The sequence below is a fragment of the Solibacillus sp. FSL K6-1523 genome (assembly GCF_038005225.1).
Taxonomy (GTDB): domain Bacteria; phylum Bacillota; class Bacilli; order Bacillales_A; family Planococcaceae; genus Solibacillus.
The window spans coordinates 2,532,204-2,647,546 of sequence record NZ_JBBOSU010000001.1 but is presented as its reverse complement, the minus strand read 5'-3'; the positions used below and the strand labels follow the sequence as shown (position 1 = coordinate 2,647,546).

General features: G+C 36.7%; 134 protein-coding genes and 2 pseudogenes (2 of these 136 cut by a window edge). 127 read left to right on the top strand and 9 right to left on the bottom strand.

Annotated features, from left to right (window positions below):
* The 3 genes from MHI10_RS12685 to MHI10_RS12675 form a co-directional block, all read left to right on the top strand.
* Nucleotides 1-452: the 3' end of an FAD-dependent oxidoreductase gene (locus MHI10_RS12685; RefSeq protein ID WP_340785874.1), read on the top strand. The gene continues 1,240 nt to the left of window position 1, outside the view; only the last 452 of its 1,692 coding nucleotides appear in the window; its start codon lies off the left edge, out of view; its stop codon occupies nucleotides 450-452.
* Nucleotides 453-532: 80 nt separating this feature from the next.
* Complete coding sequence (locus tag MHI10_RS12680; RefSeq protein ID WP_340785873.1) at nucleotides 533-1,567, top strand: redoxin family protein; 1,035 nt, start codon at nucleotides 533-535, stop codon at nucleotides 1,565-1,567.
* Nucleotides 1,568-1,658: 91 nt separating this feature from the next.
* Complete coding sequence (locus MHI10_RS12675; protein WP_340785872.1) at nucleotides 1,659-2,231, top strand: manganese efflux pump MntP; 573 nt, start codon at nucleotides 1,659-1,661, stop codon at nucleotides 2,229-2,231.
* Nucleotides 2,232-2,310: 79 nt separating this feature from the next.
* Here the strand turns inward: MHI10_RS12675 and MHI10_RS12670 are convergent, their stop codons facing one another.
* Nucleotides 2,311-4,917, bottom strand: coding sequence for a cation-translocating P-type ATPase (locus MHI10_RS12670; protein WP_340785871.1), 2,607 nt, complete (start codon nucleotides 4,915-4,917; stop codon nucleotides 2,311-2,313).
* 308 nt (nucleotides 4,918-5,225) lie between these two features.
* A complete protein-coding gene (locus MHI10_RS12665) occupies nucleotides 5,226-5,492 on the bottom strand; it encodes a multidrug ABC transporter ATPase (RefSeq protein ID WP_340785870.1) in 267 nt (88 codons plus the stop codon).
* A gap of 248 nt (nucleotides 5,493-5,740) precedes the next feature.
* Here MHI10_RS12665 and MHI10_RS12660 point away from each other — a divergent pair, with 248 nt between their 5' ends.
* From MHI10_RS12660 to MHI10_RS12410, 52 genes and pseudogenes are all read left to right on the top strand, one after another.
* Complete coding sequence (locus MHI10_RS12660; protein ID WP_340785869.1) at nucleotides 5,741-6,298, top strand: RNA polymerase sigma factor; 558 nt, start codon at nucleotides 5,741-5,743, stop codon at nucleotides 6,296-6,298.
* Entirely contained in the window at nucleotides 6,295-7,236 is a 942-nt protein-coding gene (locus MHI10_RS12655; RefSeq protein WP_340785868.1) for a hypothetical protein, read from the top strand. Before MHI10_RS12660 ends, MHI10_RS12655 begins: the two co-directional genes overlap by 4 nt.
* A 596-nt stretch (nucleotides 7,237-7,832) precedes the next feature.
* Nucleotides 7,833-8,753, top strand: coding sequence for a serine/threonine-protein kinase (locus MHI10_RS12650; RefSeq protein ID WP_340785866.1), 921 nt, complete (start codon nucleotides 7,833-7,835; stop codon nucleotides 8,751-8,753).
* A gap of 433 nt (nucleotides 8,754-9,186) precedes the next feature.
* Entirely contained in the window at nucleotides 9,187-11,355 is a 2,169-nt protein-coding gene (locus MHI10_RS12645) for a transcriptional regulator (RefSeq protein WP_340785865.1), read from the top strand.
* Nucleotides 11,356-11,574: 219 nt separating this feature from the next.
* Nucleotides 11,575-12,000 (top strand): membrane-associated protease 1, encoded by a 426-nt coding sequence (locus MHI10_RS12640; protein WP_340785863.1) that lies wholly within the window; start codon nucleotides 11,575-11,577, stop codon nucleotides 11,998-12,000.
* A gap of 82 nt (nucleotides 12,001-12,082) precedes the next feature.
* Nucleotides 12,083-12,520, top strand: a complete 438-nt coding sequence (locus tag MHI10_RS12635; protein WP_340785861.1) for a J domain-containing protein — start codon at nucleotides 12,083-12,085, stop codon at nucleotides 12,518-12,520.
* A 62-nt stretch (nucleotides 12,521-12,582) separates the two neighbouring features.
* On the top strand, nucleotides 12,583-13,158 hold the full coding sequence (locus MHI10_RS12630; protein ID WP_340789230.1) for an FHA domain-containing protein: 576 nt from the start codon (nucleotides 12,583-12,585) through the stop codon (nucleotides 13,156-13,158).
* A 39-nt stretch (nucleotides 13,159-13,197) separates the two neighbouring features.
* The gene (locus MHI10_RS12625; RefSeq protein WP_340785860.1) at nucleotides 13,198-13,722 is read left to right on the top strand and encodes an FHA domain-containing protein; all 525 of its coding nucleotides are present in this window, start codon (nucleotides 13,198-13,200) and stop codon (nucleotides 13,720-13,722) included.
* A 7-nt stretch (nucleotides 13,723-13,729) separates the two neighbouring features.
* Nucleotides 13,730-14,569: a PP2C family protein-serine/threonine phosphatase gene (locus MHI10_RS12620; RefSeq protein WP_340789229.1), complete on the top strand. Its 840-nt coding sequence runs from the start codon at nucleotides 13,730-13,732 to the stop codon at nucleotides 14,567-14,569.
* 45 nt (nucleotides 14,570-14,614) lie between these two features.
* Complete coding sequence (locus MHI10_RS12615; RefSeq protein ID WP_340785859.1) at nucleotides 14,615-16,249, top strand: PP2C family protein-serine/threonine phosphatase; 1,635 nt, start codon at nucleotides 14,615-14,617, stop codon at nucleotides 16,247-16,249.
* Nucleotides 16,246-17,523, top strand: coding sequence for a normocyte-binding protein (locus tag MHI10_RS12610; RefSeq protein WP_340785858.1), 1,278 nt, complete (start codon nucleotides 16,246-16,248; stop codon nucleotides 17,521-17,523). The genes MHI10_RS12615 and MHI10_RS12610 overlap by 4 nt, the downstream gene beginning before the upstream one ends.
* Entirely contained in the window at nucleotides 17,520-18,209 is a 690-nt protein-coding gene (locus MHI10_RS12605) for an iron-dependent peroxidase (RefSeq protein ID WP_340785857.1), read from the top strand. The genes MHI10_RS12610 and MHI10_RS12605 overlap by 4 nt, the downstream gene beginning before the upstream one ends.
* Nucleotides 18,210-18,230: 21 nt before the next feature.
* Nucleotides 18,231-20,873, top strand: a complete 2,643-nt coding sequence (locus MHI10_RS12600) for a molecular chaperone (RefSeq protein WP_445683186.1) — start codon at nucleotides 18,231-18,233, stop codon at nucleotides 20,871-20,873.
* 45 nt (nucleotides 20,874-20,918) lie between these two features.
* On the top strand, nucleotides 20,919-21,692 hold the full coding sequence (locus MHI10_RS12595; RefSeq protein WP_340785856.1) for a DNA and RNA helicase: 774 nt from the start codon (nucleotides 20,919-20,921) through the stop codon (nucleotides 21,690-21,692).
* 44 nt (nucleotides 21,693-21,736) lie between these two features.
* Nucleotides 21,737-22,354 carry a hypothetical protein gene (locus tag MHI10_RS12590; RefSeq protein ID WP_340785855.1) on the top strand — a complete coding sequence of 206 codons (618 nt, stop codon included), beginning with the start codon at nucleotides 21,737-21,739 and terminating at the stop codon, nucleotides 22,352-22,354.
* A 21-nt stretch (nucleotides 22,355-22,375) separates the two neighbouring features.
* Nucleotides 22,376-23,890 carry a phage baseplate assembly protein V gene (locus tag MHI10_RS12585; protein ID WP_340785854.1) on the top strand — a complete coding sequence of 505 codons (1,515 nt, stop codon included), beginning with the start codon at nucleotides 22,376-22,378 and terminating at the stop codon, nucleotides 23,888-23,890.
* A gap of 15 nt (nucleotides 23,891-23,905) precedes the next feature.
* Nucleotides 23,906-25,003 carry a pentapeptide repeat-containing protein gene (locus MHI10_RS12580; protein WP_340785853.1) on the top strand — a complete coding sequence of 366 codons (1,098 nt, stop codon included), beginning with the start codon at nucleotides 23,906-23,908 and terminating at the stop codon, nucleotides 25,001-25,003.
* Between the two features lie 46 nt (nucleotides 25,004-25,049).
* Complete coding sequence (locus MHI10_RS12575) at nucleotides 25,050-25,550, top strand: hypothetical protein (protein WP_340785852.1); 501 nt, start codon at nucleotides 25,050-25,052, stop codon at nucleotides 25,548-25,550.
* A 46-nt stretch (nucleotides 25,551-25,596) separates the two neighbouring features.
* The gene (locus MHI10_RS12570) at nucleotides 25,597-25,995 is read left to right on the top strand and encodes a DUF4280 domain-containing protein (RefSeq protein ID WP_340785851.1); all 399 of its coding nucleotides are present in this window, start codon (nucleotides 25,597-25,599) and stop codon (nucleotides 25,993-25,995) included.
* A 22-nt stretch (nucleotides 25,996-26,017) separates the two neighbouring features.
* Nucleotides 26,018-31,552 carry a DUF6531 domain-containing protein gene (locus MHI10_RS12565; RefSeq protein WP_340785850.1) on the top strand — a complete coding sequence of 1,845 codons (5,535 nt, stop codon included), beginning with the start codon at nucleotides 26,018-26,020 and terminating at the stop codon, nucleotides 31,550-31,552.
* A gap of 46 nt (nucleotides 31,553-31,598) precedes the next feature.
* Nucleotides 31,599-32,453: a hypothetical protein gene (locus tag MHI10_RS12560; RefSeq protein WP_340785849.1), complete on the top strand. Its 855-nt coding sequence runs from the start codon at nucleotides 31,599-31,601 to the stop codon at nucleotides 32,451-32,453.
* A gap of 67 nt (nucleotides 32,454-32,520) precedes the next feature.
* Entirely contained in the window at nucleotides 32,521-33,024 is a 504-nt protein-coding gene (locus MHI10_RS12555; protein WP_340785848.1) for a DUF6630 family protein, read from the top strand.
* Nucleotides 33,025-33,392: 368 nt separating this feature from the next.
* Nucleotides 33,393-34,904, top strand: a complete 1,512-nt coding sequence (locus MHI10_RS12550) for an RHS repeat domain-containing protein (protein ID WP_340785847.1) — start codon at nucleotides 33,393-33,395, stop codon at nucleotides 34,902-34,904.
* Nucleotides 34,892-35,833, top strand: a complete 942-nt coding sequence (locus tag MHI10_RS12545; protein WP_340785846.1) for a hypothetical protein — start codon at nucleotides 34,892-34,894, stop codon at nucleotides 35,831-35,833. The genes MHI10_RS12550 and MHI10_RS12545 overlap by 13 nt, the downstream gene beginning before the upstream one ends.
* Before the next feature lie 492 nt (nucleotides 35,834-36,325).
* A complete protein-coding gene (locus MHI10_RS12540; RefSeq protein ID WP_340785844.1) occupies nucleotides 36,326-38,026 on the top strand; it encodes an RHS repeat-associated core domain-containing protein in 1,701 nt (566 codons plus the stop codon).
* A 25-nt stretch (nucleotides 38,027-38,051) separates the two neighbouring features.
* Nucleotides 38,052-38,510 carry a hypothetical protein gene (locus tag MHI10_RS12535; protein WP_340785843.1) on the top strand — a complete coding sequence of 153 codons (459 nt, stop codon included), beginning with the start codon at nucleotides 38,052-38,054 and terminating at the stop codon, nucleotides 38,508-38,510.
* A 328-nt stretch (nucleotides 38,511-38,838) separates the two neighbouring features.
* The gene (locus MHI10_RS12530; RefSeq protein WP_340785841.1) at nucleotides 38,839-40,416 is read left to right on the top strand and encodes an RHS repeat domain-containing protein; all 1,578 of its coding nucleotides are present in this window, start codon (nucleotides 38,839-38,841) and stop codon (nucleotides 40,414-40,416) included.
* Complete coding sequence (locus MHI10_RS12525) at nucleotides 40,400-40,807, top strand: hypothetical protein (protein WP_340785839.1); 408 nt, start codon at nucleotides 40,400-40,402, stop codon at nucleotides 40,805-40,807. The genes MHI10_RS12530 and MHI10_RS12525 overlap by 17 nt, the downstream gene beginning before the upstream one ends.
* A 207-nt stretch (nucleotides 40,808-41,014) precedes the next feature.
* Complete coding sequence (locus MHI10_RS12520; protein WP_340785837.1) at nucleotides 41,015-42,577, top strand: RHS repeat-associated core domain-containing protein; 1,563 nt, start codon at nucleotides 41,015-41,017, stop codon at nucleotides 42,575-42,577.
* Between the two features lie 13 nt (nucleotides 42,578-42,590).
* Nucleotides 42,591-43,463, top strand: a complete 873-nt coding sequence (locus MHI10_RS12515; protein ID WP_340785835.1) for a hypothetical protein — start codon at nucleotides 42,591-42,593, stop codon at nucleotides 43,461-43,463.
* Nucleotides 43,464-44,178: 715 nt separating this feature from the next.
* Entirely contained in the window at nucleotides 44,179-45,042 is an 864-nt protein-coding gene (locus tag MHI10_RS12510) for a hypothetical protein (protein ID WP_340785833.1), read from the top strand.
* 209 nt (nucleotides 45,043-45,251) lie between these two features.
* Nucleotides 45,252-46,349, top strand: a complete 1,098-nt coding sequence (locus MHI10_RS12505) for a hypothetical protein (protein ID WP_340785831.1) — start codon at nucleotides 45,252-45,254, stop codon at nucleotides 46,347-46,349.
* 141 nt (nucleotides 46,350-46,490) lie between these two features.
* On the top strand, nucleotides 46,491-47,024 hold the full coding sequence (locus MHI10_RS12500; protein ID WP_340785829.1) for an SMI1/KNR4 family protein: 534 nt from the start codon (nucleotides 46,491-46,493) through the stop codon (nucleotides 47,022-47,024).
* Nucleotides 47,025-47,222: 198 nt separating this feature from the next.
* Nucleotides 47,223-47,681 (top strand): SMI1/KNR4 family protein, encoded by a 459-nt coding sequence (locus MHI10_RS12495; protein WP_340785827.1) that lies wholly within the window; start codon nucleotides 47,223-47,225, stop codon nucleotides 47,679-47,681.
* A gap of 229 nt (nucleotides 47,682-47,910) precedes the next feature.
* Nucleotides 47,911-49,137 (top strand): PoNi-like cognate immunity protein, encoded by a 1,227-nt coding sequence (locus MHI10_RS12490; protein WP_340785825.1) that lies wholly within the window; start codon nucleotides 47,911-47,913, stop codon nucleotides 49,135-49,137.
* Nucleotides 49,138-49,397: 260 nt separating this feature from the next.
* The gene (locus MHI10_RS12485) at nucleotides 49,398-49,916 is read left to right on the top strand and encodes a SecY-interacting protein Syd (RefSeq protein ID WP_340789225.1); all 519 of its coding nucleotides are present in this window, start codon (nucleotides 49,398-49,400) and stop codon (nucleotides 49,914-49,916) included.
* Between the two features lie 104 nt (nucleotides 49,917-50,020).
* Nucleotides 50,021-50,341 carry a DUF6572 domain-containing protein gene (locus tag MHI10_RS12480; protein ID WP_340785824.1) on the top strand — a complete coding sequence of 107 codons (321 nt, stop codon included), beginning with the start codon at nucleotides 50,021-50,023 and terminating at the stop codon, nucleotides 50,339-50,341.
* Nucleotides 50,331-50,774 (top strand): hypothetical protein, encoded by a 444-nt coding sequence (locus MHI10_RS12475; protein ID WP_340785822.1) that lies wholly within the window; start codon nucleotides 50,331-50,333, stop codon nucleotides 50,772-50,774. The genes MHI10_RS12480 and MHI10_RS12475 overlap by 11 nt, the downstream gene beginning before the upstream one ends.
* Before the next feature lie 17 nt (nucleotides 50,775-50,791).
* Nucleotides 50,792-51,310 carry a DNA/RNA non-specific endonuclease gene (locus tag MHI10_RS12470; RefSeq protein ID WP_340785818.1) on the top strand — a complete coding sequence of 173 codons (519 nt, stop codon included), beginning with the start codon at nucleotides 50,792-50,794 and terminating at the stop codon, nucleotides 51,308-51,310.
* A 5-nt stretch (nucleotides 51,311-51,315) separates the two neighbouring features.
* Entirely contained in the window at nucleotides 51,316-51,804 is a 489-nt protein-coding gene (locus MHI10_RS12465; RefSeq protein WP_340785817.1) for an antitoxin YezG family protein, read from the top strand.
* 113 nt (nucleotides 51,805-51,917) lie between these two features.
* Nucleotides 51,918-52,378: pseudogene (locus MHI10_RS12460) on the top strand (DUF6985 domain-containing protein).
* Between the two features lie 331 nt (nucleotides 52,379-52,709).
* Complete coding sequence (locus MHI10_RS12455; RefSeq protein WP_340785815.1) at nucleotides 52,710-52,859, top strand: hypothetical protein; 150 nt, start codon at nucleotides 52,710-52,712, stop codon at nucleotides 52,857-52,859.
* Nucleotides 52,837-53,304: a hypothetical protein gene (locus MHI10_RS12450; protein WP_340785813.1), complete on the top strand. Its 468-nt coding sequence runs from the start codon at nucleotides 52,837-52,839 to the stop codon at nucleotides 53,302-53,304. Before MHI10_RS12455 ends, MHI10_RS12450 begins: the two co-directional genes overlap by 23 nt.
* Nucleotides 53,305-53,363: 59 nt before the next feature.
* Nucleotides 53,364-53,546: pseudogene (locus tag MHI10_RS12445) on the top strand (pre-toxin TG domain-containing protein); the annotation flags it as partial.
* 186 nt (nucleotides 53,547-53,732) lie between these two features.
* Entirely contained in the window at nucleotides 53,733-54,125 is a 393-nt protein-coding gene (locus tag MHI10_RS12440; RefSeq protein WP_340789223.1) for a hypothetical protein, read from the top strand.
* A gap of 22 nt (nucleotides 54,126-54,147) precedes the next feature.
* Nucleotides 54,148-54,477 (top strand): hypothetical protein, encoded by a 330-nt coding sequence (locus MHI10_RS12435; protein ID WP_340785812.1) that lies wholly within the window; start codon nucleotides 54,148-54,150, stop codon nucleotides 54,475-54,477.
* Between the two features lie 14 nt (nucleotides 54,478-54,491).
* Nucleotides 54,492-55,469: a hypothetical protein gene (locus MHI10_RS12430; protein WP_340789221.1), complete on the top strand. Its 978-nt coding sequence runs from the start codon at nucleotides 54,492-54,494 to the stop codon at nucleotides 55,467-55,469.
* A 26-nt stretch (nucleotides 55,470-55,495) separates the two neighbouring features.
* On the top strand, nucleotides 55,496-55,954 hold the full coding sequence (locus tag MHI10_RS12425; RefSeq protein ID WP_340785811.1) for a DUF6630 family protein: 459 nt from the start codon (nucleotides 55,496-55,498) through the stop codon (nucleotides 55,952-55,954).
* Between the two features lie 405 nt (nucleotides 55,955-56,359).
* Nucleotides 56,360-56,794 (top strand): SMI1/KNR4 family protein, encoded by a 435-nt coding sequence (locus tag MHI10_RS12420; RefSeq protein ID WP_340785810.1) that lies wholly within the window; start codon nucleotides 56,360-56,362, stop codon nucleotides 56,792-56,794.
* A 147-nt stretch (nucleotides 56,795-56,941) separates the two neighbouring features.
* Complete coding sequence (locus MHI10_RS21440; RefSeq protein WP_445683223.1) at nucleotides 56,942-57,103, top strand: hypothetical protein; 162 nt, start codon at nucleotides 56,942-56,944, stop codon at nucleotides 57,101-57,103.
* Nucleotides 57,103-57,777: a hypothetical protein gene (locus tag MHI10_RS12415; protein ID WP_340785809.1), complete on the top strand. Its 675-nt coding sequence runs from the start codon at nucleotides 57,103-57,105 to the stop codon at nucleotides 57,775-57,777. Before MHI10_RS21440 ends, MHI10_RS12415 begins: the two co-directional genes overlap by 1 nt.
* Before the next feature lie 451 nt (nucleotides 57,778-58,228).
* Nucleotides 58,229-58,750 carry an SMI1/KNR4 family protein gene (locus tag MHI10_RS12410; protein ID WP_340785807.1) on the top strand — a complete coding sequence of 174 codons (522 nt, stop codon included), beginning with the start codon at nucleotides 58,229-58,231 and terminating at the stop codon, nucleotides 58,748-58,750.
* A 135-nt stretch (nucleotides 58,751-58,885) separates the two neighbouring features.
* Here the strand turns inward: MHI10_RS12410 and MHI10_RS12405 are convergent, their stop codons facing one another.
* On the bottom strand, nucleotides 58,886-59,272 hold the full coding sequence (locus MHI10_RS12405; RefSeq protein ID WP_340785806.1) for a rhodanese-like domain-containing protein: 387 nt from the start codon (nucleotides 59,270-59,272) through the stop codon (nucleotides 58,886-58,888).
* Between the two features lie 119 nt (nucleotides 59,273-59,391).
* On the opposite strand from MHI10_RS12405, the gene MHI10_RS12400 reads away from it, so the two are divergent.
* The gene (locus MHI10_RS12400) at nucleotides 59,392-59,988 is read left to right on the top strand and encodes a class I SAM-dependent methyltransferase (RefSeq protein ID WP_340785804.1); all 597 of its coding nucleotides are present in this window, start codon (nucleotides 59,392-59,394) and stop codon (nucleotides 59,986-59,988) included.
* 184 nt (nucleotides 59,989-60,172) lie between these two features.
* A complete protein-coding gene (locus tag MHI10_RS12395) occupies nucleotides 60,173-61,099 on the top strand; it encodes a bile acid:sodium symporter family protein (protein ID WP_340785802.1) in 927 nt (308 codons plus the stop codon).
* Between the two features lie 82 nt (nucleotides 61,100-61,181).
* On the opposite strand, the gene MHI10_RS12390 is transcribed toward MHI10_RS12395, so the two are convergent.
* The gene (locus MHI10_RS12390; protein ID WP_340785800.1) at nucleotides 61,182-62,558 is read right to left on the bottom strand and encodes an FAD-binding oxidoreductase; all 1,377 of its coding nucleotides are present in this window, start codon (nucleotides 62,556-62,558) and stop codon (nucleotides 61,182-61,184) included.
* Nucleotides 62,559-62,747: 189 nt separating this feature from the next.
* On the opposite strand from MHI10_RS12390, the gene MHI10_RS12385 reads away from it, so the two are divergent.
* From MHI10_RS12385 to cls, 7 genes are all read left to right on the top strand, one after another.
* Entirely contained in the window at nucleotides 62,748-63,266 is a 519-nt protein-coding gene (locus MHI10_RS12385) for an RNA polymerase sigma factor (protein WP_340785799.1), read from the top strand.
* Nucleotides 63,253-64,383, top strand: coding sequence for a hypothetical protein (locus MHI10_RS12380; protein ID WP_340785798.1), 1,131 nt, complete (start codon nucleotides 63,253-63,255; stop codon nucleotides 64,381-64,383). Before MHI10_RS12385 ends, MHI10_RS12380 begins: the two co-directional genes overlap by 14 nt.
* A 194-nt stretch (nucleotides 64,384-64,577) precedes the next feature.
* The gene (locus MHI10_RS12375; RefSeq protein ID WP_340785797.1) at nucleotides 64,578-64,967 is read left to right on the top strand and encodes an NUDIX hydrolase; all 390 of its coding nucleotides are present in this window, start codon (nucleotides 64,578-64,580) and stop codon (nucleotides 64,965-64,967) included.
* Between the two features lie 112 nt (nucleotides 64,968-65,079).
* The gene (locus MHI10_RS12370; protein WP_340785796.1) at nucleotides 65,080-66,798 is read left to right on the top strand and encodes an aminoglycoside phosphotransferase family protein; all 1,719 of its coding nucleotides are present in this window, start codon (nucleotides 65,080-65,082) and stop codon (nucleotides 66,796-66,798) included.
* Between the two features lie 106 nt (nucleotides 66,799-66,904).
* Entirely contained in the window at nucleotides 66,905-67,372 is a 468-nt protein-coding gene (locus MHI10_RS12365) for a DinB family protein (protein ID WP_340785795.1), read from the top strand.
* A gap of 407 nt (nucleotides 67,373-67,779) precedes the next feature.
* Nucleotides 67,780-68,835: a ribosome small subunit-dependent GTPase A gene (gene rsgA, locus MHI10_RS12360; protein WP_340785794.1), complete on the top strand. Its 1,056-nt coding sequence runs from the start codon at nucleotides 67,780-67,782 to the stop codon at nucleotides 68,833-68,835.
* Nucleotides 68,836-69,197: 362 nt separating this feature from the next.
* The gene (gene cls, locus MHI10_RS12355) at nucleotides 69,198-70,643 is read left to right on the top strand and encodes a cardiolipin synthase (protein WP_340785793.1); all 1,446 of its coding nucleotides are present in this window, start codon (nucleotides 69,198-69,200) and stop codon (nucleotides 70,641-70,643) included.
* 256 nt (nucleotides 70,644-70,899) lie between these two features.
* Here the strand turns inward: cls and MHI10_RS12350 are convergent, their stop codons facing one another.
* Nucleotides 70,900-71,220, bottom strand: a complete 321-nt coding sequence (locus MHI10_RS12350) for a hypothetical protein (RefSeq protein WP_340785792.1) — start codon at nucleotides 71,218-71,220, stop codon at nucleotides 70,900-70,902.
* Between the two features lie 276 nt (nucleotides 71,221-71,496).
* Between MHI10_RS12350 and MHI10_RS12345 the strand changes: the two genes are divergently transcribed.
* Nucleotides 71,497-73,293 carry a M3 family oligoendopeptidase gene (locus MHI10_RS12345; protein WP_340785791.1) on the top strand — a complete coding sequence of 599 codons (1,797 nt, stop codon included), beginning with the start codon at nucleotides 71,497-71,499 and terminating at the stop codon, nucleotides 73,291-73,293.
* A gap of 61 nt (nucleotides 73,294-73,354) precedes the next feature.
* On the opposite strand, the gene MHI10_RS12340 is transcribed toward MHI10_RS12345, so the two are convergent.
* A complete protein-coding gene (locus MHI10_RS12340) occupies nucleotides 73,355-74,407 on the bottom strand; it encodes a nucleoid-associated protein (RefSeq protein WP_340785790.1) in 1,053 nt (350 codons plus the stop codon).
* A 531-nt stretch (nucleotides 74,408-74,938) separates the two neighbouring features.
* Between MHI10_RS12340 and MHI10_RS12335 the strand changes: the two genes are divergently transcribed.
* Together MHI10_RS12335 and MHI10_RS12330 are read left to right on the top strand one after the other, a co-directional pair.
* Complete coding sequence (locus MHI10_RS12335; protein WP_340785788.1) at nucleotides 74,939-75,118, top strand: hypothetical protein; 180 nt, start codon at nucleotides 74,939-74,941, stop codon at nucleotides 75,116-75,118.
* A gap of 395 nt (nucleotides 75,119-75,513) precedes the next feature.
* A complete protein-coding gene (locus MHI10_RS12330; RefSeq protein ID WP_340785786.1) occupies nucleotides 75,514-76,107 on the top strand; it encodes a YpjP family protein in 594 nt (197 codons plus the stop codon).
* A gap of 155 nt (nucleotides 76,108-76,262) precedes the next feature.
* Here MHI10_RS12330 and MHI10_RS12325 read toward each other — a convergent pair whose 3' ends face one another.
* The 3 genes from MHI10_RS12325 to MHI10_RS12315 form a co-directional block, all read right to left on the bottom strand.
* Nucleotides 76,263-77,444: a site-specific integrase gene (locus tag MHI10_RS12325; RefSeq protein ID WP_340785785.1), complete on the bottom strand. Its 1,182-nt coding sequence runs from the start codon at nucleotides 77,442-77,444 to the stop codon at nucleotides 76,263-76,265.
* Between the two features lie 77 nt (nucleotides 77,445-77,521).
* Complete coding sequence (locus MHI10_RS12320) at nucleotides 77,522-78,016, bottom strand: ImmA/IrrE family metallo-endopeptidase (protein WP_340785784.1); 495 nt, start codon at nucleotides 78,014-78,016, stop codon at nucleotides 77,522-77,524.
* 5 nt (nucleotides 78,017-78,021) lie between these two features.
* Complete coding sequence (locus MHI10_RS12315; RefSeq protein ID WP_340785783.1) at nucleotides 78,022-78,363, bottom strand: helix-turn-helix domain-containing protein; 342 nt, start codon at nucleotides 78,361-78,363, stop codon at nucleotides 78,022-78,024.
* A 154-nt stretch (nucleotides 78,364-78,517) separates the two neighbouring features.
* Here MHI10_RS12315 and MHI10_RS12310 point away from each other — a divergent pair, with 154 nt between their 5' ends.
* The 60 genes from MHI10_RS12310 to MHI10_RS12015 form a co-directional block, all read left to right on the top strand.
* Nucleotides 78,518-78,742, top strand: coding sequence for a helix-turn-helix transcriptional regulator (locus tag MHI10_RS12310; protein WP_340785782.1), 225 nt, complete (start codon nucleotides 78,518-78,520; stop codon nucleotides 78,740-78,742).
* Nucleotides 78,743-78,753: 11 nt separating this feature from the next.
* Nucleotides 78,754-78,945 carry a hypothetical protein gene (locus tag MHI10_RS12305; RefSeq protein WP_340785781.1) on the top strand — a complete coding sequence of 64 codons (192 nt, stop codon included), beginning with the start codon at nucleotides 78,754-78,756 and terminating at the stop codon, nucleotides 78,943-78,945.
* 206 nt (nucleotides 78,946-79,151) lie between these two features.
* Nucleotides 79,152-79,889 carry an ORF6C domain-containing protein gene (locus tag MHI10_RS12300; protein WP_340785780.1) on the top strand — a complete coding sequence of 246 codons (738 nt, stop codon included), beginning with the start codon at nucleotides 79,152-79,154 and terminating at the stop codon, nucleotides 79,887-79,889.
* 10 nt (nucleotides 79,890-79,899) lie between these two features.
* The gene (locus MHI10_RS12295) at nucleotides 79,900-80,115 is read left to right on the top strand and encodes a TscA family type II toxin-antitoxin system antitoxin (protein WP_445683222.1); all 216 of its coding nucleotides are present in this window, start codon (nucleotides 79,900-79,902) and stop codon (nucleotides 80,113-80,115) included.
* Nucleotides 80,116-80,157: 42 nt separating this feature from the next.
* Nucleotides 80,158-80,472 carry a hypothetical protein gene (locus tag MHI10_RS12290; RefSeq protein ID WP_340785778.1) on the top strand — a complete coding sequence of 105 codons (315 nt, stop codon included), beginning with the start codon at nucleotides 80,158-80,160 and terminating at the stop codon, nucleotides 80,470-80,472.
* A gap of 210 nt (nucleotides 80,473-80,682) precedes the next feature.
* Nucleotides 80,683-80,952 (top strand): helix-turn-helix domain-containing protein, encoded by a 270-nt coding sequence (locus tag MHI10_RS12285; RefSeq protein WP_340785777.1) that lies wholly within the window; start codon nucleotides 80,683-80,685, stop codon nucleotides 80,950-80,952.
* A gap of 177 nt (nucleotides 80,953-81,129) precedes the next feature.
* Nucleotides 81,130-81,318: a hypothetical protein gene (locus tag MHI10_RS12280; RefSeq protein WP_340785776.1), complete on the top strand. Its 189-nt coding sequence runs from the start codon at nucleotides 81,130-81,132 to the stop codon at nucleotides 81,316-81,318.
* Nucleotides 81,319-81,434: 116 nt separating this feature from the next.
* Nucleotides 81,435-81,971 carry a sigma-70 family RNA polymerase sigma factor gene (locus MHI10_RS12275; RefSeq protein ID WP_340785774.1) on the top strand — a complete coding sequence of 179 codons (537 nt, stop codon included), beginning with the start codon at nucleotides 81,435-81,437 and terminating at the stop codon, nucleotides 81,969-81,971.
* Nucleotides 81,972-82,065: 94 nt separating this feature from the next.
* Nucleotides 82,066-84,189, top strand: a complete 2,124-nt coding sequence (locus tag MHI10_RS12270) for a hypothetical protein (protein ID WP_340785773.1) — start codon at nucleotides 82,066-82,068, stop codon at nucleotides 84,187-84,189.
* 1 nt (nucleotide 84,190) lies between these two features.
* Nucleotides 84,191-84,430 carry a hypothetical protein gene (locus MHI10_RS12265; RefSeq protein WP_340785772.1) on the top strand — a complete coding sequence of 80 codons (240 nt, stop codon included), beginning with the start codon at nucleotides 84,191-84,193 and terminating at the stop codon, nucleotides 84,428-84,430.
* Between the two features lie 16 nt (nucleotides 84,431-84,446).
* Nucleotides 84,447-85,337, top strand: a complete 891-nt coding sequence (locus tag MHI10_RS12260) for a recombinase RecT (protein ID WP_340785771.1) — start codon at nucleotides 84,447-84,449, stop codon at nucleotides 85,335-85,337.
* Nucleotides 85,338-85,339: 2 nt separating this feature from the next.
* Entirely contained in the window at nucleotides 85,340-86,041 is a 702-nt protein-coding gene (locus MHI10_RS12255; protein WP_340785770.1) for an MBL fold metallo-hydrolase, read from the top strand.
* 11 nt (nucleotides 86,042-86,052) lie between these two features.
* Complete coding sequence (locus MHI10_RS12250; protein ID WP_340785767.1) at nucleotides 86,053-86,418, top strand: zinc-finger-containing protein; 366 nt, start codon at nucleotides 86,053-86,055, stop codon at nucleotides 86,416-86,418.
* An 18-nt stretch (nucleotides 86,419-86,436) separates the two neighbouring features.
* A complete protein-coding gene (locus tag MHI10_RS12245; protein ID WP_340785765.1) occupies nucleotides 86,437-87,081 on the top strand; it encodes a hypothetical protein in 645 nt (214 codons plus the stop codon).
* Between the two features lie 13 nt (nucleotides 87,082-87,094).
* Nucleotides 87,095-87,493 carry a hypothetical protein gene (locus tag MHI10_RS12240; protein ID WP_340785763.1) on the top strand — a complete coding sequence of 133 codons (399 nt, stop codon included), beginning with the start codon at nucleotides 87,095-87,097 and terminating at the stop codon, nucleotides 87,491-87,493.
* 13 nt (nucleotides 87,494-87,506) lie between these two features.
* On the top strand, nucleotides 87,507-88,370 hold the full coding sequence (locus tag MHI10_RS12235) for a phage replisome organizer N-terminal domain-containing protein (RefSeq protein ID WP_340785762.1): 864 nt from the start codon (nucleotides 87,507-87,509) through the stop codon (nucleotides 88,368-88,370).
* Complete coding sequence (locus MHI10_RS12230) at nucleotides 88,297-89,139, top strand: ATP-binding protein (protein WP_340785761.1); 843 nt, start codon at nucleotides 88,297-88,299, stop codon at nucleotides 89,137-89,139. The genes MHI10_RS12235 and MHI10_RS12230 overlap by 74 nt, the downstream gene beginning before the upstream one ends.
* 69 nt (nucleotides 89,140-89,208) lie before the next feature.
* The gene (locus tag MHI10_RS12225) at nucleotides 89,209-89,403 is read left to right on the top strand and encodes a hypothetical protein (RefSeq protein ID WP_340785760.1); all 195 of its coding nucleotides are present in this window, start codon (nucleotides 89,209-89,211) and stop codon (nucleotides 89,401-89,403) included.
* Entirely contained in the window at nucleotides 89,400-89,597 is a 198-nt protein-coding gene (locus tag MHI10_RS12220) for a DUF6877 family protein (protein WP_340785759.1), read from the top strand. The genes MHI10_RS12225 and MHI10_RS12220 overlap by 4 nt, the downstream gene beginning before the upstream one ends.
* Nucleotides 89,587-89,919 carry a hypothetical protein gene (locus MHI10_RS12215; protein WP_340785758.1) on the top strand — a complete coding sequence of 111 codons (333 nt, stop codon included), beginning with the start codon at nucleotides 89,587-89,589 and terminating at the stop codon, nucleotides 89,917-89,919. The genes MHI10_RS12220 and MHI10_RS12215 overlap by 11 nt, the downstream gene beginning before the upstream one ends.
* A complete protein-coding gene (locus MHI10_RS12210; protein WP_340785757.1) occupies nucleotides 89,916-90,569 on the top strand; it encodes a dUTP diphosphatase in 654 nt (217 codons plus the stop codon). Before MHI10_RS12215 ends, MHI10_RS12210 begins: the two co-directional genes overlap by 4 nt.
* 151 nt (nucleotides 90,570-90,720) lie before the next feature.
* Nucleotides 90,721-91,140 (top strand): RusA family crossover junction endodeoxyribonuclease, encoded by a 420-nt coding sequence (locus tag MHI10_RS12205; protein ID WP_340785755.1) that lies wholly within the window; start codon nucleotides 90,721-90,723, stop codon nucleotides 91,138-91,140.
* A 93-nt stretch (nucleotides 91,141-91,233) separates the two neighbouring features.
* Nucleotides 91,234-91,407, top strand: coding sequence for a hypothetical protein (locus MHI10_RS12200; RefSeq protein WP_340785753.1), 174 nt, complete (start codon nucleotides 91,234-91,236; stop codon nucleotides 91,405-91,407).
* 52 nt (nucleotides 91,408-91,459) lie between these two features.
* Nucleotides 91,460-91,699, top strand: coding sequence for a hypothetical protein (locus tag MHI10_RS12195; RefSeq protein ID WP_340785751.1), 240 nt, complete (start codon nucleotides 91,460-91,462; stop codon nucleotides 91,697-91,699).
* A gap of 52 nt (nucleotides 91,700-91,751) precedes the next feature.
* A complete protein-coding gene (locus MHI10_RS12190) occupies nucleotides 91,752-92,051 on the top strand; it encodes a hypothetical protein (RefSeq protein ID WP_340785750.1) in 300 nt (99 codons plus the stop codon).
* 13 nt (nucleotides 92,052-92,064) lie between these two features.
* Nucleotides 92,065-92,352, top strand: a complete 288-nt coding sequence (locus MHI10_RS12185; protein ID WP_340785748.1) for a hypothetical protein — start codon at nucleotides 92,065-92,067, stop codon at nucleotides 92,350-92,352.
* Nucleotides 92,353-92,398: 46 nt separating this feature from the next.
* Nucleotides 92,399-92,524, top strand: a complete 126-nt coding sequence (locus MHI10_RS12180) for a hypothetical protein (protein WP_340785747.1) — start codon at nucleotides 92,399-92,401, stop codon at nucleotides 92,522-92,524.
* Nucleotides 92,525-92,654: 130 nt separating this feature from the next.
* Entirely contained in the window at nucleotides 92,655-93,089 is a 435-nt protein-coding gene (locus MHI10_RS12175; RefSeq protein ID WP_340785746.1) for a hypothetical protein, read from the top strand.
* A gap of 196 nt (nucleotides 93,090-93,285) precedes the next feature.
* On the top strand, nucleotides 93,286-93,438 hold the full coding sequence (locus MHI10_RS12170; RefSeq protein WP_340785745.1) for a hypothetical protein: 153 nt from the start codon (nucleotides 93,286-93,288) through the stop codon (nucleotides 93,436-93,438).
* Nucleotides 93,439-93,545: 107 nt separating this feature from the next.
* Nucleotides 93,546-94,271 (top strand): coiled-coil domain-containing protein, encoded by a 726-nt coding sequence (locus tag MHI10_RS12165; protein ID WP_340785744.1) that lies wholly within the window; start codon nucleotides 93,546-93,548, stop codon nucleotides 94,269-94,271.
* A 114-nt stretch (nucleotides 94,272-94,385) separates the two neighbouring features.
* A complete protein-coding gene (locus MHI10_RS12160) occupies nucleotides 94,386-95,108 on the top strand; it encodes a hypothetical protein (RefSeq protein WP_340785743.1) in 723 nt (240 codons plus the stop codon).
* A gap of 320 nt (nucleotides 95,109-95,428) precedes the next feature.
* The gene (locus MHI10_RS12155; RefSeq protein ID WP_340785742.1) at nucleotides 95,429-96,007 is read left to right on the top strand and encodes a hypothetical protein; all 579 of its coding nucleotides are present in this window, start codon (nucleotides 95,429-95,431) and stop codon (nucleotides 96,005-96,007) included.
* 157 nt (nucleotides 96,008-96,164) lie between these two features.
* On the top strand, nucleotides 96,165-96,632 hold the full coding sequence (locus tag MHI10_RS12150; protein ID WP_340785740.1) for a hypothetical protein: 468 nt from the start codon (nucleotides 96,165-96,167) through the stop codon (nucleotides 96,630-96,632).
* A gap of 46 nt (nucleotides 96,633-96,678) precedes the next feature.
* The gene (locus tag MHI10_RS12145) at nucleotides 96,679-97,086 is read left to right on the top strand and encodes a terminase small subunit (protein WP_340785739.1); all 408 of its coding nucleotides are present in this window, start codon (nucleotides 96,679-96,681) and stop codon (nucleotides 97,084-97,086) included.
* Nucleotides 97,083-98,492 carry a phage terminase large subunit gene (gene terL, locus MHI10_RS12140; protein WP_340785738.1) on the top strand — a complete coding sequence of 470 codons (1,410 nt, stop codon included), beginning with the start codon at nucleotides 97,083-97,085 and terminating at the stop codon, nucleotides 98,490-98,492. The genes MHI10_RS12145 and terL overlap by 4 nt, the downstream gene beginning before the upstream one ends.
* A gap of 15 nt (nucleotides 98,493-98,507) precedes the next feature.
* Nucleotides 98,508-100,013: a phage portal protein gene (locus MHI10_RS12135; protein ID WP_340785737.1), complete on the top strand. Its 1,506-nt coding sequence runs from the start codon at nucleotides 98,508-98,510 to the stop codon at nucleotides 100,011-100,013.
* Nucleotides 99,997-100,293 (top strand): hypothetical protein, encoded by a 297-nt coding sequence (locus MHI10_RS12130; protein ID WP_340785735.1) that lies wholly within the window; start codon nucleotides 99,997-99,999, stop codon nucleotides 100,291-100,293. The genes MHI10_RS12135 and MHI10_RS12130 overlap by 17 nt, the downstream gene beginning before the upstream one ends.
* A complete protein-coding gene (locus MHI10_RS12125) occupies nucleotides 100,277-101,317 on the top strand; it encodes a minor capsid protein (RefSeq protein WP_340785734.1) in 1,041 nt (346 codons plus the stop codon). The genes MHI10_RS12130 and MHI10_RS12125 overlap by 17 nt, the downstream gene beginning before the upstream one ends.
* The gene (locus tag MHI10_RS12120) at nucleotides 101,314-101,553 is read left to right on the top strand and encodes a hypothetical protein (protein ID WP_340785733.1); all 240 of its coding nucleotides are present in this window, start codon (nucleotides 101,314-101,316) and stop codon (nucleotides 101,551-101,553) included. The genes MHI10_RS12125 and MHI10_RS12120 overlap by 4 nt, the downstream gene beginning before the upstream one ends.
* 126 nt (nucleotides 101,554-101,679) lie before the next feature.
* A complete protein-coding gene (locus tag MHI10_RS12115; RefSeq protein ID WP_340785731.1) occupies nucleotides 101,680-102,273 on the top strand; it encodes a phage scaffolding protein in 594 nt (197 codons plus the stop codon).
* A 25-nt stretch (nucleotides 102,274-102,298) separates the two neighbouring features.
* A complete protein-coding gene (locus MHI10_RS12110) occupies nucleotides 102,299-102,613 on the top strand; it encodes a hypothetical protein (protein ID WP_340785730.1) in 315 nt (104 codons plus the stop codon).
* Between the two features lie 20 nt (nucleotides 102,614-102,633).
* Nucleotides 102,634-103,659 carry a major capsid protein gene (locus tag MHI10_RS12105; RefSeq protein WP_340785729.1) on the top strand — a complete coding sequence of 342 codons (1,026 nt, stop codon included), beginning with the start codon at nucleotides 102,634-102,636 and terminating at the stop codon, nucleotides 103,657-103,659.
* A 13-nt stretch (nucleotides 103,660-103,672) separates the two neighbouring features.
* Nucleotides 103,673-103,954, top strand: coding sequence for a hypothetical protein (locus MHI10_RS12100; protein WP_340785728.1), 282 nt, complete (start codon nucleotides 103,673-103,675; stop codon nucleotides 103,952-103,954).
* 11 nt (nucleotides 103,955-103,965) lie between these two features.
* Entirely contained in the window at nucleotides 103,966-104,361 is a 396-nt protein-coding gene (locus MHI10_RS12095; RefSeq protein ID WP_340785727.1) for a hypothetical protein, read from the top strand.
* On the top strand, nucleotides 104,355-104,717 hold the full coding sequence (locus MHI10_RS12090) for a hypothetical protein (RefSeq protein WP_340785726.1): 363 nt from the start codon (nucleotides 104,355-104,357) through the stop codon (nucleotides 104,715-104,717). The genes MHI10_RS12095 and MHI10_RS12090 overlap by 7 nt, the downstream gene beginning before the upstream one ends.
* Entirely contained in the window at nucleotides 104,717-105,151 is a 435-nt protein-coding gene (locus tag MHI10_RS12085; RefSeq protein ID WP_340785724.1) for an HK97 gp10 family phage protein, read from the top strand. Before MHI10_RS12090 ends, MHI10_RS12085 begins: the two co-directional genes overlap by 1 nt.
* Complete coding sequence (locus MHI10_RS12080) at nucleotides 105,141-105,593, top strand: phage tail terminator family protein (protein WP_340785722.1); 453 nt, start codon at nucleotides 105,141-105,143, stop codon at nucleotides 105,591-105,593. Before MHI10_RS12085 ends, MHI10_RS12080 begins: the two co-directional genes overlap by 11 nt.
* Complete coding sequence (locus MHI10_RS12075) at nucleotides 105,571-105,795, top strand: hypothetical protein (RefSeq protein WP_340785721.1); 225 nt, start codon at nucleotides 105,571-105,573, stop codon at nucleotides 105,793-105,795. The genes MHI10_RS12080 and MHI10_RS12075 overlap by 23 nt, the downstream gene beginning before the upstream one ends.
* Nucleotides 105,795-107,123 (top strand): phage tail sheath subtilisin-like domain-containing protein, encoded by a 1,329-nt coding sequence (locus MHI10_RS12070; protein ID WP_340785720.1) that lies wholly within the window; start codon nucleotides 105,795-105,797, stop codon nucleotides 107,121-107,123. Before MHI10_RS12075 ends, MHI10_RS12070 begins: the two co-directional genes overlap by 1 nt.
* A 14-nt stretch (nucleotides 107,124-107,137) precedes the next feature.
* Nucleotides 107,138-107,716, top strand: a complete 579-nt coding sequence (locus tag MHI10_RS12065; RefSeq protein ID WP_340785719.1) for a phage tail tube protein — start codon at nucleotides 107,138-107,140, stop codon at nucleotides 107,714-107,716.
* A 66-nt stretch (nucleotides 107,717-107,782) separates the two neighbouring features.
* Nucleotides 107,783-108,211 (top strand): phage tail assembly chaperone, encoded by a 429-nt coding sequence (locus tag MHI10_RS12060; protein WP_340785717.1) that lies wholly within the window; start codon nucleotides 107,783-107,785, stop codon nucleotides 108,209-108,211.
* A gap of 254 nt (nucleotides 108,212-108,465) precedes the next feature.
* Complete coding sequence (locus MHI10_RS12055; RefSeq protein WP_340785715.1) at nucleotides 108,466-108,978, top strand: hypothetical protein; 513 nt, start codon at nucleotides 108,466-108,468, stop codon at nucleotides 108,976-108,978.
* Between the two features lie 37 nt (nucleotides 108,979-109,015).
* Complete coding sequence (locus MHI10_RS12050; protein ID WP_340785713.1) at nucleotides 109,016-109,360, top strand: hypothetical protein; 345 nt, start codon at nucleotides 109,016-109,018, stop codon at nucleotides 109,358-109,360.
* A gap of 85 nt (nucleotides 109,361-109,445) precedes the next feature.
* Entirely contained in the window at nucleotides 109,446-111,596 is a 2,151-nt protein-coding gene (locus MHI10_RS12045; RefSeq protein ID WP_340785712.1) for a tape measure protein, read from the top strand.
* The gene (locus MHI10_RS12040; protein ID WP_340785711.1) at nucleotides 111,589-112,272 is read left to right on the top strand and encodes a LysM peptidoglycan-binding domain-containing protein; all 684 of its coding nucleotides are present in this window, start codon (nucleotides 111,589-111,591) and stop codon (nucleotides 112,270-112,272) included. The genes MHI10_RS12045 and MHI10_RS12040 overlap by 8 nt, the downstream gene beginning before the upstream one ends.
* Nucleotides 112,265-113,227, top strand: a complete 963-nt coding sequence (locus MHI10_RS12035; protein WP_340785710.1) for an XkdQ/YqbQ family protein — start codon at nucleotides 112,265-112,267, stop codon at nucleotides 113,225-113,227. Before MHI10_RS12040 ends, MHI10_RS12035 begins: the two co-directional genes overlap by 8 nt.
* 1 nt (nucleotide 113,228) lies before the next feature.
* A complete protein-coding gene (locus MHI10_RS12030) occupies nucleotides 113,229-113,609 on the top strand; it encodes a DUF2577 domain-containing protein (RefSeq protein ID WP_340789219.1) in 381 nt (126 codons plus the stop codon).
* On the top strand, nucleotides 113,606-114,016 hold the full coding sequence (locus MHI10_RS12025) for a DUF2634 domain-containing protein (protein WP_340785708.1): 411 nt from the start codon (nucleotides 113,606-113,608) through the stop codon (nucleotides 114,014-114,016). Before MHI10_RS12030 ends, MHI10_RS12025 begins: the two co-directional genes overlap by 4 nt.
* On the top strand, nucleotides 114,016-115,074 hold the full coding sequence (locus MHI10_RS12020) for a baseplate J/gp47 family protein (RefSeq protein ID WP_340785707.1): 1,059 nt from the start codon (nucleotides 114,016-114,018) through the stop codon (nucleotides 115,072-115,074). The genes MHI10_RS12025 and MHI10_RS12020 overlap by 1 nt, the downstream gene beginning before the upstream one ends.
* A protein-coding gene (locus MHI10_RS12015; RefSeq protein ID WP_340785705.1) for a putative phage tail protein crosses the window boundary here: on the top strand, nucleotides 115,067-115,343 show its beginning. 335 nt of this gene lie beyond the right edge of the window; the window shows 277 of its 612 coding nt (coding positions 1-277); the start codon lies at nucleotides 115,067-115,069; the stop codon falls past the right edge of the window. Before MHI10_RS12020 ends, MHI10_RS12015 begins: the two co-directional genes overlap by 8 nt.

Here is a 115,343-nt window from a genome sequence, read left to right as displayed (position 1 = left end):
AAGATTTAAAAGAGCTTGAACTGTCGTATTCGCCAATGTTTAGTACGGCAAAAGACGTTGTCAATATGGCGGCATTAGTCGCGACGAATATTATGCATGGCCGCTTCAAGCAAGTACGTGTGAGTGAAGTACGTTCATTAGTGGAAAGTGGCGCGGTTATTGTTGACGTGCGTGAAGTGAATGAATTTGCGAACGGTCATTTAAAAGGTGCACTAAATATTCCGTTAAGTGAGTTCCGTGAGCGTATGCACGAAATTCCAAAAGATGTACCCGTATACGTACATTGCCGCTCTGCACAACGCAGTTATAATGCGGTGATGGCGTTAGAAAATAGTGGCTATGAAAATGTGTATAATATTTCAGGTTCATTCCTCGGTATTTCCTTATATGAGGCGTATAATGATCAAGTGCTGAATAGAGAGCCAATTGTTTCAACATATAATTTTAAATAAAATGAAAAGGGCAAGCGAATAATAGCTTGCCCTTTTTTACAACAAAATTCAATACTATTCGGATTGAAGAAAGGACACCTATGGATTACTTATCAATCGGCTCCATCAATGTACCATATAGTTGGCTTGCATTTTTGGTCGCTATTTTTATTTCAGAATGGATGACGAAAAAGAATAAGGATGTGCAATTGGATGCGTACCTCTTTTTATACATCATCATTTGGAAGTTAAGCTATGTTATTTTTTATTTTGATGCGTTCATCACTGCACCTTTGTCGATCCTTTACTTTGATGGGGGAATGAACGGGCATTATTTAGCTATTTTCGTTACGGTTCTTCAGCTCATTCGAAAACGACAGTCTCTTCAATTAGACGACTTATGGCAAGGGTTTCTCATTTTCATTGCAAGTTACCACATTATTTTTGGTTTGTTGCAGCAAAACTGGCTAATCGTTATTTTGTCTATCATAGCACTTGTTGTCCTATTCAAAAATAGCCGTATTGCCACGTTTCTTGTGAGCTTACTCATATTTATACAGTACCCGCTTCAAACTGTTTGGCCAGCGATATTTATTGTGTTCCTTATCTCACTGGTGGCACTTAGTCGCACGAAGCAATTGCAACAAACTTTCGCGATTGCGGTCATTGCGCTTTTAATGGGGATGGCTTTGTATTCGCCACAGCAAAAAACAGGGGCAATCACTACAATGGAGGCAATCGAGCTAACGTCAACGGTAGGGGACAGTCGAACATTGCACAATCCACAAAAACAATTAACGATTGTCAATTTTTTTGCCACGTGGTGTCCACCGTGTAAGGCAGAAATGCCACATTTACAAGCATTTCAGGACAATCTCCTAGAAAATGTGGAGCTTGTGGGTGTCAATTTAGCAGCGCGCGATGATGGGGTACAAGCGTTACAAAATTTCTTAGCGCAATATAACGTTACGTATCCAATTTTAGTGGATGATGAAGACCGAGCAGGGAAGGGGTTTGGTGTCCTAACGATTCCGACAACGGTTCTTTTAAATGCAGAAGGTAAGGAGCTGCATCGGATTGTCGGACCATTAAGTGAGGCGACATTAAATCAGCTTGTTAAACGCTATACGCAATAAATTAGTGCCAGGATTGTACATCAGCCCTGGCACTTATTTTTTTTTTCGCCATAAGATGAAAGGAGTTCAATGATTTCGAGGAGGGTTCGTCATGCACTGGATAACCATTATTGTAATAGGAATCGCAGCAAATTTAGACAATTTAGGAATTGGTTTAGCTTATGGTGTGAAGCAAACGAAAATTCCATTCTTATCAAACGTCAGCATTGCGATTTCTTCCATGTTCGTCACGTATATTGCGGTATGGATTGGTGGCACGATCGGCGCGTATATGTCCGTACATATTGCCAATCTTTTAGGAAGTTTGTTGCTATGTATTATTGGTTTATGGACATTGATATCTCAAAAATTTGGTCATAAGGAAATTTTGCACAATCCTCAGCTAGTTGACCTGGATGAAAATAATGTCATCTCTTTAAGTGAATCGATTCTTCTCGGATTCATATTATCAATCAACTGCTTAGCGGTGGGCATTGGTATTGGTGCGAATGAAATTTCTGCCGTTTGGACAGTACTTTCAATCGGTTTTTTCTCCATTGTAACGATTGGATTGGGAAGTCATTTTGGGGCACTTATTTCGAAAACATTTATTGGAAGATACTCGACTGCTATTTCAGGGTGGTTGCTCATAATTATCGGTATTTTTGAGGTATTCGCGCGGTAATACTATCGGAATGAAGAATGAATAGAATACACCATTTTGAACAGTCCTTGCTCAAAATGGTGTTTAATTTAGTTTGTGATTATTTACTCCGAACAAACAACACCTTATACCACTGATTTACAATAAATGGCATGACAGACAAGAAGTAAATAAGACTTAATTGGGCTGAATTTAATGTAGCTACTTCAAATACACCTGTAAGTGCTGGTACAAATAACACGACATGTAAACTTAAAACACCGAGTAAAAATGCAACCCACGTATACAAATTCGAAAACAGACCGATTGTGAAAATCGATTCTTTCGACCGTGAGTTGAAGCCGTGGACAAGTCGTGACAAACAGAGCGTTGCAAAGGCCATTGTGCTTGCTGTTATTGTATCACCCGTTGCTAAACCTACCTGGAAAGCAATAATTGTCGCAATGGCAATTAATAAACCTTCGAGAATGACCTGTGTTGTAAATGATTTATTTAATAATGGTGTGTGAATATTTCGCGGCTTGTCCTTCATCGCATTTTTATTATGTGGCTCTAAACCGATCGCAATGGCAGGCAAACTATCCGTAAGTAGGTTAATAAATAGCAAATGAACCGGAGCAAAGGGCACAGCTAAACCAAAAATTGTTGCATATAGCACAACAAAAATCGCACCCGCATTCCCAGATAATAAGAATAAAATCGCATTTTTAATATTCGTATAAAGACTTCGACCGTTTGAAATCGCTTTGACAATCGTTGAAAAATTATCATCAGTTAAAATCATAGCGGACGCATCTTTGGCTACTTCCGTACCTGTCATTCCCATGGCCACCCCGATATTCGCTTGCTTTAAGGCAGGACCATCATTGACACCATCACCCGTCATCGCCACGACATTACCTTTTTCTTGCCAAGCTTTCACAATACGGATTTTTTGCTCGGGTGTGACGCGTGCATAGACAGAAATATTTTCAACTTTCTCTTGAAGCTGTTCATCGGTTAAGCCTTCAATATCATGTCCTTCAATCGCTTCTGAAGGGTCATTTAATAGCCCGATTTCTTTTGCAATTGCAGTTGCGGTTAATTTATGGTCACCTGTAATCATGACAGGCTTGATCCCAGCATCGATACAGCTTTCAATCGCTTCTTTCGTTTCTTTTCGCGGCGGGTCCATCATCGCTATTAATCCAACAAACGTTAAATCCTGTTCGATTTTTTCATCGATTATTTGATTGCCTCTTATTTCTTTGTAAGCAATCGCTAGCACGCGTAGCCCATTCATAGAAAAGCCACGATTGATTGCTTCAATTTTTTGACGTTGTTCATTCGTCATTGGAATTGTTCCGTTTGACGTGTCGATTTTCACGATTCGATTGAGTAGAACATCTAAAGCACCTTTTGTAATGAGGATATTTTTCTGTTCAAAATGATTGACAGTACTCATCAATTTTCGGTCCGAATTAAATGGGATTTCGGCGATTCTTGGGTAGCGATTTCTGATCCGTAATTCATCGTAACCATAGTGTTTGCCTAATTTCACAAGGGCAATTTCAGTCGGATCGCCAATTTCTTTTTCATCTCTTTCCAACGCATCATTACATAAAACGGCTTTTAACAGTAGGTTTCTTTCCATCGTATTTTCAGTATGTAGTTGATCAAATGGAACGACTTTTTGATCAACGTATACTTGAAGCGCAATCATTTTATTTTCCGTCAGTGTGCCTGTTTTGTCGGAACAAATGACTGACACACTACCTAAACTTTCTACGGCATAAAGCTTACGGATAATGGCATTTTCCTTCGCCATCTTTTGCGTACCAAATGCTAACACAATCGTCACAATTGAACTTAAAGCTTCTGGAATAGCTGCCACAGCAAGTGATACGGCAAACATAAATGAATCGCCTAATGCGCGTCCTCGAAATAGGTCAATGAGGAAGATCCCTAAACAGATGAGCGTAATGCCTAAAGCTAATTTTTCTCCAAACTGATCGAGACTTACTTGAAGAGGGGTTTTCTTTTCCTTCGCTGTATCCATCAAATTGGCGATTTTGCCGATTTCCGTATCCATGCCAATCGCTGTCACAATGACAATACCGCGCCCATTCGTTACGAAACCGCCTGTGAACACCATATTTTTTTTATCCCCAGTTGTGACACGGTCTTTCCTAATTGGATCGATATTTTTCGCGACGGCTAATGATTCACCTGTCAGCGAACTTTCATTGACGTGCAAATTATAGCTCGTTAATAATCGCCCATCAGCATTGATGTAATCCCCAGCATCTAAATAAAGCAAATCACCAACGACGATTTCTTTAGATGGAATTTCGATAATTTGTTTATTTCGCATGACTTTGGCAACGGAGGAGGTGAGCGCTTTGAGGTTGTCCAAAGACTGCTCGGCCTTCACATGCTGCACCGTGCCTAAGATGGCATTTAAAATAATCACGACAAGTATAACAACTGTACTTTCGACTTCGCCTAATAGAAATGAAATGACAGCAGCAACGATTAAAATGATGACGAGTAAGTCTTTAAACTGTCCTAAAAAAACGGCCAGTGTGCTTGTCTTTTTTCCCTCGGTTAATTGATTATAACCATGTGTTTCTTGTCTTTTGAGAACGTCATAATTATACAAACCTTGATTGGACACGTTCAATTTCTTCATGACTTCTTCAGCTGTTTGTTTATGATATGTGACCATTCGATTCCCCTTTCAGTGTGAGATATTGTGTGGATACATGTAAAACTTTTTGAAAAATAGCAATGGAAGTTAAGCCTTCTCCATTAACTCTTTTATCTATTTCTCTCTCATAATACTCAAACTAGGACAATACTATTCCTAGAATTGTTATGAAAAATGGTAGATTTTGAATTGTTAGTGGATTAGATGGTATACTTTTTGTGAATAAATATTTTAAAGTTTGGAATCTGAAAAAATGAATAAATTTGTTAAAATAGAATCGTGAAAAAGCAACAATCTCACTCAGAGATATTGTTGCTTTTTTCAATTCAAATATTTAAAGCCTTAGAAATTTTTTTCACTTCTTTTGTTAATAATACAAGCTGCATTTGGATTTCTTGTATATCGGCACTACTTTTTTCATTTTCCTCGGCGAGTTGTTGAACTTCTTGTACGGCGAGTACAGATGCAACGGTAGAGAGGCCTTCCGCTAGCGTAGCAAATAAACCTGCGATCACTTCGACCGTTGCGGCTTGAATCGCTGGGTTATTTCCCTGCGTGGCCTCACTATTTTTCTTCCGGTTATTATTTTGCATAGCAATGACCTCCAAATTATAGATGTATTATCATATGGATTTCATTAGTAATTATGAATTTTGGGGTGAGTTTTCAATCCAAATTATTTAAAAGAAAATTTTGTCTAATAGTGCAACCAATTCCGTAGATTTTCTACTATATAGGTAAGAGCCAAATAATGTGAAACTATAAATATCGTTTTTACCACTTCAACGTATTGCCAGTTTAACAAATCGCCCGTTTATGCGGGATAAAAGGAGGAAGTGAAATGGAAGATGATAACATAATCAAATTATACTTACAGCGGTCGCAGCAAGCTGTTTTGGAAACGAAAGAAAAGTACGGGGCATATTGTCGAGCGATTACAAGGAATATCCTGTCAAATGATTTGGATATTGAAGAATGTGAAAATGATACATATTTAGCTGCATGGAATACGATACCTCCGCAAATTCCGCGGAAATTCTCGGTGTTTTTAGGGAGAATTGCCCGTAATATTGCGCTCGATAAGCACGGTTATAATACTGCGAAAAAGAGGAATAAAGAGTTTGAAGTGATTCTAGCAGAGTTGGAAGAATGTATCGCAGGCAATGATATAGTAGAATCTGCATTCGAAGCAGGTGAAATAGCGAATGTCCTCAATCAATTTTTATACACGCTGGATGTACAATCAAGGAACGTATTTATTAAAAGATACTGGTACTCAGCTTCAATTGGAGATATTTGTGAGCAGTTTCATATGAGTAACAGCAAAGTAAAATCGATGTTATTCAGGACGAGGAAGAAGCTTAAATTTTACTTAGAAAAGGAGGGGATTCATTTATGAAAAAAGAAGAGCTGTACAAAGAAATCGGATTAATTGATGAAGAATTAATTGAAGCAGCTGGGCGAGGAGGGAAAGAGAAGATGCGTATTCCAGTGAAATGGGTAGCTGTTGCAATCTGTTTGATGATTTTCAGCTCCGTTTCGACCGCAACACTTGCAGCAGCCTACTATAAAAGTCAAAATGCTGAGCTTTATCTCCGCTATTTAACAGCAGAAGACATGGAGCTAATGCCGACGACAAAATATGATGTGGAGAAATTTTTAAACGCTTTAAAAAGTAACAATGATGAATATGTCTATATTGCGATCAATCGGTTGGTCGAAAGTTTTAATGATCCAAAGATGAGAGAAAAAGCACTAACAGAAATCAAATCATTTATGCAAAGTGATAATGCAAAAATTGCTGATGCTGCTACTTTTGCAGTCGATATTTTATCACAAAAATTTGAAAGCCATTATGTCTATCATTTAGCGGATGGAAGCATTCTCTTTACATTGTTTAATAATTATTCGGATTATGGTAGTCAAAATGTCCTTTGGCGAATACAAAATAATAAGCTAGAACAATACGTTAGTTTCTCAAATCCATCGATGTATATTAAAGAAATTATTCCTTCACCTGATCGGAAGTTAGTTGCTATCATTACAAACTCGAACAAAAGTGAATTTGTTGAAGTGATGAATATTGAAGAAGGTAAGTGGGGGCCAGAATTAGTAGAATCAGCAAGAGTCAAATATGGTGCACAAAAAGCATATGACACATGGATTCGTAGCGATCATGAAAATTATAGCTATGTAAATGACTTCAAGTGGAAGGACGATAATCGTTTAGAATTTGAGGGAAGTCTTGCCTATAATGATACGGAGATTATTGAAAATGTGATAGTCAACTATAAATTCAAGGAGAAGGTGATGGAGGTGAAAGAACTGACAAAGTGACGGATAAAAATCGGAAAGTGTTGGATAGAAATCGAAATGTAACGGATAGAACAAATTGAAAATGCATACGATGGCGCGATGCTTGTTTTCGGTCATTTTCCAAAGGTGGATCAGTTCCGTGGATTAGATAAAATCATTTCATATAAAGCATTTTTATGTCGGTGAGGCAGAAAGAAATGGAGTAGACCTTCATAGTGGACTTACCTATGTTGCACAAGTGATTGTCAAGAAACAATGTTTAAATGATATTTACATTGGGTGTAAACAATTATTTACATTTTATAATTTAAATAAATTAAAAGTCGATTTATACTAAAAATCTTAGTGTAAATCGGCTTTTTTATTACCCTGCAAATAGAAGATAATATTTAAGGCTCGATTTAATTCAACGCTCATGGAGTTATTGTCCTGTGCTAATTGGATCGTTATATCATAAAACACCTAATAATTTGGTTAATTGGTACTAATTTGAATAGTTCATTTATACACTGTTAACTTCAAGAAAATTATGCCAGAATAAAAAGTGTATATAAATACATAAATTGTAATATAAACGAATGTAAGCTTATTGGGATGGATATGAAGGGATGAAATAAATGATTCTTTGTAAGGAAGAGACGAAGTTACCGATAAATTTTGAACTAAAAAATACATATAAAATAACCGGAAATATATCAACTAGTAAGGTATCTATCGTTTATAAGGCGGAAAATATTCACACAAGAGAAAAACTTGTAATAAAGGAATTTTATCCGAGTGAAATAGTTTTACGTGATTTAGATAATATTACAGTTGTTAATCGTTTACCTTCTACAAAAAGTAAGTTTAAGGAACTGAAAGAAAATTTCCTTCAAGAGGCACGTATTCTGCAACAAATAGTTCATAGAAATATAGTGAAATATATTGATCATTTTGAAGAAAATGATTCGATTTATATTGTTACAGAATATTATGAAGGATTTTCATTGGATACATATATGAAGGATTATAAATTGTCTGAAAGGGATCAGTTATATAAGAGTATTTTTCTACCTTTAATTGACGCACTGAACTACTTGCATAAAAAGGGGATCATTCATCGTGATATAAAGCCTAGTAACATATTAGTTGATTCTAAAGGAAGCCTTAAATTACTCGATTTTGGTTCTGCAATACTTAATAAATCTCACTTAAAACATAATATTTTTATTACACCTGGATATTCGCCTCTAGAGCAATACTCTAACTCATCAAAGCAAGGGGGAGTTACCGATATTTATAGTCTTGCTGCAACAATTTACTATTCTCTAACTAATGTTACACCAATCGATGCACCACAAAGATTAATAGAAGATTCACTGAAAAATGTAAAAGAATTTAACGGAAATGTAAGTTTTGTTATGTCTACTACAATCAAATGGTGCCTAGCAATAAATTCAAAAAAAAGGTGCTTTTCACTTAAATTTATAATGTTGTCCATTTTGTTAGAAAATATAATCACTAAAATAAAATATTGTTTTGCAGAGGATAATAAATAGACTTTTTTAGTATTGTAAAATTAAAAGTATGCATATTTTTACTTAGATGAATTTTAAAAAACAAAGTAGTTATTTTTTTATGCAATAATAATTGGGTATTTTTCCTTATTATGCATTTAAATGAAAATATTGACAATTATTTATGTTGTTATATAATTTATTCGTATGACACATAATGTAAAATTTGTGAAACTAATAGAAACGCTACTTCCAACATAAGTATTAAATGAATTTGTAGTGAGTAATAAAATATTTGTGGAATGTATGGACATCATACGAAACCCATTCATATTAACTATTAAAATGATGATATTTAATGTTGAGGCTAGTTGCTTAATTAGGTTCCTACTGATGATTATGTTTTATAAAATGTTTACTTGCTTGAAGTTTGCGATTAAGGGAGGGATGGCTGTAGTATTTTACAGCCGAATATATGGAGATTATTAATCAAACCAACAGAACAATGCTCTTTGAAGAAATTAATCCCGAAAAAATGGACTTAATTACACTTGTTGGGGATGTAAAAGGAATTGACAGTCTGAGTGATGAGAAGATAAAAGAGATTAATCAATATCTTCTTGTAAAAAGTTTTGATGAATTTTTAGACAAGTTCTCGCCAACAGTCTACTCGTTTTATAATGCAGCGAATCAAAAAGTGATGTATACGCTCAAAAAACCTGAAGGAATTCAGGAGGATTGTATTTCAGAAATTGCCATCGATCAAAACAATGACTTTTTAAATATGTTATTCACTTTGATTGATACGAAAAGAAGTCAAGGCATTGCCAATGTAGACTTTAAATTTGAAAATCTGTTAGATATGATTTCACCTAAAAAAGTGATGGACGATATCCGACAAGTGAGAAAAGAAATTCACTACTTGTATGGAGAATATGAAAAGTTAGACGAAGGTGATCCGAAAAAGCTGGATACCGGAGACAAGCTAAATGTAATGTTTGAAGTAGCAAGCAGAAACTATAATAACGTTATGGCGATGCTTCCATTAGCTATTGAAGATATAAAAACGAGGCTTTTACTAGGTGCTAACCAGCAAGAAGATGAATCTGAGAAGTTACAAATAGGGACCCTTACTATTGGTGAAACGGGAGAATTAAAAGTTATTGAAGCTCCCCAAAGTAATAGCTCTGAATTAATGCTAGTTGAAGAGAATAGTAACTATGGTTTAAGCACGGTATTTGAAGAGGACTATGAATCAATTACAGAATCACCATCTTCTTATGTGAAAGATTTAGTTGTAAGAACTTTTTCCCCGCTACCATCAGTGAGAGCTGAATTTGATATTGCTACAGAGGTACAGAATTACAATACATACCTAGAATTCTATAAAGATGCAAAGGATGAATTTGTAAAGACCGTAAAACCTTTAGTTGAAAAGCTATTAGGTGTAAAAATGTATTTCGATCAGTACGCTACTAAAAATAGAGGAATGCAACCCTCTTTAATTGTAACCAATGCGAAATTAGACATGCTAGTAAAAGGGAATAATTTACCAAGATTAAGTACATACCTAAATACTGTAAACTCAAAAAATGATTTTACAGATACAGTATGGTTTGGAATTGTACCATCATTAGAATTAGAGCCTTCTAGTAAGTTAAAAGTTAGTAGATCAAGATTTAAAGGGAATGAAAAAATTTCTAAACAAGAAGGAAATACAATGGAGTCCCTGTCATTGCTTCTTGATGCTATAAAAGAATTTAAAGTGCAAGTATTTTTCAATTTTATGGCTGAGGAAGAAACTACCTTTAACGGCATTGCAACAGCTGGTATTGACCGACTAATTGATAAATGTTCTGTACTTGTTAGGAAGGAATATAGTGAATTTGCGATTCCTTGCCTTCCAAATTTTACGATTATTCCGAAAGATAAGTCGGGTGTCATAATCGATTCGAGAATGCAAACAACCGAAAATGGTGCACGTCTTTCTAAAGAAAAAGAAGATATATTAAAACTTTGGATTGAAGGTGTGTATGTAGGTGCCAGCTATGTAGCTGCAGGAATAGTGTCTGCTTATCAATGTCCAGAATATTTAAGAGAATCATTCCGCAATGTAAATAGAAGCTATCCAGGCGTTCGATTTGATATTGAAGCGGGTGATAATTCACTTAGAACTGTGACAACAATGGCTAAAGAAATATCTGGATTTACTAATAATATTAAGGATGCAATTAATAGCAGAAGTTTTGGGTTTGTTTTCTCATCAGAAAACGCCCAACTGCAAGATAAAGATATTAGGCGTATTACGGTATATAAAGCGAGAAGTTTGGCGATGAAGGATGATGGATTCGATTCGATTTATAAAACGCAAGTAAGTACCTATATCGAAAGAATTTTACGATTCCAATCGGGTGACTTTAAACATGATAATATCGTTCGATTCTTTAGTAATAATCCGAGTAGTCAAAAAAGTAAATGGCTTAATGATAAGGGATATGCGAATTCTGTTATTCAAGATGGAGACGATATCGGCTACATTATTGATGAAAAAACAAGCCTATGCCAAATTGATTTAATTTTCAATGGTAACGTTAAAAATCTTGAAGTCATGATTACAAAAGGGACAAGTGCTGTAAAAGCATAAAGGTTTCTATTAGCGAAATTAATGAAACATCTTAAAAGTTGTATGTTTAAGATTTGTTACTAAATAAATCTTTTAACATAAATAAGGATCTATCCAAAGATTTGTTGGTGGAAAAATACATATTCTCTATTCTAACAAAATTAAAGCGTCAGAATAGGGAGTTTAAAACTATCAAAGAATTTTGGGATGATTCAAATAAAAAATTTGGAGGTAATACAAATGGGTTTTGTATTAAAAGTAGAAGGTTCAGAAGCAATTGAATTAGGATTAGAAAGTATTATATCGGTTGAGTACGAAACGGATACACCAGATGATTCAAATGCACGCTCAACAGATGTTGGTGCAACTTTAAAAATTAAGGGAAAGATCCTTACAGCAACAGATGGAGATAATTCTGATGATACGATGAAACTGGCACTATGGTCTTTAGTACCTGCGGAAAAGGCTGATTGTTATCGTAAAGTAACATTAGAAGTAATCGCTGCTGATCAAGTTGTACGTAAAATTAATTTCCCAAATGGGTTTGTTGTCGATTATACAGAAAGATTTGGCGACACTGAAGGGATTGGAGAATTCTTCTTATTTATTAAGCAGAAGAAAGATAAAACAGACTTAGCGAAAATTGAAGGCGGATACGCAGTCTAATATGTTTTCCTCAAATTATCTAAGAAACTACATAGTTTCTTAGATAATTTTGAATAAATCTAGTTATTGGGGATGTAATATTATGAAAAATCACTATGAAGTTTTAGGTATTAGTAGAAATGCATCACAAGATCAAATAAAACAAGCCTATCGAAAACTATCCAAACAGCATCACCCGGATGTGAGTGGCGGCAGCAAGGAATCCGAAAAGATATTTCTAAAGGTGCAAGAGGCATACACGGTACTAAAAGACAATGCTTCTAGAGAGTCATATGATGCGAGTATTAATTCAACTAATAAGAGTGCAACGCATAAAAATGACCCGAATAACAAAACAAGACAACAAAATTCTGTGAAAAATCATGAATTTAATATAAATAATATCGAAAAGAACTTTGAACATTTTTTTGGCTTTAATCCTAAGACAAAAGAAGTTTCATCAGTAAATAACCAATCTGTAAAGAAAAATCCATTGGATACTACTGATTTATTTAATCGTATTTTTTCAAATAAGAAATGATAATGATCCGAATAAAACTTTAGTGGAAATTCTGATGAAGGGAGTTTTATATCGTGTATGACATGAAAGCTCAATCTACTAAGCGTGTAGGAGAGCTAAGTGAAAGTAAAAAAATAATGGTAAGAATTATAGATTTAATAATCTTCATCCTAACTTGCATTACCTTCTATTATGTATTTTTAGTCAATCAAGAACTTCTTTTAAAAATACTTTTTGGTTCAGTAGTTTGTCTAATAGCGATTATTTATATGTTAGTAAAGATTGTACCGAATGATCGTGTCAATGCAAGTCCTGATGCGACGATCCAAAAGATGGTACTACTCAGTGAAAAGGGAGCAAGAACAAAAGAATGGCTCATTCAGGGGGAAACATCATTAGTAATTGGCAAAAATACAAAGGAAAATGAAGTTGCAATTGATTTATCAGGTACAGAATATGAATCACTCATTAACTATGAACATGCAGTATTAAATTGTGTAGCAGATGCATGGTTCATAGAAGATATTGACTCTGTCAATGGGGTTGGGATTAAAAAAGCGGATAAACCTGTAAAAAGTAAATTGAAACAAGGCATACCTTGTCGCATAAATGTTGGAGATACAATATACATAGGAAATACTCAAATTTTAGTGAGATAAGAGAAACTAAGTTTGTAACAAAGATAGGAGCAATCGCAGATGAGTTTGATTAGATGTACAAATGGCCATATGTTTAGTTCAAGAAGACATAAAAATATTTGCCCATACTGTAATGTGATGGTTGAACAGGAAACAAAAGTAAATACTAGGCCGCCTGTTAATGTGGAAGATGAGAAAACGCTGCCATACCTAGGTGAGATGGATGGGGTTGATCCTGTCACGGCATGGTTAGTTTGTATTGAGGGACCGCAAATAGGTCGTGACTATAGGATTTTGGCTGAAAAGAACTTTATCGGAAGATCAGAAGATATGCACATTCGGATTATAGGTGATAATACAATTTCTGCACGTAATCACGCAGTTATTGTTTACGATCCTAAAAAAAGGAACTTCTTTTTACTCCCTGGCGATGCATCAGGATTAGCATATCTCAATAATGAGGCAGTTTACACGCCAATAGAATTAGCGGCATATGATGTTATTCAACTAGGAATGAGTAAGTTCCTTTTTATCCCCCTATGTGGAATTCATTTTGAATGGGAAAACAACCAGAGCGAGGAATGAGTTAGAAATGGAACAAACTTTCATACCATACATAATTGTACTTGGATTCGTTTTTGTACTTTTATGCCTACTAATAATTAGAAACATTATTGTAAATTCAGTAGAAGATAAAATAATCGAAATTGGAAATGGTCAAACGATAGGAAGACGAGACGAACAAGATGATTACTTTTCAACAGAAGAGACCGAACATGGAACAATCGCCGTTTTAGCAGACGGTATTAGTGGATTAGCAAACGGCAGAATGGCAAGTACCATTGCCGTAAATACATTTATTCAAGAATTTAAGAAGCTAGATTCCCTTGAAAATATGGAGTCTTTTTTTAGAAAGACAGCTTTACATAGCAATGATCAAATTATTGAAAATCTCCAAGGTTCTAATGGTGGAACTACATTAGTCGCAGCGATTATTGATGAGTATGGATATTTATATTGGGGAGCTGTAGGAGATAGTGTTATTTCGATATTTCGAAATGGAGAATTTATAGCTATTAATCAAAAACATATTTTTGAATCCGTATTAAAGGATCGGTATGTAGCCGGGGAGATTTCCCAACTAGAAATTCAAGAAAATCCCTTTAAAAAAAGACTGATTAATTATTTAGGTTATGAGGGATTTAAAAACTTAGATATCGGTAATACATCGATTAAGTTACTTAAGGGAGATAAAGTATGTTTATTTAGCGATGGCATTTACGATAGCTTGACTGAAGTGGAAATGGAAAAAACTTTTTCTCAGCATATATCCCCTTATGATATTGCTCAAAACATTATTAAAACAGTTGAACATAAACGCCTAAAAAATCAGGATAATGCGACCATTGTAATTTTAGAGAAAAAATGGTGATAAGACTGGTTAAATATCAATTTTCGAGTGAAAAGGAGGAACAATATGCGAAAGGAAAATAGTGTGTTTAAAACTGCTTTTTTGTCAGAGGCAGGTTCGTATATGCAAAATAAAGATTACTTTGCATATACAGAGCTGGATGATGTAGCTTGCTGGGTTGCTGTAAAAGGATTAGATTCCGATCAGGAGATTAATAGTGCTGAATTGGCAGCAAAAGCAATATTAGAAAAATTTATTGAAAATCCATCCATGTCAAGAGGAAGGATTAAGAAGTATTTAAAAAATGCCCAACAAATATTGCAAGCACAAAGTTTAAGAGTAAGACTAAAGGCGAGTATTGTAATCGTAGTGTCTGATTATTCGAAAATGATTTGTGCAGTAGCAGGTAATTCAAGATTGTACCAATTTCGAAACGGCACACTAGCTTATAAAAGTAGCGATCAAAGCTTTGCACAAAATTGGGCGAATGAAAATGACTATGAAATTGATATTAGTCAACATGAAGAGAGAAGTAATCTTTTAAATTATCTTGGAAAACCAAATAGCTTTCAACCATATGTTTCTAAAAAAATCAAGTTGATGGAAGGCGATGTGTTATTGCTTTGTACATCAGGGTTTTGGGAAGAAGTAAGTGATATAGAAATGGCTGACGCATTAGAAAATGCTAAAGAGCCAGAGCAATACATGGATATATTAGAAGAAGTACTCCTAAGTAGGCAGAAGAAAGTAGTAAATAACTATACGATGGCTACTATTTTCGCTAATAAAGTATATCAAGAAAACAATAAGAAAAAGATGAAATATCTTAAACTTTTGGTAGCTACAATGTTATTAACGATGGTTGTTGGTGGAGGTGCTATTTTTTACCAAGCTAAACAAGCAAAAGCAATGGCTGAATTATCAACTGAAATGCTTGAGCATGAAAAAATGGGGAATCTTCATTTTCAGGATGGTAATTATGAAGACGCTTTATTGGAATATAGTGAAGGTAGAAATGCCGCTAAGAGGTTAAAAAATCCAGTACATAGAAATTTATTAGCAAATAAATTAAGAGTGACACAACTGATTATTAACGGGAATCAATCAGCAGAAGCAGGAGAGTTCTCGGCAGCTGTGGAGACATATGAGAAAGCTAATGAAGAAGGAAAAATAATAGGAAATTTCGGAAAAGAAGCGATTGAGCAAAGGATTGCCAATATGGACTCCATCGTACAAATTCTCGAGGACATAAAGAAGGGCGATTTAAAATTTGAAGCAGAAGATTATAATAGTGCACTTGAGCTCTATCAAAAAGCTAGAAAACAAGCGCTTGAAATTTCCTATAGTGGCGACTCGGCTATAAAGCAGAAAATTGAAGAAACTGGTGAAAAAATAGCTGAATTGGAAAAAGCCCAGAAGGAACTAAGAGCAGAAGGTTTAGAGAAAAGTGGCGATCAAAGCTATGCTCGTCAAGAATATTCTAAAGCAGTAGAATCCTATACACTAGCACAAGAAATTTATCAGGAAACTAATTTAATAGCCAAGGTGTTAGGACTAGAACGCAAAATTATGAATGCCAATGATAAATTGCATCCTACCCCTTTAGTAGAAGTACCTGAAATAATGTACGATAAAGGCGGAAATCCCTTAGATGAAGTAGCAGAAGAAAATTATAGTTCTAAGGAAGAGGATGTAGAATGATGAAAGAGATTATTTTTGAACGATTACGCAAAATAGAAAATCTCGAGCAACGTCAACTATTAAAAGATATTGTAGGGGGCGTATTGGTAAATTTAATTAATTATCAAGACGATATGAACAGCAAGTTAGAGAATCGGATTTTCGCTGAAATTGAAGATGGAGAAAGCAAAACTGATATTTACGTAACGATAAGTTCAAAGGATGAAGTTGATCCGATTCATGAATATTTATTCCCAATCATACCAGCTGATCTAGAACATAAAAAAATAGATATGAAAGAAGTATTAGATTCGGTTAGTAAAAATCAACCTACATCATTTTTCTCTCTATTTTTACAGTGTGATTCGTTACAACTTAAACAATTGGATGAACAACAAAGATTATTTAATGGACAGCTTCATACTACAGATGGGCAAGTAGAAGTAAAGGTATGTCTCAAAAAAAATGTATCCTATATACAAGAAATAAATAATTTATACCATCTTTTTTCAGTGAACGGTTTATATTGGAAAACAGTTAATAACCCATATATTCATAAGTTTTTTGATGTTGTTTTAGTAGATTGTCCACCATTGAATGCGAATACCGAAATAAAAGAAATCACAATAAACTTAGAGGAATTTGAAAATAAAAAGCGACTAGATATGGTGCCATTATGGAATATTGAAAGACTGGAAATAAAAAATATAGGTTTTCCAACTCCTGCAATAGACAAAGTAAACTATGAGCATGTTCTCTCCATTCGCAAAACAGGAAGCCAACATGGCTATCTTGTAGATGTGGATGGTGAGGACATTCGTTATATAAAGCGTTCAGAAAATGAATTGACAATTGTTTCACCGCAAGACAAATCAGGACTATGGAAAGTACTTAAAATCACAGAAATAAACAAAGAAAAAATCGGGGATATGAATTATGAGGTCGTGTCTAATAAGAGAGTAGATAGCTTTATGAATAAATTTGCTAATAAATACATGGTTAGCGTAAAGACAAAAGCAGAAATTATTCGTCTCGTTAATTCTTTTGAAGCCGCGGAAAAGATGAAACTTGTTGATGTAGAAATAATAAATGAATATCAAGGAGAAAGCTTTTATAATCCGATGAATCCATTCTTAATTGACCCTGTAGGAGAGCATAGTGGAAAAAAAGTAATGTTATTAAGCTTTAAAGCGGAAGAAGAAAAGAACTTTATTTCGAATGACATTTTAGACTTTTTTGTTTCTGAAGTGCAAAGACATTTTTTTGAATATAAATGTGAAGGAATCTGGATATGAATTATATTTGGGATCTATTGATTAGGGCTGAAAACGAGGGATTATCGAAGAAAGATATTTATTTTATTTATGCGAAAACGTATTCACCATATATGGAAGTAAGTCACGAATTTATAAATGCAAATTTTGTAGAAAATTTAGTAGAAGTAAATCCTTATTATCGCTACCATGATATTTTTAAAAATTTATTTCATCCAGATAATAGTGAAGAACTGGAATTAAGGGAAAGTTTACTCGATTTGTTGCTTCATTTTTTAGCAGAAATTGACCGAATGCAAGGAATGAATAAAAAGGAGTTTTTTATTCGATTTATACTAAGGGATATTGAAGCGAATGTATTTGGAGAAGGTATTAAGGATAAAATGCAATTATTTTCTAAACAAGAAAAAGAGATAATTGCACTAAATATGATTAGGTTATATCAAGCGGGCGATGAGTTCTTTCTATTAAAAGATACAATGAAGAAGCTGTTTAAAGATTGTATTTTATATGTTAAATCAGAGGAAAAAGATGAATTACTTGTTTATCTTGGACAAAAGAAAAGTGAACAGGCCGAGCAAAAGGTTCAACTAGTTTTAGAAATGTTCTTGCCAATTGGATTTCAAAAAACGATTTATTGGGAAAATCATTTTGGCATTATTGATGTAGAAGAGACGATGAAGTTAGATAGGGTTGTTATTTACTAACTATTGGGGGTAGATTTCAGTTTGAATAAATATTCATATAATTTACATATTAACAAAAATCAACTTGATAAGAAATATATGATGTATACAAAAATGGAATTAATGGAAATGACAACATTTCAGTTAAGAAATATTTGTTATAAAGAAAAGCTTGTCACAGGTCTAATTAATAAACTGACAAGAGATATGTTAATTTTGACAATATTAAAATACCGAGGTGTGGAGGATACTCTCCTTATTTTAGATAAGAAGGAGGCCGGCTTTGATCGGGTAGAGGCCGCATTAAAAAAACATTTAAAAACGATGCTTTCAGATAATGGAGAAATCAAAGTTCCTGCAAAAATGAGTATCTATAAAGGCATGAAGATTGATCAAGCTGACCAATATTTTGTAGAAACTGGTTGCCGACTTGTGGAATCAAATGTTTTATTAATTAATGAAGAACTTGAATTATGCGGAATCCTTAATCTATTAAAAAGTCATCAAAATCCTAATCAGTTTTATCTTGCAGCCGATCAAGAAATAGGGTTTAGAGAGACGGCAAATAAGAGTTATAGTTTTATTTTCTTTAGAAAGCAAGATTCAGAGTACATTCATAAAACTTACTACCAGGAGAATCCACTTCCACCTACAAATTTGCACTACTATAAAATTCCTATACCAGAATTAGAAATTAAACAGTTGGAAACATCAAATGCAATTCTTGCAATTGATTTTGGCACGACGAATACTACAGCTGGCGCTTATTTAGAAAGTGATTATGTTTCCTCACCATGCAGTCATGATATTTTAAATCAAAGAATCCAATTAAATAGTATTAACTTTGTATCATTTCCAGATCCAATGAATGAAGATGAGTGGATAGAAGTAGTACCAACCGTAATGAGTGTAGCAGACTGCTCTGATCCGGATCAAATCAGTTATTATTTTGGCTATGAAGCGTTACAAAATATGAAAAAAAATAGTTATACGAGCCTTGCTACAAAATTCCAAAGTATTAAAAGATGGGTCAATAACTATGAAAAATTAGAAGAAATTATTGATGGAAACGGTAATACAGCACTCGTTCCAAGAAGCCAAATTTTACGAGAATATATGTTGTATATCATTCGAATGGCAGAACACCAGTTAAAATGTCGCTTCAAACATATACATATTTCAAGTCCTGTGAAGTTAAAGACACAATTTATAAATATGTTTAATGATATTTTACCTGAATATGAGATTGAATCGGAACATGCTCTCGATGAAGGGATGGCGGTTCTTTATAATACGATTGCCAATCAAATAGAGAATGATAGTTTTCTCGATGGGAAAGAGTATAAAGCACTTGTCGTCGATTGTGGAGGAGGAACAACGGATCTTTCCTCATGTAAATTCCGAATAGAGGATGGACATATCTCCTACAAAATAGAAATTAATACGACATACGAAAATGGTGATACCAATTTTGGGGGAAATAATATTACATATCGTATTTTCCAATTCATGAAAATTGTTTTTGCCAATTATTATAGTCGCGGAAAAAAAGCATATGATATTGACGTAATAATCGACATTCCTAGTAAAGATATTTATCGACATGTAGATGAATACGGTGTTGAAGCGGTTTACGAACAATTTGAAGCAGCCTTTGCTGAGGCGGAGCAAATCATTCCTACGCGTTTTAAAGAATTTGAAAATAGGACACGCGATGAATATTTACGAGTTAGAAATAATTATTATTTTTTATGGGAAATGGCTGAAGAGATGAAGAAGGAGTTCTTCAGGAAGACGGGTATTTTAAGAAGTCGCTTCTATGCAGAAAATGATTTAGATCTTGATAGTGATATAAACGTGACAACTGTTGATCGTTGGTGTTTATCGTTATGGGAAAGTAATCAATTCAAAGATGTATATGATTACCCTAATGTATTTTTCAATATTAAAGAAATCAATCATCTAATAAAGGCAGATATTTACGATATTGTAAGGTTATTTTTGGAAGAGTTTTATGAGAATGGGGAACTCGCGAAATATTCGATTATTAAACTGACTGGTCAATCTTGTAAAATAGATGCGTTTAGAGAAGCATTAAAGGAATTTGTACCTGGACGCAGCATTGAATTTAGACAAAAGGCGGACGATCTTGGAAAAGTAGCGGAATTGAAGCTTGCTTGTTTAAGAGGTGCGTTACGCTATTTGAATGCGAAGAAGTTTGGCATGATCGAAATGAACGTTACGAATCAGGCGCCGGTTGTCCCATATGAAGTAAGTGCCTTCACGCATAATCGTCAGGAAAAAGTACTTATTAGCAGTTTAGAACGTTTAAATCAGATTCATGGTTCGATCTCTCGACCATGGGGAGTAACAGAAGTTGAATTTTACTTACGGGGTAGTGAATATAATGCTCCCCATAAATATGTTTATTTCAATAACAAAGAAAAGTATACACCAGTGCTTTACGAGACAATTGCGGAACGTTACCAGGATAACATCCCTCAAAATGAAACGGATTACATTGGAAATGGCGAAGTGAAATTTTTCGTTTTTGCCGAAGAAAACTGGGGCTTCCATGTGGTGCCTGTAGCCAGAATTGAAGAACAGCTATATTTAGGGGAAAAGGAATACTTTGCTTTTGAACCAGAATTATCAGAATTAGATTTCTTTGATGGTTTAAAGTAGTCAGTGTTTTAACAAAGAAGCAAGTTAGAGAGGATGGACGAATAATTGTTTTCCAATCGGTATCCACTTTTTCATAAAGGGAGAATTTTAAAGCTAGAAATGTTGGAAAACTTACGTGATTTTCCAAGGGATTTTCTCGATTTGTATTTTCAAGACTATTCAGATGGGATTATTGAAGGGGTAGAAGTCGCCATTGAAGAGGACAAACTTATTATTACAAAAGGAATTGTCAAGCACCAAAATCGGCTTTATCTTCTCCTTCATAATAGTGTAATTCCTTATTCTGCTACGGGAAAAGAAACAATACTAAAAATAAGATTTCAAGAAGAAATGATGGAGCTTGATTTTACTCGATTTACAGCAAATATTGTACTGGATGAGTTGAATGAAGTAGCTAGTAATGAATTAGAACTAGGTCGCTTCAAACTAAAACCCGGTGCAAGGCTGCGCTCAAAGCACGAAGACTTCCTAGACTTTGCGACAGAATATAATACTTTCAATTATATTCATTGCCACTATGCAGGTTTTCAAAAAAGTACATATCATCCAATCATTTTGCAATATTATGCAAGAGAGCTTTTAAGTAATCGACCTACGAACCCTTATGATATAAGCTTTGCCTTTTCTTGTATAAATGAAGACCGAGTCCAGCGTGAGACGATTTTATATTATGTGAGCAACCGATTAGGTTTGGAGTTCAAAGAATATACGAATGTGCAAATCCATAAGTATTTAAGCCGAATTTTATTGGAGTCAAGTGGAAAAAAACATTCTTCAGAGCTAACTTACGGACGTTCTAAACGGATGATTGTGGATTAACGAGGTTTTTTTATAGAAATATGCTAAAGGGGGCGGGCTAGAACATGAGTTTTATGGATGAAGAAATTATCGAGATATCGAAACAGGCAAGGCAGAAAAAACGGTTGGAAAACATTGAAAATCAATTATCACATACGGACATAGTGAAAGCGATTAAAGATGGTCAACTCTTTATTGAAGATGAAAAAATAGAATTTACGGAAATAAGTCTGTATGAGAATAAAATCCGGATGTGTATTCCTGCAACATTTGAAGTGATGGAACCGGAACTAATGGATATTAAATACCCATCTAGCCGTAGACCAGAGTATATCTATACAAATGATAGTACATCCATCAATATTACGATGAAAATTATGGAACAACAGATAACGGTAGAGGAATTAGAAGATTTCACACAAACGATGATGTCTATGCTTCATAAAATCCAGCCAAGCGCAGAAATGTTGGATATCGGCATGAAAGAAGTGAATGGTATACAAATGGGTTATTTTGATTTCATCTCGCAAGCATTAGGTGACAAAATTTATAATGTCATGTTTTTGTTTATAGTAGGCGAGCATGTGACGATGGGTTCCGTTAATTGTTCGAAAAAAGAGATGCATATTTGGAAACCCATTGCTTACGGCATGATGGAAACGGTCTCAACCGAAAGTAAATAACGTGAAAGAAGGTGTTGTCTGATGGGTGGGAAAACAGAGAAGGAAACAGCCTTAACGTACAAAGATATGATTGTGATGCCCTATAATATTCGCGTCAGTCAAATCGAAATTACCGAACAAATGAATGCGCATGCTACATTGCATTTAACTGGTTTGATTCCAGAGGAACTTGAAGATTCCTATGTCTATATGACAGATGCAGAAACGCCTATAGAAGTATTGCAAATCGCTAGTGATGGCAAAACGACGCCGATTTTTAATGGTCTGGCGCTAGAAGTACAAGTAAAATCCGTTATGGGCAATTATTATTTAGAAGTTCAAGCGGTTTCACATACGTACGTGTTAGATGTTAAGAAGAAAAACCAAACCTACCAAGACGCGAGTATGTCATATGGTGCATTAATAGAAGCATGTATTGCCGATCAATCAGCTGCTGATTTCATGGACTATGTGACAAAAGGGGCTAAACTGGGGAGCTTCACGATGCAATATTTAGAAACAGATTGGGAGTTTTTAAAACGGATGGCATCACGATTTCATATAGGCTTACTGCCAGATACGGTTCACCCGTCCGCAAAATTTTACTTCGGTGTACCGTTTCAAGCGGGTAGCATACCGGAAATGAAGGCGATCAATTATCGTGTTAAAAAGTCGATTGGCAACTTCCTTATCTCTAGTAAAAATCATCTCGACAGTCTGACAGATAGTGACTATATGTACTATGAAGTCGAATCGATTCAACCATTCAAAATAGGCAATGAAGTGACTTTCCAATCTCAAAAATTGTATGTCTATAAAATCTTCTCAACACTAAAAGATGGTTTGTTTAAGCATATTTATACGTTAACACCTCAGAATGGTTTTAGTGTCCACACGACTTATAACCAAGCTATTATTGGTGCCTCTCTTCAAGGAAAAGTCATTGATGTTGCAGGAGACAAGGTGCGCATTCATGTCGATTTCGATGAGGGACAAGAAAAAGAGACGGCCTATTGGTTTCCGTACTCAACGATTTATGCATCAGAAGACAATACAGGATGGTATTTTATGCCTGAGCTATCGGATAGTGTTCGAATCTACTTCCCAAGCAATCGTGAAAATGAAGGGATTGCGTTGAGTTCTGTCTCAAAAGCGCCCCCACAATCGGGTGCGATGTTAGCCGCAACGAATCCACCAGCTAGCCAAGGCGGTGGTTCTTCAAGTGCGGCACCACCAGAAGATAATCGTCAAGATCCTGCACGGATGGCGGATCCAGATGTTAAAACACTTAGAACGAAGCATGGGAAACAAATTTTACTAGCACCCGATCGGATTGTCATATCTGGTGGAGGATTAATGATTTCGCTGATGGATGATAACGGGATCTCAATCATCAGTGATCAAAATATTACTTTACAAGCAACAGAGAAAGTCGTCATTAATGCTAAACAAATTATGATTAATGCGAACGAGAAAATTGAAATGACTTGTAAAGACAGTTCCATCAAGATGGAAGATAAAATGGAGATTAAAGGAACAGAAGTACGAGCTAATTAGTGAGGATGTGGACGCATGAAACGAGAAGAAGCATTGCAACATTTTAAGGATGAATGCGTGTCAGTTCATGTCCGCCGCTTACAGGAAAAGGTGGATCGACAGTTTCGCCAGCAAAAGAGTAGTTTGCTCCAACCAATTATTGAAGCGCTTGAACAGCTGTTTGTGAATGTTAGGGACCAGCAAAAGCAAGGAAGACTAGCACCGGTCGCTTTTATTCATCTCTCATTGCTGCGAACATCTTTACTAGAAAACAAGTGTACGTACTTGCTAGAGGCATACGGAGAAACCTGGTATTACGATTGGAGAGAATGTACGGCACAGTATGAAGCAAAATGGCTGAGTGAAGCGCTAATTGATTTGCAAAATACGCTTGAACAAGAACGAAAACCTTATCTCATCATCCAAGCAGCTGATATCCGAGGAATCATTCAACAAATTGTGATGCAGTTTCATCAATATATCATTCACTTAGTTCGCTACCTTTTTCGCTATCAACAGGAAAGCGTGCCAGAACTGGATTTTCAACGGACAGCGTGCTTACGATTTCGCGTCGGTGAATATAAAGGATTTAGTGAAGATGTTGCCATCATTGACGAACGGGAACGGATGGAAGAAAACCTTCTCACATGGTTGGAGAAAAAAGAGACGGATAAAGCGTATACATTTGAAAATTTCTCGAACTTACAATTACGGGGGAAGCATTTTGACCAAATCGACTTTTCCTATGCGAATTTCAATGGGTGTAACTTAGCAGGTACTTCATTAAAACAAAGTGTTTGTGTGGGGACTAGTTTTGTAGACTGTGAGTTAGCGAATGTTGATTTTTCCTATGCAGCCATTCAAGATGCTGATTTTCGACATGCTCATTTAGTAGGCGCTAATTTTATGCATGCACAAGGAAAAACACTGAAGTTTCCAGGTGCTGAAGTTGCGTGCTATCTAGGAACTGATTTTAGTTATGCGAATTTGGAAAATGCCCGGTTTGAGTTTGCGCAGATTACAGGTGCTAATTTTACAGGCGCCAATTTAAAAGGGGCTACCTTCTTTGAGCGCGACCGGGTAAAGTGTCGATTTAGCCCGGAGCAGATAGAAGCCATTCAGTGGCTTGGTTAACATTGCTACAAAGTTATGAGCGATAAAAGAAAAACGGGAGGAACAGATGGAGTATTTTATTCTGCGACAAGATCAAAGTATTACCAACCCCATTATACCAGTGAGGACAGACTTTGATGCGGATTTTGTCTGTTCGTCTGTCTTTGCGGAAGTGGTAGAGAAAGAGAATACGGTCTATCTGGATTATTTGGATAAGCCAGATAGAATCGTGTCGGATGAGTTGAAAGCGTTGTTAGCAAAATATGAGGATCACTTAGATTTTACAGCCATTGTGTTTACGGATGTGAAAAAAGGGACACAGCGCGTGTATTGGCTGATGGACGTTGCGAAGAAAAACTGCATTTCCCATGAGACGACTTATTATCCAGATGGGCAAATGAAGGAGCTTGTGATTGATCCTAAAAAGGTGGAACTGGATTGTATTTTTCAAGTCGACGGCAACAAAGAATCTTACACCATTGTCAATTTAGATGTAGCAGAAAGTATGTTACGACGTTCTTTTTTAGGGGTTCAATTGCAGCGCGTAAAACTAGAAAATGATAAATAGCGTCTATTAAATCCATCCGAAAATACGAGGAAAGGTAGGATGTCGCATGGCTCAAGTTGTGGAAAACTTAGAAACAGAAGGTGCCGAACAGGAGCAGTTTAGTTATGTGGTCCATGGAGCAATCATTAGCTGCGAGTATGGAAGCCATCTAAATTATTTAAACTTGCCGCAAGATCATGGAGTGTACATTAAAGATAAGGCCGTAATGAATGTAGGGGATCGAAATCCTGACAATATCCCAACCTTTGGCGTCTGTTTACAATTGAAAAAACCATGTACGCCAGTATGTTCCATTGATTGGCTGGAAGGGATGGAAAACGTCAATATCGAAGGGAAACAAGCGTTAGTAAACCGTTGTCATACACAATGCTCAGCGGGCGGAGGAAAAATCGATATTGTGCACGACGGGCAAGAGGAGCTGGACATCCCGATACAAGGTTTCTAAAGAGGGGAAGGGAGGTAAGTACTTGGAATCGCCAGGAAAAAAAAGCAAACACATCGTCAGTACGTATGAGGATATTGAAGTTGTATGGCCTTACCCACTTATTCATTTAGATAAAATAACGATCAAACACCAGGGCAATGAACACGCGAGATTGTATTTTACGGGCATGATTGCTGAAGAGCAAGCGCAAACGTATATTCAGCAGGCCAGTCATACAGATGAAGTTGTTGTGAAATTCGGAAGAAAAAAAGACGTATTATTCTCGGGAAGAATTGAAAATGCGGAGTTGCAAGTGGCGCAAGGTATCCATTATGTCTCCGTTGAGGCTGTGTCATTTACGGCTAATATGGATATTATGAAGCGCTCACGATCTTTTCAAGATACGAATATGACCTATGCGCAGTTACTAAACACCATCGTCAGCGCCTATCCACAGGGGGATTACATCGACCTTGCCTCTAATGGGCAAGCCATTGAGCATATTTCGATTCAATATATGGAAACAGATTGGGAATATATTAAAAGACTAGCTTCCCAGTTGCAAGCAGTTGTTTTTCCTGATATGGAAGGAAAAGGTGCTCAAGTTTGGTTGGGTATACCTCAAAGTAAGCAAAGCATAACCATCGATCACCTACCTTCCGTTTTACGGATGGATGTAGATGCTTATCGGTTCATTACTGAAAATGATAGCGCGGATGTGAGCGAAGCCGATTATACTTTTTGTACGTTTGAAAGCACGGAAGCCTATGATTTGGGCACATTGGTGCAATCTAAAGGAAAAACCTATTTCATAACGGCTCGGGAAATTAATCTCGATGGTGGTATATTGAAGTTTCACTATACCGCTCAATCAGCGAAAAGTATTCGGCAACGATTGGTCCGTAATCTAGATCTCATTGGTGCAGCATTTACGGGGAAAATCATAGATGTCACGCAAAACACCGTTAAAATTCATTTGGATATCGATAAAAAGCAAGACAAGGGAAAAGCGCATTGGTTTGCCTATTCAGCAGATGCCAATAGCGTAATGTATTTAATGCCGCAAATCGGGGCGCGGGCTCAATTGCATTTCCCGAGCGCAGTGGAAGAAGACGCCATTGTCATTAGCTCGGTGCGTGTCGATCCCGTATCATCAGAGGGGAAACAAAAGGCAACGAAGAAAATGGCGGATTCTACGGTGAAGTCATTAGCAACGAATGCTGGGAAAGACATGACATTAGGCGTTGGCAATATTAACTTTAGCGCAGTAGATGGCGTTTTAGAAATCAAGATGGATGATGGAGAAGGCGTGACATTTCTAAGCGATAGCACCATCATGATGGCGGCAGATGAAACACTCGAAATAAGCGGGATGAATGAGCTTTCGGTAGAGGCGGAAGAATGGATCGCCCTCTCTGCACAGGAAAGCAGCCATATCATCCTGGCGGACGATACCCAGTTAATGAGTACGCTCATTGAGCAAGAGGGGATAGAGAAAAAAAGCCAACCACCGAAGTTAAATGAGGAAGCTATCGCGGCAATGAGCAAAGTCGACGTCATCTTCCCACAAAAAGCCGAACAGAAAAAAGAAAAGAAAAGCTTGTTTAGTAAATTTGTAGATGGCGTTAGTTTAGCACTCGATGTCGCTGGTTTTATTCCTGTTATCGGTTCCTTTGCGGACGTAGCAAACGCAGGTATTAGCTTAGCACGTGGCGATTACATGGGAGCCGCCATGAACATCGTCGGGGCAGTCCCAGGTGTTGGGGATGCTGCCAAAACAGCCTATAAAGCCAATAAAGTAGCCAAAGGGGCAGAAGCAGTAGGTAAAGCCGCAAAAGGCGCGGACAAAGCAGCGGATGCAGCCAAAGTTGCTACTGGGATGAAAGCTGCTTATACGAAAGTATCCGGGACGTTAGATGTCGTATCGGCGCTTGCCAATAAAGGCGCTAAGGGTGTAAAAACCGCAGCGGATAAGGTTGTCTTATCGATGGATGAAGTACTAGCTGTTTCAAAGGCTGTTGACGGGATGAAAGCGATGGCCAAAACAGAACTGACGAAACTGAATCATCAAGTATTAAAGAAATATAACGGTACAAAAGGGTTAAGTGAGAAGTTTTGTAAATATGGTTTTGAACCGGTCGATTTAATCACAGGACGTATGGTGTATGAAGCGAGCGACTTTGATTTACCGGGACCGATTCCCCTTTCATGGGAACGTGCTTGGTATAGTGATAGTGCGCGGATTGGGTTGTTAGGTCATGGAACACATTTTACATACGATCTAGCTTTGGAGATTTTTGAAGAGGAAGATGTCATTCAGATTGTCGTGACAGATGGACGCGCGGTAGGCTTTCCAATTTTACCGACGAATTTGCCGTATTTTAATAAGCGAGAACGAATGACGTTAATGAATACAGGTGAGGCATACCAGTTATTTGAACATGATACACGACTCATTTATGTATTTGAACCAACAACGGAAACGAAATACCGCTTAAAAGAAGTGAAAAGTGAACAAGATCATCGCATTCAATTTGCGTATAATGTGAAAGGATTTTTATCCCAAGTAACAGATAGTGTCGGTAGGATACTTGAAGTGACGACCAATGAGATAGGCAGAATGACAGAGGTTACCCTATGTCACCAGATGAGCCGCGAAGTATTGGTGCGCTATGCCTACAATGATGTTCAAGATTTAGTGGAGATTCAAGATGCATTAAATCAAAGTACAAATATTCACTATCACAATCATTTAATGATGCAAAAAATAGACCGTAACCAAAACTCCTTCTACTGGCGCTACGACGGTCCAACAACAGGGGCACGCGTTGTGAAAACATGGGGAGATGGCAATGTCCTTGCGGGGGAGCTTGCATATTACGTTGGCTATAATGAAATTACCGATAGCTTAGGTCATACGAGTTTCTACTATTATAATGAAGAAAATCTATGCACGAAAATTGTGCATCCAGATGGTAGTGAGGAAAGTACGGACTATAACGACGACTTTGAACTCCTCCAAGCGGTCGATGAAGATGGACGAGTGACGACATTTAGCTATGACGAGTGGGCAAATCCCGTGACGGTGACACTTGCAGATGGCAGTACAGTCTCTTCAAAGTATGATGAAAAAGATCGACTCATTCAAACTGTGGATGCAGAGGGTGGAAGTCGCCAGTGGATCTATAATGAGGATGGGACATTACAGACGAGTGTCTCAGAAGATGAAATGAAAACTGAATTTTCCTATAATGAGAATTATTTAATCGAAACGGTCACGAATGCGCAGGGGCATGTGGTAAACTTATCCTACGATGGTGATTTGAACTTACGCCAAGTGACATTGCCAGACGGGACAAGTTCGACATGGGCGTATGATCGTCGGGGGAATTGTACAACAACGACCAATCCATTAGGGGCAACAGAAAAGTATAGTTATGATACTTTAAACAGGTTAGTAAGGGCAAACCTTGCAGATGGTAACGACGTACGTTTGCAGTATGATGCTTATGACGATGTGGTCCTTGCGAAAGACAATCATACAGAAGTGTCCTTTGCCTACACGATTCTTGGCAGCTTGACCTCCCGTAAACAAGGCGGGAAGAAAGTTGAGTTCACCTATGATACCGAAGAACAATTAACCGCTGTCATCAATGAAAAAGGTGAAGCGTACCAGTTTGAACGGGATACGAGAGGAAACATCAGCCAAGAAATCGGCTTTGATGGGCTGACGAAAACATATGAACGAAGCCAAGCAGGATTGGTGCAGAAAATTAAACGTCCGGGTGAACGTTGGACAGCGTATGAGCATGACCCCCTAGGGAATGTCATTCGGGCTGATTATTATGATGACACGTGGGAAACATTTGGTTATGACAAGAATGGTTCACTACTAGAAACGGGCAATGAGCATGTGATGGTCAAGCTAGAACGAGACTCCTCTGGACAAGTCATTAAAGAGTGGCAAAATGATCATTGGATTGCGAGTAGTTATGATGAATTAGGCAGTCGTCTACAGGTTACAAGTAGTCTTGGCGCAAATATCGATGTTGTTCGTAATGAAATGGGAAATGTCTCGCAAATCACCGCTTCTCGCTCAGACCAGCAAAAATGGACTGCCGCAATGCAGTACAACGAACTTGGCCAAGAAATTGAAAGAATCTTACCCGGAAACGTCATCAGTCAATGGCAGTACGACATAACTGGTAGACCAACCAACCATCGAATTAGCAGCCAAAACCGACATACACGAAGACGGGTCTATCAATGGGACGTCAATCATCGCTTAAAAGGCATGGTCAACGAGTTAACCGCTGGACGGACAACTTATGGTTATGACGAATTTAGCAACCTCGTTTGGTCCAATCAAGGCAATCAATTCGACTTCTTACACCGAAGCGTCGATGATGTCGGGAACTTGTATGAGACGAAAGACAAGAAAGACCGCGTCTATGGCGCTGGCAGCAGACTACTCGAAACGACAGATGCCAAATTTTCGTACGATGAAGAAGGAAATCTCATTCAGAAGGTCGAAAAGAATGGGGATACGTGGACCTACGAGTATTATGGCAATGGGATGATGTCGAAGGTCATCAAACCAGATCGGACGGAAGTTACTTTCAAATATGATTCGATAGGTAGACGAATAGAAAAAAGTTCTGATGAAAAAACAACACAATTCGTGTGGGACGGGAATACGATTCTACATGAGTATTTTTCAGAAAATGGTTCAGTTGAATTGGAAAATCTAGCTGAGTCACAGAATAACTCCGAAATCCCAGCCAATTTAGTAACATGGGTATTTAATGATGGGTTTGTCCCTTCAGCTAAAATTACAAGTCAAGGTAACTACAGTATTATTAGTGACTATCTTGGCACGCCTGTTGAAGCTTATGATGAACAAGGGAATAAGGTATGGTCAGCTGGGCTTGATATTTATGGACAAGTGAAAGAATTTACAGGTGAGAAGGACTTCATTCCGTTTAGGTATCAAGGGCAGTATGATGATATTGAAATTGGACTGTATTATAATCGATTCCGTTATTACGACTCAGAGCAGGGGAACTATACGCAGATTGACCCGATTGGACTTGCGGGTGGGAATCCTACTCTATATGGGTACGTACATGATACGAATAGCTTTATTGATGTGTTCGGGTTAGATACAGCAAAAGGTGATGCAGCAGAGAATGCGTTTGAGGCACTTTTGAAAAAACGAGGGTATAATATCTACATGACTATAAAAAATAATTCAAATCATGGAACAGATATTATAGCGCAAAATCCACTAACGAAAAAAGTATTCGTGTTTGAAGTAAAAGCAAATACTGCAAGATTATCAAAAAAGCAAAAAGGATCTAATTATATTAGAGATATCTTTGTTGAAATTCAAAGAAAAGGTACTTTAAGAAGGCAAAAAATTGATCCGAGAGTTATTGCAACAGTGGACACGATTGTAGATGATATTAATAAATATGGTATGTCCAGTTATGAGGTTAAATCTAATGTTACTAAAGGTAGTAATGGTTATACAGCTAAAATAAAAAAAATAAAGACATGGTGCCAAAATAGACCTTAAAAAGGAATTTCCTCATTGTTGAAAGACATCAAAAAGGAGTGGGAAAATGTATACTAATAAATATTGGAAATATTTTGAACGATCAATAAAAGAGTACAAAAAAAGAGTGGTTTCAGACGAAGAGGTGAAAGAAATACGAGATAATCGAAAAAAGGAAATGGAGGACTTAATTCAAAAAAATGAACGAAATCGTTTAGCTGATCGCTTAGGTTTATTAATAGGTGTTCATCTTGAGATGAATGCAAAAAATAGAATATTAAATGGAGATTCATCAGCGTGGACTTTAATAGAACAACAACTTTTTTGGTTAAATCAAATGATCAAAAGCAATCCAAGTAGAAGAAATGTGGCAGAAAGTGAAATAGGGGGACTTATCGGGCTTTCCTTATTGTGGAGTTATGAAGATATTGCAGATTTAGCATATAAATATGCAAATAATATGTTCATGAAAAATCAAGATTTTTATTCTGAAAATAAGACACATCATGTTTTTATGACATGCCTATATCATTATTGGAAAACTGGAGAAATGCCTGAATTGTTTAATATTTTATCAGAAGATCATATTTACCAAAAATTAATGCGCAGTTGGGATGATACAAATCATTTTGAAGAATATCTTTATGAACTATGTAATTATCACATTTATAGTCTAAGTGACACGCCAGATAAATCAAGTGAAATTTTATCGTTTGACTGTATTCCTTACGATTACTATTGTATTAAACTAATAAGAGAAAAAGAAGGGCTATCCACACCAACAATAGAACATCCGTTGCTCCAAACACCTCTGGCAGAAATTCCAAAGGATAGACCAGGATATAGTCTCGATGAGGATGAAATGTTGCAATTCGTAATTCAAAATGAAAAAGTACCTGATTCGCAACGCCTTATACGTTAATGATATTTTATTGTGAAAATTAATAAATTAGATACCTTTAACTCTTGGGGAGAAAAGGAGTGGTAATATGAATACCATGTTGTTACTTGTGCAAAAGCTTTCAAGTGATGTGGATGAAAAAGTTTTATCAGAGGTTTCATTAGCGATAGAAAAGCCAGAAGCCTATTTTGAAAAGTTCAAAGAGCGACTTGATGAAAGAGGGATAGATAGCCCGATTGAACATTTGGCATGGATTTCTTTAGTTGATGCTCTTCTTGATCAAAATTTGGCATTTGAAATCGATTGGAAAGAATCAGGGATATACATTTGCGATGTTGTGGATGAATTGTTAGATAGAAAAAAAATGGCGTGCATAAGCTGGGGGGATTTTGAAGATGGAAAGTTTGATGAGCTGTCAACATCTCAGTATTTAAATGCAGTTTCCAAAAGGCTGAAGGAGAATGGGGTTTCATTAGCATCTTTGGATATTGAAAGTGATTGTTATGTACTGATTACTGTTCCATCGTCTGATATTGATGAAATTAAGAAATTAGCAAAAGCCGTTGGATATAGAATTCAAGATTTTTTTTAGTAAAAGAGCATAAAACGTATATGAGCTTTTCACTCTCACCTCGGCATGAAAATAATTATTTACACAGAAAGAGTACCTGCTAACGTTGTACGTTGACACAGAAAAAGTTGAAAATCGTTTTCAATGAAATTTGTTGATTTCTGATTTGGGTGGACACTTTCTACGGGGCGAGTGGTCAAGCCCGATGAAATAATTGTTTAAATTGTGCTACTAAGCGCTCCTATAATACGTAGTTAGAAAAGATGACATTGATAACTAATCAAGTCTTTTCTGGCTACGTTTTTTGTTAAGGAAACTATGATGGATTAGGCAGTCGCTCACAGGTTAAAAGTAGCCTCGGCGCAAGCATCGATGTCGTTCGTAATGAGATGGGCAATGTTTCACAAATTACCGCCTCTCGCGCAGACCAAGCGCAGTGGACAGCAGCGATGCAGTACAACGAAATCAGCCAAGAAATCGAGCGCATCTTACCCGGGAATGTCATTAGTCAATGGCAATACGACATAACCGGTAGACCAACAAACCATCGAATTAGTAGCCAAAACCGTCATACACGCAGACGCGTTTATCAATGGGACGTCAATCATCGCCTAAAAGGCATGGTCAACGAGCTAACCGCTGGACGAACAACTTATGGCTATGATGAATTCAGCAATCTCGTTTGGTCCAATCAAGGCAATCAATTCGACTTCTTACACCGAAGCGTCGATGATGTCGGGAATTTGTATGAAACGAAAGACAAGAAAGACCGTGTCTATGGTGCCGGCAGCAGATTACTCGAAACGACAGATGCCAAATTTTCTTATGATAAAGAAGGAAACCTCGTTCAGAAGGTCGAAAAGAATGGGGATACGTGGACCTACGAGTATAACGGCAGTGGGATGATGTCGAGGGTCATTAAACAAGATCAGACGGAAGTTACGTTCAAATATGATTCACTTGGTAGGCGGATAGAGAAGAGTTCTAATGAAAAAACCATGCAATTCGTGTGGGACGGGAACACTATTCTGCATGAGTATTTTACAGAGAAAGGTTCAGTTGAATTAGAAAGTCTAGCTGAATCACAAAACAACTCCGAAATCCCAGCCAATCTAGTGAAATGGGTATTTAATGATGGATTTGTCCCTTCAGCTAAAATTACAAGTCAAGGTAACTATAGTATTATTAGTGACTATCTTGGTACGCCTGTTGAAGCTTATGATGAAGAGGGTAATAAGGTTTGGTCAGCTGAGCTTGATATTTATGGGCGAGTGAATGAATTTACAGGTGAACAAGACTTTATTCCATTTAGGTATCAAGGGCAATATGAAGATGTAGAGATTGGATTGTATTATAACCGATTCCGTTACTACGACCCAGAGCAAGGGAATTATACTCAGATAGATCCGATTGGACTTGAAGGGAATAATCCAACTTTGTATGGATATGTACATGATCCAAATGGTTGGGTAGATATTTTTGGTTTGTTTACAGCAGGACAAGTAAAGAACTTCAGTAATAAAGGATTAGGCGATTGGGGCGAGAAAATTGCTTCTAAATACCTTAATAGCAATGGTTTCGAAGTTCTAGGTTCAGTTCAAACTAAATCAAACCAAGGATTTGATTTAGTTGCAATTGATAGAAGTACAAGTGAAATCAATGTAATTGAAGTCAAAACAAGTAGAAGAGGATTTGGATCTAAATCAAGAATGCCTACATGGACAAGAAATAATATTAGAACAATAACTAGAAATGTTAACGGACACTGGGGGAATATGCCGTCTTATCAAAAGGAGTTAATGGGTATGATAAGAAATGCACAGAATAATGGGACTATAAAAAATAAACTAGTACAAATCAATGTAGATAAGAGGAGGATAAATATTAAGTGCAAGAACTAAAAAAATACAATCATAAACTTATTCAAAAGGCTTTAAGAAGGTACAAATATAACGATGATATTAATCAAGACGAAGCAAATGAAGATTTTTTATATTGGTATTCTTTTTTCACAAATGGAAAAAAAGTTAAAAAAAACCTTGATAATGTCTATATTGTTTTAGATGGTGCACCAAATTGTAACCATATCCCTGCAAAAAACCTTCTTTTTCAAGGTAATGATGAATGCTGGAAATACTTTGAACGTACTGCACAATTCTTTGCTTACACATATCAAGGTGGTAGTTTTCCTTTTATTGATCCAATTGCACCATTACTAAATTATGCGCTATATGTGGAAAGAATGGATTTAATAGAACTCCTATTAACAAAAGCTGCTTCTGATTTAGAAAGAGAGGAGTATAAGAATAACAAGGAGTATATTAAACAAAGAGTATATCCAAGTACGTATTTAATATATTTCTTAATTGAGAAATTAGGAATACCGAATCCTGTAAAAGAAAAGGTCATGCAATACGGTGATGGATTAGGTATCTATGAGCGAATTGTGGCTGAGTGGGATAATCCATTCGGTGACATTGAGGATGAGTATTGGGATAGTTTATGTGAGTATCATTTAAACGGAATCGGTGTGACGGGAACTAAGTGGAAAGATGAGGAGTTTCTAGATTTTGGTCTTGTTCCGGTGGAACTAATCAATCTATTTAAAGTGAGAAAAAAACTAGGTTTAGATGTCCCTGTAATTAAACATGAGTTATTTTCAACGCCTATGGCTGTCTATCCCATGATTCCTACTGGTTATAATTCAGACCTAGACGTAAAGTTTCAACTTGTTGAGAGAACTAAGAAAGATGGAAAGATATATAGACTTGAAGAAATTGTGGAACAATTAGAGGGGGAATATGGGGAAAATGTAGATCTTTTTTATTAATCCCCTGGACAAAGTATGGTGCCTTTTGTTTAGAGAAGGATTTAGTACCTATTTAATAATGGGGTACATGTATTTTTTTAGAAAAAGAAATCCGAATTATTTTTATGTAAACTGTATGGGAAATTCGTTTGGGAGATATTTGATAATGATTTTATCGATTTTAATGTAAGAACAAAAGTAAGAAAAATAATATTTAGTGGCTGTTCATTTAAAATTTTTACAAGCAACGAAAGAGTAGCAATAATCCTTTGGAATTTGGATTATATTGCTACTCTTTGTTATTTAAATCGTTATGTGACTTCGTTTTTATTTTCTTAATTTGGAACAGGGCTAATCACTGGTCTTACCTTTGATACAGAAGAGCAATTAACCGCTGTTATCAATGAAAAAGGTGAAGCGTATCAGTTTGAACGGGATACGAAAGGAAACATCAGCCAAGAAATCGGCTTTGATGGGCTGACGAAGACGTATGAACGCAGCCAGGCAGGTTTAGTGCAGAAAATTCAGCGTCCAGGAGATCGTTGGACAGCATATGAGCATGATGGAATCGGGAATGTCATTCGTGCTGATTATTATGATGATACTTGGGAAACGTTTGCCTATGACAAGAATGGTTCACTACTAGAAACTGAAAATGAGCATGTGAAGGTCAAGCTAGAGCGGGACTCATCTGGACAAGTCATTAAAGAGTGGCAGAATGATCATTGGATTGCGAGTAGTTATGATGAGTTAGGAAGCCGTTTACAGGTTACAAGTAGCCTCGGCGCAAGCATCGATGTCGTTCGTAATGAGATGGGCAATGTTTCACAAATTACCGCTTCACGCGCAGACCAAGCGCGGTGGACAGCAGCGATGCAGTACAATGAACTCGGCCAAGAAATAGAGCGAATCCTACCCGGAAACGTCATCAGCCAATGGCAATATGACATAACTGGAAGACCAACAAACCATCGAGTAAGTAGCCAAAGTCGACATACACGGAGACGCGTCTACCAATGGGATGTCAATCATCGCTTAAAAGGCATGGTCAACGAGTTAACCGCTGGAAGAACAACTTATGGCTATGACGAATTCAGCAACCTCGTTTGGTCGAATCAAGGCAATCAATTTGAATTCTTACACCGCAATGTCGATGATGTCGGGAACTTGTATGAAACAAAAAACAAGAAAGATCGCGTCTATGGTGCCGGCAGCAGACTGCTTGAAACGACAGAAGCCAAATTTTCGTACGATGAAGAAGGAAATCTCGTTCAGAAGGTCGAAAAGAATGGGGATACGTGGAGCTACGAGTATTATGGCAATGGGATGATGTCGAAAGTCATAAAACCAGATCAGACCGAAGTTACGTTCAAGTATGATTCGATGGGTAGGCGGGTTGAGAAGTGTTCTAACGAAAAAACCATGCAATTTGTGTGGGATGGGAATACGATTCTGCATGAGTATTTTTCAAAGAATGATTTAGTTGAATTGGAGAAACTAGTTGAGTATTCTTCACAAAACAACTCAGAGATACCAGATAATCTAGTCACATGGGTGTTTAATGATGGGTTTGTCCCTTCAGCTAAAATTACAAGTCAAGGTAACTACAGTATTATTAGTGATTATCTTGGAACACCTGTCGAAGCTTATGATGAGGATGGGAAAAGGGTATGGTCAACTGAGCTTGATATTTATGGACGCGTGGAAGAATTTACTGGTGTGAAGGATTTCATTCCGTTTAGGTATCAAGGGCAGTATGAAGATGTAGAAATTGGATTGTATTATAACAGATTCAGATACTACTCTCCAAATGAGGGAATGTATACACAACAAGATCCTATCAGGCTTGAGGGGAATAATCCGACGCTTTATGGTTATGTGAATAATACAAATTTCAAAATAGACCCATTTGGACTAGATGAACTATATGCATTAATTGCAAAGCAGGATGGTTGGTATGATGTAATGAAATGGGGTAAGAAAAATCCGGTTGGTCAAATGTTTTTAAAGGAAGGAGAACTTTGGAAGATCGGAACTTCAAAAAATGCTTCATCAAGATATACCCAAAAATATCTAAATAGCAAAGGTATTGAGATGAAATTTCTGCATTCAGATTTATCAAATGGAACTGTAAAATACCATGAAAATATGAAAATTAGAGGTTATGAACAATGGAAAGGATTTTTACCTCCAGGCAATAAGTGTAGACACTAAATAAGTTATAGAGGGAGTATGTTGTATGGATTTTTCAATAGTTACAGACACGGCAGGTGCGAGAGTCGGTGAATTAGCTAGTGAATTAAGAAAAGCATTGGAATCTAATATAAATTCAAAATATAAGCATGTCAATGTTTCGATTGGGATAGCCTTTAGGTGCTTACCTGAATCATATGGAAGAAAGTCATTTATTAGATATACTAAAAAAGATAACTATCTGACAATCGATATTGCAGTTACGGTAGAAGAATATGAAAAAATGTATAAAGTAGAGCAAAGGTATTATTTGGGGAATCTATTTTTAGAGTTTCTAAACATTGCGTTAGAAAAACACAACTTTAAAGGGCTTGAAAAAGAGATGTTCATAAGTGACATTAAAAAGTGGGCAAGTGAGATTCCTTTGAAAATGGATAATGGTTCTACTAAATTGTGTAATTGGTTTAATGAAGAGATCGATTGGTCTGTAGATCTTGATAAATAGAGATAGTATTATGTTAGTTTAACATTTAGATAAGAGTTTAAGTGGAATTTTATTCTATTTTACCAAATAAAGAAATTAAAAACATATGTAAAGAGGACGTTGTAGTCTTTCATTATATATGTTTTTTCATGTGATTATTAACCAACCTTAATTAGACCATATTTTCTTCAAGATTTTATAGAGGATGAATATTAATCCATTTTGTAAAAAATGTTGGTTTTTTAATTTGAAAATTCAATGAGACCATACTTGTATTAATACCATCAAAGCCTGGGAAACGTTTGGCTATGACAAGAATGGTTCACTACTAGAAACGGCCAATGAGCATGTGACGATCAAGCAAGAACGAGACCAATCTGGACAAGTAATTAAGGAATGGCAGAATGACCATTGGATTGCGAGTAGTTATGATGAATTAGGTAGCCGTTCACAGGTTACGAGTAGCCTCGGCGCAAAAATTGATGTTGAACGAAATACGATGGGGAATGTTGCACAAATTAAAGCCTCCCATGCAGATCAACAACAATGGACTGCCGCAATGCAGTACAACGAACTCGGTCAAGAAATTGAGCGAATCTTACCTGGGAATGTTATTAGCCAATGGCAATATGACATAACTGGTAGACCAACCAACCATCGAATTAGCAGCCAAAACCGTCATACACGCAGACGCGTTTACCAATGGGACGTCAATCATCGCTTAAAAGGCATGGTCAACGAGTTAACTGCTGGACGAACAACTTATGGTTATGATGAATTCAGCAATCTTGTCTGGTCCAATCAAGGCAATCAATTTGACTTCTTACACCGCAGTGTTGATGATGTCGGGAATTTGTATGAGACGAAAGACAAGAAAGACCGCGTATATGGTGCTGGAAGTAGACTGCTTGAAACGAGAGAAGCTAAATTTTCGTACGATGAAGAAGGGAATCTCATTCAGAAGGTCGAAAAGAATGGGGATACGTGGCAGTACGAGTATTATGGCAGTGGAATGATGTTGAAGGTCATTAAACCAGATCAGACGGAAGTTACTTTCAAATATGATTCATTTGGTAGGCGGATAGAGAAGCGTACCGATGAAAAAACAATGCAATTCGTGTGGGACGGGAATACCATTCTGCATGAGTATTTTTCAAAGAATGATTCAGCTAAATTGGAAAGTCTTGCGGGGTCACAGAATAACTCCGAAATCCCAGCCAATCTAGTTACATGGGTGTTTAATGACGGATTTGTCCCTTCAGCTAAAATCACGAATGAAGGTAATTACAGCATTATTAGTGATTATCTTGGCACGCTTGTTGAAGCTTATGATGAAGATGGCAATAGAGTTTGGTCGGCAGAGCTTGATATTTATGGACGCATGGAAGAATTTGCAGGTGTGAAGGATTTCATTCCGTTTAGATATCAAGGGCAGTATGAAGATGTAGAGATTGGATTGTATTATAACCGATTCAGATATTACGACCCGGAGCAAGGAAATTATACGCAGATAGACCCGATTGGACTTGCTGGTGGGAATCCTACGCTTTATGGGTATGTTGGGGATCCAAATGTATTTATTGATCCTTTTGGATTAAATACACATAGAGGTAGGATTCAAGCCCAGGGTGTAAAACTTGAGGAGTCCATTTCGTGGTCTCAAAATCATCCACCAACTGTATCTGAAGCCTTAGAAATGTTAGATGAATTGGAGAGTAAACTAAGCAATAAAGACAAAAGATTAAGAAAAAATGAATTAGATAAGGCTAGAAAGTACATTACAAATGGCGGTAAAATTGGTGGAATAGATGCATCATTAAGTAAAACATTTTTAGTAAAGGGAACGGCACATGAAAGAATAGATATAGAGGTCATAAAAGGAAAGGCGTTTGTTCCTAGTACTGGAGGAGGTGTTTGTCCTGGATAAAGGGAATAGTATCCACTTTTATGATAATTTTTTAAATGATGATGTTGTATACCATGCTTTAGAAAGTTATTGGATGAAAATATTTTTTATGTGGCTAGATACAGAAAATATTAATAGTAGCGATTGGATAAGTCCATTTTATAAAACTACTTTCAGTAATGGAAAGAAAATGATGGATGGAAACCCGATATTTTCAGCAAAATCTAGAAAGGATGGGCGAATAATAAGGGTTATTCAAGAAGATCCAATTGATGGGGACGTATTTACCTCTTGGAGAAATAGTACTGCTGATTCAAAAGGTATCCTAAACGAACTAGTAATAGTTTGTACATTAAATAGTCATAATTTGGAAAAGGTGAAAAAGATAATAATTAGCTGGATTGTTGAATAACTTTAATATTTTATATAAGCTAATTTACAAAGATCCCAAAACATATGTAAAGAAGATGGCATAATCATTTTCTTAACATATGTTTTTTGCGTAAGAAACGAACAAAATCATCGCATTCAATTTTCGTACAATGTAAAAGGCTTTTTATCTCAAGTAACGGATAGTGTCGGTAGGATACTTGAAGTGACGACCAATGAGATAGGCAGAATGACAGAGGTTACCCTATGTCACCAGATGAGTCGTGAGGTGCTGGTGCGCTATGCCTACAATGATGTTCAAGATTTAGTGGAAATCCAAGATGCATTAGGGCAAAGTACAAATATTCATTATCATAACCATTTAATGATGCAAAAAATAGACCGCAATAAAAATTCCTTCTACTGGCGCTACGACGGTCCAACAACAGGGGCACGCGTTGTGAAAACATGGGGAGATGGCAATGTCCTAGCGGGTGAGCTTGCGTATTTTGAAGGTTATAACGAGATTACCGATAGTTTAGGTCATACGAGTTTCTACTATTGGGACGTCAATCATCGCTTAAAAGGTATGGTCAACGAGTTAACCGCTGGACGTACAACTTATGGCTATGATGAATTTAGCAATCTTGTTTGGTCCAATCAAGGCAATCAATTCGACTTCTTACACCGCAGTGTTGATGATGTCGGGAACTTGTATGAGACGAAAGACAAGAAAGACCGCGTTTATGGTGCTGGAAGTAGACTACTCGAAACGAGAGAAGCCAAATTTTCGTACGATGAAGAAGGAAATCTCGTTCAGAAGGTCGAAAAGAATGGGGATACGTGGCAGTACGAGTATTATGGCAATGGCATGATGTCGAAAGTCATAAAACCAGATCAGACCGAAGTTACGTTCAAGTATGATTCGATGGGTAGGCGGGTTGAGAAGTGTTCTAACGAAAAAACCATGCAATTCGTGTGGGACGGGAACACCATTCTGCATGAGTATTTTACAGAGAAAGATTCAGTTGAATTAGAAAGTCTAGCTGAATCACAAAACAACTCCGAAATCCCAGCCAATCTAGTGACATGGGTATTTAATGATGGGTTTGTCCCTTCAGCTAAAATTACAAGTCAAGGTAACTATAGTATTATTAGTGATTATCTTGGCACGCCTGTTGAAGCTTATGACGAAAAAGGGAATAAAGTTTGGTCTGCGGAGCTCGATATTTATGGACGCGTGGAAGGATTTACGGGTAAGAAGGACTTCATTCCGTTTAGGTATCAAGGGCAGTATGAAGATGTAGAAATTGGATTGTATTATAACCGATTCAGATACTACGACCCGGAGCAAGGAAATTATACGCAGATTGACCCGATTGGACTTGCTGGTGGGAAACCTACGTTGTATGGGTATGTTTATGATCCTCTGACAGAGTTTGATTTAGTCGGATTTAAGCCAACTAGATATGAGGATAGATTGTTCTTAAAAGAGTTATTAGGTCCTTTTGCTAAAAAAGGTGGCGTCTATTTCTTCCCAGAAGGAGATAGAATGTATGTCGGGAAGGCAAAAAATCTTTATAAGAGATTGTATCAACATCTAAACAAAGAGAAGCTAATACCAGCTAATTTAGATAAAATTGGCTTTATCCATGATCCTAATGCTTTAACAGATGAAGACTTATTTAAACTAGAGGATGATTTAATGAAAAAATACGAATCAAGAGACTTTAATCCTAAAAAAATAAAACTTTCTAATAAAATTAACAGCCCTGGACAAAACATCAAGAAAAGTGCTAAATGTAAGTCTTAAGGAGGAAAAACAAATGTATAATGCAATTAATGTAGAAACTGATTTTAAAAATTATAATATCATTGTCCAAAAATCTAAATCTATAGATATAGATGAGAAAAAATTTTTAGTGGATCAAGATATTAATGGAATATCTTTAGAGATGGAAGATGAGTTTTTACCAAATATAGATTTTTTAAGTGAATTAACTCAATTAGAATTCTTAGAATTAGGTAGAACTGGTTATGAAAATTTGAAAGCTATCGAAAAACTAGTCAACTTAGAGTATCTCAGTTTAAAAGGAGTCTGTGAAGAAAGCCTAGACTTATCAAAACTATCAAAGTTACAAGATTTATTTGTTTTGTACAACAAAAAAATTAAAAACATTTTTGACTGTGTTAATTTAAAACGTTTAGTAATTCATCATTACAAAAAAAAGAATACAGACGAGTTTACTAAATTGAAAAAACTACAGATGTTAGAAATCTGGTCGTCTCCAATTCAAAATATAGATGGATTAAAAGATTTAAAAGAAATAGAGCGCCTAGAATTACGATATCTGAGAAAATTAGAGTCAATTGACGGGATTAAAAACAACTCTTCGATTACAGAATTAAGAATTCAAAACTGCAAGAAGATAACTGATTGGGAAGTTATCAGCACACTTCCGAACTTAAAGCATCTTAAGATTGATTCATGTGGGAAAATACCAACATTAAAGTTTCTGGATAAACTAAAAAAGTTGGAAACGATATGGTTAGTATCAGATACTTTTATAGAAGATGGTGAACTATCTTGGTTAATGGATAAGGAAAGTTTAAAGGCATTTAATGTACCTATTGAAAATCACTATGATGTAACACTTGAACAAAAGAGTTTATTTAATGATTTTGGTATTAAAAACTAATTTTTTGGGGGTTAATTGTCTCAAAAAGGTTTTTCATTTTTACTCGAAATCTTGCTGCAGAAAAGAGCTAATCTTTGGTAGCTATACTTGTAATAAATTTCAAATCAAAGGAGTAGCAAAAATCCTTTTACTGGATGATATTTTTAGTTTTTCTTTTAAACAAGAGTGAGCGACAAATATAACTCACCTTCAACGATTTCAATGGACATGAGATAATCATGAAAATGAATGAAGTTGGAGGTTTTTTTATGAAACAATCAGAACGTCATCTGATGTGGCAATCTCGCATACAAGCTTTCCATACAAGTGGTAAAGTAAGCGTTTGTATTTTACAAATGAAAAGTGGGTCACTCCGTAATTGAACAGTCAGTCCATTACAGTGGAAAAGTTAGAAGTCATAGCTTATTTTACAGTGGGCTTACGATAGATTTCAACCAATTCCTCTAGTTTTGTGTAGAAAATCGGTGAAAACCATTGTTCAAATGATGTTTTTCGTGTAAACTTATCTATACGATTGTCCTTTATTTTGGATTTGGGTAGTTTACTACCGCTCAACCATTATAAAGGATTTTTTTATGCACGATTTATATTATAGAATATTTCGTTTAATTATAGCGCCGAATTATTTTAATGCGACGCTAGTGATGAGAGAGCATTATAATGAAACGAGTTCTGGAATAAAAAAACGAACTGTCATAAAAGGTGGTTGTAAATAATGAGGAGCTATGCATTTAATGATAGTATTGGTTATTTTGAAATAGACCCACTTTTCCTTGTGGAAGGATTATTGATTGCTGAGAAGGAAAATTATCATTCAATTCGAATCACTAGTATGAATTCTAGAGCGGATTTGAAATGTCATTTAGATTTTTCATCTTTCAACAACAAAACATTTATCAAACGATTGCGGATAGGCGATAGTTTTAAATTACTCGGTTATCAAAATATAGAAGCATTATCTACATTAACTAATCTTACAGAAATCACACTTGCTCAGCCAATAAATCTTGATTTGAACTATTTCGAAAAATTACAAGAGGTTGTTATTAAAAAAGATTCCTATTTTAACTTAGATAAACTAGTAAATTTAAAAAGTTTATACGCAATAAGATATATTAATCTGGATTGTAAGGAGTTTTGTTCACTAAAATCATTAGAATATTTGCGTCTGGATAACTCGACCAAGCTAATTTCTTTGACTGGGATAGAGGATTTAGATTCTTTGAAAGAGTGTATGTTCCAGTATTTAAACAATCTAGAAGATGCACACGCTCTTAGTAAACTAAAAGGACTTGAAAGACTTTATATCGAAAAATGTAAAAAATTTACTGACCTATCATTTTTGAAAGGCAATAGTACTATAAAAGATTTACTGATTTCAGATGTTGATTCTCTTGAATTTGTAAAATCTATGAAGAATCTGCAGAAAATAAATTTTTGGAATTGTAAAGATGGGGATTTATCACCATTGTTAGAATGTCCATCATTAAGAGAAGTTTCATTTCACCCTGAGAAGAGGCATTACTCTCACAAAAGAGATGAAATAAATAATTTGTTGCGAGAAAGAAATTTCTTTTAAAGTATTTTCTACTGGTATTTAAATTTGAGAATGTAGAATCTATAATGCACAGTCGCTCGTACAAATGTGACTATTGAGAGTGGATCATCCTGAAATACCACACCTCCAAATTTATTCGGCAAAGACTTAAACTGAATTAATTTGGAGGTTTTTTTTCGTTAAAATATTTATGTGAAAAATGTAGGTTTTATGTCTGCGGATGTATGTTAATGGAGACTGAAAATGAGCACGTGACCGTAAAGTTGGAGCGAAATCAAGCTGGTCAAGTAATCAAAGAATGGCAGAATGATCACTGGATTGCGAGTAGTTATGATGAATTAGGTAGCCGTTCACAGGTTACAAGTAGTCTTGGCGCAAACATCGATGTTGTGCGTAATGAAATGGGAAATGTCTCGCAAATCACCGCTTCTCGCGCAGATCAAGCGCAGTGGACAGCCGCAATGCAATACAACGAACTCGGCCAAGAAATCGAACGTATCTTACCCGGAAATGTTATCAGCCAATGGCAATATGACATAACTGGTAGACCAACCAACCATCGAATTAGCAGCCAAAACCGTTATACACGCAGACGCGTCTATCAATGGGACGTCAATCATCGCTTAAAAGGCATGGTCAATGAGTTAACTGCTGGACGAACAACTTATGGTTATGATGAATTCAGTAACCTCGTTTGGTCCAATCAAGGCAATCAATTTGACTTCTTACACCGCAATGTCGATGATGTCGGGAACTTGTATGAAACGAAAGAGACCACAATCTCTTATGATGAAGAAGGAAATCTCATTCAGAAGGTTGAAAATAATGAGGATACGTGGACATTCGAGAATTATGGCAATAGGATGATGTCAAAAGTCATTAAATCAGATCAGACCGAAGTTACGTTCAAATATGATTCACTGGGTAGGCGGATTGAGAAGCGTACCGATGAAAAAACAATGCAATTTGTGTGGGATGGGAATACGATTCTGCATGAATATTTTACGGAAAAAGATTCGATTGATTTAGGAAGTCTTGCTAAATTACAAAAAAGCTTCGAAATTCCAGCCAATCTAGTCACATGGGTGTTTAATGATGGGTTCGTTCCTTCAGCTAAAATTACGGGTGAAGGTGTAATACACCCCAAAACTATTAGCCAAAGTAATCCACATGGTATATACACTATAGATGCAACAGGAGCATATTTTGAAGATAGGGCAGCACTTGCAAAGAAAGCTGGAATAAATGATCCAGGCAAAAATTATCGAGCCCATCATATAGATTACGATCCTAAGACAAATACAATGAGAATGCAAATTGTACACTAAGACTATCATAAACATCCACATATCGGTGGCGCTGATGACTTTAAAAAGGATACAGGTTTTAAATACGGTTCACCTTAAGCTGTTGCGGAAGCAACTAAAAGAAATAATAAATTAAAAGGGAAAGTAAGGTGTAGAACTTAAATGAATAACAATTCTAAGGGGAACATTGATAAATTTCTGAATAATGACATTTTATTTGAGGATTCTTGGAAGGATATATCGGTTTCTAAGATAAATGAAATAGTATCTGATGAGTTTCCAGGAAAAAAAGATTTTATAGAGTTTTACCTTGCTAAAAATGGAGGGGTATTTACTAAAGGAGCATATATCTACCCCGATAATTTTTATGAAATATCAAATAAGGATTATTTATCGATAGAAATTAGTAGTTTTTTTCATATCCCATTAATCGAAGGTGAAGATGATTCTTCTTCCACGATGTCTATTGAAAAAGCAATAGATAGGAGAATTGACTACTCTGATGACTTTGAAAACTTTGTTCTATTTCATATCCCTTTTGCTGATAATCATGCAGATAATGATTTTTGGATTGATATCCAAACAGGAGAAATTAAATATATGGATTACGAAGAAAGTTACAATCCTGAAGATGCAATTATTGTAGCTCCTTCATTCTTGGAATTTTGCAAGCATATTCAAGCGGAATTTAGGTGATATATATATGCCATTTTTTTGAACATGTGTAAAAGGAAATGGGACTAGGGTAATGGCTATATCGGCATTAGCAATCATTCGGCACCCCTATTAAAGTGTGTGATATTTAACGAACAGGAAAGAATTTAATGAGTGGAAGAAAGAATTTTGGTCTCACCAGGCTCAAGAAACTTTGTTGAATAAAGGAAGTTGTTGTAAATGATAAATGAGGATCTTATTGGGAGAATTGAATCTTTTTTGAACAAAATTGAGTTCGGAGGGTTCAGAGGAAAGCCGGCAACTAACGAAGAAATTTTGAATGCTGAACAAGTTTTGAACGTAAAATTTAATGTAGAGTATATACAATTTATTAAATTATTTGGAGGTGCTTGTGCGGGATTTGATATTCATGCTTTTAATAATGGAAGTTCATTGGGGAAAGAAACTGTTGTTGAGCTTACTCAGCGTTTTAGAAGAGGCGGAGAAGATTTGATTCCTCAAGAATTGAAAGATGCCTATGTTATTTCAGATGATGGCTCTGGGAATCCAATTTTAATGAATGCAGAAGGGAAGATTTTTATTTTTCTTCATGATTCTTGGGAAGTTGAATTACTTTACAACTCGCTACAGGAAATGTTAATGAATTATTTTCCACAATCAGGCGGTTATTACGTGTAATTGGCGTTAGTAAATCAATTTAAATAGTTGAAAGTTAATTTATATGTGATTGAAATATTCACTTTATGTTAAATTATACCGATTATGCCTTATCTTATTTCTAAAAGAATCTCATTTTAAATAGATAGTGACATGGTAGAAATAAAAATAAGAAATTATTGAGGGGTGTCTGTATACTTAAAATTTTTTTCAGTTGGCCATAATTCGGAGGTAAGGAGGAATTTTTGTAATGAGAGATTATCTATGCATTGAGGAAGATTGTAGAGAAGGGATAGAATTTAATAAAGAGGTTATTGAAAAAAATATTGAGGATATTAAAGGTTTTGAGGAAGATATTAAAAATGGGATTCAACGAAAGCCTACGGATAATAACAGTATTATAGAAGCAAGATATTTAAGGAGTTTTATTCATCAGATCGACGATATCAGTGCAAAATATTCTTTAGGGGATGACATTAGTACAATCGAGGAAGATTATCATAATGCCATCGATAATTTAGAGCAGACAGGAAAAAAAGAAACAGGTTATATTAATATTCTATGGACAATTTCCCTAGGCATCTTACTAGAAACAGATAAAAAGAATATAGAAAGATTAAGTAAGGTAGTTGAGAAAAAGGAAATAAATGATGCAGTAATTGATTTTTTACTATGTGCTAGTGACATCGGATATACGAAAATTACCAATGAATATGATAAAGAAAATCCGTACGCAAAAACAAGGGAAATTATAGATCTTGCGCAAACCGATAAGCAAGAAGCCTCTAAAAGGTTACAAACGTATATGGAGAAAGAATGGTTTAAAGGTCATTATGATTATGATTGGAAGAATTCACATAAAGAGCCTGGATATGTAGGATATTGGAGCTTTGAAACGGCTGCACTGACAAAGATTCTTGAGCTGGATGATACAAGCTTAGTAAATAATAATCATTATCCATATGACTTGGCACATTACAAGAATTCAATGCAATTCAAGTCAATTTATCTAAGTGACTCCGACAATGAACAAGAGATTGAGGAGCTAATTATAATAGAAGGAATAGAAAATAAACCGGCATTTGAAAAGGTAATTCCACTTAGGTGGCACGCATTTGTTAATGAATTGATCCATGATTATAACGAACTGGATAATCATAGTTTTTATGAAAAATACAAAAAAACAATAGGACTAGGGCAAATTTGGTTCTTGTTAGATGAATACGAAGAAGAAAATAAAGAGAAAAACCTCCTGGGAAGTTTAATTGTTTTTGCCATGGTTGAAAAAGGCTGCATATTGCAATTGGATTACAAAGAAAATTTGGAAGATTATGATTCCTATTTAAAAAAATATTGGGATACAGAAACGAAATTAGTTCAATTTATAGTAGATAATGATCAAAATTATTATGCATTGGTTCCGGCTGATGTAGAGATTAGCAATATGTACGAAGTTAAACTCCAAGATGTAAAGTAAATGCAATTCAAAGAATGATAAAATGGTGGTAGTTGGAAAATCTGACTACGCTATTTTTTTAGGTTTAAGGGCACGGGGGATGGTAATCAACTTATAAAAACTTCTAGGTGGCAGTGCCTTCAAAGCTACACCCTAGGTTAGGTGTTATCCATAATGCAGAGAGAGCAGTAGGTGGTTGGGGAAATGATAGTGAGAATGCTGAATTACTTGAAAAGTTTCTAAATAAGTAAAGGGTGATAATTTTGTCAGTAAAAGAAGCAATGAAGATATATTTTCAAATGAGAAAAAAGATCGCTAATGAAGGTTTAGATTTTTTATTTAAAACACCTATTAGTAGCGATGATAGTCAAATAATTTACGAAGATGAAAGTGATGAGGATGAATATATCACATGGAAACCGGTAGAAATCACTGTTTCACAAGACTTCACAAGTTTAGAAGATGAATTTGATATAAAATTGCATAAAACAGTAGTTGAATATTTTACCTCATATTGGTTTGCGGATCTAGATGGATTTTATCAGGAACATTACATTACATTAGAGCCTGTCCTACCGAATAGTGAGATGAGTTCGTTCAGGGAATCATTGAAAGGATATAAAGAAAATCATGGGGATAGGTTAAAAAACATTCCAATTGGGGTTGAGGGGAATGGTTTGTTGGTGGTTCTTGAAAATTATAGTGGAATAATACAACTAGAGGATTTTGAAAGTGGAACATTGGAGCCTATTGCTAAGAATATTCAAGAATTAATAGGGAATTTGAGACTAAAAAGATAACAGTTTATTTAATAGTGTAGTAGGAAAAGGAATATTTAAAGGCGGTACTCCTATATCTCCTATAAAATTTGAGATTATTAGACCAGGCTAGAGAGGGGAACAATATGTCGATAATAGAAACTGATAAAATAGATGCTATTGGTATTAGCAAAGACGGGGAAGGCTTAATATTAATGCTTGCAGATCATTTAGATTGGAAAAATGAAGCGGAGCATTTAACTCTTTTACTAGATAAAATTAATGCATATTTAGGCTTTATTGAATCAAATCAGCATTCAGATACCTATCCTGAAAGAGTATTTGAATATTTCGTTATTGATGTAAGATTTAAATATAAAGCCACTGAGAATTGCTTGATATTTTTCGAGGTGATTAATTCTCAATTAAGAGAGTATAAAATTCAAGTGATAAAAAATGAAGATTAAAATGGATGGAGGACATTCTGTTTATAACCAAGTGGTAGAAAGAAAACTAAATGGAATGGATATTGAGCTAAAGGCATTCTTTAATGAATATCTTAAAAACCCTCGTCCAACAGATGATAAAATCACGTATGAGGGTATGCGAAAAGTTGTAGGTGGTAACGGTTCAGGAACGATAGATGGGTTATTTCCAATTGTAATAGCAGGTTATGAATTCTATGTGAAGGATTTTGTCACACTAGCGAATCCAAACGCGACACTTCAAGAACAAAATGAAGCAACGTTATCAATACTCAGCCCTTTTGGGAAGGCGCGAAAAGTGGAAGACCTGAAGGATACCTTAAAAAAGATGGAAAAGGTTTGGAAGCTACTCAGGATCTCAATAAAAACGCAAACAAAGGGAAGGAAGCCCAAAAAGCCACTCAGAAAGAAATAGAGCAACTTGGAGAATATTTGAAGAGTCTTGATAAGGGTACGGGGAAGGCTGAAGTACTAACACATATAAAGGTGAACTATGGAGATCAATTTACGAAGATTGGTAGGAAGAAATCTCTAAAACCAAATGTAGAATACAAGTCACCAGATGGTAGCGGACGTATTACAGACTGTGAAGGGTCACTAGTGTTAGGTACAGCAGAAAGAAACGCATACGCACAGAGAACGGTTGGTGGGAAGGATAGATTACCTGATGATGATGGTGGACACTTAATAGGAGCACAGTTTAAAGGACCAAAGGATATTGACAACTTAGTCCCACAAAATAGCCAGATTAACCGCTCAGTCGGTGAATGGTTCAATATGGAGACTGAATGGGCTAATGCATTGAAAGAAACACCTCCGAAAAAAGTATATGTGAAGATAGAACCGGTTTATCAAGGCAATTCGCAAAGACCAAGTCATTTTGATTTAGTTTATGAAATAGAGGGAAAAGAGATGGTTGAAAAAAACATTAGGAATCAATCGGGAGGATAATTAGAATGGAACAAAGATTGAATATGCTATATAGAGAAATAGTGGAAACAGTTAATGAAATGATTCCAGAAGAATGGGAGAAATTTTATTTTTATGCTCAAATATCAGAATCTGGAGGCGGAACTTATTTTTTTTACAATACGCCTGAGAATAGACAATGTTTTAATTATAGTGTAAAAATTCCATATAAATTTGCTATAGAAAAAGATGAGTATAAAAATAATAAAAGAAAGCTATTTGAATTGTGTGATGAACTTAGAAATGTTTTCAATGATAACCAACAACAGCTTTGGTATTCCTTTACAATGTCTCTTGAGAATAGTGGGGAGTTTAAAATCCATTTTGATTATACAAGTTGGCTGGATACAGAATATAGTTTTAGTGACCAAATGATTATTTGGAAGAATAAATACTTAGGTGAAGTTCCGAGTGATAAAAATAATAAAATCTTAATTGAAAAGTACTTTAGTGAATATCCTGATAATCCTATCTGAATAAAAAAAATATTACTAAACTTCATTTGACCTTATCAATATGCGGTACAGTATTTTGAATGTAATACCCAAACCTTGAGAGTACCAATGTTATAATATTAGGAGATTTAAAAATGACAATAAACGATCCGATTTTTGGTGAACTCGAATATGATTATGTTTGGTCTAAGGACACTACGATTAATTTCTTAGGGAAAGAAACCGAAATAGCACTCATGATTAAAGGGGATAAGAATGGTAAATTTGATGAAGAACAATATACAGCATATCAATCCCTAATGCAAAATTGGGAACAATTGCAGCAAAGTTTCTTGCAACCAATCTTAGACTATTATCAACAAAATCGACATGGTTTGGGTTATGATATTGAATTTAATAAAGATTATTCTTTAGTTGAAACAGTTGACCAACTTATTGGGATGATTACTTTGGATGGAATTGTTGTTCCTTATGGAGATATTTATGAAGAACGTGATATAGGAATGCTTTTTAATTGTACATGGGATATGGGCTAGGGCTACGTTTATTAGATGAAATGGTGATTAAAGTAGGATATCAGGATGTTGCAATTTGAGAGCTTGTTAGTCTGACTAAACCTATCATTCAACCAATAACGTAGTAAACCTAAGTAGAAAAAAAAGAAAAGTTGTCAGTTTTACATTTACTGTGAAATTTATAATATGGTCAACAAAGTTCTGAATTAATTGGACAAATAAAGTTGTTAAACTTTCAAAGGCTTATTCCAACTTGAACGATGAGGAGGAATGAGCCTATTTTACATAGTAGACTACCAAAGGACAATGAGTGAAAGAAGTCAAAAGTGTAGCAAAAATAGCTGCAAAGGCGGTTAAAGAAGCAGTCTCGTACTCGATGGCATCACGGATATCCAAGGTCAAATTGTAGAGATGGACGGCTCCATCAAAGCACCCGTTTCCATCTCGCCATCCTCTGAAGATGATGACGAAGATGAGGAAGACTTCGAACAAGGCCTTGACGTCATCGGCATGATCCCACTTGCAGGGGGGGTGCTTAATGGCGAAGAAGGGGAAAAGTAAAGGATTCTTAGGCAAAGCAGCCAGTTTTCTCGGCAGTATTCCAAGTGTTGGGGATGTAGCGAAGAAAGCAAAGAAAGCGGTCAAATCCACAGCAAAAAAAGCAGGAAATGCAGCGAAGGCAACAGCCAAAAAAGCGAAAACTGCTGCCAAGTCAACGGCAAAGAAAGCAAAAAAGGCAGTTAAGTCGACAGCAAAGAAAGCCAAAAAAGCGGCGAGTTCCGCCAAAAAGAAAGTCAAGAAGAAAGCAAAAAAGGCGAAAAAAAAGCTCGGCAAAGTGTATACGAAAGCTCGGAAAACCGCGAACAACCTATCTAAAAGCAAAATGGTTAAACAGGTAAAGAAAGTGGCGAAGAAGGGCGTATTGGCAACGAAAAAAGCCTCTAAGAAAGCCGGTAAGCAGGTAAAAGCAGCGGTTAAAGACACGAAAAAGGTCATGGCAAAGTAGAGGGGAAAGTTGCTCACACCTATACTGCCTTTAAAGAAGGCGGCTATAAGAGTGCTGCTTCGGCAATTTTGGGCTTTGTTCCGGTAGTTGGTAATATAAAAGCAGGAATTGAGATTGCCACCGGAAAAGAAATGTTCACAAATCGCAAGCTAGAAACCTGGGAACGAGGCGTAGGAGCTGCGGCTGTATTTGGTGGAGGTTTAGTTAAAGGAGCTGTACGTGGTAGTAAATTTGCATCTGGCATCGTAGCTGGTAGTAAAAATACATCAAAAAATACCAAACTGGCTAAAAAGCAGATAGAAAATAAGGGTAATGGTAATAAGAAGACCAGCCAGCCAAGTACAGCAGAGCAAATAATATCAGAAAGAACTAAGGGATTGGATTTAAACCCACATCCTATTCAGCAAAAACAATTAAGTACTAAAAAGATGAAAGAACAGAGAGTAAAAATAGAGAATAGGACTATTACAAAAACTGAGTATGAACAATATATATGGAATAAAAAGTTTGCTAAACATAGGGCTTCAGGTGTAAGCGAGTTCTGGTATCAAGAACGTCAAAGAATAGTAAATAATGAAACTCCAACTAGAGGCTGGAATCAAGATCAATTAAATGATATTTTGAATGGTAAGAAACCTAAAGTAGATGGGAAAATAGTACAGGGGCACCATTCCTACAGTGCTTCACAATATCCACACTTAGCGAATAAAGGGGAAATTATTTATCCAGCCACACCAAACGAGCATCTTAAAGGTTGGCATGGAGGTAATTGGAAAAATAGTTTACCAGGTAAACCAATTAATCCTATTGATGATTTTTAATTCAAGGAGGGAGACATTTAAAATGGCTAAATTGAACATGCAAATAGAAAAAGATACTAATGAGGTCAAGTACATTTCTATTTTAAGAAAAAATACTAATAAGAGTATATCTGAAATAAAAAAATTACTTAACAATAATGAATTCATCTTATCATATAATCTATTAGAAATTGATGAATTGTTGGAAATGAAGAAAATAGTAAATTTATTATTAGAAGCCGGTGCTAAAGTTCACATATTTGAAGAGAATAGAGAGGTTAGTATTGAGTTTTTAGATAATTGTATAGAATCTCATTTAGATACGGAAAGATATCTGGAAGAAGTTGATGAGCAAATATTTGATGGGGATTAATAGATGTGAAAATATTGTTAAATACTAAAAAGTTACAATTATCATATAAAAGATATTCTAAAAATTTTGTTGAAGGAATAAAGTTTGAGGATGTAGAAGAGACGTATTTAGAAAGTTTTAATAGAATTACTCAAATTGTGAATTTGAATGAGATTGAAAAGGACCATATTTTATTAATAGATTTAGATTCAATCGAATCGTATAATCTTTCTAAATGGAAGAGGGATGTACTTGTAAATCATGGAGAAAATTCAGATGAATTAAAAAAGATAATGATGGTTATATTTCATCAATGTATGGCACAAAATCTTTATAAAAGTAGATATCCCAAAGTGTTTGTCGAATATACTTTTGAAGACGTAATTAAGACCTTAATCCATTTCACAATGTTTGGATGGGAAAAGGAAGAGAAAATATTATTTAATTTTATTGTAGATCATTTTGATAGCCGTTGGATGAAGGCAAATGATTTGAACAAACATACGTGGTTTTTATTAGAGCTTTATTTGCAGTTCCGGAATAAAACCATTTTTGGAACAAACCAAAACCTTCATAAGGCTGTGAGAGAACAATTTAAAAAGATGGATTTAGAATATGGTTTAATACCTGAAGAATTAGATGTTTATACGGAAGTATTAAAACATTGGGAAACACCTCAGCTAGATGAAATCAAAATTTTAACTGATAAAATGTCTGAGTATCATTCTATTTTAGCTTCTGAGCTAGGAGAGTCTCTTGAATTTGGGGATTTTGGCTACGGATTTTACCCTTATGAAATTTTATTTTTACTTTTCGTAAGGAAACAACGTGGATTACCTGTTCCAGAAGAATTCGAGGATTTTTTAATGAATACACCTGAAGCAAAAATGAAAATGAATGATCCAGAACCATATCCTGAATGGGATCCTCTTTTAAAACTTATCGATGGTTTCTATAGGAAGAATTATCCGAATTATATTCCGAATCAATATGGAGAACTTTTTCAAAACTAAAATAGCTTTTATGAAAGGGAAACAAAATGCAATTTCAAGAAATCGTATCAATCATTTTTAATAAGACGGAACATTTGGAGAACGCTAAGGAAGATTTAGACAAAGTAATAGACCCCCATGTATGGATTTTAGAATATGGGATGGCAACTAAAAGTTTTCTTTTTCTTGATTATAAAGGGGAAGAAAATTATGAGATTGTAAATTATATTTTAGATTACGAATTTAAGCATAAGGTAGAGCTCGCTTCACAAGAAGAACTTGAACAGCTTGGTGAATTCGAATATGACTTTTTACCAGACAAGATTAGAGAAGTAAACAAAATTATTTCATCAAAAGGATATGGATTATTTTCTTATCCAACTACTGGTGATTATTATGCTTTATTTATTTCGGAATTAGTAAATCAATCAAAACTATTACAGGTCGAATTACTTGAAAATGAATATATCCCTAAGAGCGATAAATGTATACAATTATTTGATTGAATTTATTATTTTGCTAGAAAAAAATAACCTTTAATAAACGGGTGTTATCTTATTATTAGAAGTTAGAATAAGAAGTCGTTCAATTTGACTGGGGGAAGACGGGTGTCCTAAAAGGTGGAATTAAGCCTTTTCATGCTACCTCTCGAACTATTTTATAACAAAGAAAAGCCTTTTTTTATATAAATAAACAACCTTGCAATTTATCGCACTACATAACTAAATATGTTAAGCAATAACAATATTAATAAAAGCATTAGAGAATGGACCAAAAACTAATTCAGTTATTTATAGAGAAAGATTATAAAGATATCCTTTTAATGATTATCTTGAAATTATATGAAGGTCAGTCAATATACTACTACTAGGTAAAGGTATATAATAATTTTGAGAGGAAGATAACTTAATATGACTTATGATGAAGTAGAGACGATTTTATCTCAAGTGTTAGATCAAGAATGGGATACTTTAGATTCCCCTACTTTGAATGATTGGAATATAATCGAGAATAAATTCCATTGTAAATTTAGTGATGAGTTTAAAATTTTTTTTATAGCAATGTCAAAATATGTGTTGCCAGGCATTCTAAATGTATCAACAGGGAAAAATAATGGTAATGATTTAATAACGTTTGTTTATGATTATGAGATAAATAATGCCAGGTGGGATGCAAATTTGATTCCGTTCCTAGACATTGGTAATGGTGATTATTTTTGTATAAGTGCGAAACACAGTCCAAAGTCACCTGTATATTACTATTATCATGAAGATTTTGATGTTGAAGAGTATAATATAAGCTTTGAAGAATGGATAAAAAATTTACCTCAGTTTTTAAATGGATAATGTTTATTAACCTCGATAGAGAAATTTTCTATCGAGGTTTCTACTTTTATGTATGTACAATTTATTTAGATACTATCTTATACATACAAATCCAATGCATGGTAATATTTATCGTACAGATAGTAGGGGACGTATTACAACAGGCAAATCGATCATGTTATTCCTAAAGAAAAAGGTGGTACTAACAGTTATAGTAATGCTCAAGTATTATCTCGAAAAGAAAAAAGAGAAAAATCAAATAATTTACCCCAGAGACTTAATCAATTAGCAAGGAATCACTATCAACTTAAACAAAAGAGGAGAAAGTAATGATACCTATGACATTAAATAGTCAATTCAATAAAAATAATTTATGGAGTGGTTGTATACTTGCATCGATAGCTCATGCAATAATGGTTGCTCACTATCCAGAATTATCTTATGAACATTCATGGGATGAAGATAACTATAGTATTGTCGATGATTCAGGCGGAAGAGGAACGATTACATTCAAAGAGAATTATTTTGTTGGGGCATTTCGAAATGACAATTTCCTCAGAACAGATATTTCTACAGCTATAGATTTTTTTACGGGAGCACCTATAGATGTCATTGAGTTGGCTAAGAATGAAACCTTAGAATATCTACTTGAAGAGGATGAAAAAGGCACAATCTCGCCATCTATCACAACAGCAATTTGGGGAGATAATGATACTATAACTTCAATTGATAATATCGTTAGAATAGTCCAATGTGGTGGATATTTATTAGAGAAACAGCTTCTGGATAGCGACGTTGCAATTGAAGGTTGGCGGGATTATTATGAGATGACTTCTGAACAAGTGGATTTGTTAAGGTCCATTTATGTTAGGAAAATAAATAAACCTCATGAGAAAATTACTTTGACAAAAAGTGAAATTAAACAAATTGGAACTGAAAGTATTGAAGGTTTGAGTGAAAGTGTAAATTCGTTTGAGGAAATAGGCGTATACTCGGAGAAGTAGATTGTAACTATGATTACCCAATATTGCGTGAATCTAATATTTGACCAATTATACGTGTAATTCTTGTATATAGATTTCACTAATTCAATTGTAAAAATCTCGATGCTTGAATTTTATAACTTAAATATGGTTATTTCGTTATACCAAACAGGTTAATTGTGGTCTGATACCATCAAGATTAATCTGTTTTTATTATTGGAAGTTTTTCTTAACTGGAAAATGAATTGTCGGAACAGTGGGGATGGACGTTTGGTTAAGAAGGCTGTTTCTATCTGCTAATCTCTAAAGACGATGATGATAGCGATTCCGAATAAGGCTACGACGTTATGGGCAGGATTCTTTTAATTGCAAAAAAGGCAACAGCCAAAACGGACAGCAGGAAAAAGCGGCAGGTAAAGTTGCCATCGGAATAAGAAGGGGAAGAAATAATATATGGTAAGAGGTCAAGGTTATGAATAGATGGATAGAAATAATAGCTACTATGATACTAGTTAAGCAAGAGATACAAAAATATGATAAAGAAGAATTATGGGATTATTATTTACCAGAAGGAGCAGCTTCGGAAGACGATATTATAAGAACAGAAAGTTTACTTGGTTTTTTTATAGATTCTAATTATAAAGAATTTTTGAAGCACGCTGATGGTTGGAAAGGATTTTATCAATCTGTTGATTTGTTTGGTACGAATGAACTCTACAATTCTTCGGAAATGAACTATGCAAATACTATACTTGACGCTATAGAAGAGTCTGTATTAGAGAGTTCTGGCCTTATGAGAGATCAACTTTTACCTATAGCTGCAACAAGTATCGATAGAGATCTATTTGTAATTACCAAGTCAACTTCGTCAAACCAAGGTATAGTAATATGGTTTGCAGGAGATGAGATAGATAGGTTTGAGAGTTTTACTGAATTTTTCTTAGCCATGGTAGACTACAATAGAGAAGAATTGAAATATTTTAAAAGTCTATAATAAATAATATTTCATTAACATATTTAAATTAGCAATGATATAGAATACGTTTTTTCTATTCTTCATACCCAAACCATTTAGATTAGAAAAAGGAACAGAAAGCCTGTTTGCATACAGGTTTCTTGCTCCTTTTTATTATTTTGCTACGTGACCTGTCCAGCTCGACATGCCCTGCGCAACATTAACGATAGAATAGCCTTCCTCTTGCAAAATATCGCTCGCCGTTTGTGATCGATTGCCGCTTCGACAAATGATAACGTATTTTTCGTCCTTTGATAATTCACTAAAATCATTCGCTTGTAATCCACTTAATGGCTTGTTTAGTGCCCCTGGAATATGCCCCTCCGCAAATTCACTCACTTCCCGAACATCAAGAACGATATAACCGTCTTCCATTTTCTGTGTTACTTCATCAATTTGAATTGTTGCATAGCCGTCATCTTCTTTTTCTTCAACCGTACTACAAGCTGCTAATGTAAACAGAGCGAGCATGGCAACGAAACCGATGAACCATTTCTTCATATGAAAACCTCCTAATCATAGTACCTATAGGGGTATTATAGCCCTTTTATGTTATAATGAAAAGGAGTATTTTGGTAAAAAGAAGAGTTTAAATACAACAATATTATGAGGTGACGAAAATGAATCCATGGGAATCAAGATTTGCGCAACAAAATTATGTTTACGGAACAGAGCCAAATCAATTTATTAAAGAGCATATTCAATTTCTAAATCAAGGAAAACAACTTGCAGCTTATGCAGAAGGGGAAGGGCGCAATGCTGTTTTCTTAGCGAAAAATGGCTTCAACGTGACAGCCTATGATTATGCAAAAACGGGTATTGAAAAAACACTACGTTTGGCAGATGTGCACCAAGTTCAACTGAGCACAAAGCTTGTAGATTTAATTGAGCAACCATTACTTGAAGATACGTATGATGGTGCTATTCTCATTTTTGGCCATTTTCCAAAGACGGAACAGTTCCGTGTATTGGATAAAATTATGGCATCATTGAAAACAGATGGTGTATTGATGATGGAAGTTTACGAAGAAAAGCAGCTGGATTATAAAACAGGAGGACCACCAGATGTAGATTGGCTTTATAATGCTGAGGATTTACTCAAATGGGCAAAATCATTTCACTTAAAGCATTTTTATGTCGGTGAAGCAGAAAGAAATGAAGGAGAACTTCATAGTGGGCTGGGTTATGTTGTTCAGCTCATTGTTGAAAAGAGATAAGGGTTTAGTACGGGGTGCACAAGCAATTTTGGAGAAACCGAGTCCTATGTGAGAAATGCATAGGGCTTTTTGTGTTGAGTTGACTAGAGTTCGCTTGCTACAAAATTGTAGTTGCGTCATGCAAAGAACCTTATTTATGCTACAATTGAATAGGAATTTTTTTACTAGAAACGAGGCGAAAATCATGGTTCAACAACTCAATCAATTTATTCAACGATGGATGCCTGTACTAACACCACTTAGTTTAGTAATGGGGGTATTATTAGAAAATATCGGGGGGCATTTACTATTTTTAGTCCCGATTTTATTTGCTGGAATGACATTTATCAGTAGCTTGAATTTAAAATTTCGGGATATTAAGGTGTTTAAGGAATACCCGAAAACGATTCTTTTCATCATCGCATTTTTACATATTTTAATGCCATTGTGGGCTTTCTTTTTAGCAGAAACGATATTTGATGACCGTCTACTATCGATTGGATTTTTATTGTCGGTTGCCGTTCCAACGGGCGTCACAAGCGTCATTTGGGTGACGATTAGTAAAGGAAATTTGCCATTATGCTTAGCCATTATTTTAATCGATACTTTACTTGCACCGATTTTAATGCCTGTGACGCTTCATTTTGTCGTGGGGGAATCGATTCAATTAGAAACAACTTCACTCATTCTTGATTTAGTTTGGATGATTGTACTGCCGTCGATTTTCGGCATGCTGATTAGTGAATGGACGAAGGGGAAATTGCAAGAAAAGCTAGGGCAACCGTTATCCCTTATATCGAAGCTATGTTTATTTAGCATTATTATGATTAATAGTAGTGCAATTGCGCCGTATGTAAAAACGATTAATGGAGAATTAGCAGCGGTGATCAGCTTAGTATTGTTTGTTGCGATTTCAGGTTATACATTTTCCCTTATTTTAGCGCGACTTTTTTGGAAATCAAGTGCGGATCAAGCGACATTTGTATTCAATGCAGGCATGCGAAATATTGCAGTAGGTGTTGTTATTGCGACAACGTATTTTCCCTCAAAAGTAGCGATGCCTGTCGTTTTCGGCATGCTGTTCCAACAAGTTTTAGCTTCCGTGTTTTATAAAATCATCCAACGTCATTAAAATATATTAAACGGCCTACTAGCATAATACATAGTTAGTAGGCCTTTGAGATCTTCCGGTTTTATATCCTAGATGTATGAAGTTATAGTAGTTTATTTGGATTCATAATGTTTTTCGGATCAAGCACTTGTTTAATCGCCTTCATTACGAATAGTGCATTGCCATGTTCCTGTTGCTGATAGCTCATCTTACCAACACCGACTCCATGCTCTCCTGTACATGTACCTCCACACTTTAATGCAAAGGCGACAATCTGTTCATTCAACCGTTTAGCCGTTTCGACTTCCACTGGATTTTTTAAATCAATCATGAACAATGCATGAAAATTCCCATCCCCAACATGACCCGTTATGCCACCTGTTAAGCCAGATAAATTCAGGAGTTCCCTCGAATATTCAATGGCCCCTGCTAATTCACTAATTGGCACACAAACATCCGTTGACATAAACTTCTTCCCTGGGTTGGCATGGATAAAGGCGTAGGCAAGATTATGGCGTGCGTGCCATAGCTTATTGCGCGCGGCTGTATCTCTTTCAAATTGAAGGTCTGTGCAATGAAACTGTTGTAGTATGTCCGTAGCAAATTCAATATCTTGCTGCAAACCTGCTTCATTGCCATGAAACTCTAAAAATAACGTCGGCTGCTCTGGATAGTTCGTTTCACTGTATAAATTCGTGACGTGGATTGATGCTGCATCGACTAATTCAACACGAGCAATTGGAATGCCAGCCTGCTTCAATGCAGTTACTGCTTGAACGGCATGTGCAGTCGTAGCAAATACGGCCCGACCTGCAACTTCATGCTCGGGAATGCCATATACGCGCAAAGTAAGCTCAGTAATGCAGCCTAAAATACCTTCTGAACCGACAAATAAGCCATTCAAATGCAACCCAGAAGAAGATTTCGCAGCGGAATTTCCTGTATGTATAATCTCCCCATTTGCGATGACTACCTCCAAATTGCGCACTTGATCACGCATGACACCATATTTAACGGCAGTTGTTCCGCTTGCATTCGTAGCAGCCATTCCACCAAGTGTCGCATCTGCACCAGGATCAACTGAGAAAAATAAACCATGTTTTATTAATTCTTTATTCAACTGCGTACGCGTAACGCCTGGTTGCACTTTTACGAGTAAATTTTCAGGTTCAATGGCTAAAATTTGATTCATTTCACTAAAGTCGATGGAAATCCCACCGTCATATGGAATAATATGACCTTCAAGACTCGTGCCACGCCCAAATGGAATAACGGGAATAGTATGTTCATGGGCAATTTTAATAATTTCGCAAACGTCCTGTGTCGAACGCGGAAATACTACGAGGTCTGGGAGCGCGGGCTCATGATACGATTCATCCTGCCCGTGTAATGTACGAACCGTTAAATTATCCGTCACTTGCGTTGCTGTTAAACAATTCACAAGGTGAGATTTTACTTGATCTAATGTTTTAGTAGGCATCCATACCACTCCTTATTTGTCTGAATATTACGATAAATATTACTTTAAAATCTATAGAATGTAAATGATTCGTCCGTTTAATGTGAGAAACCTCTTTTTTCATGAGTGGCTACAAAATTAATTTCCACTTTTTTCAACCAAACGCTTTTGGCAATCGTTATAGTAGTAGAGGAAGGGGGGCGGGATTAGATGGACGAAGAAATGATTGATGAGCTGATGAAAAAGCATACCGCTATTTTACTGAGAGTTGCCTATTATTATACGAAAAACCTACATACAGCAGAAGATATCGTCCAGGATGTTTTTATAAAGTACTTTCAAAAAAAGCGTTCGTTACAAGAGGACGCAGCGGGGAAGTATTTAATGAAAATGACTGTAAATAAAGCGAAAGATCATTTGAAAAGCTGGCATTTTCAAAAATTACGCTTTCAAGAAAAGTGGTTTGCAGGCAAAAAAGTAATGCCGGTTGATCCGTTAGTTCTCCAAGATGAAGAGGACATGATTAGTGCGGCGATTTTTAGTTTGCCAATGAAGCAGCGAGAAGTAATTGCCCATTATTATTTGGAAGGGCTCACTACAAGGGAAGTGGCACAGCTGTTAAATTTATCAGAGGGCACTGTGAAATCCCGTTTAGTGAAGGGGCGAAATGAATTAAAGAAAAAGTTGGAGATGGTGGAATGGGAGGTGTTGAAAAATGAGCCCCTATAAATTGAAGGAATTGCGGCGCATTGAAAAGCATGAGCAAGCCGTTTTTCAGCATGTGAAGGAAAACTTAGCTTCGAGGAAAAAGAATAAGTATATCCCAGTTTTAGTAACCATTTTTAGCGTGGCAATCATGGCTTTTCTTTTCCTGCAATTTTCACCAGCAAGTACGAATACGCGACATACAGCATCGGATGTACGGATTTTGGAGGTTTTTGAGCAAATTGGTGGAGATGGTTCCGTTGCAAGTGAAGCGTTTAAAGTGTTTGACGACGATCGAAATTACGGATTACGTTTTTATTTTAAACCGGTTACCTTGAACCATTTTACATTTGCCAATGATGTCACGTTTCCAGATTTGCCTGCACCATTTCAAAAAAACACTGGTGAAGTGATTGCGGTGAATGACGGGACGCAAACGGAGCTACAATTTCATTTTAAAAATAAGGATGAGAACTTTTTAAATATTTCCATGTCGAAATATTTTATGAATAATGTGCATGATGAAAATTTAGAAATGGATGAGACCGATTCATTTGGCAATAAATTGACGAGGCATTCTTTAACAGATGACACACTGTTATATCATTTGCAACAAACGACGGATAGTGGCTATGTTTTTAAGTATTATCATTATAACGAATCAACGAATAAAATTAACGTCACGGCGACAAGGGCGAATGAATTTTATACGTATTACAACGGCTTTATTTATCAAATTGGTTATACGGGTGATGTAGATGCGGAAGAAATGACCGAGTTTGTGATGCAATTTATACAGACAAATGAAATGCAATATTTGCCGATGGAACACCCACTTATTGAAACGAAACGATTTCGTTCAGGGGAAATTTCGATGTTTATTGCGACATGTCTTTTACTTATTGGTGTCGGGCTCACTGCATTTTTGACGAGACATGCGAAGTTAAAAACAAAATGGATTGCCTGGGGATTGGCGACGATGGTCGTCATTGCGCCATTGCTTTCGTGGTTACTATCCTTTAGTTACGGCATTTATGAGCAAGAAGGTTTTGCAGCAATCGCGATGCTAAGCTTGTTGTTTCCACTGTTTTTCCTAGTCGGGCTTGTTGTTTTTGTCGTTGGGTTGTTTAGGAAGTTTTAAGGGGAGAGTTGTCATATTGTCGACTTGAAAAATAATTAAATTTAATGTAAAATTTGGTAAAAATAACCACCTTAAGGAAATGAATCTTTAAGGGGGTATTTTAGATTAATAATGAATAACTTAAGGTTGATTTAAGTATAAAACAGTTGAAATATTAGAAATGCCTTTTTCAAATATGACATGGGGGAATGATAATGAAAAGTTGGTTAGGTTCAGCAGGTATTTGTATCAATGAGCATAAGGAAATATTAATGGTAAAAAGTTTTGGGTCAGAGAAATGGGCAGCTCCTTCTGGTGGTATTGAAGAAGGCGAAACTCCAGAGGAATGTTGCATTAGGGAAGTTAAAGAAGAAACGGGGTACGATGTAAAAGTCATCGAACAATTAAGAATTAAAGAAATAAAAATTCAAGGTATTCAAGTAAAAACATATTATTTCAGGGTAGAAAAAATTGGTGAAAGTAGCGGGATTAATGATCCGGATAAGATTATTGACGAAGCCGATTGGAAGTCTTTATCTGATATAAAAACGATTAACCACGCTTATCCTGAGGATTTAGAGTTTTTACTGGACCAACTTAAATAGTAATTTCACAATTGGCGCATTTCTTGAGTAAAATTTGTGCCTTTTTGTAATCAATAGATGCGATAATTTTATTTTAAAAATGCAAAAGAATAGTAGTTAAGGGGGTAAAACTATGTTCGATATCAAAAATTACGCAATGTTTGAAAATATTAAATGGATAAAGAAAGGTTGGTCTAGCGATAAAAAGTACTATCTGGAAACCGTCATGGGTGAGAAGAGGCTACTACGGATATCCGATATATCAGAGTATGATCAGAAGAATCATGAATTTGAAATGATGAAGCGATTAGCTACATGTGATATACCAATGTCGCAGCCTATTGATTTTGGTATTTGTGATAATGGCAAAAGTGTCTATTCGCTTTTTTCATGGTGTGACGGTGAGGATGCAGACATTATGTTACCTAAGATGACCGAAACGGAGCAATATGAACTTGGCGTGAAATCTGGACAAATATTGAGAGAGATTCACAGTATACCCGCACCAGAAAATCAAGAACAATGGGCAACTCATTTTAATCGCAAAGCAGATGACAAAATTCAAAAATATAATGACTGTGGCATAAAAATAGCCGGTGACGATAATATCATTGCTTATATTGAGGCGAATAGACACCTCCTTGAAGAGAGACCGCAATGCTTTCAACATGGTGATTTTCACGTTGGGAATATGATTATTTCACCAGAAGGAGAACTGAATGTTATCGATTTCAATCGCAATGACTACGGCGACCCTTGGGAAGAATTTAACCGCATTGTGTGGAGTGCCGCTGTTAGTCCGCATTTTGCCACAGGACAACTTAACGGATATTTTAATGGGAGGCCGCCAGTACAGTTTTTTAAGCTAGTAGCATTTTATATTAGCAGTAATACGCTGTCTTCAATATATTGGGCAATACCTTTCGGTGAAAAGGACGTAACCGTTATGAAAAATCAAGCAAATGATGTGCTAACTTGGTTTGATGGGATGAATAATCCGACACCAACTTGGTATTTGGAGGATTTTTATATCCAGTACATAAATAATATTCCATACAAATTAAAAACTCCCTTTGATATGTCCTTCATTGAGCAATATGGTAAGGTTTTCAAAGTTTATGATGACCAAGATTCAGGTAATATCTGCTTCGGTGTAGAGCGTGATGAAAAGAGATACTTTATAAAATTTGCTGGCGCACCGACAGAACAATATTCTGGCAAACTAGAAGATGCCATTAAAAGGTTAAAATCTACCGTTTCTATTTATCAGAATTTAGTACATCCCAATTTGATAAAGTTTATCAAAGCGGAGGAAGTAGGTGGAGGGTTTGCTACTATTTTTGAATGGACAGACGGCGAGTGTATGGGGCGAATGTATCCACTTTCCAGAGAAAAGTTCTTACAAATGCCAGACAATACAAGGCTAGAAGTATTTAACGACATCCTTTCATTTCACAATCATGTTATTAAACAAGGGTATGTTGCTATTGATTTTTATGATGGCAGTATAATGTATGATTTTGGTGTAGGCAGGACAATAATTTGTGATATAGATTTCTATTCTAAATCGCCCTATATCAATACGACGGGTAGAATGTGGGGTTCTTCAATCTTTATGTCGCCTGAGGAATTTACACTTGGTGCAGCTATCGATGAAATAACAAATGTATATTTAATGGGAGCTACCGCATTTGCCCTTTTTGGCATGGGACAAGATAGATCCATCGAAAAGTGGCGATTGAATGACCAATTATATAAAGTGGCGTTAAAAGCTGTAAATGTCGACAGAAAGAATCGTCAGCAATCACTTGCGCAGTTTGAAAGTGAGTGGAAAACTGCATGTGATAATTAAGTTGTGAAATGATTTTACAATCGGATAATTAAATTGAATAAATACTCGGAATTTGAAGACAAAAGCATATTAAGCATTAGATTAAATAAAAAATGGAGTTGAAACAATGATCAATTTTTTCGAGTATAATTGGCAAGTAAGAGATGAATGGTTTAATTGGTGTAATCAATTATCAACTGAAGAATTGTTAAAAGAGCGTATTGGGGGAGTTGGTAGTATTTTATACACACTCTTTCATATAGTAGATGTAGAGTATAGTTGGCTTCGTGCAATGGAAGGTAAAGACGATGTGATAGTCAAGTTTGATGATTATAATACTCTTGAAAAAGTTAAATCTCTCTCAGATACATTTCATAATGACATAGTCGAGTTTTTAAAAAAAAATTCAGATGAATCAAGTAATAAACTTGTATTTGTACCTTGGGATGAAGCTCATTTTACAAAAAATGAAATATTACATCATATAGTTGCCCACGAAATTCATCATGTAGGTCAACTTTCTATTTGGGCAAGACAATTAAAGTTAAGTCCAATTGCAGCAAGTTTTATTGGGAGGGATTTCAAGTGTATTTGATATTCCTCCGCGTTAGCCATGTGAGAAAAGAGCGGTTGCTTTATAATCTGCATAATTAATATTTTTTGAAAAATCCAACAAAAATATATTGACAATATGTTGCGGAAATTGGTAAAGTAAAGATAATTAATTCGAAAGAAGGTGATGTAAGATGACAAATTTAACGAAGAGTGTAAAAAAGCAATTCAGTTTGTCACCAATTACATGCCTTTCGTGTGCAAGTTTTTAATTTTGCATACCTTTTAAATGCGCATCGTAAACCTTGTGATAAGCTGAATTGCTTCTCATAAGGTTTTTTCGTGGAGAAAAACGTAAAAAATTCAAATCCACAAAAGAAACTGCTTCATCCTGCGTGTTTCCGTATGGATGTTGCCGAATACGAAATGTCCATTTAGGAGGAAAAAACATTGAATTTAAAACAACTTGGGTTTACCCCATTTTTTGAACAACAACTTGAACAATTAACGGTAAAAAATACAATTCCAGCGCGTGTACTATTAGAGCATAAGCATTCATACCGCGTATTGACAGAGCAAGGGGAATGGCTCGCGACCGTTTCAGGAAGCTATGCATATCAATCCTTTTCACGCGTCGATTTTCCAGCAGTCGGTGATTTTGTTTTAGTGGAACAAATGCCGGGTGAGGAAAAAGCAATTATCCATCATTTATTGGAAAGAAAGTCGAAATTCTCTCGCAAAATGGCGGGGCTTGAAATGGATGAACAGATTGTAGCAGCGAATGTTGATTACGTATTGCTTGTTATGAGTGTTAATGCGGATTTCAATATTCGTCGCTTAGAACGCTATTTAGTTGCTGCCTGGGATTCAGGTGCCACACCGGTTGTTGTATTAACGAAAACGGATCTTTGTGATGATGTCGAGCCTTATATTCGTGAAGTCGAGCAAGTTGCTTTTGGCGTTGATATCATTGCATTAAGTGCGATCACTGGAGTAGGGCTAGATGCTTTGCATGCTATGCTTACAGAAGGAAAAACCGCAGCATTACTCGGTTCATCCGGTGCGGGGAAATCGACATTGACGAACGCATTATTAGCGACAGAGCAAATGAAAGTATCGGGTATTCGAGAAGATGATGCGAAAGGGCGCCATACGACGACACACAGAGAACTAGTCGTTTTACCGAGTGGTGCGTGCTTAATCGATACGCCTGGAATGCGCGAGTTGCAGCTATGGGATCAAGGAGATAGCATACAAGCGAGTTTTTCTGATATCGAGGAGCTTGGCCATAATTGCCGCTACCGTGATTGCACACATAAAAATGAACCCCATTGCGCGGTGCTTCAAGCAATCCATGAAGGTAACTTAGAGGAATCCCGATTAAAAAACTATTTCAAATTGCAAAGAGAAGCTGCTTACATCGAAAAGAAAACAAATGTTGCTGCCCAATTGACTGAAAAACGAAAATGGAAGCAAATTTCAAAAGGGTTGAAAAAAATGAAGTAGGCTCATTTGTAAAGATATAAAAAGGTGGATGTTTTCAAGTGTCAGTTTGAAAACATCCTTTTTAGTGCATAAATATAGCGCGAACTCCCGATTTAACTGTAATTTTTTGAGGAAATGTATATAATAGAATAACTTGTTTAACTTAATTCAGCAAATGTAATTCATGCAGCAAGAGGTATTCAGCGCTTTATACTCATCCATTCACTCAAAAAGTCCAAACTCGAACATGGATGGAATTAAAGCAAAAGATTCTACAATCGCCTACCAAATAATGGGTAGGTGGTTTTTATTTGGTGGTAGTTTTCATGTGACTTACATATGAGCGCCTCAAATTACTTGATTAAAAAAGGAGGAAAAACAAGATGCTTCCAAGTGGTTTGACAATTTCAATTTATATTTTAAACTTTTTCTTCGCACTTTTTGTTGTTTTTATTAGTCGTAAAAGTCCATCATCTGCATGGGCATGGTTATTAATTTTATTTTTCATTCCAATTGTTGGGTTTGTTTTGTATTTATTATTTGGGCGAAACTTACGGAAAAAGAATTTTGTTCGGTGGATGACGGTCAATCAAAATGAATCATTGCCTGTATTTAAAGAGCAACAGAAAAAGATACATGACAATACGTATGAATTTCCAAATGGGGTAACAAAAGAACACCAACAATTAATTCAAATGAATGTGGATTACAATCAAGCGCTATTAAGTGCCCATAATGAAGTGGAAATTTTTTCGGAAGGAAAGGAAAAATTTGCTGCATTAATAAAGGATATTGAGCAAGCACAACAGTCAATCCATATGCAATATTACATTTTTAAAATGGATAAAATCGGGAAGCACATTTATGATGCCCTTGTTTTAAAGGCGCAGCAAGGAGTCGAAGTAAAGGTTATTTATGATGATTTAGGTTCTCGAAAATTAATGAAAAAGCATTTTCAAGAGCTAATAGACGCTGGTGGAGAAGTGGAAGCCTTTTTCTCCTCCTATTTTACATTATTAAATCCACGTATCAATTTCCGAAACCATCGTAAGCTTGTTATTATTGATGGGCAAATCGGCTATATTGGTGGTTTTAATGTTGGAGAGGAATATGCTTGTCTCGACGAAAAAATTGGGTATTGGCGTGATACGCATTTAAAAATTCAAGGACATTCTGTTTACAGCATGCAGGCACACTTTATATTTGACTGGCATCAAGCGCGCAATGAAATGCTCGAGCAAACAGATATGAAATATTTTCCGTCATTTCATGTGGACAATTTGCTTCCAGTTCAAATTGTTTCAAGTGGACCGGATACGGAATGTGAATCGATTAAAAATAGTTATATTCGAATGATTTTAAGTGCGAAACGGTATATTTACATTCAATCACCTTATTTTGTACCAGATGAAGCCTTTTTACATGCGATTCAAATTGCTGCTTCATCAGGGGTCGATGTGCGCATTATGACACCGGCTGTAACGGATCATCCGTTTGTTTACGGCGCAAATTCAGCGTATGGTGGGGATATGTTACGTCATGGTGGGCGCATATTCCGTTATGAAAAGGGATTTTTACATGCAAAAATGATGGTTATTGACGATGAAATTACGACTATTGGCACGGCCAATATTGACGTGCGAAGTTTTAGTTTAAATTTTGAAATTAATGCAATCTTATTTGATGAGGAACTGGCTATAAAATGTCGGAAATTATTTGAACAAGATCAGCAAAATAGCTTTGAAATGACACCTGCACTTTATGAAAAAAGAAGCAGCTGGACAAAAGTTCGCGAATCCATTTCACGGTTAATATCGCCAATATTATAAAAAGGAAAAATTTAATTAAGGCAAAGTGTGAGAGTTCGTTTTCATACTTTGTTTTTTTGTATTGGATTAAATATTTATTTGGAACTCATAATGGTTTAATGGAGGTAAGCGGTGAACGGGAATCTTTAGTTTTTCGTAATAAAGGTTTTTGGATTAATTACATTTGATGGGGCGAAAGTATGAATGAACTAGGATAACCAAGAATAAAAACCTCTTAACTATCACTAGTCCATTATGGAGTGATTTTGTATATCATTTATGAGGTAATCACTTTCTTCATAATTTTTAAATCCATTTCAATCGCATCAATTCTAGAAACAGCATCTGATACCTCTGGGCGTAATTCAGCATTCACCGCAGTCTGTTCTTTAACGATCGTCATATCTTCGCTTAGGAGAACAACTTGGTTTGTTAAAGCATCAATTTTCATGTTTATTTCAGAATTTGATTGCTCAAGATTATCTACTTTATTCGATAAATGTTCTACTTTAGTTGATAGGTTTTCAAAAGATAGCTCAAGGCCACCAATCTTGTTTACTTTAGTTAATATTTGCTCTAATAATTCACGATCAGTCATTTTTTTCACCTCGCTAGTTTAAATTCTTTACCTACCCTGCACAAAATAAATCATCAAGCCATTGATAAGTTCCTACTCAAATATATCATGGTTTAAATTAAAAATAAAATAATGATTGAAATAGTGGGCAAAGATTTTATTTGAGCTGTTTTTGCCCAAAAGTAGGCTACAACTCATTTGAATTTATTTCAAATATCGAAATAATTCTATGCAAAATAGTAGGGTTTTTAGTAGAATGGTAATTGTATTACTATTCTGAAAGCGGGGCGTGTTTAAATGGAAAACGTAAAATATCCAGAAGTATGGGATTTAGATGTATTCTTTCCAGGTGGAAGTGCATCTCCTGAATTAAAACAACATATTGAAAATTTAACACCAAGATTTGAGCGATTAACAGAAAAAGTGGCGCAATTTGACCTACCACAAACAACAGATTCTGCAGGTGAAATCGCTTTTATTTTAGAAGAAATAAAAGAAGCTTTCATGCATGTTTCGCAAGCGGGTGCAGTAATATCTTGCTTAATATCTCAAGATACAACTGACCGTGAAGCGCAATTATTACAAAGCCAATTATCTGGTATTGCTGCGAATTTCTCGCCAATTTTAGAAGGCTTTAATCAAAAATTAGGTCAAATCGAGCAAACGGTATTTGATCAATTACTTGAAACGGAAGAGCTTTCACATTTCGCCTTTATTTTAACGGAGTGGCGTGAAAAATCAAAAATGACTTTATCAGAGGATGAAGAAGCTCTCATCTCTGCATTAGGTGTGGACGGCTATTCGGCTTGGGGCCAAATGTATACGATGTTAATTGGTGATATTAAAGTAGAAGTGGAAGTAGATGGCGAGCTGAAAACACTTTCGGTTGGACAGGCAAATAATTTAAGTGGCAATGCGGATCGCAAAGTACGCAAAGCGGCATTTGAAGCATTAGAAAAAGTGTTTACGGAGCGCGAGGAAATTTTTGCGAAAACGTTAAACCATCTAGCAGGTTTCCGTTTAGCCGTTTATAAAAAGCGCGGCTGGGATTCGGTTTTACAAGAGCCGCTACAAATTAGCCGTATGAAGCAAGAGACACTTGATGCGATGTGGGGCGCGATTACTGCGCGTAAAGCAACATTTGCCAACTATTTAACACATAAAGCATCACTTTTGGGACAAGAAAAGCTCGATTGGTTTGATTTCGATGCACCTGTAACGGATTCAACGACGAAAGTTAGCTATCAAGAAGGTTCAGAGTTCATTTTAAAACATTTCGGTCGTTTCGGTACGGAAATGGAATCTTTTGCACGTACGGCATTTGAAGACGGATGGATTGAGGCAGAGGACCGTGATAATAAAGGAGCAGGTGGCTTCTGTACAGGTATGCCATTATCCGATCAATCGCGTATTTTCATGACATTTTCAGGGACAATGTCAAACGTTTCAACATTAGCACATGAGCTCGGCCATGGATTCCATACACATGCACTACGCCCTGTGCACCCATTAAACCGACGCTACGCAATGAATGTAGCTGAAACAGCGTCGACATTTGCGGAAATGATTGTGTCCGATGCAGCAGTACAAGAAGCAGCAAATGAGCAAGAGAAAATCGCGTTACTAGAAGATAAAGTACAAAGCTCTGTAGCATTTTTAATGAATATTCATGCACGTTTCTTATTCGAAACACGCTTCTATGAGGAGCGCAAAAAAGGAATGGTTTCTTCAAAGCGTTTAAATGAATTAATGGAAGAAGCACAAATTGAAGCACATGCTGGTGGATTGGGCGAAACACATCCACATTTCTGGGCTTCTAAAATGCATTTCTATATTACAGGCGTGCCATTTTACAACTTCCCATACACATTCGGCTACTTATTCTCGCTTAGCATTTATGCAAAGGCGAAAGAAGAGGGCAAAGGGTTCGAGGAAAAATATATGGCTTTATTACGCGATACAGCGATTATGACCGTAGAAGATTTAGCAATGAAACATTTAGGTGAGGATATTACAAAGCAAGACTTCTGGTTAAAAGGCATCGCGCTATGCGAAAAAGACGTTGAGGAATTTATCGCGTTAACGTCGAAATAATAAATTGTAACGAGCAAAAGGCAGAAACGCGATTAGATCAACGTTTCTGCCTTTTGTCTGCTTATTTTTTTCGTAATGCAAACTGTAAATCATCGCTATTTTTAATCGTAATCGTGTACGTGCCACTTATTTGATCATGCTGAATATCGATATCATTCAAATTTTTATCATACTTAAAAACAATTTCGTTATTTTCGGATTTATACACTACTTGTAAGTCATCCCGTTTCGCTTCAAAATTAGGTGTGAAACTTGGATTTCGTTCTGTAAATTCGTTAATGAACATTTTCGAGTTTTGCGAAACAAAGCTTTCTCGTTCTTCTGCAGGGGCGATTGCTTCATAAATATTATGCACAGATGCTTCAAGCTCAATGTATTTGCCATTTTCAAATTCTTCATCAATGACTTGCTGTAAAAGAGGGGCCTTGTCTTCTGCCAATGTCGGCTGGATCGTTTCATACAGCTCGGTCATTAACATTTTCGTTTTCTTTTTATCCGTTGCAACTGGAGTCGCCTGTAAAAAAGTTTCCATGAAAAACTTCGCTGGTTCTCCGTCCGATTGCTTGTCGAGCACATATAAGTTTTCTTCCAGCGGGTCATAATCCATGCGAATCAGTGCGCACTTTTGAACGCGGCTAAAGGCATCTGGTAAAATATTCTCTATCGTTTTTAAATCGCGTGTTTCTAAATCAATTTGCACCGCATCTTGTGGGTCAATTTTTAGGAAAAGCAAGTACTGCTCGCCGATTAATTCCACATGGGCAACAAAAACAGAGCCATTACTGCTCGAAACATTTTGCATGATTTGGAATAGTTTATTTGATATATCATTTGTTAACGATAAGAAATGCGTGTCATCTGGATATTCGATATAACGGTTCATCTTCGTTAAAATATCATTATCCGAATCTAAAAACTTGCATGCAACGGATTTTGGACTATTTAATGTTGCATCAATATATTGTTCGAAAAACTGTGAATACACGTCCTGTTCAAGTGTTGTTAAATCCATCGTGTTTTGCGCGGCCATAAAGCGATTTTGCTCCATATTAATAACCGCAACGGCCATGCGCTTCATTTGGATGGAAAGATCTGTTTCTACTTCAGTCGTCATGTAGATGTAGCTCCTTTAGTCATAATCTGGTCGCATATACGCCAAATACATAATAGCTATTAGTATAGCGGATTGCGAAAAAAAAGCATAGTCGGGCAATTGGTTTTACAAATGAAAACATCTGTGCTATTATTTGATTATGCTATTTTAGATAGTGGTATTTATAAATTGGCGTTCCACTAGTGTTTTTGAAGATACTTTTTCACACTGGCGCATGCTAAAGGGCTGCAAGGACATAGTAGAAGGTTGGGACTATGTTGCTTAAGTTAGAAAAAATTAGTTGAATTTTACCGCGGTTAAAACAGGAGCTATAGGCTTCTAATAATAGATAAATTCCCCGGATGATCGGGTCGAGACATACATTTATTTATAAAACTATCTATCAAATACTAAAGGGGTGCCTTCTTAATTGAAGGTGCCCCTTGTCCAATTTTAAGGGCGAAAATGTTTGAAACTTTATTTCGTTTACGTTCAAACACGTTAAGTATAGATTTTCACAAAATGGCTAATCTATTTTGTGGAGGTGATATTTTGACAAAAAATAATCGAGGTAAAAATAAGCTAGGTCGGGAAGAGTTTGGCTACGGGTACGACATTAGTGCTGATGATTTAGGCGTAATTGGTAAGAATAATCAGGCCAAAAAGCAAAATAAGAATGAAAATAAAGAAAAGCAACAAAATAAAAATAATCCTGCAACTTTAAATGAATAAGTTAGACCCATCAATTTTCTGAATCATTATAATAGGGAGTTGTGTATAGCTCGTAACGATTTCCTCTGAAGTCGTTATGGGCTTTTTTATTTTTCCGGGGTATTGCACTGAAGATCATAAAGTAGAAAACCACCCAATCTAAAATTAGGTGGCAGGAATAAATGATAAAATTAGTCCGTGAAGCATAAAGAAGTCATGTAACCTAACATTAAAAGTAAGCCAAGACCGATTACGATTGAAGTGTCCATTAAAACTAACCTCCTTTAAAAAACGTACATAAGATTCATAATTATTGTACAATGAATAGAAAAAAGATGAAACCTTTTCTTCCATGATTCGTATATAATTAAGAGAGCATGTTTCTAAATTATACATATATTAGGTAGGTGGAGCGCATGAAAAAATGGTTATATAAATCACTCGTCGTATCCGTAGCCGTATTAACATTTGGCATGATTACGCCGAAACACGAGATATGGGCAAATTTTGAAGAGGAAATTAATTCGAATCGGGCGTTTGAACGGTCCGACAACAATCATACTTCCGCAGCCTATCAGCTCGATGAATTCTTAGTTGATGATTATAGTAGACTGACTGTTGAATCTATTACAGCCGCAGCAAAAGAGCAGTCTTATATGAAGTTTGGATCGCGTATTGGACCGGTCATTGAAAATGAATTTGACACGAATATTTTCCCAAAGATTGAGGAAGCAATTGCATTCACAGTCGATCGTTTAGGTGAGGACAAGCTTATGAATGCTGTTATTTCCGAAAAACCGAGTGGCGATTATGCTGAAAAAATTTTTCATATTACGGACAATGAATTAAAGCAAGATATTATTCGTTTCCACGTTCGAACAGAAAATCGTCCATTTGACGGTTATTATTACAATTTCCATTACCACACGTTTGAAGACAATTTCGTAAAGCATTATGATTTAGGCGAAATTTACTGGTCCAAAAACACACCGCCTAAGTGGTTGTCATAAAAAACTCGAAGCATCTACGAATTTTGTAGGTGTTTTTTTGTGGCTAAAACCTTGATATATAAGCATTTTCTCCGATTGTAGTCTCCGAATAATAAATTGCAGATTAGGTACTAATTTAATGAATATAACCATGTACCCCAAATTGTACCCCAAAATCACTCATTTTCAATTTCATCAAATTTATTTAAGGTAATAATTCCATCCATAATATTCGATGCATGGATTTCATCTTTTTCAAATGAATGAGCATAAACCTTATAAATTGTTTCTGGAGTATCACCAACTAATGCAGCGACCGTCGTAACAGGGACATTTTGTGATAGTTGAATGGAAACGAAGGTATGCCTCAAATAATGGGGGGTGAAGTGGGGGATATCTTCACGCTCACACATTAAGTCAATAATGCGCTTTAAGTATCTTTCTCCTAGTGGCTCTCCAGCATAGGTAACAAATACATGACCTTTAGGATTCCTATGGCCGCATGTATTCATTTTTTGATCATACCAAACTTTATAATCGAGTAAAATTTTCTTGATGTTTTCATTCATGGGGAATTTCCGATAACTATTTTTAGTTTTTGGTGACCTGGAGCCGTAACGATCTTTAGTTTTGTTAATGTAAATCACGTTATTCTCGAAATCTATATCCGATTCCCATTCTAGCGCTCTCAATTCCCCAGCTCTCATACCGGTTAGGAACAATAAACTCAAACATGTATAATGAGTAATTTTGTATTTAGTACGTGCAACCTCTAAAATCTTTTCGACTATTTCAATGGAAATTGCGTCACGCCTAATACTCTCGATTGCCTTATTTAAATTTGGGGCAGTAAATCTCTTTCGATCCAAAATTTCATTTTTCACTGCGAAAGAAAAAATCGCGTTAAGTCTACGATATATCGAGGAAAGGCTACCTTCTTTAAATTCCGCTTTGATTAAAGGGTCAAACAATTCCTTTTGAATAATTAAATTGTTAACTTTTTTTATTTTGTGTTTTCCGATAGCATTTAAGACATAATTATTCATCACATAATTATGATTTCTTTCAGACGTAGGCTTCCAGTTAGTTTGATTAGCTTGCACGTATTTCTCATTCAACTGTGCAACAGTTAAGTTCTCGTTTTTAACAAAACCTTGGTTGCCATCCAAAATGTGAGCCTTCAACTCGATTAAAGCGCGTTCAGCTTCTTCGATTGTGTAAAATGTTTGATTTGTTTTCTCTACACGTTTACCAGATTCATCGTAATACTTGTAGCGATAAGCATACTTCTTTACCTTTCCAACCTTGAACCAATAGATGCTATCTAGTTTTGTTTTATTCATTTTATATCTTGCCAATCAACTCACTCCTTATAAAATGAGAATATATGTTCTTTTATTGTTAAAAAAATTACCACCAATAGGCGGTATGTAAATTAAGTTCCAAGTTGTTTTACAGGTGTTTCAATCCAATCGAATTTTTCTAGGATGCCCAACGGCTCAAAGCATAACGTATAATCATCCACTAATATGTACAATCCATATTTGCTTTTGTACCATTTAAGGGCATCATCTAAAAACTCTTCCGTTACATCTAAATAATTCGCTAACTCGTAACTGTTAGTTAAATATTGATCATAAGCAGCAACGATTTTAGATAGAGGAACAAGTTTGTTATATGCCCATCGTCGTGCAATTAACTCTTGCTTACGATTAATAGAGTTGGATTGATCCAATATGTCTCCAACGGAAGTATGGTAATGCCCAAACTCTTCAGCGAGTACGCATTTCTTTTCTCGAAGTGTTTTTATACGTTTATTTAGTTGAATGATGTTATCTGAATATAAACCTTTAATTCTAGGAGCCATGTATCTCTCGTATATTTCTATATCATGTTGATAGACTTCTTCTTCAAGTTGCTCATAATTCATCAGAATCACTCCTGTTGCTTGTTGGCTCGCTTCATTCGTACAAACTCTTTAAACTGTGCGATTTCATCTAGTTCTTCTTCTGTCCATTCGTCACCGTCATGGTGTGCTGCTATTGTTTGTATCTCATAACTATCTGATGAACTATCTTGATTGCTACGCCCGAGTAAATAATCTGTTGTAACACCGAAGAAATCCGCTAATTTAGTCAGGGTGTCGTAATCTGGTTGAGTTGAAGATGTTTCATATCTGGCATATGTTGATCTATTGATTTTTAATTTATCCGTTAAATCTTTTTGAGAAAGATTCATTTTATCCCTTAACAACCTTAGACGTTCGCCATATTTCACATCAATCACCACCTTCTATAACAAAGTTTTGTTTAATTATAAGTGAATTTTATGCACATTAAAATATATGTGAATAAATTACACAAATATACTTGACTGTGCAAAAAATGCACGGTATACTATGTGTAAGAAATGCACAAAGGAGGTTTCGAAAATGTTTGCAGAAGTTATCAAAGCGCGTCGAATTGAGTTAGGATTGTCACATCAAGATGTTGCGAATTGTGTAGGTATTGAACGTTCTTATTACACAAAAATAGAAAACGGTTTAAAACCAAGCGTGAAAGTGGCGCAATTGATTGCTAAAACTTTAGGCGGTTTTGAATGGACGATTTTTTTTAATGAAATTTGTGTAGAAAATGCACAATCAAAAATTGCATAGGAGGGATGAGCGTGGAAAATAAAACAAACGCAGAAGAATTACTCCACCAACAGCTGGAACTATTGGCGGAGCGTAGCGCTAATGAGGCGTCGGTTGCAGATTTACCACAACTTACATTAGCCATGATTGAGTTGTACAAATGTTTACCTAATAAAAATCATTCGTTATCTTGGGATACTCCAGAGTTGGAAACTGTAGAATAAAATTTTCTGTAAGTTGCTGCAACTGAATCTTGAGTAGCATGAGATTGATTCGGATTATTAGATGATGCTCTTGAGCTTAAATGTTCTAAAAAAGCAACAGTAAGTTCTAATGCGATTTCTTTATCTGTTTTATTAGTCATTGTTTTTCACCCCACATTCTATTAACAGTTTAACAGATTGGGATACAAAAAATAGGAGGTTTTATCATGAATCAATTAGTTTTCATCGAAAACAAACAAGTCGTGACAGACAGCGTAACAATTGCAGAAGTATTCGGCAAAGAACATTTCAATGTAACGAATGATATAAAAAATCAAATTAGCAAGTTAACAGATGCTGGCGAAAGTGAATGGGGTGCCTTGAACTTTCAAGAGACCCAATACCAACATTCACAAAACAAACAATGGTATCCAAAATTCAAAATGACCGAGGACGGTTTCACTCTTGTTGCTATGTCGTACGTAACACCAGAAGCAATGAAGATGAAAGTGAAATTTATCCAAGAGTTCAAGCGTATGCGTGAATTTATCGAAAGCCAGCAACACAAGAAGTTTTCGGCACGTGAGCAGTTACTACTAATCATGCAGGCAAACGAGGAGACGGCTGAACGTGTAGATGCCATCGAAGAGAAAGTTAATATTTTGCACGATACAATGCGCATGGATAGTAAGCAAGAAAAGGAGATGAACTATTATGGTAAATCGATTGCTATGAAAGCGCTTGGTGGCAAAGAATCAAATGCCTACAAACAAATAAGTGGGCAAGCATTCCGTTCTCTCTGGAAGGATATGCACAATCATTTCGGTATCTCTTCTTATAAAGATGTTCCGAGATCCAAATTCGAAGAAGCGATGTACTTCATTTCGAAATGGCAACCTTCAACGAGTCTACGTATTGAAATCGAAAATTGTAACAAGCAAATGCAGTTAAAGTTGGTGAAATAACTTGGGTATCGTGAAACAACTCATCACTGAGGAGCAAGCAAAGTCGCTACAGGAAATTAGTGACACACTCAATAGCGCATTAGTTAACAAGCAATCAATGTATCAGGCTAAGATCATTGACGAAAATGGAGAAATCGATGTCATTGAGAATCGAGAACAACACTTGGAAAATGTCATAGATTGGGCATTAACCGCACTCGGTATAACGTTCGACTTTTTAGAATAAGGAAGGCGCCACACGAGCGCCTTTATATAGGAGGAAATAGTCATGATGCCTCAAACGCAAACAGAGAGCGCGTTAATTCTAACACTTTTCGAGATGTCGGGCATAACACCAGAAAAGGTTCATCAGCAATTAACAGAACTAGCTAACGATGCTGCTAAACCGCTAATCCTTTTTTGGGACATCAAAGACATTGTAAAAGCTACTACATTTAGTAGGAAATTTTTAGAGGACCACATTCTCACTGATTCACGCATCCAACGATATGAGCGTCAACGAGAGAAAGGTGGTAAGCGTGTATGGCTGAAAGAGCCAACAGCGAAAGCGATTCAAGAAATCATTATGAATGAATGGCTTTAAACCATCTGGTAGCAGTCCATAGTAATGGACCGCTAGATAAATCATAGCCGGGGCAATCGGCATTTAGAAGAGCTAGGGCTATAGCTCAATAGCAAGTTTGTCTTGCTAAATACATTATATAACTAAATTTCTATTAAATGTGTTCTATCTGCGAACATCGGCACCTGTAATAGCTGATGTTCGAAAATCGAACACAGGAAGGCGATGACTATGTTTGGAGAACATTTAAGATCATTTCGGGAGCAAGCCGGGCTAACCCAGCAACAACTTGCTGACAGAATATTTAAGTCTCGTACAGCAATTAGCAAAATGGAAAACGACGAGCAAGAAATTGGCATAACAACATTTAAAGAGTGGGCGATAATTACAAATTGCGAGATTCAAGCGATGACGGTTTTATTCGGCACAGAAATTTTTGCACAAGCAACACAGGTTTTATCCTTAGTACCAGCATTCATTCGATTTTCATTCTTTATATAGGAAGGTAGGGGATTACATATTCGAATCAAACCAAGAGTTTGGCGGATCATGACGGTCAAACAAAGATTACAAGCAATGTATTTTATAGCACAAAAAAACCGTTGATTGTTGGACCAATCAACGGCGGAAATAAAAGTATAAACAACTAACACAATTATACCACATGGAGGTTTCAAAATGAACGAAAAGGTAGCATTTGACATTATTAATAATCTAAAAAATGAAGCGATGGCTTTATACGAAATATATGCAGTTGGTCGTGAGGACGATATTGCCCAAGCGATACACAAAATCGTAGATGCGATAAACATCTTGGAACGTAAGGCATACGGTCAAGCCATCACGACAGTGTACGACCTTAAATAATAGACAGTGCGAGCACATCGCTCGCTCTCGTCAAGCAGCTTAAAAGGGCGCATGTCGCCTCTCCTAAACTTTTAAGTTGCTTGATGGGATTGACCATCAGAAAGGAGAGGGAAGATATGACTCTAACAATGGAGCAGGAACGACTCGTACTAGATAATACAAAATTCGTTCATTATATCGCTCGCAAATATTATCACGAAAATCTCTCGCATGAAGATTTAGCAAGTGTTGGCATGATTGGACTTATCAACGCTAGCAGAAGGTTTGATGAAAGTAGAGGTTACAAGTTTATCACTTATGCAACTTTGCATATTCGCGGAGAAATCCTTAAATCATTTAGAAAACCTCATTTAGAAACGGTATCACTCAATGAATTGGTTAAAACGAGCGAGGACACAGAACGCGTCGAGTTGATAGCGAGTAACGTGTCAATCGAACATGAAATACAAATGAAATTTGATATATCTCATGCACTCTCAAAATTAAACAAACGAGAACGCGAGATTATCGTTCGTCGATTCGGATTAAGAGGTGGCGATCCCTTAAGTCAATCGCAAACTGGTGAGTATTTGAATTTGAGTCAAATGTCTATTAGTCGTATTGAGAAAACGGCACTGGTGAAACTTAGACGTTTATTGGGGAGTGTAGCTTGATGGAGTTATCCATCAAAATAAAAAACCACTGCTGAGAACAGTGGCTTCAAAAAATATTAATTTAACGAAAGTATATCACAGGAGGAATCATTATATGAAGAAAATCGAATTAGTCGTGATGAAATTACGTAATTTTAAAGGTATCTCGTTATTGGATGTGGACGTGAAACGTGAAAATGCACGTATTTATGGTGACAACGCTACAGGCAAAACGACAGTGTTTGATGCGTTCCTATGGCTCCTTTTTGACAAGGATAGCAACAACGATTCAAAGTTTGCGATTCAAACGTTAACAGGGTCGGGGCATAAAGTGCACAACTTGGAGCACACGGTCGAAGGAACATTCCTGGTGGATGGTGTTGAGGTCCAACTAAAGAAAATTTATAGAGAAGTCTGGACGAAAAAACGTGGCCAAGCTAATAAAGAGTTTGGGGGTTATAAAACATATCACTTTGTGGATGATGTGCCGTTGAGTAAAAAAGAATACGTTGCAAAAGTTGAATCAATCGTACAAGAGGATGTATTCAAGCTATTAACTTCTCCTACCTACTTTAATGAAAATATTAAATGGCAGGAACAAAGAAACATTTTACTAGAGGTTTGCGGAGATATTTCCGACGGGGATGTAATCGCATCAGATGCAGCATTAGCAAAATTAAATGATGTGTTATCCGGCAAATCAATCGAGGACATGAAAAAGATCATTGCAAGCCGTAAAAAACATATCAATGACGAGCTTGAAAAAATCCCGGTACGTATCGACGAAATCCACAAAATGATTCCAGAAATGTCGGTGGATGTTGACGCTTTAAATGAACAAGTCACTTCATTAGAAGCTGAAATTAATAGTTTAAAAGACCAGCGCTATGCAGTTACAAACGGTTCGGCATTACTGGACAAGCAACACCAACTGAAAGAACTTGAAATGCAGTTAAACGATTTTAAACGCACTTTTGAATCAGATAGTAAAACGGAGATTCATAAGTTGCAAGTCCGTTTACAGGAACTACAAGGGAATATTCAAATTATCCAGTCAGAAATTCGCATGAACGATATGGAAAAAGAGTCTATTAATCGTGAAATTCAATCATTTAACAATCGCATTACACAGAACGAAACGTCTATGCAAAAGTTACGCGATGAATTTTCATCTTTAAATGAACTGACGTTCGAACATTCAGACGAACCCGAGTGCCCAACGTGCAAACAATCCTTACCGGATGAACAATTACAAGCAGCACGAAATGAAGCACTAGCGCAATTCAATGAGCGTATTTCTACTCGAAAGGTTGAAATTAAAGCGGAAGGCCCAGTGTTTGGTGAAGAAAACAAACAAATCCAAGCCAACATCCAATTGGCTAACGACAAACTTACTTCTATTATAGTGCCTAAATCAGAAGAGCTTAACGACAAATTAGCTACAGCAGAAAAAGAGCTTGCCAAATACAACGAAAAATTACAGCAAGCACAAACGGCAGTTCCAGACGTTACAACAGCAGATCAGTACAAACAATTATCTACTCAAATTACTTCTGTTAATGCGGAAATCACAAATATGAAAGCAAATGCAAATGAAGTTGTTGCAGATATCGATGCAAACATTCGCCAGCTAGAAGAGCAAAAACAAGGTGTTAACGCTGAACTAGCTCAATTTGCAAACGTAGAAGCTAGTAAAGTACGAATCACTCAACTAGAGGCAGACCAGCAACGATTAGCAGCTGAATATGAGCTGTTAGAAGGTAACTTATTCCTTATCGAAACGTTCACACGCAAAAAGGTAGAAATGCTTACAGAACGTATCAACAGCAAGTTTAAACATGCACGCTTCAAACTTTTCGAAGAGCAAGTCAACGGGGGCTTAAATGAAGTATGCGAAACGTTATACGAAGGTGTTCCTTATGGTTCTGGCTTAAATAACGCCGCAAAAATCAATGTCGGATTAGATATCATCAATACGTTATCGGCTCATTACGGCATCCAAGCTCCAATTTTTGTAGACAATGCCGAGGCTGTAACCAAGTTTATCGATGTGGACACTCAACTTATTAGTTTAATTGTTCCTCAAAGCTTTGAAAACTACCCAGAGGAAGTTGTAAACGTGCTTGTATCTGTCCACGGTAGCTACGAGAAGGCGAAAGCTGAATGGAAAAATAAGTACAGTCAGTTACAGATTGAACAGATTGGAAAGCAATCTAACGACATGAAGGAGGCTATCTAATATGTCTGAAAAAACATTCAATATTATCGAAAGCGCAAAAGCGCAAGCAGAATACTGCAAAGAAACTGGAGCTCCGCATTTCGCTCCACGCGGCGGAACTTGTTGGAACTGCAATAAAAACATTTACGAGGAATTACCTCATAGAAATCACACTAGCATTATGTGCGGAATTTCTGTGGAAGAAGCAAAAACACAATTAGTTACAGGTTGCCCACATTGCAACCGTAGCTATTGCGACTAAAAGGGGGAAATTTAACATGTCAAATCAAGTAGCTATTATTCAGCGGGATATTACAGATCAAGTCAACGGTAAATTAGGCGAGTTGCAACAAGAAGGGCTAGTAATTCCGCAAAATTATAATGCTAGCAATGCTTTAAAATCCGCATTCTTCAAACTTCAAGAAGTGAAGGATAAATCAAACCGTCCAGCATTAGAAGTGTGTACTAAAGATTCCATTGCAAATGCATTACTAGACATGACAGTTCAAGGGTTAAGCCCAGCTAAAACACAATGCTATTTTGTGGTGTATGGTACACAGTTACAAATGCTTCGCTCATATTTTGGTACACAACAAGTGCTTAAACGTTTAAGTGGCGTTAAGGACATTTGGGCGAATGTTATATATCAAGATGATGTATTCGATTACGAAAATTATCATGGTCGCGAACGTTTAATTAGTCACAAAACTGCTTTTGAAAATCGTGATAAGGATATTTTAGGAGCTTATGCAATTATCCAAACGGCAGATGATGAAGAAATTTTAACTGTTATGACTAAAAAGGAAATCGAAACATCTTGGGGGCAAAGTAAAACATCCCAAACTGTTCATAAAAAATTCCCGCAAGAAATGGCTAAGAGAACGGTTATTAATCGAGCTGCTAAGGCATTTATCAATACATCGGATGATAGCGATTTATTAATCGAAGCGATAAATAATTCAACTGAAAATGAGTACGAAAACGAACGCAAAGACATTACACCAGAAGAAAATATTCAGGTAGAAATTGAACAAAATGCTAATCAAGAAGTTTTGGATATTGCACCAACTAAACAACAAAAAGAACCTGTTGTCCATGTCCAAAATGCGCAAGTTGTCGAAGAGTACGAGCAACAAGAACTAATTCAACAAGATGATCCAGGATTCTAAAAATGATTGAAATCAAAACAATCGCTACAGGAAGTAAAGGTAACTGCTATCACATTAGTGATGGCAGCACCGCCTTACTACTGGAGGCAGGCATTTCATTCAAGCAAATTCAACAAGGCGTCAATTTCGAAACTAGCAATATAGCAGGTGTATTAATATCACACGAGCATATGGACCATTGCAAGGGTGTTGAGGGCTGTTTAAAACGTGGGATGAAGATTTACATGTCGCAAGGCACAAAAGACGGTATGGGCTTAACTGATGTGCAAATTCGCGTCGTTAAAAGCAAGAAACAGTTTCTTATTGGTACATGGACGATTTTACCGTTTGACGTGCAGCATGACGTGAATGAGCCGTTAGGGTTTTTGCTCCAATCAGATAACGGGGACAAGCTATTATTTGCTACTGATACGTACTACGTCAAATACCGATTCACTGGACTTACTCATATACTCATCGAATGTAATTATGACCAACAGACGTTGGACGAAAATGCAGAAAGTGGCCGCATTCATCCATCTATGCGAAGGCGAGTAATGAAATCACATTTTAGTTTAGAAAATCTATTAAACTTCTTTGCTGCTAATGATTTGAGCAAAGTCCAAGAAATACATTTGCTCCACTTGTCAGACAACAACAGCAATGTGGAGCGCATTTTTAAAGCAGTTGCAAGGGCAACTGGCAAGATGATTTATATACCTTAGGAGTGATTTTTATGGAATGTCCATACTGCACAGGTCCAGTAGAGTTCCTTTCCAGTAAACAATTCTACGGCAAGGACTATGGCACGAATGTATACGTTTGTTATCCATGCGATGCCTATGTTGGCACACACGGCAAAGGTAAAACGCCACTAGGTACATTAGCAAATAAACCATTGCGTCAATTACGAATGACAGCACATTCAATTTTTGATCCATTGTGGAAGGGCAAATTCCGCAAAATGGGACGTAATGGAGCTTATCGTTTGATGCAAAAACTTATGGATTTACCACCACAAAAGGCACATATAGCGATGTTCGATGAAGATCAATGTCGTTTGTTAATTAGCAAGGTTAAAGAATATAGAGGGCTTCAATAGATTGGGAGGGCAAAACATATGGCAGTAGCATTAAAAAATGAAATCGAAGTAGTAGGGCGCGAAAGATTAACTCCAGCATTAGAGGTAGCAAAGAAATTTGTGTGTACATCACAAAGTAGACCAGCATTAACTTATGTAGCTGTAAGAGAAAATGGAGAAATCCAAGCTACCGACAGTCATCGAGCAATTGTATTAAAAAACATTCATTCGTATAAAGAAAATTTGATGCTGAATCATAAAACGTTGGATTTGATCAGAGGTTACAACTTTCCAGAATTAGCGAAATTAGTAGAGGTTAGTGAGAAGTTACAAGCTTCTTTCAAATTATCTAAAGGAGATGCAATGCAGCTAATTCCTGCACTTAAATTTATCAAATCTAGCAAGTTTGATTGTGTGAAATTTACGTTTACAAAAGAATCTATCGAACTCACGGTGCCTGGTATGCAAATAAAGTTAGAGGGCTTTGAACTAGATATCGATCAGCACTTAGATAGTGAAAATACTCTTTCGTTCACGCCTGCATATTTATTGGATGCTTTAGAAGCTTTTATTAAATTTTCTGCTGATGAAAATATCACCGTTTTCCATCAAGGACCATTACGAATATTTATTTTAGAAAACGATGATATGACAATCGGGGTTTTACCACGGAGAGTTTACTAGGAGGGCTAGGGCAATGGCTAAAGAAGAAATATTGAAAGACTTAGAGCGTCAAATAGCTCTAAAAAGCATGATCAATCGGGCGTTACAAGTTTTTCCGAAAGCGTTCATCAATCCAAATGACGAAATTATTTTAGTGCCAAGATACAACCTTTATTTCCGTTTAGATAATGTCGATTCGGAGCTTGTATTCAAATGCAAAATGTTTGAATGGTTATCGCGATCGATTGCTAAAGGTTTACCTACACGAGCTGCTAATAACGTATTAAGGAACTTTAATTACTTATTGGATACAAATTTTACTCGCATAGAAATGGATATGATTTATGACCGTTTGGGCAATGGCGTCAACCGCATTTTATGTATCGATTTTATTAAACTGGGCTACGACATGGATTTATTAAAGCGAGATTAGGAGGGCTAGGGCAATGGCTGAAATCACTTGGATAAAACTTAAGACAGATATGTTCGACAGCACGAAAATTAGGCTTATCGAAAAATTACCAGAGGGCGATACGATCTTAGTCATTTGGATTAAATTACTGACGGCTGCTGGTAAGGCGAACAGTAATGGTTACATCATGTTAACAGAAAATATTCCGATGAACGTTGAAGAAATGTCGGTTGTATTTGACCGCCCACTTAACACCGTCAGATTAGCGTTAGAGGCTTTTAAACGTTACGGGATGGTTGATGTAGAGGATGGCGAATTAGTCCGAATAGCTAACTGGGAAAAGCACCAAAACATTGACGGGATGGAGAAGATACGTGAACAAAATCGGTTGCGTAAACAAAAGGAACGTGAACGAAAAAAGGCATTAGCGGCACCAAAAAATGACATAGTTGAACCTTGTCACGTGACAGTCACGACGAATCACGCAACAGAAGTAGAAGAAGATATAGAAGTAGATAAAGAACTTAAAAGATCTACTGCTGCTATTACTAAAGCTTCGCCTCCAGTTAACATAATTACATTTTTCCAAGAAAATATCCGTTTCAATTTATCACCTTTTGAAACAGAAACTATTATTCACTGGGAAAATGAATATCCTTATGAACTAATCATTGAAGCGATGAAACGAACGGCAATGGCTAACGTTACAACTCTACGTTATACAGAAGGTATTTTAATAGATTGGCAGAAAAAGCGCTTAACAACTTTAGCAGAAATCCAACGTGACGACGAAGCATTCAATCAAAAGAAAGGTGGAAAACGTTATGAAACCAATACAAGGGGCGTTCAAACAAATAGCGGAAATCGTGGGTCAGAACATGACGACTTCTCCTTATAAACTTTGCTCTATCTGTAATCAGCAAGTACCAGCAATGGAAATCGACGTATTAGGTACAAAACGCTGGGTACAACCAAAATGCAAATGTGAGGTTGAAGCCTTTGACGCTGAACAAAAGGAATTTCAAAATTATCAACGTGAACGTGAAGTACGCGAGCTCTTTGCAATTAGCCAAGTAGGTGACCGTTATTTACAAGCCGATTTTAGTAACTTTGAGGTACGGGCAGGTTCTGAAAATGCTTATAAAATTGCGCAATACTACGTGGACAAGTTCGAAACGTTTGGGCGTGAGAGCATTTTGCTTTGGGGTGATCCTGGTAACGGCAAAACGCACCTAGCGGCAGCTATCCATAATGCAATGCGAGAAAAGGGATTAGTTGTTGTCTTTGTATCGATGCCTGACTTGCTTAGCAAGATTAAAGCCACGTTTAACCGCAACAATAAAGAGTCAGAGGAACAGATATTAAAAGCTTTATCAATTTGCGACTTACTCATTATTGATGATTTAGGCGCAGAGAAAACGAGCGATTGGGTGGAGGAAACGATTTTCAAGATTATCGACAACCGCTACCGCCGCAATAAGCCGATTTTAGCCACTAGTAATATGTCACCAAAAGATTTACCGGAGCAATTAGGTAAACGCTCAAATGACCGTATCGTTGAGATGATGCAACCAATCGAAAATAAGGCGACGAGTTACCGCCGTGAGCATGCAAAGGAACGGTTTGGGCAATTTAAAGCCTTTTTGCAGGAAAACGAGGGCGCTTAAATTCTTTTAAAAAATATAAATCGACCATTTTGTTGGAGTTAACGAAATGGTCGGGATGGAGGATAACAAATGACTGAACAATTCGCGCTAAACATGCTAGTACTGAACGGTGTTAATTATCACAAATACGGCAACGAGCAATTTAAAACAGACTTCCACTTTTGGATGCAACAGCTCCATAAAATAAAAGGTTTCGCAACGATTGAGGAAACGTGCAATTACTTTGACCATTACGGCGATAGCTTAGGAGTTCAAGCAGCATGACAAAACAACAAGTAGATCAAGCAATTAGTGAATTAATCAGCGAGTATGTATTTCCTTATGAGGCATTAGTGGACGTACATACGAGATTGCTAGGCTGTACAGATGCATATTACGCAGCCCAGCAGTTGCGCTATCTTCAAAATTTAGTTAATGCCGGTATGGCTAAGAAAAGGGGCGAGACTGTTGAAAGTTAGCGAGTTCGAAAAATTATCATTTGCACCATTTTCCGATGAATGTACGACTTTTGAAAACGTGAGGGTGGTTCGTTTCCAGGAGGGAATGGTAGGTGTCGTCATGAATAACGGTTTAGGAGAAAAGATTGTGTTCACAAACACGAAGCCTTTTGCCATTTATTACGACACTACTTCTTCGAAAATATTAAATGTGTTGCAGATAGTGCGATTTGAATCAGACAAGATGAAGATCAAACACAGTTTAAAAGAAATGTTGGAACTGTCGGATATAGAAAAGCGGTTGAAGATTTGGATTGAGCATTCGTTGGAGGTGCCAGCATGAATTTAGAAAAGTTATTTGAAACACAGGCTCAATTGGATGGGCACATTTATACAAAGCATCCGGAATTACGGGGGCAGGATAATTTGGATTGGAAGTTGTTAGCGTTACAAGTGGAATTAGCTGAATGTGCTAATGAATGGCGTGGGTTTAAGAAGTGGAGTACTGATCAGGAGCCAAGAACTTTCGAAAAAGTTGAATGTGCAACGTGCCAAGGAACTGGCGATGAAAATTATGAAATGGTGCAAGAAGCAGCGGAAGGGAACGGAAGCCATGAATATATTCAGTGCGAAGAATGTAAAGGTACTGGGTATGACGGAGAACGAAATCCATTGCTCGAAGAATACGTAGACTGCTTACACTTTGCACTTAGTATTGGTATCGAATTACAGATATACAACTTTAATTTCATCTCTATAAATAGCCAACAACCTACTATGGACTTGTTTATGGAAGTGATGGCATTTACGACGGAATTGTACTGGCATCACCGTAATGATGGGATGATAAAAGAGAAAGAATCGACTTACAAATCTGTTCTTTACCACCTTTTAGATCTAGGGCAAACGTTAGGCTTTGAATGGGAACAAGTCGAAGCAGCTTACTACGCTAAAAACAAAGTAAACCATGAACGTCAGGAGAGTGGTTACTAATTCATGAGATATATCGAGCTGGTTAAACGTCTAGGTCGTAGCAAGTATTTTATCGCTGGGCATCTCACGAATGAGGAAATTTACTACCTGAGAAAAGAGGGCTATCGGGTTGTGGTGAAAGAAAAGTTAGTAGCTTAGGAGTGATAGGGCAATGATTCAATTTACAGTACCAGGGGCAGTACAAGCGCAGGAGCGACCAAGATTCAGCCGAGCAGGGAATGGCGTCAGAACACACGACGCTCCCAAGTCTCGTAACTATAAAGAGTTGGTCAAGCTCGTAGCATGGGAGAATAAGCCACAAGAGCCGATTATGGAGCCTATAAGGTTGAAGGTGGATGTATTTATCGTCCCACCAAAGAAGTACCACACAAAGCCAAAACAAGCGCTTATTGATAGTGGTGAGTTACGACCGACGACTAAGCCAGATTTAGATAATTTGGTTAAGGGCATTAAGGATGGCTGCACGAAAATCATTTGGCATGATGATGCGCAGATCGTTGAGATGGTTGTACGTAAATTTTATGATATGACACCGAGGGCAGAAGTGAGCGTAGAAATATTAAGTAATTAAAACAATGTTCGTGTATGGATCCTGAAAACTATACGTGGATCCATACGATTGTTCGGAATTGAACAAATCCACTCAAAAGGAAGGAGGATATAAATGGTTTATCGTCAAGTATCGATAGCTAGAGTAATGCGTAAAATCGCAATAAATGACTATGAAAATATTTATTTTCAAGATAGAGATGGCACTAAGAAATTGTTACAACTTAAAGGTTACAGTTGGAGATTAGACGAGTATAAAAAGTACAACTTTTTTGAATTAGAAATTTAAGCATTTGAATAAAATTGATAAGTAAATTTTAAAAATAAGGAGGAAAACGATTATGAAAGAAATTGGATACAACGTTAAATGTTCTAAGGGCAATATTATTAAGTTGCATGATATATGTCGTTCGATTAGCACAAAGGAAATCGTGATTATAGGTGAAGGTGTTAATGAAGTACATCAAACTAGAGGTTTAGTTGCTGATAACGAGGTTACTGGCGCAGGGGATTGGTTGACTGTTTATCCTGATGGAGAATTAGAAGTGTTATGTAATTTTACTGATGGATCAACAGATTAATCAACATTTCGTCAATGTTAATAAAAAAATGCGTAGGAAAGGAGTGGGTAGTGTGAGTGGTAAATTTAGGGGATATGACATTCATGAAGTCAACGGGGCATGGTATTTTTCTGATACCAATGAAAAAGTAGAGAGCACTTGGCATAAACGCGCTTGTGGTCATTGCAATCTCCCGAATACGGCAGAAGGTCATGATGGGTGCTTAGGAACGCTGCCGAATATCATGAATGCATGTTGTGGTCACGGTGTAATAAGTGATTCCTATGTGCAATTTTCGGACGGGTATTGTGTATATGGCGAGGGTGCAATTATGGTACAAGGAAAACTAAAGCAGCAACATAGTGACATGTAGGGGGATGAAGAAAATGAAAGAAGAAATAATGCAGTTTATTTATACATGTGATATTTGTAAAGAGAAAGGATTGGCAAACGAAAATATCCACTCGCATTCGTATTCAGCTTTATTTGTAGGCACTATTTACGAAAGGAATATGCAACCCGCAGAATTATCATCTTTCGAAAAAGTGAAATTAGACTTATGTGATGAATGTTTCAAAAGGTCATTAGATGAAGTAATAAAACTCAAAAGAGTAAGCTACCAAAATGAAAATATATACGGCTTTTGGAAATACGACGAAATCAAGTTCGGTTAGCTTGCTAAGTATTTTGTAAAAAGAAAATAGTGAAGGAGAAATATAAATGATACCTAAAGTTATTGATGAACTGAACGAAAGGATGGAAAGAACGCAAGATAATGAAGAGTTAGAGCAATACGAAGCGTTAGAATCATTTTACGACTGGTTTGTAGAGAATTTTGTCTATTGAATTTTGGGCATAAAAAAAGACCGAAGTCCGTACACCTCAGTCAGCAAAATTATACTCTATTAGTTTAGCGTATAGCTCCCTTTGTTACAAATAATCCGACAACATTATTATAGCATAAGGGGGCAATCTTATGGCAGGGCAAAAGCAAGTAACCGTTTCAAAAGGTAACATCATGCAATGGATTGAAGATTACCATTGGATGATTGAAACAATCAAGGAATCAGAAGTTGAGGAAATTGCAACTGCGTTACCAGTAGCGAAAGTCGCTGGATATGGAATTGAAGCGACAATGCCAAAAGCTAGTGGTGGTGTAAGTGATCCTGTATTTTATGAGGTGAATCGCCGTACGCAATATGGTGGGTTACGTATATTACAGTACAAGCGCAAAGTGAGTGAAGTACAAAAGCGTATTTGTTTTGTGGAGGGCGATCGAGAGCAAGAAGTTTTGTTCCGCCTGTTAAATGGGGATAGTTTGCGAGCTGTAGGAAGAGCTATGCAATTATCTGGGCAAACCATCTCCCGCATACGCGAACGAATTATCGATATGATGTTGGAGCAAAAGTGACAGGTGTGACGAAAATTTGTTTCTTTTAATCATATGCTATATGAAATATCTTTAAGATGTAGATTTCCATTTTTACCACAAAATAAAAACGAGAGGGCTATCTACTGTACAACGACAAATTAATATTGATCAATGTGTTTGAGAGTGTAACGTGAGCGGCGTTGCACTCTTTTTCTATTCAAAAAGGAGGGAGATTATGAGATACGTATTGATGTGTGAGGATTGCGAACGACCTGCTCCAGTTATCGGTCGTAAAGTTGGGCGTACTATTGTTGGTCATGAGACTGTTAAAAAAACGGTGCCTAGTAAGTGCGTGTGTGGCGGTAGGATTGTGCCTATGATTGAGTAGGGCTTTGAATAGTGCGTATTGCTAGTTTAGGGGTGCGTGCTGTTGAGAGTGAAAAAAGTTGTAGTAATATATTCCTATCTGATTTATTATTGGGTGGGAGGTAGATTATGAAAAAAGGATATATCAGTATAGTACATTTAATTTACATTATTATTATTTCTGTAATTTTATTAGCATTTATTTTAGTTATTGCTTTTGGAAACACAGAAACGGCAAACACAACTATGGGAACAGCTTCAACAGTTTCATCTTTAATATTATCTGTAATTGCAATTGTAATGACAATTACGGATGTTGCAGGACAAAGAAATACAGTCAGCGATATAAAAGAATCTGCTGAAAAATTACAAACTAATTTAAGCACAGTAAATAAAAGTATCGAGGAAATCGGTCAGTTAAAAGAAGATTTAATGGAATCGATGAGAGCAATCAATGTAAGTAATCAATCAATTATAAAAGAGATTTCTACATTAAAAGGAAAATACGAAAAGAATGATGGTGAAGAACCGAAAATTGAAAATCAAGAAATTCTTAAAGATTTGAATGAGTTAAGTGAACGATTGAAAACAGTATATGTAAATCCAATCGCTAAAAAAGCTCATTTCCTTTCAATGCCTGATAATAATTCAGATTTTGAAGATCGAATTATATTAAACAGGATTTTGACCTATCTAGTAAGTCATATACCCGAAAAATTTAAACTATCTGATGTGATTTGGATGTCTGAAGAACTAAAAATTTCGCGCTCTAGACTAAAGAGCGAACTAAATAAATTAGTTAATAAAAAAATTCTATCCCGTGATGGGGAGTATTATATTATCCAAATAAAATAACATCCTTCGGGGTGTTTTTTATTTCCTAAGCATTTAGCATAATGAGTTGGAAATAAAATAATATTAGTGTAATAGATTCCCACTTGATTTATGATTGAGTGGGAGGTGAGGATAATGAGCAATATTAATGAAATGAAAAGTCAATTGTTAGAAATATCTGGAGTAAGTAGCGAAATACTAGATAATGAAATCATTCAAGTACTCGTAGATTCTTCAAAAATTGCTAATGTTGCTACTAGCATCTTAAACACACTAGCTGAAAAGAAATTTACTATTTTTTTAAAAAGTTTAAGTGGCGATCATTTAAGTGAAAAACAACAACAGAAGTTAAGAGAGTATTTGAAAAAAGAAAAAAGGAAAGATTTCGTTTTAGAGTTGTACAGAAAAGTAATTGAAAGTCAAACAAATAAGGCTCCAATAGTCTTAGGAGTTATTGCAAACGAAATAGTATTTTCTGATAAAGATGCGTCACATGAAGATTTGATTTGTATAAATGCATTGATACAATTTTATGATTTTGATTTTGAAAATCTAACATTATTGCACACCTACGTATCACAACGTGATAGTAAATATTTCACTCTGTATAATAAAAAATTAAAAGATTTTTTATCAACGAAAAAAGTCGATATAACAAGCTTAATGTTAACTTTAGAAAAATGCGTTAATTTACAAATGATTAAAAAGGAATACGAATCTAATATATCCGTTGACATAGATGTCGATGGTGAAAGTGCGGATGTTTCTAATCAAGAAGTAGATGAATTTTATTCATTTAATTCTGTGGGAGAAAAGCTTGTAACTTATATAAAGAAAGCAAAAATTGTTGAGTTGTAATTAAAAATGTATTTTTAGTCACGCTCACTCGAGCGTGGCTTTTTATTTTGAATTTCGAAGGTGTTTTTGATTCGCAGACATTTTGACAAAGTCGGTAGAAATGGAATAGGGTAATTCGGGGACATATGCAGAGCAAAATGAATTTGATAATATGCTAGTATCGACAATATATGAAAACGTCGGCTCCCCTTGGGTCGGTGTTCTCCTTGTTTACATGAACAAAAATAATAAGAACAAACATTTGTGAGAATGTTTATTTTGTTTATTTTGGATTATAGAGTATAATTTGTATAAAATTGTAGATAAATAGGGGGATGAAGGTGAGTTTTGTTTCAGTAGTGGGTATGCATAACTTTATTTCAGTGGTTGCGGATAAAAGAGCAACAAATTCAGAAACAGGTGAAATAATTACGGAAAATTATTCTAAGATTAGAGTATTTAATGATAGTCAATTTGTTTCTTGTACAGGAAAAGCGAATGCGGCTGAATTTGTATTTAAACAATGCAGTGATGTAGGTTATTTAGATTTAGCTAAAGCGGCTCAAGAACTTAAAGAACTTATACAAGAAGCTCCAGAATATAAAATTGATAATTTATTAGGAGTAATTGGAGGGAAAAATAATAAAGGGGAGCTTGCTTTCTATACCTTTACAAATAACCCTGACATAAAAGTTGAAGAATATAAACCCAATGGAACTAATATGAGTTTCACATTTTTGGCTAGTGGTAAAGTAAAAGAAAATAATTTAGATTTAGATTTCGAATTTAAGAAATTGTATGAGGAAATGAAACCTAGAGACATTGAAGAGATAATTAATTTACAAAAAAACTTGAATGATAAGGTAGCTGATGTTGATTTCACAGTAAACAAAACTATAGATTATATAGTTCTTACTTAATCGCTGGCAGCAAAAGGGGAAAATAAGTATTACTTATAGGTATGAAATTTAAGCACCCAATTTATTTTGAGTGTTTTTTCTATTGCCTAAAAATAAACTGAGCGACTAGCATAATGAGGTGATGCCATTGGGAAAGTCTTTTGTAGGAGGTTGTAAAATGGACAGAATGATAGATTTATTGAAAGAACCAGTAAGATGGGAATTTGATGGTTCAGAGAAAGAATTTGAAAATAATGTTGTGATGCATATTGAAGAGATATGCCAATTTTTGAATTTACCTAAGATTGAATCAGTCCATAGGCAAAGACAAATTAAATTAGACGATTTTCAAGTGATTTTTGACATCGTAGTAAAGCACATCGATTCAACTGCGACGATATTTGAAGTGAAGAAGGCAAATAATAAACACCCTTCCACTGGTACTTTTAATCAAATGCAGGGCGTAGGACAATTATTGCTATATCAAAATGTATTTGAACTTGTTACAGGTGGTAAACCAAGACTTGTATTAATCGATAACAAAATATACGAAAGAACAATTTGGGCTTTTGTGAATAATAAGTTACCCATTACATTAGTGGATTTCCAAAAAGATAGAATATTTATTCCGTATAGAGCCTGGTAAGGGCTCTTTTTTTACGTCTTAATTAAAAGGAGTGAGGTGGTATGTAGTGAAACTGACTATTAAGCAACAAAGATTCGCTGATTACTATATCGAAACAGGAAACGCTACAGAATCAGCTATTCGCGCAGGGTATAGTGAAAAAACTGCTAGAAGCATCGGGCAGGAAAACCTTACAAAACCTGACATAATAAAATACATCGAAAAACGAAACGAAGAGTTAGATGACGCAAGAATAGCTGATATAAAAGAAGTGAAACAGTTTTGGACCGTTGTGTTAAGGGATGAAACGCTCGAGACAAAAGATCGTTTAAAAGCTTCGGAATTTATCGCTAAAACGAATGGCGCATTTATAGATAAGGTCGAGCACAGTGGAGAAGTAACCAATACGGTCGTCGAAATGACATCTGAAGAACGACATAAAAGAATAGCTGAATTGAAGGCGAAGTTAAAATGATTACAGATGCAGAATTATTAGAGTTAGAAACGCTGCTGCAGCTTGAAGCTCTCGATGAAGCAAAAACGAATTTCTTTAAGTTTTGCAATGTGCTCGCTCCTTCTTTTTATAAAGAGAGTCGAGCCTTTTTAATTTATATGTGTGATGAGATGCAAGACTTTTATGAATCTGATGATGAGGTAATGATCGTAAACGTTCCTCCACGTCACGGGAAATCACGAACGGCATCTATGTTCGCTAAATTTGTATTCGGCCAGAATCAAAGTGAAAAGATTATGACGGGTTCCTATAACGAAATGCTATCAACTACATTTTCCAAAGCTGTACGAAATGATATTTCAGAGGTTAAAGGGGATAAGGATAAATTAGTATATAGCGACATCTTCCCTGATACGCGTATCAAGCATGGGGACGGTGCAATGAACTTATGGAGCTTAGAGGGTGGTTACAATAACTATTTAGCTACATCACCTACTGGTACAGCGACAGGGTTCGGTGCTTCTTTACTTATTATCGATGACCTAATCAAAAATGCTGAAGAGGCTTTTAACGAAGGTGTGCTTGAAAAGCATTGGGAATGGTTCACAAATACGATGCTTTCTCGAGTTGAAGAAGGCGGGAAAATAATCATCATTATGACGCGTTGGTCCTCTAAAGATTTAGCAGGGCGAGCGCTTCTTCATTTTAAAGAAGAAGGTAAAAAAGTCCGTCATATCAATTTAAAGGCGCAACAAGAAGATGGCTCAATGCTATGTGATGAAATTTTAAGTCGTAGATCATTCGAAAGTAAAACTCGTGCAATGAGACCGGAGATTGCCGCTGCTAACTACCAGCAAGAGCCTATTGATGTTAAAGGACGATTATATAGCAAATTTAAGACATATGACGGTGAGCTGCCGCAGTTTAAACAGATTAAGAACTATACAGATACGGCAGATACAGGTGAGGACTTCTTGTGTTCAATCAATTACGGCATCACATTCAATAATGAAGCGTATGTACTCGATATTCTTTATACGAAAGATGGCATGGAAGTGACTGAACCAAAAACGGCGGAAATGCTTCATAAAGATAAAGTAAATGTATCTGACATTGAATCAAACAGTGGTGGACGTGGCTTTGCTCGAGCAGTCGAACGATTACTCAAAACGAACCACAATTCAAATTTCACGCGTGTTGAGCCATTCCATCAGAGTAAGAACAAACAAGCGCGTATTTTATCTAATGCCACATGGGTAATGGATCACATATATTTCCCTAGTAACTGGCGTGAGAGATGGCCCGAATATTTCAAAGCAATGACCGAATACCAACGCGAAGGTAAAAATAAACACGATGATGCACCAGATGCTACAACTGGTATTGCCGAAAAGATTGATGGCGGAAGCACATACAGTTTCGATTAAAAAAGAGGTGATTAAATGACAGGTTTTTTCCCGTTCCAAGGGGCTGTAACCGATACAGATATATTAAATGAGCACGTAACGGCTGGGACAAATAAAATCATTAGCAACATTAAGTTTCTAGAAAACGAAATTAGTAAATTTAAATCGTCTGAAAAGCGTAAATGGATGTTAGTTGGCGAGGCTTATTACGAGGGGGAGCAAGATATTTTAAAGCGCAAACGCCGAATTATTGGTAAAGGTGGACAGTTAGAAATTGCGCAAAACCTCCCGAATAACAAAATTTTAGATAACCAATATGCCAAACTTGTTGACCAAAAAGTAAACTACCAGCTAGGTAAGCCCATTACATTGGAGTCCGAAAACAAGCCGTACTTAAAAGCGCTTGAGAATATTTTTAACCGCCGTTTCCATCGTACACTAAAAGCAGTCGGTCAAGACGCATTAAACGGTGGGATTGGATGGTTATACCCTTATTACAACGAACATGGGGAATTTACAATTAAAAGATTCCCACCGCATCAGATTATCCCGTTTTGGCATGATTCAGAGCAAACTATTGTTGATTTCGCTATCCGCATTTATACAACGACTGTTTATGAGGGCGAAAAAGAAGTAGTTAAGGAAAAAGCAGAAGTCTACAGTACACAAGGCGTGGATTATTACGAATGGTTTAACGGTCGTTTGGTACCAGATGTAACAACTCAAACACAACCTTATATTACAATTTCAGATGGTGAGAACGAACACGGTGTTAACTGGCAGCGAGTTCCGTTGATTCCGTTTAAATTTAATAGCAAGGAAATACCACTGATCAAGCGTGTTAAGTCGTTACAAGATGGCATCAACATTATGCTTAGTGACTTTGAAAATAATATGCAGGAAGATGCACGTAATACCATCCTTGTAATCCACAATTATGACGGACAGGATTTAGGTCAATTCAGACACAATCTTGCACAATTTGGAGCTGTTAAAGTACGTTCAGCAGATGGCGCTAAAGGTGGCGTTGATACGTTGACCATTACGGTTAATGCCGACAACTACAAATCTATTCTTTCGCTATTCAAAAAAGCACTTACAGAAAACGGTCGCGGCTATGATGCAAAAGATGAGCGTATGAGTAACAATCCAAATCAGATGAATATCCAGTCGATGTACAGCGATATTGAGCTTGATGCGAACGGTATTGAAACCGAGTTCCAAGCTTCATTTGAGGAATTGCTATGGTTTATTAATCAGCATCTAGCTAATACAGATCAGGGTGACTTTGAGGGTGAAACTGTTGATATTACCTTTAACCGTGACATTCTTATCAATGAAAAAGAAGTCGTGGAAGTGCTTGAGAAATCCCCTTACATGCCATTGGAAAGCCGTTTGGCACAGCACCCGTATGTTAAGGATGTTCAGTTGGAACTTAGACGTTTGAAAAAAGAGCGACAGGAAGAAATGAATATGCATGATAATTACGATGAAACATTTAAGCAAAAACGAGGAGGTAATAATAATGGCGAAATATCGTAAAAAGCCCGTTGTGATTGATGCATTCAAGTGGACAGGTGGACATGACCAAGTCGAGGATCCCGAGTGGATTATTGAAGCAATAAAAAAAGGTGAAGTACGAATCAGTGGTTTAAACGACACCGAAATATGCATGCAGATAGATACATTGGAAGGAGTTGCGACTGCTCAAAAAGGTGATTATATTATTCGTGGAATCCAAGGTGAGATTTATCCATGTAAGCCAGATATCTTTAAAGCTACTTACGAATTAGTTGGTGAGCTAAATGGCGAAGAAACGTAATTATTGGCGCCAACGATTTGAATTGCTAGAAGATGCCCAGCACAAGCGCTCTATCTTTTATTACGATGATCTTGAAAAAGCATATATTCAAACTATGAATGAGCTCGAAAAGGATATTTTGAAGTGGTACAACCGCTTTGCTACTAACAATGAAATTTCACTCGATGAAGCTAAACGTTTGCTCAAATCAGATGAGCTACGTGAATTTCAGTGGACTGTTGACGAATATATCAAACATGGCAAAAAGAACGCACTCAATCAGAAGTGGATGAAACAACTTGAAAATGCATCGTCACGTGTCCACATTTCTCGTTTAGAGGGCTTGCGGATGCAAATACAACAGCATGTGGAAAAACTGTATGACGGGCATATCAAAGGCTTTGAGGAGTTTATTGCGGAAAGCTATCAATCACAGTATTACCATACGGCATTTGAAGTACAAAAGGCTTTTAACGTTGGTTTTACCATGCAGGCACTCGATGAGCGACTACTAACTAAAATCATTAGTAAGCCTTGGACGGCTGACGGAATGACGTTCAGCGCTAAGATTTGGCGTGACAGGGGCTTGTTGATTGATACGTTACACAAGGAGCTTGTTCAATCTATTGCACGTGGACTTGGTCCTGAAAAGATCGTTAGTGCCGTGCATCAAAAATTAGGTTCAACAGCATCGAGAAATCAAGTGCGCCGTTTGGTTATGACCGAATCGGCTTTTTTTAGTGCATCGGCTCAAAAGGATGCATTCAAGGAACTAGATGTTGAACGGTACGAGATCATTGCTACATTGGACAGCAAGACCAGTGACATATGCCAGTCGATGGACGGAAAGGTGTTCAAGATGGTTGATTTTGAACCAGGTATTACAGCGAATCCTTTTCATCCGTATTGTCGTACCACAACAGCACCGTTTTTTGATGATGAATTTGATTTATCACAACGTGCTGCACGTGGTAATGACGGACAAGTTTATTACATTGATAGCAATATTAAATATCCTGAATGGGAAGAGAGGTTCGTTGCATGAGCGTGACTTTTTTAATTTGGTTTGAAATTGTAAAGATAATTTTAGTGCTAGGGTTATTAATTCTAGGTATTACTTGGGCTACTTATGGAGTCCTTGCAGAAAAGGAAAGAATACGAGCCTTTAAAGGGCTCCAAAAAGGCTTTCATGTTGAGTTTAAAAATGTTCAGAATGAGTTAGACATTGACGCGGTTTGCGATAAAATCAATCAGCAATTAAGAAAGTTAAAAGAAAATTAACGCAAGAAAGATGTTTACATGAAGCACAAAGTAGTCGTAGCGATACGGCTTTTTATTTCGTCTTTTGCTCGTAGACATTAAAGAACGAGTTTTTCTATAACTATCCCAATAAAGGAGACTATTACAATGACAAAAGAACAATTAATTGCGCTAGGTCTTACCGAAGAACAAGCTCAAACAATATTAGATGGTTACGGTCAGACAGTACCAAAAAGCGATTTCGACAATAAAGTTAATGAGCTCAAAATTGCGAATGACACAATTGCGGAACGTGATACACAGTTAGAAGATTTAAAGAAAATCGATGCTGCAGGACTTCAAACGAAAATCACCGAATTGCAGCAAGAAAATGCGCAAGCGAAATTAGATCATGCTAACCAACTAAAAGATGAGCGCCTATCTACTGCCTTGAAATTAGCGTTAACAGGTAAAGTGCATGATGTTGATTTAGTTTTAGGTCTAATTGACAAAGAACAAATCGAGCTAGATGAAAAAGGAAATATCACAAAGGGACTGGATGAGCAGCGTAAAACGTTGCAAGAATCGAAGTCCTTTTTGTTTATTCCTGAAAAGGAAGATAAGAAGCCGGAGTTTAAGGGTTGGAATCCAGTCGGCGGTGATAATGGCACAGGTGGAGAGTTGGACATTGGTAGCGCATTTGCTAAGCATTTCAATGAAAAAGGCGCCGTTAGTTCTGACGCTCCAGATCCATGGGGTTAAAAACAATTAAAAGGAGGGCATACACATGCCATATGTAAAAGGTGTAACAAATTATAATCGCGTCAACTTCTTGGCTTCTTCAAACGTACAGTCGTTTACCACATTAGTAAGTGATACTGGGGTTGCTACTGATGCAAACGGAAAGAAAATTGTGAGAGCTGGGACGGTACTTCCAGCAAATGACGATACAGCAAAGGGTATTTTGTACAACGATGTTGATGTGACTCACGGTCCACAACCGGGGGCGTTAATTGTGGAGGCTTATATCTTAGAAGAGCGCCTACACACAGCACCAACAGCAGATGCCAAAACAGCACTAACAGAAATTAAATTCCGATAATTGAAAGGTGGAAAATCGATATGCCAGATATTTTAGAATTATTTAATCAGAAAACAGTTCTTAGTTATTTAAAGAGCCGTGAAATTACGCAATTTTTAGGCGAAAAGCTATTCCCGGAAGTGAAGTACAACACGCTTGAATTTGAATATTTAGTAGGTGCAAGCAATCTACCCGTTGCTGCTAAAATTCACGCTTTTGATACTGAAGCAGAAATTGGTTCAATTGAGGCTGGTAATCAAGCACTTGAAGCTGCTTACATTAAAAAGAAATACCAGATCAAAGAAAAGGACTTAATTGCGCTACAATTCCCTCGTACACCGCAAGAACAACAAGTATTAATGGGAAGTGTCTTCAATTTAATTAGCCGTGCCGTAGGAGATGTCCGTGCCGAAAAAGAAGTTATGCGTATGCAGGCATTAGCGAATGGTCAACTGTCGCTTGCTATGGAAGGTGGAGGTACTTTAACGGTTGATTATAAAGTGCCGAATGCACATAAAGAGGCGTTATCTGGAACGGATTTATGGGATTTAGATACAGCAGATATTATTGGGGACATTACGCGTTGGTCGGATGCTTTAGATGAAAAGCCAACACGCGCTTTAACGTCCACTAAAATTGCTGGTCAGATTTTACGCAATGCCAAAATCATCGCTGCTTTATTTGGTAAAGATAGCGGTCGTGTAGCTACATTAGCCGACTTAAACGCATTCATGCAATCACATGGTTTACCTACAATTGCAACATACGATTCAAAATATCGTGTGCAAAATGCAAACGGGACATATACAACGATGCGTTACTTCCCAGAAAACAAATTCGTTATGTTCGGTGATAGTGAGCTTGGTGAAACACTTAACGGTCCAACGCCAGAGGAAAGCCGTTTATTACGCCAAGGTAATGAAGAAGTGACTAATGTCGGCAACGTTATTGGAATGATTTATGAAGAAGGTTTAGATCCAGTTTCAACATGGGCAAAGGCAGCATCAACTGCAATTCCATCATTTCCGGAAGCGAATAACGTATTCCAAGCACAGCCGATTGCATAAGGAGGACTCTTAAATGAAATTAGTAAAAGTAATTGATGTTCCAGTGCGCTATAAAGGTGTAACGCATCCAAAAGGCGCAGAATTTGAAATGGAAGGTGGGCATATAAACGAAAGTTTGGTTGAAGTCATTGGTGAAGTTGCAGAAAAGCAAACTGATACACAGGACAGCCCGTTCGAGGGAATGTCCATGGATGAGTTGAAAAACTATGCAGCAGAGCGCAATATCGACATCGGTAAAGCAACAACAGAAGAGGGCATCATCAAGAAAATTGAAGAAGCCCAAAAAACTGAATAGGACGTGATTCCATGCTTGAAAAAGTGAGAGAGCGTTTAGTATCGCTTGGAATTGCACTTAGCAATGAGCCATCCAGTACAGATGGCTTTTTGCTTTCTTTTGCTGTAAAAAAAACAACGGATCATATCAATAATCAAACGAATTTAGATGCAATTCCACAGGGCTTGGAAAGTGTCGCTATCGACATGGCTGTGGGTGAATTTTTGTTTACCAAAAAATCGATGGGCTTGCTTGATGTAAGCTCGCTGGATTTTAGTAGCGTAGTAAAACAAGTACAGGATGGCGATACGAATGTTGAATATGCAGTTGATGCGAAATTTAGTCCGGAGCAAAAGTTTGAATCATTTATTGTATACTTGCAGCATAATGAAGTTGATTTTGTTCGCTATCGGGTGCTGACATGGTAAGCGCTCGTCGCAAGGCACTTGAAAAACTTTGGAATGGCGAATGTAATGTATATGAATGGAAAGAGGTTGAAGATCCAATTACATTCGTTACTACACCCAAAGAAGTAACTTTACATGAAAACCTTAAATGTAAGCTGTCCCACAAAAACATTAGCGCTACGTCACAAACGGGTGCCGGTGCCATTGTGGTCCAACAAATTAAATTATCACTTGGCAATGAATTTGAAATTCCTCCAGGTTGTAAAATCACAGTCACACAGAATGGAAAGACTGCTGATTATGCCCGTAGCGGTGAGCCGGGAGTGTTTATAGACCACCAAGAAATTGTCTTAGACGTATTCAAGGGGTGGGCATAATGGCTAGACGTGGGGCTAGGGTTAATTTTCATGAGTTGAAGCGTATGCAGAAGAAAATTGAGCGACTGGGGAAGGATTACGAGAAGTTTCTTGAATCTATGACCAAGGAAATTGCTAGTCGTTTGCTAAGTAAGGTTATTAAACGTACTCCTGTCGGTGTTTATGAAGATGGTCAAGTCGGAGGGACTTTACGTCGTGGGTGGACCATTGAAGCGAATGTAAGAAAAGTCGGTAACGTATATGAAGTTGAGGTTATTAATCCAACGGAATACGCACAGTATGTCGAGTTCGGCCATCGTACTAGAAATCATCAAGGTTGGGTAAACGGTCGCTTTATGATGACTATTTCTGCTGATGAAGTCGAACGTGCAGCGCCAGCAATTATTAAAAGAAAACTAACACGAATGCTAAAGGAGGCTTTCAATGGAGATTAACGATATCAGTATCGCGATTTCCCGAAAGCTCCAAGCAGTTTTCGGTAGCGATTATAAAAAGTACATGGACGAGGTACCGCAAAACTTTGCGACACCTTGTTTTTTTATTCAGTTTTTGAGCTTCGAACACATCATGCAGATTGGCGACCGATGGAAAGTAACGCCGCTATTTAACGTGCAATACTTCCCGAAAAGTAAAGCGTCAGAAAGCGCAAATATGGCGTTAAAAGTCCAACGGGCATTAAAGGATGTTGAGTTACTTAACGGCGCTAAAATGCTTGCGCGTGGAGCTAATAGTGAGGTTGTTGATGGTATCGCTCATAACTTCATGCGTTTCGATTTCTTTTTACAGGAAATCGAGGTAAAAACACTCATGGGCTCAATGGACCATTATTTAAATAAAGAAAGGGTGGTATCGGTTGGCGAAAGAGATTCTAGCTAAAATTGAACCTGTAGAGGTCGAAAAGGTGGCGGAGGTTGTTACTTCTAATCTACCTAAATTCACAAAATCGCAGCTGGTTAACAGTCGAAAATATATTCACCGTCGCGATGCTTTAAATGCATTGTTAAAAGATGATGAACAATATTCATTTGTACAAGCAGATGGTATTTTGAAAAAGTTTGACGAAGGAGGGGAAAAGTAATGGCATTAGGTGGAGGTTTTTGGCTAACACAAAACAAAGTATTACCAGGCACATATCATAACTTCATTTCAAAGCCAAGGGCGTTTGTAAATTTATCAGACCGTGGTTATGCAGCGTTACCAATCATATTAGATTGGGGCGTAGATGATGCAGTCATGACAGTTACAAAAGAGGATTTCCAAAAAGATTCTCTAAAATTATTCGGCTACGATTATACGCACGCTAAATTAAAGGGCATCCGTGATTTATTCAAGGGTGCTCTTACTGTTTTCTTTTATAAATTAAACCTTGGTGGTTCCTTTGCTGAAAATGAATTTGCAAAAGCAAAGCACAAAGGGATTCGGGGAAATGATATCCGTATTGTTATCCAGTCGAACGTCGATGATCCAGTGAAATTTGATGTATACACGTATTTAGAAAATCAATTAGTAGATGAGCAGGCAGCTGCCGATGATGCGAAGGCATTAAAAAACAATCTATATATAGATTTTAAAGAAGATGCAACATTAGCTGTTACGGCTGGAGCTCCTTTAACTGGCGGGGCAAATGGCGCTACTGCACTAACGGCAGGAGGACCGCATCAAGCGGCTTTAGATGAGCTTGAAGGATACGGTTTTAATACGATTGGTTGTTTATCGAATGATCCATTAATCAAATCGTTATACGTTGAGTACACAAAACGTATTCGCGATGAGGTAGGCGGTAAATTCCAATTGGTCGGTCATAAGCTTGGCAAGATGGATCATGAAGGCATCATCGATATTCAAAACGATGCAGTTGGTGTTGGAGAAGAAGTATTTGGTGCTGTTTACTGGGCTACTGGTGTACAGGCTGGTGTTGCAGTTAACAAGTCGAATACTAACAAAACGTATGATGGCGAACACACTCTTAGTATGGCAGAAACAAAAACACAAACACAAACAACATTGCTATTGAATAGCGGTAAATATGTATTTCATCGCGTGGGTGATGATATAAATGTACTCGAAGATGTGAATACATTTACATCATTTACCGTAGATAAAAACGAGGATTTCAGCATGAACCAAGTTATTCGTGTGCTAGATCAACTCGCAATAGATACAGCGCATCTATTTAATACGCGTTACCTCGGAGAAGTTCCCAATGACGACGACGGCCGCATTTCTCTATGGAAAGATATCGGTGCACATCGTACGGAGATGCAGCGTATTCGAGCTATTCAAAATTACAACAAAGATGAGCTTAAAGTTGGTCAAGGGGAGTCTAAAAAGGCTGTGCTTGTAACCGAAATCGTTATTCCTACTGTGACGATGTCGCAGCTATATGTCACAACAGAGGTAGCGTAAGGAGGAGAAAACAAATGAATAAATTATTCAAAAGAATCGTGGCAGCAACTATGTTGTCACGATTTTTAACTCAGCCAAAAATACCTCAATTGCCGCTGAAATTAGATTTACAGTATTTCGCAGAGCCTACTATGGATGCCTGGGAAGCAATGCACGGTGCGCAAGGTCGTGCGTTTGTCATGATTGAGGGGAGTCGCTATCACTTTGCGAATCTGATCAATTTAGAAGCAGATATGACTAAAACAAAATCTAAAATCCCTATTATGGGACGTGTCGCAAAGGGCAACAAATCAACAGGAGCAGAGTATGAAGGTAGCGCAACTTTCCACTACAATACTTCTATTTTCCGCCAACTGTTGAAGCGTTATAAAGATACTGGGGAAGATATTTACTTTGATATTCAAGTCACGAACGAAGATGGAGGCTCAGGTATCGGTCGTCAAACGACCATTTTAATTGGTTGTAACCTTGATGGCGGTAAACTCGCTAAATTGGATGCGGATGCAGAATATTTAGAGGACGAGGTATCATTTACTTTCGAGGATTGGGATATGCCAGAAGAGTTTTCTATTTTGAAATCAATGCAATCTTAATATAGGCTTGCCGTTCGTTCGGCAGGCTTTTCTGTTACAAAAAACTAAAAAGGTGGTTATTTTACTATGACAAGTTTACAAGCATTTATGGCGCAAAACGTTGTGCAATTAGAAGTTGAAAAACATGAGGTATCCCCTCGCTTTCAGGATAAAGAAGGGAAAGCTATCAAATGGCACTTCGGCGCAATTGATGGTAGTAGAGATGCTGCGCTACGTAAAGAGTGCACACGACGCGTTCAAGTGCCGATGAAAAAAGGTATGACAATGCCAGAACTGGATGGAAACCGCTATTCATTGAAATTAGCCGTTGAATCAATTAAGATGCCAGACCTAAACAACACAGAATTACAAAATTCATATGGTGTTATGGGTGCAGAAGAATTACTCCAAAAAATGCTGTTGCCTGGTGAGTTAACGAAAGTAAAAGAGCTCGTTCAAACTATCAACGGTTTTGACTTATCGATGGACGAGTTGGTGGATGAAGCAAAAAACTAATTATCGACGGTGATGGCGACGCCAACATTGCACATTTTGCATTGCATAAGCTAAAGCTGTTACCGTCGCAATATTTGGCGTTGGATAGGTTTGAGCGGGCGTTTATTGTGGCATCTATACACGTGAAAATTGACGCAGAAAAGAAAGCCGAGAAAGAGGCTAAGCGTTCGAAGGGCAAGAGGGGCAAGCGTTAGGTAATCAAACTCTAGTTAAATCTCTCCATATTAGGTATATTTATGTGTGGAGGGATTATTATGAAGAAATTTATGTTTTTAGTAATTTTGATGTGCTTTCTTGCTGGATGCACAGAAAGCAAGGAGGATGTGAAAGTCATAATCGACACAACTCAGTTCAGTAATATTTCTTCTGAAAAACTCATTTCAATAATGGGTGAACCAGAAAAAGTAGAAGATTACGAATGGACTATTCCCAGCACACAGAAAAGCATCGTAGGTAAACTTTATATTTATGAGAAAAATAAATATGAGTTTGTTCTTTTCGACGACGCAGTTGCAAGATTGAATGTATATTCAGGTGTATATTGGGGTTATGATGAATCGACTTTCCAGTTTAAAAAAGGTGAAGATGTTATAAAAGCGTTCGGTATTTTGGAAACATATAAGAATATGGCTCGAACAGTAAACACAGGCTTGGTAGAAAAATACAGTCCTGTAGCAAAAGGTATCGACGAGGTCGGAATATTCGAAATCGATAATGATACGTTTGGTATGGCTCGCATTACTTATAATAGTGATTTTTATAATTAACCATTAAAACGATTATTCGTATGAAGGGGGAGACTTTATGGCACAAAATAAAGTTATTGCCGGTGATTATCAAGGTAAAAATATCATGGTAGGTAGAAATGAAATTTTGTTATACACTTCGTTTACAAAGTCGTTTCCGTTAAATAAAACTTCTGTGAGTTCTTATGAATTAATTACTGAAGAACATCGGAAAAGTGCAGTTAGTGGTGTTAGTAGAGGGCTTGTGGGTGGAGTTTTATTAGGACCGGTTGGTCTTTTAGCAGGATTATCAGCTAAAAATAAAGGTACTCATACCATTGCGATTGAATTTTTAGATGGCAAGCGAAGTCTTATTGAAGTTAACGAGAAAATTTACAAAATATTTATTCAAACGATGTTTTAAGTCGAACGATCACAAAGATAAATATATTAAAGTATTGTAAGCGCTCATTTTATGGGTGCTTTTTCTTTTGGAAAGGAGTAGATAGATGGCTACAATTCGGACATCCATAATGATTGAAGACCGTATGTCACAACAGTTTGCCGCAATGAATATGGCTATGTTGAGTGTAATCGACTCTTTTGGACAAATGGAAAGTGCGTCAGGAAATGCAATTGATGTTACTGCAATGCGACACGCTCAATCTGAACTACAACGACTAGAATCTACATTCAATCGTATTGAAACAGAAATTCAACAATCCGAGCGAGCCCAAGAAAATTTCAATCGTGACCTTCGAACCAGTGATGATTTAGCGAGGAATTTATTAGCTAGTTTAGGAACAATTTTAGGTACTTATTTATCTTTACATGGATTAGGAAAAGTTATTAATCTATCGGATGTAATGACTAATACAACTGCACGTGTTGAGTTATTGATTAATGAAATGCCGCTAATACCTGAACAAAATGTGGATGCAAAAATTAACAAACTTGATATGACTGAACTCGAAAAAGCAAATCAATTAATTTTCGAAGCTGCTCAACGAGCTTATTCATCGTTTAAAGATACTGCCGATTTGGTTACGAGAATCGGTATGAATGCTGGTGATGCATTTGGCAGTACAGCCGAGGTAATTGCCTTTAGTGAACTGGTACAAAAGCAATTTGGTATTGCAGGGGCGAGTGCTGTTGAAGCAAGTAACGCAACGATACAATTATCCCAAGCATTAGCATCAGGAGTGTTGCGTGGCGATGAACTTAACTCGATATTTGAACAAGCGCCAAATTTAATAATGTCTATTGCTGATTATTTAGAGGTACCGATCGGTGCTATTCGAGACATGGCGGCAGATGGGGAAATCACTGCTGATATTGTTAAAAAAGCGATGTTTACCGCTGCGAATGATATTAACAAGAAGTTTGATTCTATGCCAGTAACTTGGGGCCAAACGTGGACCGTATTTAAAAATGAAGCATTAATGGCGTTTAGCGGAGTGTTGCAATACATCAACGAAATAGCTAACAATGAGAATTTCAAAGAAATGTTCGAAGGATTAAAACAGTCATTATATGCAATCGCAACTATCACAATACAAGCGTTCGAAATATTAGGAGCAATTAGCGGATTTTTGTACGATAACTGGTCAATGATAGGACCCCTAATAATAGGTGTAGCTGGTGCTTTGATGGCCTATTACGTAGTAATGAAAACTATTCAATTGGTTACTTGGTTGGTAACGGCAGCTCAATGGGCTTTGAATGCAGCCTTAACTGCAAATCCAATCGGATTGGTAATTGTCGCTATCATTATTTTAATTGCTGTGTTTTATGCTGCAATAGGTGCTATCAATCACTTTGCAGGAACATCGTTAAACGCCACAGGTATGATAGCCGGGGCATTTGCCGTTCTTGGTGCGATAATCGGAAATATATTCATGGCTTTGTTACAACTGCTATTCGCGATTATCGAAATGATTGCAAACAAATTTATTTCGTTAGCGAATCTTTTAGGAAATGTATTCAATGATCCTGTGGGTTCTATTATTCGTCTATTTGGCGATTTGGGTGATAATGTACTTGGAGTCATCGAGAAGATAGCTAGTGCAATAGACTTTGTTTTCGGTTCGAATTTAGCTAGTGCAGTTGCTGGTTGGCGAAGTGAATTAGCAGGCTTAGTAAATTGGGCTGCTGAAGAATACGGAAACGGTGAATATGAAGTTTTATTTGAGCAGTTAGATATGAATGAGGTTATGAGTGATTTAGGTATGGGGTTAGACCGTTTTGAGTACAAATCAGCTTGGGATGCCGGTAATGATTTCGGTTCCGATTTATTCAATTTCGATAGTAAAGCACCCGAATCAATCACAAACAGCTACAACGATCTAGCAGCATTATCAGGTATGACCGATGCAGCGAACTCACTAGATGATTTAAAAGACCCAGCTAAAAAAACTGCTAAAAACACAAAAAAGTTAGCGGATAAAGTGACAGTTTTAACCGATGATTTAAAGTACATGCGTGATCTAGCTGAACGCGAAGCCATCAACCGCTATACCACAGCAGAAATCAAAGTCGATATGAAAAATGAGAACCACATCAATTCCGAAATGGATATCGATGGGGTTATTGATCGTTTCGGCGAAAAGGTGGAAGAGGTTGCAGAAATGTTAGCGGAAGGAGGCGAGGTAGATGTATAATTTTTTTCTTGATGGTGTGCAGCTACCAATAGCGCCTCCATCAATGTCTATGCAAATTAACAACAAAAACGAAACAATCACTCTCATGAATGAGGGCGAGGTCAACATCTTGAAGAAAGCAGGGCTAACGGATATTGACTTTGAGGTAGAATTACCAAACGTTAAATATCCTTTCGCAGTTTACCCGGATGGATTTCAACCAGCAGCACATTACCTTGAAAAGCTAGAGAAATTAAAAACGTCACAGGAGCCGTTTCAGTTTATTGTCAATCGACTTAAACCAGATGGCTCTTTGTTGTTTGATACGAATATGACTGTATCATTAGAGGATTACTCTATTGAAGAGGATGCGGAAAATGGCTTTGATGTGAAAGTGCCAATACGTCTAAAGCAGTTTACACCATTTGGCACCAAAAAATTGAACATAAAAAATGAACCTAGCCCTCCAAATGCGGGCAGTAATGATAAACCCAAACAAAAGGCTACTGTTGAGAAATCACGTCCAACAACAGGCAAGGAAACGCCAAAAACGCATACTGTAAAATCGGGTGAAACGTTATGGGCAATTTCCAAGAAATATCTTGGTGACGGCTCTAAATATACTCAACTTGCTAAGTTAAATAACTTACCGAATGCAAATGACATCAAGGCGGGGCAGGTGATCAAGCTTGGGTAAATATCAATTACTAGTTATGTCCGGCGGTAATATTTATGAATGCGCCGTACAAGAGCCCGTTATATGGGAGGTCCATCGAAAAGGTACTCCTGGCAAGCTCACTTTTAATGTCATAAAAGATGATGTAATAAGCTTTCACGAGGGCGATGCCGTTCGCTTTGACTATGATGGGCATAAGATATTTTTTGGCTTTGTGTTTACGAAAAAGCGTTCAGATAACCGTATAATCGGTGTCACCGCTTATGATCAGCTACGTTACTTTAAAAATAAAGACACTTACACATACAAAGCGAAAACGGCCGCAGCAGTATTAAAAATGCTCATTGCTGATTTCAAATTACAAGGCGGTTTAATTGATGATACAAAGCATGTCATTGCATCCCGTGTAGAGGACAATCAAGAGTTATTTACTATCATGGATAACGCTGGAGCTATTACAACAAAAAATACGGGCAAACTTTTTGTTTTATATGATGAGTACGGCAAACTGTATTATCGCGATGTAGGGAACTTAAAGTTAGACATTCTAGTGGATGAAGAAAGTGGAGAAACGTTTGAGTACACCACTTCCATCGATGAAAATACGTACAATAAAATTAAGCTAACCCGTGAAGATAAGAAAAAAGGTAAACGTGAAATCTTTATCGCCCAGGACAGTAAAAACATGAATCAATGGGGCGTATTGCAACTTCCGGAAAAACTTGACGAAGGCGAGAATGGGAAAGTAAAAGCGGATACTCTACTTGCCCTTCACAACCAAAAAACACGTAAGCTACACATCAATAAGGTATTCGGTGATCCTCGTGTAAGAGGTGGCACAACTCTAGGCGTACAGTTGTATCTTGGTGATTTATCCGTAGCAAAGTTTATGATGGTCGAGACGGTTAAACATAGCTTTTACGAGTCGGACCATCGTATGGATTTGAAATTGATTGGTGGTGATTTTGTTGCGTGATATGACTGATTTTGTGCGTAGCATACGTAAAATCGTACTAGATGCTGTAAGTGCTCAAAAGTTATCTACCGTTGTATATGGGACGGTGGAAAGTGTTGATCCATTAAAAGTGCGGATTGACCAAAAGTTAGTACTCGAGCAAGAACACTTAAAATTAACGCGTGCTGTAATGGATTATGAAGTCGATATAACAGTGGACCACTTAACCGAAAATCGCGCTGGTGGCAGTAACTACGCTGAATTTGCATCCCATAATCACGAATACAAAGGACGTAAAAAGTTCTTAATCCATAATGGCCTAGTTAACGGCGACAAGGTGACCATGATACGTGCGCATGGCGGCCAACAATATTTAATCATTGATAAAGAGGTGGTTGAGTGATTCCAAGGCAAATAGAGAATGACGATTTGACTGCTGACTTTGAGGAAGTTATTCAACCTTCTCGCACGTATCGTATTGATCACGAGCGGAAACGAATTGTTGGCTATGTAGATGACAGGGATGCGATTGAACAGGCTATTTATAAAGCGTTGAGCACAGAACGTTATGACCACTTAATTTACACGTGGAATTACGGCGCTGAAATTGCTAAATTATTTGGTCAGCCAATACCGTATGTTTATAGCGAGCTCAAAAGGCTCATAACGGAAGCATTAACACACGATGATCGTATCGATAGTGTTGATGCTTTTAATTTTAGTCATGTGAAAAATAAAGTGTCCGTACAATTCACTGCCCATACAATATTCGGTCCGGTATATGCAGAAAGAGAGGTGACGGTAGCGTAATGTTTGAGCATCAAACTTTCGAAACCATTGTTGAACGGATGCTAACTCGTATTAGTAACGAGGTAGATAAACGGGAAGGTGCCATTATTTATGATACGGGAGCCATGACGGCAAAAGAGCTACAAGAAATGTATATCGCACTTGATGGCATTATTCTTGAAACATTTCCTGAAACGGCATCCCGCCCAAACTTAATTCGACGTGCAGCCGAATACGGTGTCTATCCATATGAAGCAACATATGCAGTTCTAAAAGGTGTGTTCAGTAAAGATATTCCAATTGGTTCTCGTTTTTCTCTTGGTGAATTGAACTATATCGCCTTTCAACGTATTGCACCTATGGAATATGATATGCGTTGCGAAGAGGTAGGTATCGTGGGGAATACGCAGTTTGGAGCTTTAATTCCTATCGAATATATTGATGGATTGCAAACCGCAGAATTAACTGAGCTGCTTATACCTGGCGAGGAGGAGGAACCAACAGAAGAATTCCGCCGAAGATTCTTCCTCACACGTAAACAAAACCCTTATGGCGGTAACCGGGACGACTATACGCAGAAGGTTATGAGTATACAGGGGGTAGGTGGTGTGAAAGCCTATCGTACTCCTGCAGGGGGCGGCACAGTTGGTATTTCTATTATTGATTCGGACTTTAATCCGCCAACTACATCTTTAATAGAAGAAATCCAAACAATTTTAGATCCAGTAGTCAATGCGGGAGAAGGTTTAGGTATTGCACCATTTGGACACCGGGTAACTGCACGAGCAGTAGAAACAGCACCGATTAACTTAGCCCTAAAGCTAGTGTTGTCCAATGTAACGATTGGGCAAATACAGCATGAAGTAGAAGAAACAATAGCCGATTATTTATTAACTTTGCGGAAAGAATGGAGTAATTCAGATGTAACAGTCGTTAGGCAGCTACATATTGAGTCACGGTTATTGGACATTGTAGGTGTACACGACGTAACAGAATCCACTATCAACGGTACGGACAGCAATCTTCTTCTATTAAAAGATCAAGTGCCGATTTTAGGGATGGTGATTTTAAATGCGTGATAATCGCGTATCCCGCAATCTTCCGCCAATATATAAAGAATTATTGGAAATGGAAGAGCTAACAGATACGGTTGCAATCGAGTTGGATGAGCTTGATAGTGCCCGTGCAAAGGCGCAAGTAGAGCAGTTCATCATGACCGCCACTGAAAAGTATATTAGGATGCGAGAGCGCGGTTATGATATTCGCGCGGATCCATCCGTCGAATCATTAGATTTCCGTCGCCGCAGAATTATCGCAAGACAGTCTACTAGGTTACCAATTACGCAGC

Bases quoted from the DNA above. Each gene is read 5' to 3' on its own strand.
- MHI10_RS12275 (WP_340785774.1), top strand. From the start codon at position 81,435: ATGACTCTAACAATGGAGCAGGAACGACTCGTACTAGATAATACAAAA.
- MHI10_RS12560 (WP_340785849.1), top strand. From the start codon at position 31,599: ATGTATACTAATAAATATTGGAAATATTTTGAACGATCAATAAAAGAG.
- MHI10_RS12170 (WP_340785745.1), top strand. From the start codon at position 93,286: ATGAGATACGTATTGATGTGTGAGGATTGCGAACGACCTGCTCCAGTT.
- MHI10_RS12455 (WP_340785815.1), top strand. From the start codon at position 52,710: ATGGACGGCTCCATCAAAGCACCCGTTTCCATCTCGCCATCCTCTGAA.
- MHI10_RS12415 (WP_340785809.1), top strand. From the start codon at position 57,103: ATGATACCTATGACATTAAATAGTCAATTCAATAAAAATAATTTATGG.
- MHI10_RS12440 (WP_340789223.1), top strand. From the start codon at position 53,733: ATGAAAGAACAGAGAGTAAAAATAGAGAATAGGACTATTACAAAAACT.
- MHI10_RS12050 (WP_340785713.1), top strand. From the start codon at position 109,016: ATGGCACAAAATAAAGTTATTGCCGGTGATTATCAAGGTAAAAATATC.
- MHI10_RS12610 (WP_340785858.1), top strand. From the start codon at position 16,246: ATGATGAAAGAGATTATTTTTGAACGATTACGCAAAATAGAAAATCTC.
- MHI10_RS12245 (WP_340785765.1), top strand. From the start codon at position 86,437: ATGGCAGTAGCATTAAAAAATGAAATCGAAGTAGTAGGGCGCGAAAGA.
- MHI10_RS12250 (WP_340785767.1), top strand. From the start codon at position 86,053: ATGGAATGTCCATACTGCACAGGTCCAGTAGAGTTCCTTTCCAGTAAA.
- MHI10_RS12290 (WP_340785778.1), top strand. From the start codon at position 80,158: ATGATGCCTCAAACGCAAACAGAGAGCGCGTTAATTCTAACACTTTTC.
- MHI10_RS12285 (WP_340785777.1), top strand. From the start codon at position 80,683: ATGTTTGGAGAACATTTAAGATCATTTCGGGAGCAAGCCGGGCTAACC.
- MHI10_RS12020 (WP_340785707.1), top strand. From the start codon at position 114,016: ATGTTTGAGCATCAAACTTTCGAAACCATTGTTGAACGGATGCTAACT.
- MHI10_RS12230 (WP_340785761.1), top strand. From the start codon at position 88,297: ATGAAACCAATACAAGGGGCGTTCAAACAAATAGCGGAAATCGTGGGT.
- MHI10_RS12085 (WP_340785724.1), top strand. From the start codon at position 104,717: ATGGCTAGACGTGGGGCTAGGGTTAATTTTCATGAGTTGAAGCGTATG.
- MHI10_RS12090 (WP_340785726.1), top strand. From the start codon at position 104,355: ATGGTAAGCGCTCGTCGCAAGGCACTTGAAAAACTTTGGAATGGCGAA.
- MHI10_RS12550 (WP_340785847.1), top strand. From the start codon at position 33,393: ATGGGCAATGTTTCACAAATTACCGCCTCTCGCGCAGACCAAGCGCAG.
- MHI10_RS12510 (WP_340785833.1), top strand. From the start codon at position 44,179: ATGAGGAGCTATGCATTTAATGATAGTATTGGTTATTTTGAAATAGAC.
- MHI10_RS12345 (WP_340785791.1), top strand. From the start codon at position 71,497: ATGGAAAACGTAAAATATCCAGAAGTATGGGATTTAGATGTATTCTTT.
- MHI10_RS12640 (WP_340785863.1), top strand. From the start codon at position 11,575: ATGGGTTTTGTATTAAAAGTAGAAGGTTCAGAAGCAATTGAATTAGGA.
- MHI10_RS12060 (WP_340785717.1), top strand. From the start codon at position 107,783: ATGACAAGTTTACAAGCATTTATGGCGCAAAACGTTGTGCAATTAGAA.
- MHI10_RS12105 (WP_340785729.1), top strand. From the start codon at position 102,634: ATGCCAGATATTTTAGAATTATTTAATCAGAAAACAGTTCTTAGTTAT.
- MHI10_RS12615 (WP_340785859.1), top strand. From the start codon at position 14,615: ATGCGAAAGGAAAATAGTGTGTTTAAAACTGCTTTTTTGTCAGAGGCA.
- terL (WP_340785738.1), top strand. From the start codon at position 97,083: ATGATTACAGATGCAGAATTATTAGAGTTAGAAACGCTGCTGCAGCTT.
- MHI10_RS12180 (WP_340785747.1), top strand. From the start codon at position 92,399: ATGATACCTAAAGTTATTGATGAACTGAACGAAAGGATGGAAAGAACG.
- MHI10_RS12635 (WP_340785861.1), top strand. From the start codon at position 12,083: ATGAAAAATCACTATGAAGTTTTAGGTATTAGTAGAAATGCATCACAA.
- MHI10_RS12675 (WP_340785872.1), top strand. From the start codon at position 1,659: ATGCACTGGATAACCATTATTGTAATAGGAATCGCAGCAAATTTAGAC.
- MHI10_RS12515 (WP_340785835.1), top strand. From the start codon at position 42,591: ATGTATAATGCAATTAATGTAGAAACTGATTTTAAAAATTATAATATC.
- MHI10_RS12270 (WP_340785773.1), top strand. From the start codon at position 82,066: ATGAAGAAAATCGAATTAGTCGTGATGAAATTACGTAATTTTAAAGGT.
- MHI10_RS12425 (WP_340785811.1), top strand. From the start codon at position 55,496: ATGCAATTTCAAGAAATCGTATCAATCATTTTTAATAAGACGGAACAT.
- MHI10_RS12240 (WP_340785763.1), top strand. From the start codon at position 87,095: ATGGCTAAAGAAGAAATATTGAAAGACTTAGAGCGTCAAATAGCTCTA.
- MHI10_RS12150 (WP_340785740.1), top strand. From the start codon at position 96,165: ATGGACAGAATGATAGATTTATTGAAAGAACCAGTAAGATGGGAATTT.
- MHI10_RS12495 (WP_340785827.1), top strand. From the start codon at position 47,223: ATGATAAATGAGGATCTTATTGGGAGAATTGAATCTTTTTTGAACAAA.
- MHI10_RS12650 (WP_340785866.1), top strand. From the start codon at position 7,833: ATGATTCTTTGTAAGGAAGAGACGAAGTTACCGATAAATTTTGAACTA.
- MHI10_RS12590 (WP_340785855.1), top strand. From the start codon at position 21,737: ATGAGTTTTATGGATGAAGAAATTATCGAGATATCGAAACAGGCAAGG.
- MHI10_RS12040 (WP_340785711.1), top strand. From the start codon at position 111,589: ATGTATAATTTTTTTCTTGATGGTGTGCAGCTACCAATAGCGCCTCCA.
- MHI10_RS12065 (WP_340785719.1), top strand. From the start codon at position 107,138: ATGAATAAATTATTCAAAAGAATCGTGGCAGCAACTATGTTGTCACGA.
- MHI10_RS12235 (WP_340785762.1), top strand. From the start codon at position 87,507: ATGGCTGAAATCACTTGGATAAAACTTAAGACAGATATGTTCGACAGC.
- MHI10_RS12210 (WP_340785757.1), top strand. From the start codon at position 89,916: ATGAATTTAGAAAAGTTATTTGAAACACAGGCTCAATTGGATGGGCAC.
- MHI10_RS12200 (WP_340785753.1), top strand. From the start codon at position 91,234: ATGGTTTATCGTCAAGTATCGATAGCTAGAGTAATGCGTAAAATCGCA.
- MHI10_RS12045 (WP_340785712.1), top strand. From the start codon at position 109,446: ATGGCTACAATTCGGACATCCATAATGATTGAAGACCGTATGTCACAA.
- MHI10_RS12480 (WP_340785824.1), top strand. From the start codon at position 50,021: ATGTCGATAATAGAAACTGATAAAATAGATGCTATTGGTATTAGCAAA.
- MHI10_RS12490 (WP_340785825.1), top strand. From the start codon at position 47,911: ATGAGAGATTATCTATGCATTGAGGAAGATTGTAGAGAAGGGATAGAA.
- MHI10_RS12535 (WP_340785843.1), top strand. From the start codon at position 38,052: ATGGATTTTTCAATAGTTACAGACACGGCAGGTGCGAGAGTCGGTGAA.
- MHI10_RS12370 (WP_340785796.1), top strand. From the start codon at position 65,080: ATGTTCGATATCAAAAATTACGCAATGTTTGAAAATATTAAATGGATA.
- MHI10_RS12625 (WP_340785860.1), top strand. From the start codon at position 13,198: ATGAGTTTGATTAGATGTACAAATGGCCATATGTTTAGTTCAAGAAGA.
- MHI10_RS12585 (WP_340785854.1), top strand. From the start codon at position 22,376: ATGGGTGGGAAAACAGAGAAGGAAACAGCCTTAACGTACAAAGATATG.
- MHI10_RS12665 (WP_340785870.1), bottom strand. From the start codon at position 5,492: ATGCAAAATAATAACCGGAAGAAAAATAGTGAGGCCACGCAGGGAAAT.
- MHI10_RS12175 (WP_340785746.1), top strand. From the start codon at position 92,655: ATGGCAGGGCAAAAGCAAGTAACCGTTTCAAAAGGTAACATCATGCAA.
- MHI10_RS12505 (WP_340785831.1), top strand. From the start codon at position 45,252: ATGGAGACTGAAAATGAGCACGTGACCGTAAAGTTGGAGCGAAATCAA.
- MHI10_RS12365 (WP_340785795.1), top strand. From the start codon at position 66,905: ATGATCAATTTTTTCGAGTATAATTGGCAAGTAAGAGATGAATGGTTT.
- MHI10_RS12030 (WP_340789219.1), top strand. From the start codon at position 113,229: ATGACTGATTTTGTGCGTAGCATACGTAAAATCGTACTAGATGCTGTA.
- MHI10_RS12580 (WP_340785853.1), top strand. From the start codon at position 23,906: ATGAAACGAGAAGAAGCATTGCAACATTTTAAGGATGAATGCGTGTCA.
- MHI10_RS12465 (WP_340785817.1), top strand. From the start codon at position 51,316: ATGGAACAAAGATTGAATATGCTATATAGAGAAATAGTGGAAACAGTT.
- MHI10_RS12380 (WP_340785798.1), top strand. From the start codon at position 63,253: ATGAGCCCCTATAAATTGAAGGAATTGCGGCGCATTGAAAAGCATGAG.
- MHI10_RS12435 (WP_340785812.1), top strand. From the start codon at position 54,148: ATGGCTAAATTGAACATGCAAATAGAAAAAGATACTAATGAGGTCAAG.
- MHI10_RS12555 (WP_340785848.1), top strand. From the start codon at position 32,521: ATGAATACCATGTTGTTACTTGTGCAAAAGCTTTCAAGTGATGTGGAT.
- MHI10_RS12280 (WP_340785776.1), top strand. From the start codon at position 81,130: ATGAACGAAAAGGTAGCATTTGACATTATTAATAATCTAAAAAATGAA.
- MHI10_RS12125 (WP_340785734.1), top strand. From the start codon at position 100,277: ATGGCGAAGAAACGTAATTATTGGCGCCAACGATTTGAATTGCTAGAA.
- MHI10_RS12410 (WP_340785807.1), top strand. From the start codon at position 58,229: ATGAATAGATGGATAGAAATAATAGCTACTATGATACTAGTTAAGCAA.
- MHI10_RS12500 (WP_340785829.1), top strand. From the start codon at position 46,491: ATGAATAACAATTCTAAGGGGAACATTGATAAATTTCTGAATAATGAC.
- MHI10_RS12195 (WP_340785751.1), top strand. From the start codon at position 91,460: ATGAAAGAAATTGGATACAACGTTAAATGTTCTAAGGGCAATATTATT.
- MHI10_RS12340 (WP_340785790.1), bottom strand. From the start codon at position 74,407: ATGACGACTGAAGTAGAAACAGATCTTTCCATCCAAATGAAGCGCATG.
- MHI10_RS12225 (WP_340785760.1), top strand. From the start codon at position 89,209: ATGACTGAACAATTCGCGCTAAACATGCTAGTACTGAACGGTGTTAAT.
- MHI10_RS12645 (WP_340785865.1), top strand. From the start codon at position 9,187: ATGGAGATTATTAATCAAACCAACAGAACAATGCTCTTTGAAGAAATT.
- MHI10_RS12205 (WP_340785755.1), top strand. From the start codon at position 90,721: ATGATTCAATTTACAGTACCAGGGGCAGTACAAGCGCAGGAGCGACCA.
- MHI10_RS12080 (WP_340785722.1), top strand. From the start codon at position 105,141: ATGGAGATTAACGATATCAGTATCGCGATTTCCCGAAAGCTCCAAGCA.
- MHI10_RS12135 (WP_340785737.1), top strand. From the start codon at position 98,508: ATGACAGGTTTTTTCCCGTTCCAAGGGGCTGTAACCGATACAGATATA.
- MHI10_RS12165 (WP_340785744.1), top strand. From the start codon at position 93,546: ATGAAAAAAGGATATATCAGTATAGTACATTTAATTTACATTATTATT.
- cls (WP_340785793.1), top strand. From the start codon at position 69,198: ATGCTTCCAAGTGGTTTGACAATTTCAATTTATATTTTAAACTTTTTC.
- MHI10_RS12655 (WP_340785868.1), top strand. From the start codon at position 6,295: ATGAAAAAAGAAGAGCTGTACAAAGAAATCGGATTAATTGATGAAGAA.
- MHI10_RS12620 (WP_340789229.1), top strand. From the start codon at position 13,730: ATGGAACAAACTTTCATACCATACATAATTGTACTTGGATTCGTTTTT.
- MHI10_RS12485 (WP_340789225.1), top strand. From the start codon at position 49,398: ATGAAGATATATTTTCAAATGAGAAAAAAGATCGCTAATGAAGGTTTA.
- MHI10_RS12395 (WP_340785802.1), top strand. From the start codon at position 60,173: ATGGTTCAACAACTCAATCAATTTATTCAACGATGGATGCCTGTACTA.
- MHI10_RS12320 (WP_340785784.1), bottom strand. From the start codon at position 78,016: ATGAATTATGAGCAACTTGAAGAAGAAGTCTATCAACATGATATAGAA.
- MHI10_RS12255 (WP_340785770.1), top strand. From the start codon at position 85,340: ATGATTGAAATCAAAACAATCGCTACAGGAAGTAAAGGTAACTGCTAT.
- MHI10_RS12185 (WP_340785748.1), top strand. From the start codon at position 92,065: ATGAAAGAAGAAATAATGCAGTTTATTTATACATGTGATATTTGTAAA.
- MHI10_RS12405 (WP_340785806.1), bottom strand. From the start codon at position 59,272: ATGAAGAAATGGTTCATCGGTTTCGTTGCCATGCTCGCTCTGTTTACA.
- MHI10_RS12605 (WP_340785857.1), top strand. From the start codon at position 17,520: ATGAATTATATTTGGGATCTATTGATTAGGGCTGAAAACGAGGGATTA.
- MHI10_RS12095 (WP_340785727.1), top strand. From the start codon at position 103,966: ATGCTTGAAAAAGTGAGAGAGCGTTTAGTATCGCTTGGAATTGCACTT.
- MHI10_RS12130 (WP_340785735.1), top strand. From the start codon at position 99,997: ATGGCGAAATATCGTAAAAAGCCCGTTGTGATTGATGCATTCAAGTGG.
- MHI10_RS12375 (WP_340785797.1), top strand. From the start codon at position 64,578: ATGAAAAGTTGGTTAGGTTCAGCAGGTATTTGTATCAATGAGCATAAG.
- MHI10_RS12630 (WP_340789230.1), top strand. From the start codon at position 12,583: ATGAAAGCTCAATCTACTAAGCGTGTAGGAGAGCTAAGTGAAAGTAAA.
- MHI10_RS12070 (WP_340785720.1), top strand. From the start codon at position 105,795: ATGGCATTAGGTGGAGGTTTTTGGCTAACACAAAACAAAGTATTACCA.
- MHI10_RS12475 (WP_340785822.1), top strand. From the start codon at position 50,331: ATGAAGATTAAAATGGATGGAGGACATTCTGTTTATAACCAAGTGGTA.
- MHI10_RS12570 (WP_340785851.1), top strand. From the start codon at position 25,597: ATGGCTCAAGTTGTGGAAAACTTAGAAACAGAAGGTGCCGAACAGGAG.
- MHI10_RS12670 (WP_340785871.1), bottom strand. From the start codon at position 4,917: ATGGTCACATATCATAAACAAACAGCTGAAGAAGTCATGAAGAAATTG.
- MHI10_RS12400 (WP_340785804.1), top strand. From the start codon at position 59,392: ATGAATCCATGGGAATCAAGATTTGCGCAACAAAATTATGTTTACGGA.
- MHI10_RS12300 (WP_340785780.1), top strand. From the start codon at position 79,152: ATGAATCAATTAGTTTTCATCGAAAACAAACAAGTCGTGACAGACAGC.
- MHI10_RS12520 (WP_340785837.1), top strand. From the start codon at position 41,015: ATGACAGAGGTTACCCTATGTCACCAGATGAGTCGTGAGGTGCTGGTG.
- MHI10_RS12390 (WP_340785800.1), bottom strand. From the start codon at position 62,558: ATGCCTACTAAAACATTAGATCAAGTAAAATCTCACCTTGTGAATTGT.
- MHI10_RS12680 (WP_340785873.1), top strand. From the start codon at position 533: ATGGATTACTTATCAATCGGCTCCATCAATGTACCATATAGTTGGCTT.
- MHI10_RS12260 (WP_340785771.1), top strand. From the start codon at position 84,447: ATGTCAAATCAAGTAGCTATTATTCAGCGGGATATTACAGATCAAGTC.
- MHI10_RS12450 (WP_340785813.1), top strand. From the start codon at position 52,837: ATGGCGAAGAAGGGGAAAAGTAAAGGATTCTTAGGCAAAGCAGCCAGT.
- MHI10_RS12110 (WP_340785730.1), top strand. From the start codon at position 102,299: ATGCCATATGTAAAAGGTGTAACAAATTATAATCGCGTCAACTTCTTG.
- MHI10_RS12350 (WP_340785792.1), bottom strand. From the start codon at position 71,220: ATGACTGATCGTGAATTATTAGAGCAAATATTAACTAAAGTAAACAAG.
- MHI10_RS12055 (WP_340785715.1), top strand. From the start codon at position 108,466: ATGAAGAAATTTATGTTTTTAGTAATTTTGATGTGCTTTCTTGCTGGA.
- MHI10_RS12100 (WP_340785728.1), top strand. From the start codon at position 103,673: ATGAAATTAGTAAAAGTAATTGATGTTCCAGTGCGCTATAAAGGTGTA.
- MHI10_RS12120 (WP_340785733.1), top strand. From the start codon at position 101,314: ATGAGCGTGACTTTTTTAATTTGGTTTGAAATTGTAAAGATAATTTTA.
- MHI10_RS12420 (WP_340785810.1), top strand. From the start codon at position 56,360: ATGACTTATGATGAAGTAGAGACGATTTTATCTCAAGTGTTAGATCAA.
- MHI10_RS12220 (WP_340785759.1), top strand. From the start codon at position 89,400: ATGACAAAACAACAAGTAGATCAAGCAATTAGTGAATTAATCAGCGAG.
- MHI10_RS12660 (WP_340785869.1), top strand. From the start codon at position 5,741: ATGGAAGATGATAACATAATCAAATTATACTTACAGCGGTCGCAGCAA.
- MHI10_RS12265 (WP_340785772.1), top strand. From the start codon at position 84,191: ATGTCTGAAAAAACATTCAATATTATCGAAAGCGCAAAAGCGCAAGCA.
- MHI10_RS12160 (WP_340785743.1), top strand. From the start codon at position 94,386: ATGAGCAATATTAATGAAATGAAAAGTCAATTGTTAGAAATATCTGGA.
- MHI10_RS12330 (WP_340785786.1), top strand. From the start codon at position 75,514: ATGAAAAAATGGTTATATAAATCACTCGTCGTATCCGTAGCCGTATTA.
- MHI10_RS12310 (WP_340785782.1), top strand. From the start codon at position 78,518: ATGTTTGCAGAAGTTATCAAAGCGCGTCGAATTGAGTTAGGATTGTCA.
- MHI10_RS12575 (WP_340785852.1), top strand. From the start codon at position 25,050: ATGGAGTATTTTATTCTGCGACAAGATCAAAGTATTACCAACCCCATT.
- MHI10_RS12115 (WP_340785731.1), top strand. From the start codon at position 101,680: ATGACAAAAGAACAATTAATTGCGCTAGGTCTTACCGAAGAACAAGCT.
- MHI10_RS12385 (WP_340785799.1), top strand. From the start codon at position 62,748: ATGGACGAAGAAATGATTGATGAGCTGATGAAAAAGCATACCGCTATT.